This window comes from Nocardia sp. NPDC005745 (assembly GCF_040630775.1).
GTDB lineage: Bacteria > Actinomycetota > Actinomycetes > Mycobacteriales > Mycobacteriaceae > Nocardia.
The window spans coordinates 1-80,784 of the sequence record NZ_JBEXYF010000037.1 but is presented as its reverse complement, the minus strand read 5'-3'; the positions used below and the strand labels follow the sequence as shown (position 1 = coordinate 80,784).

The following is an 80,784-nucleotide window of genomic DNA, read 5'->3' as shown; positions in this document are numbered from 1 at the left end:
TCCGAGACCAGGCGTGCTGCTCGTCAGCGGTATTGAGCCCGCGGATCGAGTGGAGGAAACGCCTGGTGGGTCGGGCCGACAAACTTTCCGGCACTCGCACAGACGGGCGTGGGCCTGAATGGCTCGGCCCTGACGCCGATCGAATCCGGACGGTGGGGGTTCAGGAGCGGTCATGTGGGCCGCTGAGGTGGGGGAGAACCTCGTCGCGAAGGCCGGCCAGGAGCTCTTGCCGTTAGTACTGCAACGGCACTCGATTCGAGTAAGGTGCCTGCGTCGTTTTGGTGTTGGTGCAGCGGAGTTGGAGTCGCTGCACGCGCGGGTTGGTCGTCGTTTCACGAGGTCGGAGGCGCGGGGGGCCGGGCTCGGTAGTATGTGACCGGGCTGGTGGCAGGGCTCGAACGGAAGAACGGATGGACGCTGGCCGGGCGCGCCGGTGAGGTGGCCCGGACGGGATGCAGCGGCTGTTGCGGCGGGCGGACTGGGACATCGACGGGTCGGCGACGACATCCGCGGCTATGTCGCCGAGCGGCTCGGTGACCGGGATGCGGTGCTGATCGCCGATGACACCGGGTTCCTGAAGAAGGGTGTTCGTTCGGCCGGAGTGCAACGCCAGTACTCCGGAACGGCCGGTCGCACGGAGAACTGCCCGATCGGGGTCTTCCTCGCCTACGCCTTCCGCCACGGTCATGCCCTGGTCGATAGGGAGTCGTATCTGCCGGAATCGTGGACCGATGACCGCGACCGCTGCCGAGCCGCCGGCATCCCCGACGAGGTCGAGTTCGCGACCGAGCCGCGGCTGGTGATGACCATGCTGGAACGCGCCCTGGCCGCGAAGACGTCGTTTCGGTGGTTCACCGCTGACGAAGCCTACGGTCAGGTCGAATACCTGCGATTCTGGCTCGAACGACACGACATCGCCTACCTGCTCGCCACCCGCCGCAACGACACCCTGGTCACGACCGGCATGCGCCAGGCCCGCGCCGACGAACTCATCGCCACGCTGCCGGCCAGGGCATGGCAGCGGATCTCCGCCGGTGCCGGCGCGCACGGGCCTTGTCCACGGTGTGAATACCGAATCGGGTCATCCCCACGCCGGTGATCCAGAAAGTCATCTCATCGAGACAGTCATCTTGCGTTCTCGTCATCGATTTACTGCGCGGTCCACCGCGGCACCCGTTTCTCGACGAAAGCCTCGAGGCCCTCTCCGTAGTCGCTGGTGGACTCGAGTGATCGCAGTTCGGTCTCTGCATACGACCAGCGTTCAGCAGAGTCAAAGTCACGTCCGGCCACGATTGTCCGCCGGCTGGCGCGAACGGCGAGTGGCGCGTTGGCGCAGATGGTTTCGGCCAGATCGACGGCGTCATCGACGGCGGTTCCCGATGTCACCAGGCGGTTGACCAACCCGAGGCCGAACAATCGCTCCGCGGGGATCGGGGCGCCCGTCAGTGCGAATTCAAGTGCCACTTTCTCGCCGACGAGTCTGGGAAGCTCGGCCAGCGCTCCGCCGACGGCGAGCAGTGATCGCTTGACTTCAGGGAGTGCCATGTTGACGCCAGAGCGGGCGACGATGAGATCTGCTGCCAGGGCGAGTTCCATGCCACCTGCGATGGCATCGCCGTCGAGTGCCGCGATGACCGGTTTGCTTCGTGACCGACGTACGAATCCGCCGAAACCGCCACGTTCTGTGACGAGTCGTTGGAGGCCGTAGGCCGCGACCTCCTTTAGGTCGGCACCCGCGCAGAATACCGGTGGTGACGCTGCCAGGACGCCAATCCACAAGTCGTCGTCGCCCTCCAGCTGGTCGATCGCGCGTTCAAGGCCGACAACGACCTGACGGTTGATGGCGTTGCGTGCCTCAGGGCGATCAATCGTCACCAAGAGTGTACGGCCACGTGTCCTGGTTCGGATCACTGAACGGTTCGATTCATCCGACATACTTGCGTCCTATGGGGTGACGTGCGATCACGAGCTTCTGAACTTGTGGGCAAAATGACCAGTCGCGATCGTTGGATAGGGAAGCTGCTTAGATTCGGCCATAGACTGTCCACCTACTCAGCACACCGGGTTCAGTGTCGCTTCGGGTTTGAGACTGACTCTATGGTTCCGGCGGCCGGCCCTGCGGTGTGCTCAGACCATCCGTGCACCGCCATCGAGAGCGATGGTGGTCGCGTTGAGGTACGGATTCCGAACGATATGGAGTGCCAGGTCTGCAAACTCTTGGGGCCTACCCATCCTCCGGGGATGAAGGGGGATCTCGTTCATCGTCGCACGCGTCGCGTCGGAGAACCCCGCAGCCATTGCGGTGTCGAATGGTCCCGGCGCGATCGACGTCACGCGGATACCGAGCGCAGCAAGATCTTTGGCTATCGGCAGCATCATGCCGATCACCGCCGCCTTGCTGGACGCGTAGGCGGCTTGACCGCGTTGACCCTGCCATGCGGCACCCGACGAGACGTTGATGATGACTCCGCGCTCACCGTTCTCGTCGGGCACGTTGTGCTGCATTATGTCGGCTGTCCGGCGACACACGTCGAAGAGTCCAAAGACGTTGATTTCGAAGGCTCTACGAAACTTGTCGAGGTCATGCATGCCGCGCCGTCCAAGGATCGTAGCGGCGGGTGCGATGCCGGCCGCATTAATGGTCAGATGCACGGTTCCAAACCGCTTCACCGCACTCTCCACAGCCGATTGAACCGAATCTGGTTCGCTCACATCGACTTTGGTTGCCAATGCGCGGTCGCCGAGTTCAGCTGCGACCCCACTTGGATCGTCGCGGTCGGCGAGAACGACGGATGCGCCCGCGTCGAGGAGAGCGCGGGCGGCAGCCAGGCCCAGGCCCGATGCCGCCCCGGTGACGAAAGCCACTGTGCTGCCCGAAATATTCATCATGTCTCCCTAATGTATTGACACACAGTACGCGGCACCCTTTTGTATGACTAAAAGCATTCCCACTCGCCCTTTTCCTGTTCACAGAAGAGGGGGCAGCAGTTCGAACAAATAGCCAGCCAACTCGTGCGGCGCGAGTTCCTTAAGGGCCACCTCGAGCGCGCGACGTCCGACGAAATGTGTTGGAGTACACTGGGTTTGCGTAGCCAGAACGGATTGGTCGGCATGTCTCTACCCGTGGATCTCGGTGGCCAAGACGCCGATGCCGTCACGCGGGGAATCGTTGGAGACGCGGTCGAACTCGCCTGAACACCCGTCGCCGCCGCTGCTACCTTGACGCCCGATCCGTTCGCGGAATTCGACACGTGGAATGTTTCGCCACATGTTGCTCACGAGAGAGGAAGCTGAGGATGAATACCAGGGCCGGCCCGGACTAATTGTCCGAATAGACGACGGGACCTCGTGCGGTAGTGCGGACCGGCATGATCAGATCTTTGACGGATGCGTGGCCAGCGGCGTGACCTTGATCGTCAAGTGCGGGAACAAGGGTAGGCCAGAGAGCAATTCGTGTAGTTCGTCGGTGGAGTCAACGTCAAAAATTGAGTAGCTCGCGTATTCGCCGACTACGCGCCACAACTCAGGTAATTTACCGGCGCGCTGTAGCTGCTGACCATAGGCCTTTTCGCGCGCGACGAGGTCCTCCCGGGTCGTTGGGTCAAGATCATGCGGGATGACCGCATCCATTCGTACGTGAAACAACATGAATGGTCTACTTTCTGCGGAAGATCGGACGCGAACGGGATCAAGGGCAAGCCGTACGACGTTTGCACAATACTAACTGATAAGGCAACATTGGACAAGCACGCGCGTCGCACCTACGAGGGCGGATGGTCCGCGTCGCCCACCGCAAAGGAGTGAACTATGAGCACGTCAGCGGCTGCCGGCCCAACTGCTCCCCTGGCTGGGATTCGGGTAATCAGTTTGGCCGAGCAGTATCCGGGTCCCTTCGCCACCCTCCTGCTGGGGGACCTCGGCGCAGACGTGATTCAGATCGAGCGTCCCCATGGCGGTGATCCGTCGCGTGCGTTCCCAGGGCTCTACCAGGCGCTCAACCGTGGAAAGCGCTCTGTGGCGTTGGATCTCAAGGATTCCGACGCACTGTCGGCGTGCCGGGCGCTGGTCGCGACCGCAGACGTGATGCTGGAGGGCTTCCGGCCCGGCGTGCTGGGCCGCCTCGGCCTCGGCCACGACGATCTGGCCCAGCTGAACCCGGCGCTGGTGTACGTGTCGGTCTCCGGCTTCGGGCAGAGCGGTCCACTACGGGACCTCCCAGCCCACGATCTGACCTTCCAAGCGCTCGCTGGCCTGCTCGACGCCGATGAGCCGCGCATTCCACACCTGGCACTGGCCGACCTCTTCGCCGGCATGTTCACCGCGTTTGCCGCGGTGACCGGGGTGCTCTCCGCCCGCAACACCGGCCACGGCGGCTACTACGACGTGGCCATGTTCGACACGCTGCTCACCGTCGCGGCAACCCGGCTGGTGCCCCGAGTCAACGCCTTGCCCGCCGACACCTTGGGCCTGGACCCTGGCTACGGGTTTTTCGCCGCAGCAGACGGCACGTGGGTGTCGCTGAGTATCGCCTTCGAAGATCATTTCTGGGCGGCGTTGTGCAGTGCACTGGATATGCCCGATGCCCAAGCGCTGTCCGGACCTCAACGCGTCGAGCAGCGCGACGCCCTCCAGTCCGCCATCGCGCAGCGGATCGCTGCCATGCCCGCCGATCACTGGGACGTTGCCTTGGCCGGTTCGGGTGTGCCCTACGGTCGGCTCAACGGAGTCGACGACATCTTGGCCGACCCGCACGTCGGGCTGCGCGAAATGTTTCAGTCGATCCGCACCCGCGACGGTGAGCAGCAGACCTTCGTGCGCCAACCGCTGCTCGTCGACGGCATCGCGCACGGTCCGAGTCGAGGCGTACCCCAGCTCGGTGAGCACACCGCCGAACTCCTCGCCGAGGTTGGGATCGACCCAGCGGTGGTCAACCGTTTGGTCGCGCCGCTGAGCGAACCGAAGCCCAGCCAGATATATTGACTGGACAGTATTACCGCTTCAGCTCATCGGAGGACGGACGTGGCCAGGGAACGCGCAACCGACACCGGAACTTTGGTGTCCGCCGCGGCAAAGACGTTCCAGGAGAAGGGTTACCGCAGCTCCACCATCGATGATATTGCCTTGGCCGCGGGGATTTCGCGACCGACGGTCTACAAGTACACCCGCACCAAGCAGCACCTCCTGGATCTGATGGTCGACGAGATGACCAAGAAATTGGAACAGGAGCTGCGCAGCACCCAATCCTCGGCCGACGGCCCCGTCGACCGCCTCCGCAAGACGATCGTGGCCCACATTCAGGCCTCGTCGGCTAACCGGTCGTTCTACGCCATCGTCTTCAGCGAAGAAACCGAACTCTCCGACGCCGCCCGAAAGACGTTCCGCCGTTGGGCACGTCAACAAACCAAGGACTTCCGAGTGCTGCTGGACGAGTGCCTGGCGGCGCAACCGACGAAGGGTCGCGCCAGGGTCGACACCCGCATCGCGGCCAACCTCCTCGAGTCCATGCTCGCCACGCTGTATCGCTGGTATGACCCGGCGGGAAGCACCTCTCCCGAACGCCTGGCCGAACAGATCTGGATCCTCGTCGGCAACGTCTTCGAATAGATCGTCCGGGGGAGCCTGGTCAGGCCTTTCCTTCCCGGTGGGAACGCCTGGCCACACGACGCCGGAACATTCGAGGCACGCACGACGGGTTCGGCGCCGACGGATGCCGAACCGGATCGCGAATTCCGTCCAACCTCGCAGCAGCCGTCACAGGAGCACCGGCTACCCGCAGCGCGCGCCGACGACAGTGGACTCCATGGGTTTCGGATGTCAGCGACACCATCGAGCTGTTCGGCACCTGCGGGCAGTGCCGGGGTTGAGCTAGACACATGGCGATCAGGAGGCGTGGGTCGCGAAGGCCACGGCTGGAGCACTCCGGCGACGTGGCGCCGCCGGTGCGATCGGCCAGCGTCGTGCAGGGCGACGGCAACTTGGTGATTGCTGTGGAGGTAGCTCGGGATCCTGTTCTGTGTGGTGGGCTGCTGGGGTGCCTGTGGGGTCACCATGCCGCTTCGAGGAGGGAGAGGACGTCATCTCGGGTGACGGGGCGTCGGCTCGCCGCGACCGCGGAATCGCCCATGATGCGTTCGGCTAGTGCCGGCAGCGCGTCGCGGTGACCTCCGGCCGCGGAGATGGTGTCGGTCACTCCGAGACGGGTGACCAGAGCGCGGACGGCGGCGATGGCGTGGCGTGCGGCCTCAGCGTCGTCCAGTTCTCGGGTGTCGCGGCCCAGGGCCTCGGCGATGCGGCGGAGCTGGGGGCGGGTCAGCGCCTCGTTGAACTCCATGACGTGCGGCAGCATGATGGCCGATGTCACACCGTGGGTCATGTCGAACTCGGTGGCCAGCTGGTGCCCGATGCCGTGGGACAAGCCCGTCCCGACGTTGGTCGCGGCGAAGATCGACAACCAGCTCCCCAGCAGGCAATTGGTTCGGGCCTGGGCGTCAAGGGGGTTCTCGGTGCTGTGCACAAGATTGGTCGACAGCAGCCGAAGCGCCTCGCCGCCGAGGGCGTCGGCGATCGGCATGCTTCGGGCCGACAGGATGCCCTCGATGGCGTGATCGAGGGCCCGGATTCCCGAGGCCGCCCACAGCCACGCGGGTGTGCGGGCTGCCACGCCGGGGTCCAGGACGACCGCGACAGGTGTCAAACCCGGTGCGGTGTAGGCACATTTGGCGTGAGTGGCCTCGTCGGTGACGCCGGCCAGGCCGGTGTGTTCGCCGGCGGACAAGGTGGTCGGCACCGCAAGGTGCGGGACGAGCGGACCAGGGATCTCGGGAACCTCGTACACGTCGGGATAGGTGAAGCGCACCCGGTACTGCTCAAAGCCTGCGGGCTCGACGATCCCCGCCGCCAGGCACATGGCGACGGCCTTGGCGCAGTCGATGGGAGTGCCGCCGCCGATGCTGATCACGCTGTCGGCGCCGACGTCGCGCGCCATCGCAGCTGCCCGCAGGACGGCGGCGCGCGGCACGTGCTGCGGGGTGTCGGAGTGCACACCCACCAGCGAGTCGCCGAACTGCTCGCGCAGTGACTGTTCGACCTCGGTTCCGGCCAGGGACCCCGACATGATGGCCAGGGGCCGTCGTCCTCCGTGGGCGCGCAAGATGTCGGCGACGCTGCCGAATGCACCGTCGCCGTAGGTGACGGTGTCGACGTTGGGGATGGTGAAGGTACGGGCCATGTCTCAGCCTTCGGTGTGAGGATCGACGATGTCGATGACGACGTTGCCGCCGCCGGTGCCGGATTCGACGGCCTGGTGGCCTAGGGCGGTGTCGCGAGGGGGGAAGCGTTGACCGATGCGCGAAGTGAGGTTCCGGTTCTCTCGTACAGCACCGCCTGCATCGTTGCGCTTCCTCTTCCTGCACTCGGCGCCGATGTGAACACGTGGTCACCCCGTGGACACGTACACGAAGGCGACGTAGGCGCAACAGACGGCAATGTTAACTTACCAGTTAGCATTAGGCAATGGTGTCAGCCCGACCGCCGCCTCCGTCAGCGGTGCGATGGAGCATCGAGACGGTGGGGACGCCCCGCACCCGCAGCCCGCTACCTTTTTCGTGGGTACCGAGATCGGGCCCACGGTCGCCAGGCTCGGGCAAGTCGAGCGGTTCATGACTGGGACTCCTGCGGCGGAACGAACGGTTGACACTAAGGTCTTCGCGATGTTAATTTGCTCACAACTGGCTGCGAGCACACACAGCCATGTGCTGACTGGGCTCCGGCACCAAAAGCGCTGTTAGTCGGCCATGTCGAGCCCGGTGATTAGGTGGAGAAACGCCAGTGCATTGGCTCAGCAAACTTTCCAGCACTCGCGCCGGGAGGTCAGAGCTAGAGTGGCTCGGCCCTGACGCCGATCGAATCCGGAAGGCATGGGGACCTGGAGCGGTCATGTGGGCCGCCGAAGTGGGTGAGGACATCATCGCAACGGCGGGGCACGAGCTTCCGTTGCTAGGCGGAAGTGTGTCGGTCGCTGACGGTCTGTACCGCGCGACGACGTCGACCACCCTGCGCATGTTGGCCATAGTCTCCGGCTGCGCGGAGCCAAAAGCGTCCGTCGTGAGCGCCGAAGCCGAGGAGGCGACGCGAGACATGGCGCGTCGCGGCTTGAAGCTCGGCGAATACATCCGCGCGATACGTTTTGGTCATGCGGTTCTGACGTCAGCGTTCTTCGACGCTATCTCCGCAGCGGGTACGGCAGCCCAAGACGCCAGTGAACTTCGTCGAGTAACGCTATTGCTGTTTACTTTGATCGACGAATTCATTGACGCAATGACTGCCGTATTTATCGATGAGCAAAGCACCTGGGGGGCAAGTAAATCCGCAGCTCAATTAGAACTGGTCAAGAAAATCGTTGGGGGAACACTCACGGATCTCAACGAAGCTGAACGACTACTCAGCTACCCGCTGAACGGCTCACATCTGGCAATTATTGCCTGGAGTGTGTCGCCAGGGGAGCGCACCGCTCACCGTCTACGGGCGGCCATCGAACCGGTCCTGCGATGCTGGGGCACCCCGCAAGCGTCACTCGTGGTACCCGTGGGATCGAACACGCTGTGGGCCTGGGGCACATTCGCATCCGGTGAACACCGCAAGGCTGGGGCGGTACTGCCAGAATTCGACGAAGCCCACATCGTAGTGGGACAGATCGGCGCCGGAGTGGACGGATTTCGCCGGTCTCACCTCGAAGCCCGTGCCGTGGAGCGATTGGTCCGCCACGGCTCCGGGCGGCCACACGCGTCCATGGCTCATCAAGACGTCGATCTCGACGTGCTTCTGCTGTCGGATCGAGAGGCTGCCCGCCAGTTCGTCGCTCGGTACCTCGGTCCTCTCGGGGCAGACGACCCCCGCATGGCGGAGCTGCGAACAACACTTCGCCACTACCTCGACATGGACCGCAGTCTGGCGAAAGTGGCTGCGGCAGAACATATTGCGCGCAACACGGTCACTTACCGTGTGCAGCAGGCCGTCACCCTCTGCGCCCACACCGCTGATACCCCCACCGTCAAACTGCGCGCGGCACTTGCGGTGGCCGATTGGCTGCTCGAATCACCGACTGTAACCCGTTAGTAAAACTCTAACTACGTTTGCCCGTCACTTTTTCGGAAGCTGACCCGTTCTGAGGGCGTGGGCGCTGAAGATGGCCCCGGCGAACCCGGCGTCGCCACCGAAGGTCGCCTCGCCGAACCCGGCGGTGCGGCCGAAGGTCGCTTCACCGAACGTGGCGGTGCCGCTGAAGGTGACATTGTCGAACCGGGAGGTGCCGGAGAACGTGCAGCCCCGGAAGTCGACGTCTTCCAGATTGGCGGTACGGAAGTCGAAGTCGCTTGTTGACCACCTGACCCCGGCCGAATACGAAGCTGCCTACTACGCTCAACAACCACCACGCCGACCGGCGCTGGTCTGAAACCGAAGCCGGTCTCCTACCCGTGACGGTTCAGCTTGCCAGTGTCGTGACGCGAATCGTCCCGCCTCCAAGACGAAAATCTGCCCGACCTCAATTGATTCGGGACTCCGCCCCGTTACAAGCCTCCAGGACGAGCACTCAGAGCGTCAAGATCAAAGAGCTACCCACCTTGTACACATTTTCGGAAAAATGCACCCACACTGGGCACCGTTTCATACCTCAACAGCCGAAAAGGTGCCCACGCTGGGTGACTTTTGTCGGCTGCTGCGGATGACACCGCCACGCAGGCCTCAACGGCACCTGTGAGCCGCCGAAGCGGCAGGGGAGCGATACTGCCGATACAACCCTGTTCGGGTCAGGCTCTCCCACCATCGTCGCTGAGCCATCCACCAGCTCCCACCCGCCACCCCGGCCCGCAGGGCCATGGCCGCCGCAGATGCCTTCGCGGACAGCCGCCTGGAAAAACACCCCCGCTGCTTCCTGAACCCGGCGACGAAGCGCTTCGGTTGAGAGGACGTTCCGAGCTCCGGAAGAACCCCACTCCCGACCGATCGAACCGCCCACCCGTGCCAGCGCCTCCACTTTCGACCGACTAACTACGCAAATTTGCGGATCTGCGGTGTCCGGACCGACTCAGGGGACCTAAATGAACGCATCCTCTGCAAATTTGCAGAGGATGCATGACAAAATGTGTCCGGAGGGGGACTCGGACACCCGAATTGTCCCATTTCTGCACACTTTTCGTGTACATGCCGTCACCATACACGTTCTCCGTGTCCAGGCGGTTGTTGGATACCTGCCCATGGCAGGAATGTGCAGCTATGCGGATCGATGAAGTGCTTTGTGCTGCAACGCTGTTGGGCCGAGTGGGCAATCGCTGCATTGGTACGACCACCGCAGGAACCAAGAACCTGACCCGAAGTGCATATACACGACCGAATGCCGCTGCTGTAGCTAATTCTACAGCTGTTTGGAGTCGAATCATGCTGCCCTGACACCGTTTCAGCATTGCTACATTCCGGTACGTTGTCAATGGTTCAAGGTCATCCAGCCAAATTGCCTTTGACTAGTTCGCGAATGTTCAGCAATTCGATGAGACAAGTCCGAGGATGTTTCGTCCTGAACTGGCGAGGGTCCTCCGAAAAGCAGCGTGCCCGCAGACTGGTGTGCGGCTTCTCTGATTCGTTGCGCCTTCAGCGCGATGTGGGGGCCAACTTCCTTCGGGAAGCTGGTATAGCCGGTGCGGATGGCAAGGACCTGACACGCACGTTCGTGTTGCCCTCGTAGGCCGGCATCGCGGCGGGACGCGGGCGCAGTGAAGCCTCGGCGTGATGGGGACACTGGTTGACGAGAACGCGTCGAACCCAACCGTCGCCCGCCCGGGTCCGGCGGCACTGTGCGAGCGGACGTGCGCTGACGGTGAGCGACTCCGAGGTAGGCGAGGGTTCAGGCGAGCGGTCATCCCGACCGGTCGCCGTCGACCGCTGAACCCGGCTCAGGATGCCTTGCGGTGCTCGTCGTTCTCGTGCTGAGCGATCACGGCCAGCAGTTCGCGCACCCACGCCGGCCGCTGCTCGCCGGTTCCGGCCGTGGCGATGTCGCGTTCGATCAGTGAGCGGATGTAGGCCGACTGCGACATGCCGAGGTTCGCGGCGCGGCGCTTGCACGCCTGATCGAGGTCACGGGTCAGCTTCACCGATCGGGGGATGAGGACTGGTTCGGTGCCCGGGCCGGTCTCGATCGGCGGGGTGAGGGGTTCATCGGTGAACTCGAGGCGCTCGGTCATCGCCGCTACTTCGGCGGGGCTCATGTTCAAGAACGGATCAGTCATTGCGGGTGGCCTCCCACTTCTCGAAGTCCGCGGCCTGATCGGCGGTCAGGTATGCGGCGCTGTACACCTCGATGTCGCGACCGAGACGGCGGGCGAAGACCGACAACGGTGTGCCGTCGTCAGCGCGGCCCCAGATCACCAGGGACCTCAGCCCGGTTGCCGGGTCAGCGGCCGTCCGTAGCCAGACCGGCCGATTGCCCTTCATCCACGCATCCACGAAGTCGAAGACGTCGTCGGGATCGACGCCTGTTCGCGCCAGCACCTGGGCGAGTGCCCAGTACCACTCGATCGCCACACTGATAGACTACCCCAAGGACTACCCGTCAGGAAGGTCGGAGAACCGGCACGTCATCACAAACCAAAACACATGCACCGGGGTACGGATTTTGATTTTCGATCGGATTCGCCGGCGCTCCGCGGCCACGGGGCCGACATCGAGGACCGGGCTCGCGGCGGCTACCAGCGCGCCTCGCCGGAAGTGGTGCGGTCATCGGTCCTGGTGACAGCATCGGGCGGACGCCGGCGGCGTGGAGGCTCGGTTGCCATTGAGTGGATGGCCGCGGGACGCAACGCGGGGTGATCGCCGCGGCCGTCGCGCTGCTCATCCGCGGGCGGCGGGTGTGCGGGTGATGTCTTCGCCAACCGCGGTGGCGGTGCGTCGCGGGCGCCCGATGAACAGACAGATCACGGCCACGACCAGCGAGCATCCGATGAACCACCCGATGGCCATGGTGAACGACGACAGCGTGGGGGAGGTGGTTCCCGGGACGGTGGACAGCGACAGCATCACCGACACGATCGCCACCCCGACCGCCGAGAACGCCTGCCGGGCGGTGGACAGCACGCCGGTGGTGACGCTGGTGACTTCCTCTGGCACGGATTCGATGACGATCTTCGGGTAGCCGGTGTAGGCGAAGGCAGTGGCGACCGCGCCGACCATGACCACCGCGATCATGACGGGGAAGGACCGGTGTCCCAGCAGGATCATCACATTGGCGAGTGCGAACAGCGCCGCCCCGGCGAGGAACGCGGTCCGACCGCCCCATCGCCCGGCCACCAGTCCGGCTACGGGAGAGGCCGCGAATCCGACGATCGCGCCGAGCCCGGCAACCAGACCGGTAACCGTAGCCGACATGCCGAGCCCGACGGGCAGTGACGTCGGGGATTGCAGGATCATCGGGGTGACGATCTGCACGGCGCCTGCCGGGCCCAGTGCGAGCACCGACAGCGCGATCAGGTTGAGCGCCATCTGCCGGTCGGCCAGGACGCGCAGGTCGACCAGCGGGTCTCCCCGGCGCAGCTCCCAGAGGGCCCACCCTGCCAAAATCGTGAGGCCGGTGCCGATGAAAGAGAGGGCGCCAAGACTGGACCAGCCCCATCGCGGCCCCTGGGTCATGCCGTAGAGGAGCGCGGTCAGACCCGGAGTAGAGTAGCGCGGCGCCCAGGTAGTCGAAGCGGTGCAGCTGTCCGGAGGCCGGGGAAGGCGGTAGTCCGGCCGTCGCGACGGCCGACGCCACCACGGCCAGTACCGCGGCGAAGACGAAGATCATGTGCCAGTCGGTGATATCGAGCAGCACGCCCGCGATCAGCGAGCCGCCGGACCCGGCGAGCAACGCGGCGCCGCTGATGAATCCGACTGCGAGCGATACCTTGCCGGGCGGCAGGGCCTCGCGCGCGAGGCCGTAGCACAGCGGCAGGATCGCGCCCGCCACGCCCTGGATGCCACGGCCGGCGATAATCGCGGCCATCGAGTGCCCGGCGACGCTGACCAGCGACCCGGCGGCGGATAGCAGCATGACGGCGATGAGGACCTTCTTGCGGCCGTGCAGGTCGCCGAGGCGGCCGCCGACCAGGGCCGCGGTGGCCGCGACGAGCATGTAGGCGGTCACCGCCCAGCCGGTGGTGGAGGCAGGCGCGCCGAAGATCTGGCCGAACCGCGGCAGCGCGATGAAGAGCGAACCGGTTCTTCACCCGGCACCTGAGGTGAGGCCGGGCCGTCAGGCCGGCAGCAGACGATTGGAACTGTCGGCCCGACACCACTCGTCGAGGACAGGTCCCGACCCTCCTCGATGGCGGTTGTTGGCAGATGCACAAACGCCCCGACCGCGGCGGTACCGGCCATCGGTGGTGCCGACCGGTCGGGGCGGCGCTTCTCAGGATTGACGTCGTGAACGCACCGCCGGGTTGGTGTCCATATGTTCAACGGTCGGCGACCACCCTTCGGATACCGTCGGGACCCAAAAGGATGCACGTCTGCAAATTTGCGGAAGATGCATGACAAAAAGTGTCCGGAGGGCGTACCGCTCACGCTCTGTCTGCTGCTCGAAGGCCGGGTCCGATCGGGTCGATGAGGCGCACCGATTGTGCATCTGCACTTGCAGGCAGAGTTGTCAGGGAAGAAACCGCCCGGATGGATCTGTTCTCGGACCAGGACGTGACGCTCTTCTTCGACCGCGTGCAGGAACGAAGCCGGCCATTCGAAATCCCGCCCATTGCAGACCTCAGGTCTGAAAATAGGTGCGGCTGTAGACCGTCGAATAGTAGCGGAGTTGTTAGTGCCGATCATGTCGACACGACACGCACTTGCGGCGCAAACTGAGTGGAGCCAGGACAGGGCTATCGGCAATCCTTCCGCCAGCAGTGACACTGGACCGGAGCAAGCGAAGGCAAATCGGACGAACCTTCTCGGGTGACGGGCACGAGTCGAATCAGCATCCGCGTGCGCGCACGATCGCGTACCGCCGCAGACCCGGTGCCACTGTCGGCCGCGAAATCTATGAACCTGGTGAGGCTCGAGTTCGGAAGCCATCTTTCCCCATCGCACCCGCCGGTCGGAAGTCTGGTCGCGCATTGCCATGCAGGCATTTTGATACCGATGCTCTGACGACAGTCGGCGCCCGAACCCTACAGAGGGACGTGCGCTGGTGCTATCGGGCCGGTTCCCACAACAAGGAGGTCATCGATGACCAGTTTGGATATCGGACCCGGAGCGTTGTCCGAGCCCGGCGTGCAGGGCGGGCCGAGTTTCATTCTCAGCCGGGCTGAGTGGATCAAGATCCAGGTTTTCGTCAAGGACGCGCTCGTCCTTCCGACGACGCAGTCCGAGTTCCGGAACTCCTTGGGCCCGGGTGCGCCCAGTGACCTGTCCGACTTCACCAAGCTGATCAATGTGTACCGGCTGATCAATGATGACGGCAAGAATTGGCGTGACTCGATCTATCCCAAGACGATCAGCGTGGCCAGCAACATCCTTCAGTACGGCAGGGACAAGGTTCCGGTCTACTACCCGCCCATCAAGGACCTGGCGCAACGGCTGACGGACAATCCGAACGATCAGCAGGCGAAAAACGACTTGAAGTCGATTCTCAAGACGTTGCGGAGTGAGGCCGACAAGCAGGTGCAGTGGGCGCGCTTGGTCTCGAGCACGACTTTCCAGTTCGCGTATGACATCGAGACCGATAAATCTACGTTGGCGGGGACGGACGGCAATGGTGGCCTGGTCGCGTACTACGACAAGAAATACGGTCAAGCCAGCCAGGACGTCGCCGACGTCACGAAGGAGATCGCCGATGAGAAGACTGTCCTGAAGGCGGCGAACGACGAGTACAACCACGATGTGGTGGTGGCTTCGACAACGCCGGCCTACGGGTGGCTGGGATTGCCCGGGTTCATTGCCGGAGCGGTCGTGGCCGGTGAATACGGCGCTCGTGCTGTCGAGGCCTTGAAGCGAGTGAATGCCGCTAAGGCGCAGATCAACAAGTTGGAAGCCAAGTTGGCCGCCGACGCGAATCTGATGAATGCCGCGCGATCCGCGAAGCAGAGCTCCTCGATGATCACGCAGGACATCACAACAGTCCTTCCCGTGCTTCAGAAGGTCGAAGGTGTCTGGGGTGCGTTGTTCGACGACCTCGGGTACATCCTCGACTTGATCGACAACAACATCGCGCAGGCCCCCCCGATCATCATGGACCTGGGCGTCGACGCGGCCATCGCCAAGTGGGCCTCGGTGGCCGAGGAGGCCGACAACTTTCTCAGGAACGCTCACGTCAGCGAACAGCCCGACGGTTTCGAGCAGTGGACCGTTGAGGGATGGCGGCTGGCGACGCTCATCACGCCGAACCGCGTCCTCACAGGCGTGCTCCGGTGACTGTCACTGCATCCACCTGAAGGAGACTCTCCGATGACCGAGTTGAATATCGGCCCCCGGGAACTGGCAGAACCGGGCGAGCAAGGCGGGCCGGCGTTTACGCTGAGCCGGGCCGAGTGGGTCAGAATCCAGGCCTACGTTCAGGAGGCCCTCGTCCTGCCGACAACCGAGACCCAGTTCCGGAACAACTTGGGCTCGGGCGCGCCCAGCGACCTGTCGGACTTCACCAAGTTGATCGACGCCTACCAGGAGATCAACAAGCACGTCACGACCTGGCGCGAGACGATCTATCCCGCCACGATCAGCCTGGCCAGCGACATCAACGATTACGGTTCGAACAAAGCGCCCATCTATTACCCGCCCATCAAGGACCTGGCGCAGAGACTGACGGACAACCCGAACGACCAGCAGGCGAAAGACAAGCTCAAAGCGATTCTGGACGTGTTGAAGAAAGACGCCGACACGCGGGTACAGAAGGCGACCGCAGTCACCGCACAAATCCATCAGTTCGCGAAGGACACCGAGACGGACAAGACGACGATGGTGGGAACCGGCGCTGACGGTGGCCTCGTCGCCTACTACACCAACAAGTACGGTGAAGCCAGTAAGGACGTCGCCGAGATCACCAAGCAGATCGCCGACGCGAAGGCTGTGCTGAAGGCCGCGAACGACGAGTACAACCACGATGTCGTGGTGGCCGCGACAACGCCGACCTACGCGTGGCTGGGACTGCCCGGCTTCATCGCCGCGTCAGTCGTGGCCGGCGTCTACGGCAGTCGCGCCATCGAAGCCCTCCACAAGATCGACGCGGCCAAGGCGCTGATCAATTCGCTGGAATCCAAGTACGCCGCCTACGCGAACCTGATGCACGCCGTCGAATCCGCCAAGGACAGCTCCACGACGATCGGGCAGGACCTCACCGCGGTGCTCCCGGTGATCCAGAAGATCGAGGGCGTCTGGGGGGCCATCTCGAGCGATCTCGAGACGATCCGGACGATGATCGACAAGAACATCGAGCAGGTCCCCCCGATCATCATGGACCTGGGCGTCGACGCGGCCATCCGAAAGTGGGCCGCAGTGGCCAGTGAGGCCGACAGCTTCCGCATGAATGCCTACGTCACCGAACAGCAGCGCACCAGTTTGGACCAGTGGACAGTGGAGGCATGGCGGCTGGATACCCTCCTCACCCCCAACTGCGTCCTCGCGGGCGTGTAGGACCGCGCCATGAATATCGTTGCGGCGCAATCCTATGATTGGCGAACGCTCTACGGTGACATCGAACAGCAGGGCAACGTGCCCTGCTGTTCGGCCACCGTGATCGACGCCACCTCCGCGGTATTCCGGGCCATGTACCTCGACCTGGGCGAGGTACAGACCGCGTTGCGCAACTCGGGTTTCGGTCCTGTGCTGGTGACGCTGGTAGCCGACGTCGTGAACGTGCCCGCTGGGATCTCATGGCAACTGAAGCAAACTGTTCTGTGGATCCAGGCGCGGCGTATGCAAAGCGACGAGCTGTTCACGGTGACACTCGACTACCAAAACGACCACGGTGCCCGATTCGCGCTTTTCTGCGACGAGCTGGCAGGCAGCGTGCAGGGGCAGGCCGTAGTCACCTCTCAGCAGACCATCGCTCTACCCGCCATCGACGCACCACCGCCGTCCGGCGGCATGCTGATCAAGTATGCCGAGGGCAGTGGCCCGGTCCAAAGCCCTCTGGACCGGGCCCACGGGGTCGCGGCCCTGTCCGCCCCGGACTACTTCCAACAGGCACTGCGCACCGAGTTCCTGTTCGCCTCACTGCTTTACGACACCCATCCGGATCTGGCGCTGCGCCAGCTGACATGGCTGAAGAACTGGTCGGGTTACAACGTCGAGCTGCTGGGCGTGCTCCTGCGCAGTTCCTCGCTGCTGACGCTGCTGACCGCGCAGATGAACGCCGAAGCCGATGGCACTGTCTTCGTCCCGTACCTGAGTCGGCAGGTCTACACCGAGCTCGCGCAGGCCTTCGTCGCCGAAGCCAAACAGTACGAGGCCGACTACCAAGCCCTCAGCACCCAGACCGTCGTCACCGACAACTTCATCCAGCTCGCCAAGGCGCTACTGACGAACAAGACCTACGAGACGCAGTACACCACTCAGCTACTGGCCCAGGCGAAAAACAACTTCGACAACGCCAGCGCCGCGGTCGCCGCCGCACAGCAAAGGCTGACGACAGCACAGGACACTGCCGAGGAGATCCAGATCGACTTCGAGGAAATCGGCGTACCCGAATGGAAGAATCAACAGATCCTCGAGGCGATCATCGACCTCAGCACCGCGGTCATCACCTTCGGCGTCGGGATCGGCGCCATGTTCGTCGGTGACCCCGCCGCAGGCGCCGCCGCCGCGGGCAGCGCGATCGAGGGGGCGCAGGCGGTGGAAGCCGCCGCCCAGGCCGGCAGTGACATCGCGAACCTGGCCGCGAGCCTCAAAGACTGCATGGACCAGCTGAAAAAGATCGCGGAGGCACTGAAAAAGGTCTACGACCTGTCGAAGGAGATCGTCGACGCCGTCGAGGACTTCCGCAGCGCCGAGGAATACGCCGCCAAGCTACGGGACATGAACCTCGACACCGGCGGAGCGGACCTCACCGCGACCTACCAGTGGCGGATCTACCAGCAAAACACCGACGCCATGCTCGCCGACCCGGTCCAGAAAGGCATCCGCTACGCACGCGAACTCAAACTCGCCGTCGACGCCGTCGCCATCCACGGGCAGGAATTGGCCGCCGCCCAAGCGGCCGCGGTCGCGGCCGGCCAGCAGTACGCCGCGGTCAGCCTGCAAAAACAGTTGGCCGAACAGGAACAGCAGCAACTGCAGCAGTACCTGGACTCCCTGGTCCACGGCGAGGCTCCCCTGGCAGCGCTGATGCAGCAACTTTACCTGCGCTACCTCGACACCAAGAGCTCCCTGTTCACCGCTCTGCAGGGCTACCGCGCGTCCTACTTCTACTGGGCCCTCGCCCCATCAGTAGTGCGCCCGCGCATCCTCGACAACATCGGCGAACTCGATGCCGGACTGACGAACCTGACAAGCACCACCATGGACTCCGCGACGGCGCTGGAACACTTCTCACCGCCGCCGCAGATCCTCGCCGACAAGAGATACACCATCAACAGCACAAACGCCCCCGACGTCCTCGCTCAATTCAAGAAAACAGGGACCGCCCGCTTCGAGGTACCACTGGACACCGACGAGTTCGCCGGTTTCGGCCGAGTGCGGATCACCCGCGTCCGGATATGGGTGGACAAAGCTGCACCGCGAAACGGCAGCTCGATCAACCTGACCATCAGCAACCAAGGCAACTACCTCGATCGCTATCGAGGTAGAACCTATCAGTTCACTTCCAAGCCTTTAGCTCTCGACTTCGAGTACCGGGTCACCGCCAAGAAGAACGGACCACCCGACTGGAGCTTCGACGACGGCACCTACGGTTACGTCGAAGTCGACGGCGCCCTCGACCAGGAGGTGAGCTACGCCTACTTCGAACCGACACCCTTCGCCGGATGGAACATCACAGTCGACCCGTCGACGACCGACTTGTCGAACGCGACTTCGATCACCATGCAGTTCTCCGGCTCGATAATCCACGACGCATGACAGACCGCCGCCGAGCACGCCGGCGTCGATGCCGGTCTTGCCGCTGGCAGCAGTTCCGGGGCGCACGCGGCGGACACTATGCGCGCAGGCCCGCTCCGAACTCCGCGCCGACTGCGGCTTGCTGAGCTTCCTCCCGGCCCGCCGCCGCAAGAAGCCCGGGCCGGACACACGAGCAGATGCCCGCGGATTTCGAGACGCTGGCGCTGACCATGCCGGAGAAAGCGGCTGAAATCGTCTGACGCGGAGTCGAACACGGCAAGTCTCGGATCCTGGTCGGTCCCGACGCCTACCTGTGCGATGCCCTGGCGCGGGTGAGACCCACCCACTACTACCGTGTGGTCACGCTGTTGGAGCGCCGCTTGCGCGCCCGCGACGCGAAAGGGGCGCGGGCATGAGCGAACACTTCGACGTCCTGTTCGTCGGCGTCGGTCTCTCTGGAGGCGCGCGACACCCTCGGATCGCGTAGGTGCGGTGCGGGAAGGCCGCCCGCTGGTGGTGAGCACAGGCGCCTGTCACTACAGGCGGGCGAGAGGGTGGGGCTCGCCGGTGAGCGCGACCAGCACCTCGGCCACGGTGGCCAGTCGCCGAGGATCGTACCGATGGTGAATTTCGATACCGTCGACGCGTGCGTGTCCGCGCTTGAACAGGGTCGCAGCCGAGCGGCCGAATCGGTTTTGACGAACTCCTCTGTGGTGTGGCCGATCCAATCCATGTTCACCTGTAGTTCTTCAGCCCAGGGGAGTTCATCACGGAACCGGCGGACGAGGTACTGGTAGCGCGCAAGAGCGACCGGTGTGCCGTCGTGGTACCGCAACACCCGCTCGGTGACATTCCGGCCACCGCGGTTTCTCACATGATCGAGCAGGCGGCTCATCAGGGTGGGGGAGATGGGTTGCCACCGGATCGCCCCACCTCGTTCGTGAAGTCTTACAAGGCAGTCGTCGCGTTCGAGGTCCTCGATGTCCAGCGCGAGGACGGAGCTTCTCCGGCAGGCTGTTTCGATGTGTAGCCGGAGGATGAGTGCGTCGAGTTCGGGGTCATCGCCGGTGGTCGAGGCCACGCGGCCGAGGTCTGCGATCTGGTCGAGACTCAATGCACGGGCCTTGCCGGACGCCTGCGATGTCTTGCGAGCTTCGACGGCCGGGTTCGCATCCGGCTGGATCAGGCCGTCGGTCTCTGCGTTCTGGTAGAGGAAGCGTAGTGCGGAGATGAAGTTGGCTTCCGCCCCGTGACCGCCTCTACTGTTGGCTCGCCTGGCAGCTCGGCGTCGATGCTGGACCGAACCAGGCGCACCGGCCAGCCTCGACGCGCTCGACGCCGCGCTGACCGCCGCCGGGTACACCCGCACCGGCGAGTGGCGGCGCAAGACCACCAGCTCCGGGGCGGTGCGGTACTTCACCGTCGCCACGATCCGAATCGAGGACATCTGACCGACACCTGAACCCAGTGCAGAGGGCAGCCCCGGAACACCCAAGGTTCCGGGGCTGCCCTCTGTTCTGGGCTAGCTCACGGCTGCGATGAGCTGACCAGCTCGGGTCACAGGTGACGGTCGACGTCCATGCTCTGGTGCAGAATGCGCACCACATCGATGATGCCGTCGCGGGTGAGGCGGTAGTACAGAGTGTTAGGACGCCCTTTCGTAGCGAACTCGCAACCTGGCAAGCGCTCTACAACGCATCTGACCGCCCATACCAACGGCAGCGTCTACTCCGCCTGCGGCCGGTCGGTGAGAGCGGGCTGTCGTGAACAAGATCTAGCCGCCGATCTTGCCCGGGGGCGGCCCGCTTGCCGCTCCTGCACCGACCAACTTCCGGAACGATCGTCCGCTGACCACGTTGTATCAGCCTCCGTCTCGGCATGAGCCGCAGTGGCTGTGCAGTGTTCGCCGTGTGGACGCCAGAGGCAGAGTGATCGACAGGGCACTCCTTCCCGCTCTTGGTTGGCGCCCCGGCATGCGGCTCGGGTGCAGACTGGAGGGTGACGCCGTTGTCGTCAGTAGCTACGGAGATCCCCGACTATGGGTCACGGCCGCTGGTGACCTCCGACTTCCAGCCGTATTCCGGCGCGAGACCGGGATCCACACCTTCGACCGGATCCTTCTCGCGGCAGACCTCACCGAAGGCCTCCTCTCCTTGTTCGGCCCTGCCTCCGTCGATGCGATGATCACGCGGCAACTGCAAACAGCTCCTCGCTCGGGAGGGGGCCGATGACATCGTCAGCCTCGAGCGCCGAAGTGCAGACCGCCCAATTGCTCCTCGAGCGATTAGGAGTAAGCCTCGAAGACCTCTGAGATGGGTTGAGCGGAATTTCGGTCACGCTGTCGCCAAGGCTTATGCGGGACACGCCGACAACCACAGTGACGGCGCCACGTCCATCTATACCCGCGCGACCCGTGAAGAGGTGGCCTACGCCCTCTCGGTCTTGACCGGAGAACCGCACCCTGTGGCCACCCAGGTCCCGACTGCGTACACAGAGGAACTTCCAAGGTGAATAACACTGCACGTGACACGGATCCGAGTACCTGCTCAGCGCCCCAACCGGCCTGGAAAGGCAATACAGGCCATGGCTGCTGCGCCGGCGCATGCGTCGCGCTGAGGCTCTGGATCCGGATGAGCTTGCTAGGAGATCCCCGTCCATGACCTGAAGGTCACGGGCATCATCGGAGAACCGCCGGAGCGTACCTCATGGCCTCGGGCCATGAGGTACGCCCCCGCGTTCCGTCGCCTGCCCTTCGCTACTGGCCAAAGGCGGGGTTGAGCTCTGCCATATCGAAATAGTCGCGCCATTCAATGATGAGGCCGTCGTTGACCTCGAAGACGCCCATGACCCTGATCAGGGTCACGCGTTCCCCTGATTGCAGGGTGTCGACGCGCTCGTTCATGACCACGTTGCCGGAGGCGACCTGGTACTTGACGTCCCAGTGGATTCGGTCGAACTGCTTGAAGGAGTCCACGCAGACGTCGCGGATGGCAGCGCGGCCGAGGATGGGCTCCATGGGGATGTTGTGGTAGCGGGCGTCTTCGGCGAAGTGCTTGCTGATGGCGTCAGGATGGCGGCTGGGGTCGTTCCAGCTGTCGGCGAGGGAACGTACGACTTCGTCGGGACTCATCATCATGTGGCTCGCTTTCATGGTAAGGGTGATCGGGTCTCCGAACCGGAGAACGTTTGGTTGAGCGCGCTGGGGATCGAAGACAAACGCACCGGGACGCGATCTTCACCCCGTGGTCGGTTGGCGCCTCTGACCCGGCCTTCTCCTCACGCCGATGGAACGCGCGGAAGACACGATGACCTGGTCATGCGGGGCGCGTACCGCGTCCGGTGCGAGCTCCACGATACAGGAAATTGAACTGAGTGCAAATATATACGGCGTGCAGTTCTGTATGATCGATCTGGGAGGATGAGCCATGAGCCTGCGTGAACGGAAGAAGCTGGCAGCCTGGCGTGCCATCCGGAACGCCGCACTGCGGCTTTTCGAGGAGCGCGGGTTCGAAGCCGTCAGCGTCGAGGAGATCGCCGCCGCCGCGGACGTCTCCCGCAGCACCTTCTTCAATTACTTCGCCAGCAAGGAAGCCGTCGTCTTCGACCAGGACCCCGAGCAGCGGGAGCAGTGGCGCGCGATCATGGCCGCCCGGCCAGACGACGAGCCCTTGTGGGACTCGCTGACGGCGATCCTGGTCGGATTCAACGAACTCCTCAGCGACCGCGTCCCGCTGCAACGGCGACTGAAGGACCGCTCCCCCGCCCTTGCGCAGTCGAGTTGGGACGTTGTGGGTGAGCAGTTCCTCACCGACGTGCGCGAATGGACGGCGTCGCGCACCTCCGAAGGCGACACCATGACTGTGACTCTTCAGCTCAACCTGGCATTCGCCGCGCAGAGCACCGCTTACGAGACGTGGGGTGCGGACGAGCCCTTCGACGACTACATACGACGGTTGAAGTACTGCCTGCACGCGGCGGCCCCACGGGACCGCCAGAGCCGACATCCGGCTCCTGACCCTCCGGCCGGGACAGGACAGCCCCTGGGCGACCCGCGCTGATGGCGCATTCGCTGCGAGATGGGTGTTCTTCATTGTGTGAGATCCGGCGGCGAGCTTGCGGTAGCCGGGGCGGATCTCGTCGCAAGCGCGGCCGACTCCGGGATTCGCTGCGGCGCGTTCGATGGCGTGCTGGAGTTCGCGAACGTACTCCTCGGCCTGGTCGGCGTCCCAGCGTCGGCAGGACTGCTTCGTTCGTTGCCCCAAAACAATGGGGGCCGCCAGGACCGGTATTCGACTGGGATCAGGGCCTCAGCCAGAAGCCCGCCAATGTCGAGCCGCAGGATTGGCCACCGACCGTGGCAGTGCCGACGGCACCCGCCTCGTAAGTGTCGAGAATCGTTCTTGGGCTCAAGTGATCACTGCATCACCGCGTGGATGATCATGTCGGCGTGGAGGTTTGGGTGCGGGAGTACGGGATGACGACAGCTCGGCAGGATGAATTGTGGCGTCGTTGGCGTGCTGGTGAGCCGATCAGTGTGATCGCCCGGACTCTCGAGATGCCGCTTCAGCACGTGCAGCGGTTTCTCGCCCAGACCGGAGGCGTGCGGCAATCCCCGCCGCGGCGGCGGGTGCAGCACTTGACGATGGCCGAGCGGGAAGAGATCTCGCGCGGCGTGGCGAGGGGCTGCTCAGCCCGCGAAATCGCAGCATTGCTGGGTCGCTCGCCCTCGACGATCGCACGCGAGATCGCCCGCAACGGCGGCCGTACGAATTATCGAGCAGCGGCAGCCGATGAGCGCGCGTACCAGCGTGCGCGGCGACCGAAACCTGCCAAACTGGCACGATCTCCTCTGTTGCGGGCGCTGGTCGAGGAGAAACTGGCTGTCTGCTGGTCACCGGAGCAGATCGCGGGTTGGTTGCGGCGGTTGTTCCCGGCGGATCCGGCGATGCGGATCTCGCATGAGGCGATCTATCTGACGCTGTTCGATCCGCGCCGCAAAAAGGCGATCGACCGGACACTGTGGCGCAAGCTGCGCAGCGGGCGGCGCATGCGGCACCCGAAACGGCCGCGGCGCCCGGACGGCCGCGGGATGATCAGCGATCTGGTGTCGATCAGCGAACGCCCGCCCGAGGTCGAGGATCGGCTGGTCGCCGGGCATTGGGAAGGTGACCTCGTGCGCCACGAGGCGCTGTTTGACCGAGCGGAGGTGAGAGACCTGCGCCGTTGTGCTGTCGCAGCAGCATAGCGAAGCTGGGGGCAGCCTGATCCGGGAGACGCCGGTGAGGGTGGCAAGCAGCCCCGACAACGACGGGACGGGCCAGTACTACCGGATGGTTCGGGTCCGGCAAGCAAGAGGAGAAGGTGTACGCGAGGAACCAGTGTTCTAACGCCTCTCAAGTCTCCCGCCAGCTCTAACCCGGTGGATTCGGGCTGGTCTGCGATGCGCACCAACACCTTCGCGGGTGTTGGGAACTCCGGGGTCGGGTTAGGTCGCCGGTTCCGGAGGCCATGGTGAATGCCTGCGGCGTAACCGTGGCGATATCGCAGGGGCATAGCTGGGCACCTCCCTCCTCGATCGGTTTGCAGTGAACGTGGGAACCACCGCGCGGCTCCCGAGCCGGCGATCTCCAACCAGGAGCGGGGAGTTCGGGTTGATGCGTCGTCGATCGATGGCTGCGCGGTGGGGCGGAGGGGTCGTAGCAGCCGCGCACCGGCACCGCATCTATCACCCTTCTCCAGCAGTCGGGACAGCACCCGCAGGGTCATTCAGCTTCTACGCGTCGTCGGCTGGCGAGTTCCTCGATCGTGAGGGTCGTCCGGCAGCCGTGCTCGATCAGAGTTGCAGCCAGCTCGATGTGCTGGGACAGATGCGCGGCCGCTCGGTCAAAGGGTCGCGAGGTTCATCCGCCATGCGGCTGGTACAGCAGGCGCACGACTCGACCGCCGCGCACGATCGTGATCGTTGACAAGAGAGTTGACTTGGCTTCCCGCAGGCTCCACGTCGGTACTTGACCGCTCCGCATCCAGTCGGCGAGTACGGCAGGAAGCGTGAAGCTGAGCCGGAAGCCAGCTTCCTCATCTACCGGAACGATCTCCCAGTCCCGGCTCAGTGGCCGGTTGTCGCGGCGATTACGGGGATACTCAAGATACACCCGGATCTCGCTGTTGCGTGGGTTGTCGAAGTACTCGGCAAACGCGACGGGGTCGTCCACCAGCAGAACGAGAACGAATGGGGCAGAGGGGAAGCCGAGGATGAAGTTATCCAGCATGACCCCACCGAGTCTGGCCACGATCGCTGACAGCTGGTCGGTAGGCAGTTCGCGCATCGGCGGGAAATCGTCCTCGTCGCCTGGCTCAGCCCGTTGTTGCGGCACGGCCAGCCCAGCTTGCGCCCTCTCGTGGGCGACAGCAAGGCCGAAGGTGGGCGTCGGTAAATTCGATTCTCCGACGGGTCCGCGCAGCTCGTGGAGGCGGCTGGCGAGGTCGGGGAAGTCCTCGTCATCAACGTTCGCTGGCCAGGTGCCTAGTGCGTGGCGGAGTGCATGCCGAACCTGGTTCAGCGGGAGTGAAGCGAGACCGGTCCGTCCCGCCAGGTCGACGAGCTGGATAGCAACTTCATCTGCTGCGGTCAAGAGCGCTCCGAAACCCGGATTGGACAAATCTATCAACGATATCTGCTGCGCCAGAGCATATTCCTGCGCTGGCCTGGTAAAGCCTGTAGCAGAGAACAGGGCGTACTGGTACTGGTAACGCTTCATCGGGATGCTGTACGCCCCCGGAGTCTGCGTGCCGTAGTGCTCGTTGACATCACGTATGGTTCCGTATGCATTTCGCGTGTGCTCGATGCCTGCTCGGCCATTGCGATATTTGGCCTCGACGAACAGGCGCATCGGCAGCGAGAACGGCAGCGGCAGATCCAGTTCGCCGAGCACATCGACTTGGTGGGTGGTGCCGCGCCCTCGAACCAGCAGGCCACGACCGCTGTCCTTCAGCGCCTCCCGGTCTTGATCGGCCGCAACGAGCAGCCGATAGCCGTTGTCCTGAAGGAGCCGGGCAAGCAGTTCTTCAAGCACATAACCCCGCACCGTCGCCACCTTGATCGGCAAGATTCCCCCTCGGTCTCAATCCATCTGTCCTGCATATGTCATTGCCTCAGTCACTGTACCGAGTCTGATAGAGCGGAGCCCTATTAGAAATTGGCCTGTAGCAGCTAGTTGTATGAGGTTGAGGACATCGCGACCGTGTCGATGGCCCGGCCTTCCACGGTCGCGGCTGTAGTATTGCGAATCCATGCCAGGTTCGCGGCGATCACGACCGATGCGGCGACGAGGTCGCCGCTTACCCCAGCGTTGATGTCCAAGCGGAATCCGACTTGCGCTACGTGGTGGCTGGCGGTCAGCGATAAGCTCCATAGGTGTACTACAGGGAGGACCCAGACGGCTCGGGAGAGCTCGTTCCCCTTTCCCATGATGAGATGGTCGCTGACTACTGGGCGAGTGGGACAGAGTGGCCCGGCGCGCTAGCCGACCTTTACGTAGATTTCCACGTTTTCTCACGAGTCGAGTTTCTGGTCTTTCGATCGCGCTTGAGTGCTGCAGTCTTCCTGGCCCGGTCAACTGAGGCAACGGCCGAGCGCACCCAGGAGGTGTTGACGCAGGGACGTAAGAGCATCGTCGGTGCGCGTCACGACAGCGTCTTTTGGGATGAGGGAGCGGCTCTTGACCACGTCGATGAGAATCTCTATGCACTGGACGAGGCACGCGCGATCGCCTGTGGTGCGGCGGCGATGACGGCAGTCGCGGCGCTCGAATCGCTCGTCGACGATGTACTGTCTGGCGTGGCACCGCTTGCGAAGAGCTCTGGCGGCCTCCATCAGAAGATGACACGGCTACTCGACCGAATTGGGCCGCCACCGGAGATTCGGGCCGACGTCGAGTCTGCAGTGAAGATACTCCGTGATCGTCGCAACGACTACGCCCATGCCCTCACCGGCTCCCCGTGGCCGCCGGCACAGACCGGTGGCACTTCTCGACCCCATACGAAGTTCGATGGTGAAACGATGTCCGACACTCTGTTCGAGGTTGGGAGCCTGGCCATTTGGCTGGAGGAACAGGTGGAACGCCTTTAGCCCCGGCGAGCGATGAGCTCGGGCCTCGCAGAGTCATGTCCGTCGGTTGGGAACTGTCATGACGGCTCTAGGCTCCAGTTCCACCAGTCCCGCATCGCCAACCTGCTTGACGCACCGAGGGGTGATCGGGTCGTGCCCAGCCAGGGTGAGCATGGCCAGGTGCTGGCACAGCACGGGCCATGCCGCCTCATCGGTGAGGCCAGGCATCAAGCGTTCGGCGGCCGCCGAAATAGTGGTGTGGTGCTCGGCGCCGAGCCGTGTGTCCGCGGCCGCGACGAGTGCCTCAAGGTATGCGTCGACGGCTCCGGCGAGCTGGCGTTGGGGGTCGGCGGCGTGGCGGGCCTGGGTGGTCGCGGAGACTTGGCTTCCGTCGCGGCCGAGGATCTGGGTGAGCATGTCGATCGCGGTCGGCGGGTGCAGCGCATTCCACGTCACGGCGGGAGCGTCCTGGCCGTCGCCTGCGGTGGCGAGGTAGAGGTGTCCGCCAGCGCGGGCGCGGGTGGCCAGCACATACAGCTGGAAGCAGTCCTCGTTGCCGGTCAGCACGCCGTGGCAGGTCTCGGTGGTCAGCCCTTGCGCGGAGTTGATCGTGCGGGCGTAGCCCAGCTCGACGCACTCACGCACGTAAGCGGTCGGCAGGGTGACTTTGCGGCCGGATCCGATGTGGGTAGCGGTGATCCGCCCGTCCGGGTAGACGGCACGGACCTTCCAGCGGTAGCCGTTGCGGACGTGATCGGTTTGCGAGATCCGCAGCCGATAGTTGTTCTCCCTGGTCGTGATGATGTCCCCGACAGATGCCGAAAGCCCATCCGACAGCAGCGTTTCCGGTCCGTGCAGCCCTTCGCGGCGGAGGCGTTCGTCGCGGGCGAGGGCGTTGAGCTGGCGCACCAGCTCGTTGGTCGGCGCCAGCAGCGCGACGTCGCGGCCTTGGGCGTAGTCGACCCGCCAAGCCCGGTACGCGGCGTGCACCACGGCACCAAGGGTGCCGACGTGGACGCGGCCGTGGTCGGTGTAGAACGCGATCGCGGCCGTATCGCCGTGGCGTAGGGCGAGGCTGGCGGCACGCTCGCTCGGGTTGTCGAAGCGGACGACGCTGGTGAGGGTGGCGGCTCCGGCGTGGTGGACGATGTCGCGGATAACGCCTCCGGCCTGCACGGAAGACAGTTGCCGGTCATCACCGACCGCCCGCACGCTGGCCCCGCGTTCAATCAGCCAGGACACGGCCGAATCCAGTTTGAGGGTGGGTGTTTTCGCGGCCTCGTCCAGTACGACGAGGGTGCGGGGTCCGATCGCCCGCACCCAGTCCGGCGTGTCGTCGAGGGCCCGCTCACCCGATCGGATGTCGTTGATCACCGTTACGAGCATGTCCACGGTCTTGGAGTCCGCGCCGATCTCGCTTCCCAGGACACCGGCGGCAGGTCCTTCCGGTGCCAGCCCGAGCACGGTGCCGCCTTCGGCGGTCCAGGCGCGCACGAGCGCGGCCATGGCGGTGGTCTTCCCGGTCCCGGCCGGGGCGATCGCGACATGGAACCGTCGTCCGGAGTTGGCGAACTCGCGCAGTAACTGGACTTGGCCGTCGTTGAGCATCTGGCCGTTGTTGTTGGCGGCGTGCTCGATGATCGCGGCATCCACCGCGGCCGCCGGGATAGTGCGTCCGCCTTCGAGCAGGCTTGCCGCTATCAGGCGTTCCTCGGCAGCGAGGACCTGTGGGCTGGTGAAGAGCTGGGAACCGGAGGTGGTGAACACGCTAGTGCCGTCGCGGCGGGTGAGTGCCTCGACCGTGGGTGCGATGTCTTCGGCCTCTGGTGTGCCGCGCGGGATCGACCGCGGCTCGCTCAAGGCGGCGTCGGTGACCTGGGTGATAAGGGTGTGCCAGTCGGCCGGGTCGACGCTGCCGCGCAGCTGGCGAGTGGCTTCAGCGCGAATGTGGCGGAACTGCCAGGTCGCCCGAGAATCGGACACGACCTCCACCACTCTCGCGGCGGTCGCGGCGACCCACGCGGCGTCGGTGATCTCCCGCTGCGGGACCGGCTGTCCCAGGGCGGTCGCGACCATCGCATCGACCGCGCTCTCACCACCCAGCAGCTGCACGGCATCACGTCGCCAATCAGCGCGTTGCTCAGCACGCGAACGTGCCGCCACCTTGTGGCCGCGGGTTTTCAAGGTGGCTTCTTGGGCGAGGTCGTGCAGCTCAGCCGGTGTTGGTTCGCGGCCACGCTCGGCCTGGAACCGCGTGGTGCGGGTGGTCAGCTCGGCGTCCACGGCGGCCGATCGCTTCGACCATTCCTCGGCCAGGCGCTCCTCGACGCCGACGATCTCCCGCACCGGCCGCTTCCCGCGCCGGCGTCGGTTGCTGCTGTGGCGTTCGGCGAACTGCACACTGAGGGACTGCTCGAGGTAGTGCTCCAGCCGGGTGTTGAACAGCTCGGAGGCGGCGACGTTGTGCTGGTAGATCATCCCGCCGTCGAGTGCACCCCACTGCCCGTCGTGGCGTTTGACCGCGTTCGAGATCACCACGTGGACGTGCAAATTCGGGTCACCCGCGCGACTATCGCGGTGCTGGAAGGCGGTCGCGACCAGGCCACCGACGACGTCGACCTGGCGGCGGCTGTGCCGCCCTACCCGCGTGAACACCGCGTGCTCCTCCAGATAGGCCAGCACATCCCGCAGGGCGGCATCGACGGCGGCCTCGATCTTCTCCGACACCTCGCGAGGCGCCAGTGCCCACAACGTCGACACCGACTTGACCGGCGAGAAAGTGAGGTCGAACCCGGCAACCCGCTTCGACGGCGCCCGGCTGGCGCGAGCCACCCACCCCGACAATTCCCGGTCATCGCGCGGTGGGCGGCCATATTCCTCGGCGAACATGCGCCCAGCAACGTCGGTGGCGATGCGGCTGCGCTCCTCAGCGGTGATCGGGGCGTAGTGGACGCGGCCGCGCTCGGCGTTGTAGGCGGCATACGCGTGGGCCCGCTCGTAGCGGTAGGAGTACTCCGCGGCCACGTGTTTCGTGAACGGAGCACCCAGCCTTACCAGGCGTACCGCGTGCGCCCGCGCCGTGCGTCGCGAGATGCCGTCTGCGGCGCGGGCTTCTACTTCGGCGGCGATCATCACCTCGGCATTCGGATGCAGGCCGTGACCGAACAACGCCCGCATCTGCGCTTCGGTCACCGCCTCACCGGCCGCGATACCGACGTTCGGCAGGCCGGAACCCAGCCAGCGACCGGGGGATTCGCCGCGCTCGCTGTAGTAGGTCGAAAGGCCCTGCGGACCGCGATCATTCACGTCGTGCGTGGCGATCGAGCGAAGATAATACGTGTAGCCGTCGCCACTGCCGAGCTTTGCCAGTGACATCACACACTCCACCGTACGCGCTCTTACTGCGAAGTGACTGTGATGTTTCCGCGACCAGGGAGCATGAGGTGTGGCAAATTCTTCTTCATATGTTCTGGTAGTGGCCGATTTTAAGTTTAGCGGAAGGGCTGGCGAGAGGTTGGTTGGATAGCGGTGGGAGCACATGCTAGTTGCGAGTTGAGCATTCGAATATTCTGTGAGATCGAATGAATTCAGGGTTGCAAGGGCCTGGCTGGCTCTGTTCGCGAACTGTGACGTCAGTTGTTCGCCAATCCTGGCGGCGTGTCGCGACCTACACCTCTTCGGAAATGTTCATGAATGCCGAGGGCAGAGAGCAGGTCAAGGACTCGGCCGAGCAGCCATCACGTGCCGAGACACGTGGTAGTGCCGGTGGGCGGGCGGTGGGCGTCACGAGATCGACTGCGGCGCAGGATGTCCGCTCATGTCGGTTTCCGTGTATCCAGCGGGATCGGTGTCGATCGGGGCAGCTCGTCGCGGATGGCTGGCATCGACCCAGCGGCCACGCACTTCTCGATGATCTCCCTACTCAGGAAGGTCGGCTGGCCGACGCCGCCTCGCTCGGAGACGATGCCCTGTGTCGGCTCTTCGGGCAATGCCGGCTCGGACCGGTCGGTAACCGCGCGCGCGACACCCACAGATGTCGTGAGAGCTGGCCCGCCAGGCATGCACCGGCCGCGTTGAACAGCACGTCGTCGACGGATGAGTGACGGCCGATAGCGAGGGCGAACTGTGCAGCCTCTACCGCGATCGAAGCTGCTGCTCCCGTCAACAGGATGCGGTACGAGCGGGCGAACCAGGGTCGACGCACCGGCAACAGGAAGCCGAGTGCGGCGAAGACCAACAGATTTCCGCCGAACTGCTCGATCACCCGGTCGTCGGCCAGTTGCTCGGCCAGATCACGCAGCGGCACGAGATTCACCGAACGACCTCTTCCGGTCGGCGTGAGAATCATCCACAACCACGGCGCGGTACCCGTCACCATCCCTACATCGCACAGCGCCGCCCGCCACCCGCGCCGCCCAGCCAGCCACCAGGCCACGAGACCGGCTACCGGTATCGCGGCGATCACGGCCACCACGACTCGACCCCACGCCTCCCACGTCCCGTTCACACCGCCAGTATCGCCCAAATGACCAGCGCCACAGACCTGGCTGAAATCCCACCCACAGCCTGCACTTATCGCCGCCCACGCGCATCCATTGAGAGCTAACAGAGCATGGAGCTCGAGCGCGCATCTGTCGGCGCTCTGACGGACCCTCGGCTACAGGTGGTGGCGAAATCGCCGTGTTTCGGCTTTCATGGAAGGCGGGAGAATCGGCAGGCCTGGAGGAACCATGCCTTTCGATCTCCACGGTGAGCCCTCTACTGGCCATCTCGGCGCCAGAGCTCGTCCTGGGCCTTTGTCTCCCGCGGCGGCGCGCTCATCGTTCACCTCTACTCGCACCAGCACACCGGTCTGCCGTTCTTGGCGGAGGGATAGCCACGCCCGAACGCGCGCGGCTCGTGATTGGTACAGAACGAGGTACCGGTCGTCATCGGTCAGCTACCAGTCGGCCAGCGTAGCCGAGGACGTGCGCCGTGTGCCCTGATGGCAGCAACGCGCATGATCAGGCTGCCAGAAGCCGCACGAATGATGTCACTGTCGTCGTTCCAGAGGACCCGCCTCAGCTCAACGCGATGGCCGCTAAAGTGTTGCTGGAGATCATTCTCCGACACGTCCGCGAGACTCGTGGCGAGACCGTCGATAGTCCCCGACCGAGTCCAGCATCAACACCACGGCCGACTCCCTCGATCTCAACTTGCGAGGAGGCAGTTCGACCGGGTTACCGCCGAACGTCGATGTCTTTCTCAACCAGCAGGAGGAATCGCAGCAATGATCAGGTTCGCTTTCGCCGGGCGGGTCTCCACCGAAGACCAGCAAGATCCGGACGCATCTCGCAACTGGCAGCTCGGACGAGCGAACGCCCTGGTCGGTCAGCACGGGCAGATCGTCGCGGAGTTCTTCGACATCGGGCAGTCGCGGTCGATCCCGTGGAAGCGCCGCCCCGCAGCCGGGCGGCTGCTCGAGCTGCTCAAAGAACCCGGGCGAGGGTTCGACGCGGTCGTGATCGGCGAACCGCAACGCGCGTTCTACGGCAACCAGTTCGGGTTGACGTTTCCGGTCTTCGTTCACTACGGCGTGCAGCTGTGGGTGCCGGAGGTCGGCGGCCCGATCGACCCGGACTCCGAAGCGCACGACCTGATCATGTCGGTGTTCGGCGGCATGTCCAAAGGCGAACGCAACCGCATCAAGATCCGCGTCCGCGCCGCCATGGCCGCGCAAGCGCAAGTCGAGGGCCGCTACCTCGGCGGCCGACCACCCTACGGGTACCGCCTCGCCGACGCCGGGCCCCATCCCAATCCGGGCAAAGCCGCCGACGGTAAACGGCTGCATACCCTTGAACCCGACCCTGTCACCGCGCCGGTGGTCCAACGGATCTTCAGCGAGTACCTGTCCGGCATAGGGATTTTCGCAATCGCGCAACGACTCACCGCCGACAACATCTTGTGCCCGTCGGCCTACGACCGCAGGCGCAACAGCCATCGCACCGGCGCCGCATGGTCCAAGAGCGCGGTCCGCGCGATCCTGGGCAATCCGCGCTACACCGGCTACGAGGTATGGAACAAACAACGCAAGCAGGAGCCCCTCATCGACGTCGATGACGTCGCCTTAGGCCATCACACCCGCTTGGTGTGGAACCCGAAAAACGAGTGGGTCTACTCCGACCAACCTGCCCATAGCGCACTCATCAGCAAGGACGCCTTCGAGCAGACGCAGCTACGGCTCGCCGCCCGAGGCCCGCAATCGACGGGCAGGACCACGACCCGCCGCCAGCACCCGTACGCCTTCAAGGGGCTGCTGTTCCACGACGCCTGCGGACGCCGCATGCAAGGCAACTGGAACCACGGGCTGCCGCACTACCGCTGCCGGTATCCCTCCGAGTACGCCCTCGCTAACAAGATCGACCACCCGACGACCGTCTACCTGCGCGAAGACCAGCTCAGCGGTCCGATCGATTCTTGGTTGGCCGACATCTTTCACCCCGACCGGATCGAGTATTCGCTGACCATGCTCGAGGACGCGCAGACCGACAACACTCCCGCCATCGAGAGTGCACGACGAGCACTTGCCGAACACGACCGCAAACTGTCCCGGTACCGAGCAGCACTGGAAGCGGGCACCGACCCGGCTCTGGTGGCGGGCTGGACCCAACAGATTCAGCGCGAACGGCAGGCCACCGCGGCCCAGCTCGCCACGCTGGAAGCCGAGCAACGTGTAAATCACCCGATGACCAGGGAGGAGATCCACCAACTCGTATCCTCGCTAGGCGGGCTGGTCCACATACTGAAGGCGGCTGACCCCACCGGCAAACTCGAGGTCTACCGGCAACTCGGCTTGAAGCTCACCTACGACCACAAAAAACGGGTGGTCGTGGCAGAAACTGCTCCACAACCACCCGTGTGCGTAGTGTCTGTGTCCGGAGGGGGACTCGGACACCCGAATTGTCCCATTTCTGCACACTTTTCGTGTGCATGCAGTCACAGTACCCCTTTATCGAAACCTTTCACTTCTTCACCACGAGAAGCCAATGGGTGCCGAACGCTTCGGGCAAGTGGATGCGGTTGCCCGGTGACAGCGACCAAAGCTTCGGCACACTCGATGATCGACGCCTTCGTGTAGGTCGGCGTCGCAGTGGTACCAGGGTCGCGATGGGCCGCGTAACGACGTGCAACTGCCTCGCCGAACTCCCGCTCGACGAAGGTAAGGGTCGTGTGAGCGTCGGTATGGGGCGCGGTGCCGAGCTTTCGTTCGGTCCGTTTCCCCATACCGCGCTCCCGAACCGGACGTGCGAGTTGTCCCCGCATCCGGCTCTCCATAGGTCAGGTTGGGGCGACGGTGGGTTGCCACGGGGTGGTGATCTTCGAACCCCGGTATTGATGACGCTGGATGCGTTGCGATGCCGGGTTGTAGAGCGGTATCCCGTTGTATTCCGGCCAGCGGTGCACGTGGTAGCGCGCCCAAGTCGCCCGGCGTGATGCGTGTCGGTGCTTGTGCAGCGCCCAGGACCAGAACCTCCACCACAGGTAGTTGCGGAGGTTGTTGAAGGTCTTGGCGGCCGCGCTGTGCCGGAAATACATTGTCCAGCCGCGTATCTCGGGTTGAGCTTGCGGAAGAGTTCGTCGGCGGGCATGTGGCTGACCTGCGCGGTGGTCGTCTTGATGGTGCGGCGTATCCGGGCCACGGATTTCGTGGATGGATAGCTGTAGACGAACCGCTTGCTGCTTCCTCGCTGGGTGTGCCGTTGGATGCGGAATCCCAAGAAGTCGAAGCCCTCGTCGAGGCCAGCGATCCGGGTTTTGTCCGGGGCCATGCGCAGCCCCAGTGGTGCCAGGATCTGTTGTACTCGTTGGTGCAGCGCTTCCGCGTGATCGCGGGTGCCGTGCACCATGATCACGAAGTCGTCGGCGTACCGCACCAGGCGGTAGGTCGCTCCTCCGCGTTTGCGGTGCACGAACCGCACTGTCGAGTCTCGGTGGCTCGCCCATTCGGCGTCGAAGTGGTCGTCGATGTCGGACAAGGCGATGTTGGCCAGCAGCGGCGAGAGAATGCCGCCTTGGGGAGTGCCGGACACTCGGTCGCGGTCGAGGTGGTCCTCGCCGAGGATCCCGGCTTTGAGGAACGCCTTGACCAGTGCCAGTACGCGCTTGTCTCCGACGCGTCGCCGTACCCGCTCGAGAATCGCGGGGTGTGACAGTTCGTCGAAGCATGAGGCTATGTCCGTCTCGAACACCCAGGTGTAACCCCGGTGAGCGTGGAAACGGATGTCCTCGATCGCGTCCTGGCAGCGGCGGCCTGGCCGGAAACCATAGCTCGACGCCGAGAAACCGGCCTCGAAGATCGGTTCCAGCACCAACTTCAGCGCCGCCTGCACCACCCGGTCCGCGGCGGTGGGTATCCCTAGCTTACGGACTTTGCCGTTCGCTTTCGGGATCGCCACCTGGCGGACCGGTACCGGCCGGAAGGTCCGAGTCTTCAACGAGACTCGAAGATCTTCCAGAAACCTTTCCGCCCCGCCCGAGCTGTTCTCGATGGTACGCGCGGTGCGCCCGTCGATCCCGGCCGTGCGGGCTCCCCTGTTGTTACGGACCCGCTCCCACGCGTAGGCGAGGAAACTCGGGTCGTGGACGAGGTTGTACAGGTCATCGAACCGACGACCACGATCGGTCGTCGCCCAACTGTGCAGCTTCGTCTGCATCCCCAGTACCCGCTGCTTGGCCGTGTACGGCATCCGCAGCGCGGCACCGATGTTCATCGGCGCGTCTTCTGGTATTGCACTCCTTGGCTTGCGTACCTACTGCCGCCCTTCCCCATGTGATCGGCTTTCCCGACCTCGGAGTACTACGGCGGCTCCGCCCCGTCGCGCGGCTACTCGGTGGGCAGTGACACCTACCCGCCGCCACCATGGCTTCGGTGGCGGTGAGGGACACCAGCACGACGGTTCCCGTGTTCACGTGTTCCCGATCGACGAGGGAGGCACCCTGCTATGCCCCGACGGCCCCGGTGGGTACGCCACAGTCCTTCTCCACCGGCTGCCAGTCCGCCGCTGGTCCCGGCGTACCGGCGGGCACCTCCACCGTCACACTGTCGGTGCGCACCGTTGTCCGGCCCATCCGTCAGGTTCGACAGGCCGTTCTGGTTAACGAGGGTTCGGACACAGGTTCCTCGCGTATGCCTTCTCGTCTCGCTCCCCGGGCACCGGTCCATCTGACGGTGCTGGACCGCCCCGGGTTTGTCAGGGCCGCTTGCCACCGAACCCGTTCACTCCGATAGGGTTCGGCTGCCCTCAGCTTCACCCGGCCGCTGTGACGGCAAGGCGTCGGTGGTCTCTCACCTCCGATCGGAAATCACGCGCCTCACGGCGCACGTGGCGCAGCCAATGCATGCTCACGCCCTGAGTGGAGACCCACGGCAGGGGCTGGCTGTCAGCGCTCTTCGAAAATCCGGCCATCGGCGCTCTTTGAAAATCGGCCACCCATCCACGATCGGAAGGGTGATCTCAGTGCAGGAATGGGCGCAGATCAGGTATCTCCATGCTGAGGGCCTGTCGATGCGGGCAATCGCGGCCAGGTTGGGCATCTCGCGGGACACGGTCTCGAGGGCGATCGCGTCGGAGTCACCGCCGCGATATCAGCGGGTGTCGGGCCCCTCGGCGTTCGATGAGTTCGAGCCGCTGGTGCGGGAGCTGCTGGCGCAGTTCCCGGCGATGCCGGCGTCGGTGATCGCCGAGCGGGCGGGCTGGTCGGGGTCGCAGTCGTGGTTCCGTAAGAAAGTTGCGGTCCTGCGCCCGGAGTACGCACCGAAGGATCCGGCGGACCGGCTGGAGTATCGGCCGGGTGATCAGGCGCAGTGCGATTTGTGGTTCCCTCCGACACCGATCCCTCTGGGTGCCGGTCAGGTCGGGACGCCCCCGGTGCTGGTGATGGTCGCTTCGTTTTCGAGGTTCATCACCGCGATGATGATTCCGACCCGGACCACCGCGGATCTGCTGGCCGGGATGTGGTCGCTGCTGTCGGGGCAGTTGGGGAAGGTCCCGCGCAGGCTGTTGTGGGACAACGAATCAGGGATCGGCAAGGGCGGAAACCTGGCAGCCGGGGTGGTGGCGTTCACCGGGATGCTGGCCACCCGGATCATCCAGTGCAAGCCGTTCGACCCGGAGTCCAAGGGCATCGTCGAACGCGTGAACGGCTATCTCGAGACCTCGTTCCTGCCCGGCCGGTCGTTCAGTTCACCAGCGGATTTCAACGCCCAGCTCGCCGAGTGGCTGCCGATCGCCAACGCTCGACACGTCCGGCGGATCGCGGGTTCCCCAGCGGAGCTGGTCGGTGTCGACCGGGCCGCTATGACGGTGTTGCCGCCGATCGCCCCGGCGGTCGGGTTCACCAGCCGCGCGCGGCTGCCGCGTGACTACTACCTGCGTGTTTTGGGAAACGACTACTCGATCGACCCGACGGTGATCGGACGGTTGATCGACATTCGTGCCGATCTGGATACCGTCACCGCCCGATGCGACGGGCTGTTGGTGGCCACCCACCGCAGAGCCTGGTCGAAAGCGGTCACCATCACCGACCCCACCCATGTCCGCACCGCTGCGCAATTGCGGGAAGCATTCGGCCACAGACAATCCCGATCCGCTGGCGACGATGATGGCGGGCTGGTGCGTAACCTGGCGGACTACGACGCCTGTTTCGGTGTCGACTTCGGCAGCGAGGGAGTCGCGTGATGGCCGCACCCACCGACACCGCCAAGCAGATCGAGTACTACGCCAACGCGTTGAAGGCGCCCCGCATCCGCGACAGCGCCGCCCGCCTGGCCGACCAAGCCCGCGACGCCGGCTGGACGCATGAGGAATACCTCGCCGCGGTCCTGTCGCGCGAAGTGGCATCCCGAGAGTCCTCCGGCGCCGAAATCCGCATCCGCGCAGCAGGATTCCCCGCCCGCAAAGCGATCGAGGAATTCAACTTCGACCACCAACCCGCCCTCAAACGCGACACCATCGCACATCTGGGCACCGGCCAGTTCATCACCAAAGCCCAAAACGTGGTGCTACTCGGGCCACCGGGAACCGGCAAAACCCACCTGTCGATCGGGCTGGGCATCGCCGCCGCCCACCACGGCCACCGCGTCCTGTTCGCCACCGCCGTCGAATGGGTCACCCGGCTACAAACCGCCCACCAGCACGGCTGCCTCGCCGCCGAACTGGCCAAACTCCGCCGCTACGGACTACTGATCATCGACGAGGTCGGCTACATCCCCTTCGAACAAGACGCAGCCAACCTGTTCTTCCAACTGGTCTCCAGCCGCTACGAACACGCCTCGCTGATCCTGACCTCGAACCTGCCGTTCTCCCGCTGGGGAGACGTATTCAGCGACCACGTCGTCGCCGCGGCCATGATCGACCGCATCGTCCACCACGCCGACGTCCTGACCCTCAAAGGCAACAGCTACCGACTCCGCAACACCGAAATCGACACACTCCCCCGCGCGGGACTATCTCGCTAAGGGTGTTTCCGGCGGTTTCTCTCAGTAGGTTCGGGCGTCGGGCCAGCGGTCGGCGAAGGTGATCGCGAACGCGTTGACCGCAGGCTTCCAGCGCATCGTCCATCGTGCCCGACCGGCGCCGGTCGGGTCGAGCGAACGAGTCACCAGATACAGGCATTTCAGCGCGGCTTGCTCGGTGGGGAAATGCCCTCGGGCCTTGATCGCGCGCCGGTAGCGGGCATTCAGCGACTCGATCGCGTTCGTCGAGCAGATCACCCGCCTGATCTCGATGTCGTAGTCGAGGAACGGTATGAACTCCTCCCAGGAGTTCTCCCAAAGCCGCACGATCGCACCGTATTTCGTTCCCCACTTCTCGGTCAGTTCATCCAACGCCGCCCGAGCAGCCTCGGCGTTCACCGCGGTGTAGATCGGTTTCACGTCCCGTTTCAGCGCGTCCCAGTGCTGGCGTCCGGCCAGCCGGAAGGTGTTGCGGATCAAGTGGATGATGCAGGTCTGCACCGTGGCCAGGGGCCACACGTTGCCGACCACCTCCGGCAGGCCTTTCAACCCGTCGCAGACCAGGAAGAATACGTCTTTGACCCCGCGGTTACGGACCTCGGTGAGCACGCTCATCCAGAACTTCGCGCCCTCACCACCGCTGCCGGCCCACAGGCCGAGGATGTCTTTCTCGCCGGTCACGGTGACCCCGATCGCGGCATAGATCGGCCGGTTGGCGACTTGACCGTCCCGCACTTTCACAACCAGCGCGTCGATGAAGATCGCGACATAGACCTCGTCCAGAGGTCGGGTCGACCATTCCTGCATCTCCGCGACGACTTTGTCGGTGATCCGGGAGACTGTCTCCTTGGACACCGACGCGCCATAGATCTCGGCGAAATGCGCCGAAATCTCACCGGTTGTGAGGCCTTTCGCATACAGCGACAGCACGATCTCATCGACCCCGCTCAACCGGCGTTGGCGCTTGCGCACGATCTGCGGTTGAAAGCTGCCATCGCGGTCGCGGGGCACCTCGATCGGCACCGGCCCGGTCGTCTCGGTCAACACCGTCTTCGACCTGGTCCCATTACGCACGTTCACCGATTCCCGGCCCTCGGGCGCCTGGTTGGGTTCATATCCCAGATGCTCGGTCATCTCCTCGTTCAACGCGGTCTCGAGGACGGTCTTGGTGAACTGCTGCAGCAGCCCGTCGGGCCCGGTCAAGGACAAGCCCTGCTGCTTGGCCATCCGGACCAACTCCGCCGCTGCCAGCTGCTCGGCCGACGCCTCGGCCTTCTTCTTCGCCACGGCATCAAGTGTCGTCATCACGGCACCTTCCCGCTGACCATCCAGTCAGCGAATCAGGCCGAAAACACCCCTAAATCCACAGTCCCTCCCGCGCCACCGGCCTACATTTCGAAGAGCGTCGACACTGGCCGATCCGTTGCCAGATGTGGTCGAAACGCCGTGATGTGATGGGTCTTCCGTTGCGGTAGCGCAGCAACTGTCCCGAGCGCGGGCTGTGGCGTTCGGCGGCGTGCTCGAGCAGGTGCCGCATCAGCGTGGGTGACACCGGCTGCCAGCGGTCGGTGCCGTCCTTTTCCCGTAGATAAATCAGGCATTGGTCGGGGTCGAGATCGTGTGGACGCAGTGCGAGGGCTCCGCCTCGGCGGCAGGCGGTCTCGATGTGCAGGCGCAGGATCAGGGCATCGAGGTCGGCGTCGTTTCCGGTGGTCGCGGCGACGGTCCAGATCTCGCTCAACTGATTGGCGGGGATCGCGTACCGGGGCGAGGGCTGGCGGGTGGGCATGGTGAGTTGGCGAGCGGGGTTGTCCACGGGCCGGATCCAGCCGGTGTCCACGGCGTAGCGGTAGATACACCGGGTGGCGCTGATGAAGTGCCCGACCGCGCTGGTCCCGTCGAGGGAGGCGAGGTTGACCCGCGTGTTGGCCTGGATTCCGGCCGCCATCTTTTCGAGATCGGCTTTGGTCGGCTCATCGAGGCGGCGCTGGGCCACAGTGTGCGAGTAATGACTGCCCCTGCCGGTACGGCTCGTGCTCGGGGGCTGCTCCTCGTATTTCCAGTCGCGGTCTATCGGGCGGTTGTCAGTGAGTTCAGCATGATTTCCATGAGTGCGGCTTCTTGGGTTTGGTTGGTCATCATGTCGCGGGCGGTTTGTTTGACGATTCCGTCGGTGAGGAGGTTGTTCGCGGCTTGTGCCATCTGGATGCCGCCGTAGTGGTGGCGGGTCATCATGTGGAGGAACGATCGAGCGGCGTCTGTTCCTCGGGCCGCGGAGAGTGCGTCGAGTTCGGTCTGGGTGGCCATTCCTGGCATGGCGGGGCCGCCGTCGGCCGTCTCGCTCGGGGTGGCGGCGTGGTGGTGGTGGTCGGTGACGCTGTTGTTGGGGTGCATCCATTGCATCGGCGCGTTGTTGACGGTGGAAGCGCCTGCCATGCGCAGCCAGCCCTTGAGTTCGCCGATTTCTTCGCGTTGGGTGGCTTCGATGCGGTCTGCGAGTGCGACGACGGTCGGGTCGGCCGTCTGGTCCAGACGGGCGGTCATGATCAGTGCTTGGCTGTGGTGGGCGAGCATGTCTTGCGCGAACCCGATTTCGGTGGGGTTCAGCACGGGCCTCGACAGGGGGTGTTCGTCGACGAGCAGGGGGCGTGCCGCGGCGCCCATCGCGAGCAACAGCAGCGCCAGTCCGAGGGTCGCGGTGGCGGTGATCGCCTGGCGTCGGGTCATGCGCCGAGGGTGCTCTGCTGATCGGCGGGCGCGGTGTAGACGGCCGGATCCAGTTCCAGGGTCATGTAGGTGTTGTCGGCGCAGCTGACTCGCAGTTGCCTGCCCGCCCACTGAGGTGGGGACGCGCACCAGTCGGCGGTCAGGTCGCCGAACAGGATCTTGCCGCTGCGCGGGCTCGTGGCTTGCGCGGGGTCGAAGACGCCGGTGCCGATGGCTTGCGCCAGTGCCGGGGCGCTGAGTATCGGTGCGCCGATCACGGTGATGACCCTGCGACTGGCGTGTGCCAGTGCTTCGTCGTTCTCGCGCGCCGGCGGGTTGAAGTAGGCGATCTCACGGACCGCGAGTGGGTCACGCACGTCGAACACGCGGACGCCGGAGGAGAACCAACCGCAGGCCAGCGCGGTCGGGTCGGCGGGGCGGTCGGCGGTGCAGTAGTGCGAGTCGTAGGAGAAGATCGAGCCGCCCATGCTCGAGGCCAGCGCGGAATCCTGGTTCTCGGGCAGGTTGATCTCGAGTTTGATCGTGTTGACCACACGCGGCCGCGTCGCGTCGGAGACATCGATGACCTTGACGCCTCCCGAACCGGCTTCGTTCGGAACGAACAGAAACGGCGTGCCGCCGTAGGTGACCGGGACCGCGTGCTGGGTTGCCCAGCCGTCGGTCCATGTCGTCTCCGCCAGCACCGGTACCACCGGGTCGCGGTCACGGCGCTGGACTGCGGAGACGTCCATGATCGTCATACCGCCGAGGTTGTTGGCCAGGTACAGGGTGTTGCCGTCGTCGCTGAACCCCATGCCGTGCATCGAGGTTCCCGGCAGTCCTTGCCATATGACACGTGGCTGGGCGGGGTCGGTGAGGTCCACGGCGCTGACCAGGCCGGGCGCGGTGCCCGAGGACCAGTAGGTGTTGCCGTCCGGTGAGAACCCGCCCTCGTGGGCGGTGATCGGCAGCGGCATCGCCAGCGAGCTGCCGGGGCCGTTCGCGTTGAGCAGTCGGGGGTGTTTGCAATCGGAGATGTCGTAGACCGACAGCAGGCCGGCTCCGGTGACGATCGGGGCGCCTGTGGCGACGAGCAGTTCGCGGGTGGTGTTCACCTTCAGTGACTCCCACGTACCGGCCAGCATGGCCGGTTCGGTCAGAGACACCGAGAAGACCGGATTGCGAGGATCGGAGACATCGAGGACCTCCACACCGGGCACCGGACCGCGCAGGCTCCCGGGGAAGAAGCTGGCGAGGTACACGCATGAATCGAACGCCGCGGACACCGCACCGGCACCGAGACCACCGTAGTTGCCGATCCGGGTGAGATTGCAGTGGTAGCCCTGGGCGCTGCGACCGTTCTCGCGGTCGAGGGCCGGGACATCGCCCTGCAATCCGGTCTCCGGCGATGCCCCCGCACCACAGCTCGCCCGAGGCACAGCCTCCCGGACGATCCCGGACAGGACCTGGACATCAGCCGCGGCCGAGGGCGCGGGTCCCACCACAACGACAACGGGAAGGACGGTCGCGGCCACCACCAGGGTGACTGCCTGTCTGAAACGGACGAAAAGTGAGGTAGTCATGGGGTTCCCTCGCCGGTGAGGGGCCTTCCTGATTGTTGGGATCTCGGCGGCTGCCGCTGCCTCAGCTACTCGGCCGGATCCGAGACACGAAATCGGAATATCAACTGGCAGATTATATGGACATCTGTCCATGTTGCGGAGTCGTTTCCGCGGCGATTTCGCCGGTGTGCGGTTCCTTCCTGTCGCTGCTCGCCCGGCGTACCCGCGCGCCGGGTGGACGATGTGCCTGGTTATCGGTTGTTCGCGTACAGGTCCTCGATCTGGCGGGCGTGTTCGGTGGCGATGACCGCGCGGCGCAGCTTCATCGTCGGGGTCAGTTCGCTACCCGATGTCCATTCGCGTTCGACGATCGCGAACTTCTTGATCTGTTCGACCCGGGCGAGCTTGGTGTTGGCCCGGTCGATCTGTTCCTGGACCTTCCCGACGAGTGCGGGGTCGTCGAACGCGCGGTCGCCGACCGCTGTGGGATCGAGGCAGACCAAGGCGACCACGTAGGGTCGTGCCTCACCGATGGCGCACACGTGTGCGATGAGGTTGCCCGCCGAGCGGACCGCCATTTCGATATTGGCCGGGGACAGGTTCTTACCCGCCGCGGTGATGATGAGTTCTTTCTTGCGGTCGACGATCCATACGAATCCGTCGTCATCGATGCGCGCGATATCGCCGGTGTGCAGCCATCCCTCGGGGTCGAGGGCCTCGCTGGTGCGGTCGGGCTGATCGCGGTAGCCACGCATGATCTGGGTTCCACGAACCAGCAGCTCACCGTCGGCCGCGGTCGCCACCTCCACCGAGTCCAGCGCCCGACCGACACTGCCCGGCCGAAGCGAGGCCGGGGTGTTGACCGCGACTACGCAGGAGGCTTCCGACATGCCCAGACCCTCACACAGCGGCAGGCCAAGGGCCACGAAGAAATCCACCACAGCGCGTGGGGTCGGCGCGGCGCCGGTCATAGCCCACACGACCTCGCCGAACCCCAGGCGATCCAGCAGTTCGGCGCCGATGGCCGGGTCCGCGGCGGAGTCGGCGAGAACATCACCGGGGTAGGCGTTCTCGATCGCGACCTTGAACTTCTCCCACCCCCGCGGCACCGCGACGAAGACCGTCGGTCTGGTCGAGGCGACGCAGGCGGGCAGGTTCACCGCATCTTCGACGCAGGTCAGGGTGTTGCCGTAGGTCATGAACGCCGAGTAGTGCGAGGTCCACCGATCCGCGACATGCGCGGCGGGCAGGAAGCTGATCTGGCGACCCCCGCCGGGAATCGGGAACGCCGCGTGCACGCCCCGCAGTTGTGCCAGCATGCCGCCGTGGGTCAGCTCGACCCCTTTGGGCGGCCCGGTCGTGCCCGAGGTGTAGATGATGGTCAGCAGATCGTCGGGAAAGACCGGCTCCAACGACGCGAAATCGAACTCGCACCGCTGCGCAGCCAACTCCGTCAGCAGATCCACGCATCCTTCGATCACGGCATCGACCACGAGAATCCGCTCGATCGGCGCGCCGAGCGCGATCGCGGCGCGCAGCACGGGCACGAAACCGGACTCGGCGATCACGATGCGCGCGCCCGCGTTCGACAAAACGAACTTGATCTGTTCGGGCGGAAGGGTGTTGTAGACGCTGAACGGTATCGCCCCGGCCAGCATCACCGCACTGTCGACGACGTGGAACTGCGGGATGTTGCGCATCATCAACGCCACCACCGAGCCCTTACCGACCCCCAGTCCGCGCAGACGCTCCAACACCGCACCCACACGAGCCATCACCTCGCTGTAGGTCCACGCGGTACCGGTCTCGAACGAGCGAAGCGCGACCCGGTCCGGATGCTGCCAGGCCGTGCTCAACAACAGATCGCACATCGTGCGCGCGCCCTCCAAATCGACGACACCCGCTCCCACCGCTGTGACTGGAACGACAACTTCACTCGTTGATGACATGGATCACATCTTCCGGCCCGCACCCACCGCCGAACACCCCCGCAAGTCGTGCACTGGCCCCCTTTGGTCGCTGATGCGCCGCCTGGAGACCCCGCGACCGGCGGAGCCGATGCCGCCCCGACTCGCGCCCTCTCGTAGAGTCGCGGAGTGGCAGGTCGGACTCCCTCTCTCGACTACGAGAATCTTCTCGCGCGTCTGGTCGACGTCGTCTATGTCCTCGACACCGAGGGCTATTTTCTCTACCTGAACCGGGCCGGCACCGAATTGTTCGGCCGACCGCTCGAAGACCTGATCGGCCACCACCTGTCCAAAGTGGTCGCCCCCGACGCACTCCAGACCACGCTCGACCACTTCCACCGCGGCATCGCCAACCCAGGGACGAACCCGTACTTCGAGACCAGGATCCTTCGACCCGACGGCGAAGTCCGCGAATTGGAAATCCACGCCGGAAGCGTCCTGCGCGACGGGCACATCATCGGCCGTCAGGGCATCGGCCGCGACATCACCGAGATCAAACGCCTCCAGGAAGATCTGGCCGACAAGACCAGCCGCCTGGCGCTCATCGAAGACCAACAACGCGCGGCGATGGACATCTACCGCCGTCTCAGTTTCCTCAGCAGCCAAGTCTCCCACCAACCCCACAACATCGAACGCATGCTCGACATCGTCGAGGACACCTTCAAAACCGAAGCCGCCCGCAGCGCGGGCATGGACGACACCGACATCGCCATCATCGAACTCGTCGCCGACGGCTACTCCAACCAAGAAATCGCCGACCGAGTACACCTCAGCGTCCACACGATCAAAGACCGCGTCGGCCGCATCATCACCCGACTCGACGCACGCAGCCGCGCCGGCGTCGCCACCCGCGCCCTGGCCGCGGGACTCCTCCCCGCGCACCGACCCGAACCGCGCTGACATACCCCCGCGAGGAAGGATCGCGGCAACTTTGAGGGCTGTGTTTGAGTCCCGCCGAGTTTCGTGCGCACTCGGCTATCTGTCTCCAGCGGGTTGCTGGGTCAGGTTCGCATAGTATTCGGCCTCAGATCCAGCGGGCTTCTCCCCGAGAGTGACCGGCATCGATCGGGCGGGACTGCGAGCTGGCGGTACCCACATTCGCCGGGGGTCGATGAAGACCCTGCGTGGAGGCGTGAGCATTCTGGTGCTGGCGTGGCGGAATGATCTGGATTCGTTCATGGTCACCCCGTCCGGCCGATCGCGGTAATAACGGCGTGGGGGTCGGCGAGTCCAGCACGCGGTGTGGCCGGAGACATGGGTCGTGTAGGTCATCGATCGCAGCCGGCCGTGTCCGCCGGCCGATGCCCTCGCACTCGAGAAGTTCCTGTGGTTTCCAGGTCGGGGCGGGCCCAGCCGGTGTGGGTCGGGGGAGTCGTTGTCGGCGGGCGGCCGCATCGCCGTCAGTCGATGTCGAGGTGGTAGTCGCTGAGCTGCGGGTCGCGGGTCATCGTCCAGTAGTCGACAAGCTTCCACGGCGAGAGGCTGACGACACGGCCTTTGGCGTTGCGATACCACGTAGTCATTCCTTGATGCGACCAGATCATCTCGTTGTGGAGGCGTTCGAGGTCGTTGTTATAGGAGTCGTGGCGATCGTGTCGAACTTCGACTGCGCGGATGTCGCGGTCGAGCATCTTGCGAAGCATGCCCATCACATAGCGGACCTGAATCTCGGTGTGGAAGACGATGCTCCCGCCGTGGCCGAGCCCGGTGTTCGGGCCGAACAGGCAGAAGAAGTTGGGCAGATCGGGTACCGCGATACCGAGATATGCCCGGGCGTCGTCATCACCCCAGACGTCGCGGATATTGATATCGCGACGACCGATGACCTCCATGGGATGGAGCACACGGTGGGCGTGAAACCCCGTGGCGTACGCGATGATATCCGCCTCGTATTCGGTGCCGTCTGCGGCGACCACGCCTGTGGGCGTGATGCGTGCGACGGAGTCGGTCACCAAATCGACGTCATCTCTCAGCAGGGTTTCGAACCAGCCATTGTCCATGAGGATTCGTTTGCCGTACGGCGGGTAGTTCGGCACGCACTTTTCGATGAGCTCCGGCTTGGATTTCAGTGAGGTGATGATGTGCTTTGTCAAGAACTCGCGGGTGCGGTCGTTGGCGGCGTTGATCGATCGCTGGGGGTCGTGCCATTGTGAGTCGATCTTGAGGGCGGGGTAGATCTTGTCGTTCCAATTCCAGAACTGGCGGTAGCGGTACCAGGCTGCATAGAAGGGAACGTTGCGTAGCAGATACTGAACCTCCGGGGTGACCGCTCGCTTGTAGTCGGGGGCCGGGATCGCCCACTGTGGCGATCGCTGGAATACGGTGACGCGCTCTGCGCATTCGGCGACCGACGGGACCAGCTGCATCGCGCTGGCACCCGTGCCGATGACCACAATCTTCTTGCCGCTGAGGTCCACTGCGGGGTTCCAGGTGGCGGTGTGCATCGCGATGCCGGCGAAAGTGTCCGCCCCCTCGATCTCGGGGGTGGATGGTTGATTCAGCAGTCCGACGGCGCTGACGAAGACCGATGCGGCGATGGTCTCCTTGCCGTCGGGTCCGTTGATCTCTACGGCCCAGTGCTTTTCGTCTTCGTTCCACACCGCGGCTGTGACGTGGGTCTTCAGCTGGATGTGGTCCTCGATGTTGTACTTCTTCACGACCCGGTCGAAGTACGCCTGGATTTCAACGCGCTTCGAGTAGTAGTCGGGCCAGCCGGTGTACTGCTCGAAGCTGTATTCATAGAGATGACTGGGGCTGTCGACGCCCGAGCCGGGGTACCAGTTCTCGACCCAAGTGCCGCCGACTCCGTCGTTGCGCTCGATGATCCGGTAAGGAATCCGCGCTTCTTCGAGCTTGATTGCCATGCAGATACCAGCCAGGCCTGCGCCGACGATGACGACGTTCAGCGACGAGCGTGGGGGGACCGCGCCCCGGCGCCAAGGGTCGTCTCGATCGACCAGTCCGAGTTCTTCAGCGGCCATGGGCACACCGTCGGGGTCGACCTGATCGGCGGTGGAATGGCACATCATCTGATGAAGACGTTCGAGCGTGGGCTCGGTGGGGGCCAGCTCCCCGCGGCGCCACTGGTCGACCGCTTCGAAAGCGGCCTGGCGGATCTCCTGCCGGATCTCTTGGTCCAGTCCTCCGTCATCAGGATCTTTTCCACCGCGTGGCTTGGCCGGAGCGTAGCGCTCCTGCAGCCACTTGTCATCACCGGTGAGTTGCGCCAGAACCATCAGCAGCGTGGGCATGTGCGCTTGCTCGAGCGCGGCCCGCAAGCTGTCGCGGGCCGCGTCGCGCTGCGCGCTGGCGTTTCCTTCCCGGGGGTGGGTGGTTGCCATAGTGTCTCCCTGACGGTGGTATGGACAGGCTCAGAGGCCCAGAGCTTTGCGGGTCGCTTCGACGAGGGCGTTGGGCCGCTCGTCACCCAGGACTCGATGACCGAGCCGCGTTGTGAGATAAGCGAATCCGACTTGAGTCTCCGGATCCGCGAATGCGAGAGAGCCTCCGGCGCCCGGATGGCCGAAACTGGTGGGCGACAGCATCGGGACATCGTCGACCGGCAACATGAATCCCCTGCCGAACCGCGTCGGTCGCCCGAGAATCTGGTCGATCCCCTCCGTAAGCGGCTCGCGGGCAGCTCGAGTGGCGGAATCCGTCAGCAGTCGGGACCCGTTCGTATCGACCACAGTGGCGGAGTAGACCGCAGCGAGCGTATTCGCTGAGGTCACCGCATTCGCGGCAGGCAGCTCTGCTGACAACAGTTCCGGTTTGTTGTAAGAGAAGGAACGTCCAGCGATCCGCAGTACACCGTTGAGTGACAGTGCTCTGCCTGCAAGGGTGTTCGGCGCGAAACGCGCCATCGCCGAGATCTCGTCAGCGTCGGTCAGAGTGGCCGCGGGGATCAATTGCGCGGCCCGGGACAGCTGCGAACTCGGAAGCCCCACCCACAAGTCATCGTACCCGATGAATTGCACCGCCGCGTGCAACAGCTCGCCCAACGTCCTGCCGGTGGCACGGCGGACTATCTCGGCGACCAGAAAGCCCCACGTCACAGCGTGGTAGCCGTGCGGATGGGTCGTGGTCCAGAAGGGGCGCTGTGCGGCGAGCGCGGCGGCCGCGGATTCACCGTCACAGACCTGCTCCAAGGTGAGAGCCGGGTCGTAACAGGGCAAACCCGCTCGATGAGACAAGATCTCATCCACTGTCACGGCGTGTTTTCCTTGTGCCGCGAATTCCGGCCAGTACTGGGCGACCGGCGCGCTCAGGTCGACGATCCCGTCCTGCGCCAGTTGGTTGACCAGAAGCGCGCCGAGACCTTTGCTGCACGAAAAGATCAACTGCACGGTTCCGGCGTCGTAAGGACGGAGACCAGCGGCGTCTGCGCTGCCCGTGGTGAGATGCACCACTTGCCGACCTCGGAGGAACACGCTGAGGGCGGCTCCCCCTGGCCCGCTGCCGTTCGCGACCGTTCTGAACGCGTCCGCGACCGGGCCGAAGCCGTGCTCAACCTGTTCTACCAGCACCACCACTCCCAGCAAATCCGATGATAGGAATTCATACTATATACCGCAGTCGGTGTGTCGATGGCAATGTTCGGTAGGGCCGGGGCAGTGGCGAGGGTGGCTTCGCCGGCCCGAGCAGGAGGTAGCGACTGGCGTCGCGGACGCTTTCCGCTTCATCCTGAGTTAGCCACGCCTTATCGTATGAATTGCAAGGACTGTCCTGCGAATTTCCCTGGGCGGCGGTCCATCGCAGTGCTGACCTGGAAGGATTGCTTGTGTCCTCGAGTGACTTGAATCGTGAAGCCGCTGCCCGCGTTGCCGGCGACATCGCCGCGCTCGGCGCGATGCGGGCCGATTGGGAACGTGACAACCGTCAGGGGTTGCACGAGATGCTGGTTGCGTCGTGGATCGTTCGAGCTCAGCAACACCTCGTATTGCGGATCGAGGCGCTTATCGCACCGCTGGGCTTGACGATGACGAATTTCGAATGCCTCGTTGTCCTGCTCGCAAGCAAGAATGGGGCTCTCGGCATGAACAAGATGGCCGAGCGCCTGGGCGTTCACCCCACCTCGATCACCTACGCGGTCGATTCGCTGGTGAAAGCCGGTCTGGTGGAGCGCAAGCCGCACCCTGCGGACCGTCGTCGCAAACTCGCGGCACTGACCGAGGAAGGGCGATCGGTCGTCGAGCGAGCGCTCGACGTCCTGGAAGCCGATCGTTTCGGTATTCAGCCCCTCGGCGCGCGCGAACTCGACAACCTCGCGGATCTGTTGCGGATCGCGATCGCTCCCGCGCGTGACGACGGGGAGGTGGAGTTCGACGGCTACAGTGCGCTACCACCGCTGACGCACCGCACTCGCGGCCCTGCCGCCAGCCGCATCTAGGTCTGTGTCGAAGGGCGAGTTTGTCGTATCTGGTGGCGACGGCACGATGTTGTTCGAGCTGGTTGATACCACGTTCGACAGCGTTGCGGTCCGGTAGAGCGCAGGATCGAACGGGGCTGGTGGCGACGGTTGTTTCTCGAGGTGAGCGACGAGATGTCGGGTCTGAAGCTGTTGCCACGGATCCGGCAGGGTCGGCGATAGGTCCGGGCTACCCGCAGGTTGTGGGACTATAGGCGGTCGTAGCGGCCATTCGGGAATGTGTCCTTGACCACCTGCCGGAGCCGATGATAGGAATTCATATTATCGGATTCCATCGGAAGGACATCTCATGATCGTCCGATCAGTGCACGCGGCAACGACGAGGCGTGTGGAGTGAGCGCCGAGACGCTGGCGGTGAAATCCACTGCGTCCTCGACGCCGGAAGCCCTCCTCCTGGGGCTGCTGAGTGATGAGGGCATCGTGTCTGCCCGGCGGTCACCGCAAGTGACGCGGTTGTCGGGCGGGCATTCGCATGTGACATGGCTCGTGCGGGAATCCGGTGCGGAGGGTGGTCCGGTCCGTCCTCGCTACGTCGTCAAGGTGGCGCAGAGCGACGGGCCACTCGCGCCCTACGATATTGCGCACGAAGTCCGATTCACGACCATCGCACGTGACAGTGGTCTTCCGAGTCCGCGAGTCATCTTTTCGAGTCAGGACAATCGGCTGGGATCACCGTTGTTCGTGATGGAGTTCGTCGAAGGCGACGCTCCCACCCCGCGCGAGATCGTTCCGTGGCTGCGCGAACACCCGGAGACTTCCCCGGTCGACTTGGCCCGTGAGACTGTTCGAACGCTGCTCGCCATGGGCGCTGTGACCGACACTCCCGGCGGGGTCGGCGCCGGCGAGTACTACCGCGGCTATATCGATTCGACGTACGACTCGTTGCTCGAATCCCTGGCTGGTGTCTGTGATCCATCCCCGAGTCTTGCGGTGGCCCACCGTGAACTGCACAGTGCCGCAGAGAGTTTGGGGATGACGCCGTTGTCGCTGGTGCAAGGCGACTTCAGATTCGGAAACCTCCTGCTGGCGGACGGCAAAATCGCCGCGATCCTCGATTGGGAGCGTGGCATGTGGGGGCATGGGTTGCATGATCTTGCGTACCTGTCATTGCCGACTATGCGCTACGACGGCAAGATCGCCGGGCTTGTCGATGACGAGCAGTTGGAAGCGGTTTGGGCCGAGGAAGCGGGCTCGTCCTGGAACAGGCCGGCGCTGGACTATCTGCGAGCAGTTTCTGTTTTCACGGAGCTGTGCTCGTGCACGCGCGCATTGTGCGCGCTGGCCCGTGGGAGAGGGCGGATGTCGCTGTTGAAGATTCTGCCGATCATTGCGCGTCACGAGACCGATCTCCTGCGCATTCTGACGACTTGGAGAGACAACGATGGCCTTGCTCGATGAACTCGTCCCACCCTTGCTGAAGGCCGTTCAGGCCGATCTGTCGACGCGTGACTCGGCGGTCGGGCTCGCGGAGCTGTCGGGCTTTGCGTTGCTGTCGGGGATTGCAAGTGAGCTACTCATGTGGGATTCGGGCCCGGAGCCGCACGCACTCGACTCGATGTCCGCGGACGCGGAGCGTAGCTACGAAGTGGCGATGCGGGCGCTGCGGCGGAGGAAGGCGCAGTCGTGAGGGCGTCGACGAGCTTTACACGACCCGCATTCCGAGATCCGCGTTGGCATGAACGCCTCGAGTTCTCTTGTGTTACGACGCGCGAGGATCTGCGGGCAAGCTTCGTAATCGACTTTCTGACCAATCTCGACGTGGCCGATTGCTGGGTGGCCATCGACGCAGGGCGCTCGTGCCCGCAGACCGATTTCGAGTTCACCGACTCGCAAATCCACCTGCCGATCGATGGATCGCAACTGTCGAATGTCAGATTATCCAACGGCCTAACCATCGAAGCCGCTCCGGCTTTGCATCACTATACACTGGAATACCTCTCGGTATGTGGACGGGTCGCGGCGAGGCTGGAATTCCGTGCCCGCACACGGGCGGCCGATCAGGACTTCACCTTCATCGGCGATGCTGCGAGCAGTGGTGATGAAGGCATGGCGGCCGACGACGCCGCCCCGGGTGGCCGGATCGACCAACCTATGCACGTCACCGGCGAACTACGCATCGACGACAGCTTCTTCACCGTCGACTGCCACTCGAATAGGTCCCACGAATGGGGCACTACGACAAGTCTGCCCCAGCCCAGCGCGAGCGTCGACGAGATGCACTTCAGCGACGAGTTGACGGTGTATCTGGATACCCGGGAGGTGCGAGAGACCTGGAACAGCGTCGAACACGCGTACGTTGTGCGGAAAGGTCGGATCCGCGCCGTAAAAGCTGCGATGGCCGTCTACGACACCTCTGATACCGGCGCCGGCAAGGTGCGCTACGAGATCACCGATGACGCAGATGACACCTACAGAATTTCCGGCTCCCTCACGTCGACCGGGCAGATGATCTCGGGGCCGAACGAATTGACCGCTGTGCGCCGGATCGTCGCTGATTGGAACGGCCGCACCGCATTGGGATTCTCGACTCTGGTCAGCGATATCCGCGAGATCCAGCGTCGCCGGCGAGCACATCGACACAGCCCAAATTCGTCGTGATAGGAGCGACCATGAAAGAGGATCTGCGAGGATTCGACAACCACGGCTATCCCGAGGGCTGGTTCGGAATCGGCTGGTCCAGCGATTTTCTCGACGGCCAGCCCGTTCAGCGTCGGCTCTTCGGCGAAGATATCGTCTTCTACCGCGGTGCCTCCGGCAAGCTCATCGCCATGGGCGCCTACTGCCCCCACCAAGGCGCTGCCCTCGCAGTGGGCGGCAAGGTCGAGGGAGATTGCATTCGGTGCCCGTTCCACGGCTGGGCCTGGGACGCCGACGGCAACAACGCTGATGTTCCCTATTCCGCCCGCGGTCGGGTGGGCGTGCGCAACAAGACATGGACGGTTGAGGAAGTCGCCGACCATGTCTTCATCTGGAACTCTTGGCGTGACGAAGGACCTCGTTGGGAGATTCCCGATATCGACTTCCTGCAGGACCCGCAGATGTTCTGGAATCCGGTCGACTCGACCCGCACCTGGCTCAACGCGCGCCTCGTGCCCCAGATGGTCACCGAGAACATCGTCGACTTCTCCCACATCAAGTATGTGCATCTGGCCGAGAGCGATTCCGAACTGGAGAAGTTCGGCGCGCAGGACCACGTGTTCTCCGTCGTACTGCGACAGGTGTTTCGAACCCGCAAGGGGCCGGTGGTCGGGCGCGACCACATCGAGGCCCACGGTGTCGGGATCAACATCGCGCGGATGAAGTTTTTGAACTACGAGATCACCAACCTTCTGAATGTCGTCCCGGTCGATGCCTCACATTCCGAAATGCGAGTCACGATCGGCATCAAGCTGCCCGACGACCTGGACGTACCCGAACGAGCCAGCGATTTGCCCGGCCATTTCCAGCGAGCCATCAAGGCGCACCTGGACTCTCAGGACCAAGACATGCCCATCTGGGAGAACCAGATCTACCGAGCGAACGTGCCGTGGGCTCCGGAAGAAGCTCGCGCCGGCCGCGCCCTGCGTAAATGGGCGCACTCTCTCTACGAAAGCTACGACGGAAAGCCTGAGGTGACGACATGATGACCACTCCGATGCAGAAGAAGGTCGCGCTGGTAACGGGCGCGGCACAGGGTGTCGGCCGCGCCACCGTGGAACGCCTCACCGCCCATGGCTGGTCCGTGGTAGCCGCCGACATCGACGACAAGATGCTGAAGTGGGCTGCTGATCGAGACGATGTGGCAACGTGCGTGGCCGACATCAGCACCGAGGACGGCAACGCTGCAATGGTGGAGGTCGCCGAACGACGATTCGGTGGCCTCAACGCAGCCATCCTCAACGCGGGGATCTCCATCTCGGGGCCCATCGACACACTCGACATGAGTGATTTCGACAAGCTGGTAGCGGTCAATCTACGTGGTGTCGTTCTCGGAATCCGGGCCGCTCTGCCCGCGCTGCGCAGGGTAGAGAACGGTGCGATCGCCGTCACCGCATCGGGGTACGCCCTCGGCGGGGATCCCGGGTTCTGGGCCTACGCGGCGACCAAGCACGCCGTAGTCGGCGTCGTGAAGTCGGTCGCGCGAGAGGTTGGCGCAGAGGGTATCCGGATCAATGCGGCATGCCCGTCGGCCATCATCGGTACCGGTCTGAGCGGGCCGATCAAAGAGACCGCCCCGGCAGTCCACGAGGCCATCGCGCAGGCCATTCCGATGCAGCGCTGGTGTGAGCCCGACGAAGTTGCCGCCGTTCTCGAGTTCTTGGTCTCGGAGGGTTCGACCTTTGTCAGCGGCACGGCCATTCCGGTCGATGGAGGCGCGCTGGCGGGCGCCGGCCTGCTCGGCCTCAGCACCAGCTCGGCGCAGTTCTAGAGCTCTTATCTCAATCAGGAGTGATCAATGATCTTCGCCGACCAGCTCAGGAACGCCGCTCGTTTTGCCGGTGACAATGAGGCCGTGCGCCTAGGCGACGAGGCCCTGTCCTTCAGTGACATCTACGAACGTTCCTGTCGCCTCACCCAGTTGTTCGCGCACGCAGCGCTGGTTCCCGGCGACAAGGTGTCGAGCCTGGGACGCAATCGCCTCGAATCGGTGGAGGAGACCACCGGCGTCGCGCTCGGAGGGTTTGTCCGGTCACCGCTGTACATGCACAACAGCACCTCGTCGCACGTGTACATGATTCAACGTGTCGGGGCGAAGGCTCTCATCGTCGATGCGGAGATGTGGTCGGCGTTGCACGATGCGCTAGCCGAGGCAGGCGTCACCCTGGAGCTCGTCCTGGTACGTGGCGCCGACCAGGCCGGGGTGCCCACCGGGGGGCACATCATGGATTACGACCGGGCCCTGCAAAACGTGGAAGCCAACGATCCCGGTGTTGAGGTAGACGATCGCAGCATCCATATCATCCGGTTCTCCGCCGGCACGACCGGCCAGCCGAAGCCGATCGCGCTCACGTGGCGAAACTGGCATGCGATGGGCAACGAGCTGCTGATCCTCGCCCCGCCGATCGGCCGAAACGACACCGAATTGGTGATCTCACCGTATTCGCACGGCTCCGGCAATCTGCTGTGGCCGATGATCAGCGCGCAAGCGCGGCAGCTCATCCTGCCCAAATTCGAAGCCGAGAACGCGCTCGAGCTCATCGAGAAGTACCGATGCAGCATCTTGTTCCTGGTCCCCACCATGATTCAACTGCTGGTCGATCACCCGGACGCCGCCCGGCGCGATCTCAGCAGTCTCAAGACGGTGTTCTACGGCGCTGCCCCGTTGAGCGAAGAGACCCTTCGCAAGGCCCTGGCGATCTGGGGGCCGTGCATGTACCAGATGTACGGCCAGTCCGAAGCGGCGCCGGTAACGATGCTTCGTCCGGAGGATCACAGTCTGGATGGAATCAATCGATTGTCCAGTGTTGGCCGGGCCACCCCGAACTCGTCGGTGCGCATCGAGTCGCCCGAAGGAGAGATCCTGCCTCCGAACACACCGGGACAGGTGGTTATCACCGGCCCGGGACAGATGGCGGGGATCTACGGCGACGAGAAGGCGACCAAAGCGCGTCTGACTTCTGATGGGTGGATTCGTACGGGCGATATCGGACAGCTCGACGAAGACGGCTACCTGCAGTTGACGGACCGCATGGAGGACATCATCATTTCCGGTGGTTTCAACGTGTGGCCTGCCGAAATTGAGAAGTCGCTGTATGCGCACCCCAAGATTCGGGAAGTTGTGGCATTCGCCGTACCGCATCCGACATGGGGCGAGACCCCGGCGGTTGTCGCGCGCGTCGACAACGTCGATGAGGTCACCGAGGACGAATTGATCAAGTGGTGCCGAGACCGTCTCGGCTCGGTGAAGAAGCCTTCCTATGTCGTCTTGACTGTCGAGGAGCTGCCCAAGAGCAGTGCCGGAAAGCTCCTGCGACGCAAAATCCAGAGCGACTATCTGTTTCAGAAAAGTTCGGACCGCCGATGAGTGCGACCGCCACACCGGTGACCCGAAGCGATCTGATCGACGTGGTCGTCGACAGCACAGAGTTGGTGGCAGACGAGGTCTTGGCCATCGACCTCGTCTCGCCCACCGGGCAGTCGTTGCCTGCATGGTTTCCGGGTGCTCACGTGGATGTGCACCTGCCCTCCGGGCTGATCCGGTCGTACTCCTTGTGTGGTGACGTGACCAACCGGTCGGGCTACCGCGTCGCGGTGCTGCATGTACACGACGGGCGTGGGGGATCCGCTGAGGTCCACCACCTCTACGGCGGGGGGTCACGACCCGCCGAACACCATCGGTACCTGCGAATTTCCCTGCCCCGCAACAATTTCGAACTGGTCGATGCAGAGCAGTATCTGTTCATTGCAGGCGGGATCGGGATCACGCCTTTGCTTCCGATGCTGGAACAAGTGTCGGCTCAGGGACGGCGGTGGCGGCTGGTCTACGGCGGTCGATCGATGGACAGCATGGCTTTCCGCGCTGTCATCGAACGACTTCAGGGCGGACAGGTGGAATTCGTCCCGCAGGACACGCGCGGGCTGATCGATGTGGCCGCGTTGTTCGATACGACTCCCGAATCGGCGCAGATCTACGTCTGCGGTCCGCCCGGGCTCCTCGACGCCACCGAAGGCGCGGCCCGGCGAACCGGTGCATCCGCGCGCCTGCACCTCGAGCGATTCGCGGCCAGCGCTGACAGCTCGCGGCCGACCACACCGAACACTGAGTTCGAGGTCGAACTCCGCCGAAGCGGCACCACCATTCATGTCGGCGCGGAAGAGACCATCCTTCAGAAAGTGCTGGAGATCCATCCCGGACACCCGTGGTCGTGCGAAGAAGGAATCTGCGGCAGTTGTGAGTCGACCGTGCTCGAAGGAGAAGTCGATCATCGCGATGAAATTCTCACCGAGGAGGAAATGGCCGCCGACGACACGATGTTCATTTGCGTGAGCCGCTGTCGCGGCAACCGACTGGTTCTGGACCTGTAAGGCGCAGCAAACGCCGTCGCTGACGGTAACGAAAGGTATAACCACTAATGTCTGACTTGGCGGTCCGCCTGGAGCCCATTGTCGATGGCGTCGCTGTCGTGGTGCTCGATGACCCGGGCCACTCGGCGAACACCATGAACGAGGCCTACTGGGCCGGCATGGACGCCGTGCTCGCCGAACTGTCCGCCTCGCGTGAGTCACTGCGAGGGGTGATCGTCAGTTCGGCGAAGTCGACCTTCTTCGCTGGCGGGGATCTGAAACTGCTCGGTGCCGCACGCCCCGGGGACGAAGACGCGATGCGCGATCTGGCTACGCGAGCGACGCGGCAGCTTCGGTCCCTCGAGACGCTCGGCGTGCCGGTGGTCGCCGCAATCAACGGTTCGGCGCTCGGCGGAGGACTGGAAATCACTCTGGCCTGCCACCGCCGAATCGCTGTCGATACGGACACGACCCGACTGGGATTGCCCGAAGTCACCCTCGGCCTGTTGCCGGCTGCCAACGGGCTCGTGCGCTCGGTGCGATTGCTCGGCCTTCGACAGGCGCTGTCGAAACTGTTGTTGGCAGGCACCACCTATACACCGAAGCAAGCCGTGGAATTCGGTCTCATCGATGAACTGGTAGGCACCGCCGACGACCTGATCCCCGCCGCCCGCCGCTGGATCGCGCAGGCGACCCGAACGCCGGCGATACCCAACGAGCCCATCGCAGACGCGAACGCCGCCGCACGCCCGCAAGATGTACTCGCCGATCTTCCCCGCGCGGTACGGCGACTGTTCGACGGATACCCCATGCCTGCTCCCCGAGCAATCCTGCACGCAGCTTGCGGAGGCGTCGGCAGGGACTTCGAGAGTGCCTCCGAACTGGAAACCGAAGCCTTCGTAGCCCTGGTCTGCGGATCGGTGTCGACGAACCTCATTCGGTCGAAATTCTTCGACATGCAGCGCATCAAAGCCGGGGCCGCTCGGCCGCAGGGGTATGAGAAGTCCACCTTCACGAAGGCTGCCGTGATCGGTGCCGGAATGATGGGCGCGGGCATCGCGCAAGTCTGCGCACAGGCGGGCATGGAGGTCACCCTCATCGATCGTGACATCGAGGCGGCCGAGAAAGGCAAGGATTCGATAGCACGCTTCCTCGCCAAATCCGGTGTCGGAGATGCGGAGCCGGTACTCGACCGCATCACCCCCGTCGATGCCATCGACAAGTCCGCGGCTGATACCGAGATCGTCATCGAAGCTGTTTTCGAAGACGAAGACCTCAAAAGCTCCATCTTCGAGCAAGTCGATGCCGTCGTCGGCGACCACTGCCTGCTGGCGTCGAACACCTCGACTCTGCCTATCACCGGGCTGGCACAGGCAGTACAGAACCCGGCCGATTTCATCGGCCTGCACTTCTTCTCCCCAGTACCTCGCATGCAACTGGTCGAAGTAATCGCCGGAAAATCTACTGGCCCGGCGACGCTTGCTCGCGGCATCGACGTGGTGCGGCAGTTGAACAAGATCCCGATTGTGGTATCCGACAGTCGCGGCTTTTTCACCAGCAGGGTGATCGTGAAACGACTGATCGAGGCGATGGCCATGGTCGCCGAGGGGGTCGAGCTGGAACTGATCGAACGGGCCGCTGTGAATGTCGGCTATCCGGTGGGTCCTCTGACGCTTCTGGACGAACTCACCATTTCCCTGGTCGAGACGGTGCGCCGGCAGGCCCGGGAAGCCGCCGAAGCGTCCGGACAATCGTGGACCGAACATCCCGGCGATGCCGTCGCCGCGGCGATGGTCCATACTCATCAGCGCTCCGGACGAGCTGCGGGCGGCGGATTCTACGAATATCCCGATGGCGTTCGTGGCGATTTCTGGAGTGGCCTGCGGCAGTATTGCGGTGCCAACGATATCGATGAGCGCACTGTCGCGGACCGTCTGCTGTTCGCCGAAGTCGTCGACTCGTTCAACTGTCTGGACGAGGGCGTCCTGCGCTCCACTCCGGACGCGAATGTGGGTTCGCTGCTGGGGATCGGTTTCCCGGCTTGGACCGGCGGCGTCATTCAGTTCGCTAACGGCTACCCCGGCGGTGCCGCAGCCTTCCGGAGTCGCGCAAATGAGCTGGCCGCAGCCTACGGCGCTCGATTCGCACTGCGCGAGAGCTGGAGCGAGTTCGTGGAGGCCGCTGATGCCTGATCCACTCGCACGCGTTAACACACTCTACGACGCCGACCACGCAGCCTTCCGGGACACGGTCCGGTCATACGGATCGCGAGTGGTCGAGCCAGCCCTCGCCGCGTGGGAAGACGCGGGAATCATCGACCGATCGGCCTACCTGGCCGCGGGCGATGCAGGATTGCTGGGTCTGGACGCGCCGACGGTGCTCGGCGGTGGGGGAGTCCGGGACTTCCGCTACAAGTCGATTATCGCCGAGGAACTGGCCAGAATCGGCGCGAACTCGTTGCTGAGCTCGATCAGTCTGCACAACGACGTGATATTGCCGTATTTGATCGATGACGCGTCCCGCGAGCAACAGCAGAAATACATACCGGGTTGCTGCAGCGGTGAACTGATCGGCGCGATCTGCATGACCGAACCCGGGACCGGAAGCGATCTGCGTGGAATCCGCACCACCGCACGCGTCGACGGCGACGAGTGGGTCCTGAACGGCTCCAAGACATTCATCACCAGCGGCATCCACTGCGACTTCGCGATGGTGGTCGCCCGGACCGACGACGCCGATCGCGGTGGTGGGCTCTCGCTCATCGTTGTGGATGCCGGCACCGCCGGCTTCGAAAAGGGACGCAAGCTCGACAAGATCGGGCAGCGAACGCAAGACACCGCTGAATTGCACTTCGACGAGGTTCGAGTGCCGCTGTCGAACCTCATAGGGGAGCGTGGGCAAGCGATCACCATGCTCACCGGCCACCTGCCGCAGGAACGGCTCACTATCGCCGTGACCGCGATCGCTACGGCCACCCAAGCCATCCGTTGGGCGTTGGATTTTGTCGCCGACCGAAACGCGTTCGGTAAACCTCTAGTGGACTTTCAGACGGTGCAGTTCACCTTGGCCGAACTGGCGACAGAACTCGATGTTGCGCGTGCCTACGTCGACACTTGCATGCTCGCCCTCGACGAGGGCCGGCTGACCCCGGTGCAGGCGGCCAAAGCGAAGTGGTGGGCCACCGAAATGCAGAAACGGGTTGTCGACCGGTCGTTGCAACTGTTCGGTGGGTACGGCTATATGCTGGAATATCCGATCGCCAGATCCTACATCGATTCCCGGGTCGCGACGATTTACGGCGGCACGACCGAAATCATGAAACACATCATCGGTCGTGACCTCCGTTCCTGGGCACGGAGGGCCAGCCGATGAGTGCGACGGTGCTGCACCGCGCCTGCGAGGGGGTGGTGACGCTCACGCTCAACAGGCCGGAGAAAGTGCGTGTCCGCCCCTACGCAGAATGCCCGGCCGGCGCCGGTGATCACAACACAGCTGGTCGTGGAATCCTCTCCGGCAGCAAGCGATCGGTGCGCGAGCGTGTCCGCGGTCGAGGCATCCAGAGCGTTAGGACGATGTCGACGCCGACACAGCCCTGCAGTGGGGCCTGGCGAACCGAGTATTCGACGAGGACGCCCTCGCCCGTGGCGCGCAGTCGGTTGCGCCGACGATCGCCGGGCAATCCCGCGCGGCTCTCTGCGCGGCGAAGGCAGCGATCACGTCGAGCCGACAGCACGCTCTCCATGCGGTCCTCGCCACCGAAACCAGGCTGCGATCGGCGCTGATCAAAGACCTTGTTCGACGTCCGGGCCAACCCGCGGACCGGCCGAAATCCGATTACTCGCTCCGACCAGAAAAGAAACGACGTCATGCGCGATGCGGTCATCGTAGAAGCAGTTCGTACACCGTTGGGCAAACGCAACGGCGGCCTGAAAGGCATTCATCCCGCCGATCTGTCAGCCCATGTCCTCAACGCCGTGATCAGCCGGACAGGTATCGATCCAGCTGTGGTCGACGACGTGATCTGGGGTTGCGTCAGTCAGGTCGGCGAGCAAACCTTCGATATTGCCCGAACCGCGGCCCTGTCGGCCGGGTGGCCGGACACGGTTCCGGGTACCACGGTGGACCGGCAATGCGGATCCTCGCAGCAGGCAGTCCATTTCGCTGCCGCCGGTGTCATCGCCGGACACTACGACATGGTCGTCGCCGGTGGTGTCGAATCGATGTCGCGGATTCCGATGATGTCGGCAATGGTCGACGGGTTGAGTCCGCTCGGCGCCGAGTACCAGAAGCGCTACGGCACCGCCTTCCCGAACCAAGGGCTAGCTGCCGAAGCGATCGCAAAGCAGTGGGGCCTGGACCGAGCCGCGGTCGACGCGTACTCGCTGCGCTCACACGAGCGTGCCGCAGAAGCGAGAGCGCAGGGCCGCTTCGAGCCCGAAATCGCAGCGGTCACCTCCCTCGATGGCACTGTGGTCGCTGCCGATGAGGGGATCCGTATCGGCGGCACTCTCGAAATCCTGGGAAAGCTGAAACCTGCCTTCGACGAGGCCGGTGTCGTTACCGCCGGCAACTCCTCGCAGATCACCGACGGCGCCGCGGCGCTGCTGATCACCTCATCGGACACCGCAAAGACCTTGGGGCTCGTGCCGATCGCCCGGGTTCACACGGCGGTCGTCACAGGTGCTGACCCGACACTGATGCTGTCCGCGCCGATCCCGGCGACACGGAAGGCGCTCGAACGCAGCGGCCTGGCGTTGAGCGACATCGGTGTGTTCGAGGTGAATGAAGCATTCGCGTCGGTGGCCCTGGCATGGCACGCCGAATTCGATGTCCCGGCTGAACAACTCAACCCGAACGGTGGCGCGATTGCCCTCGGCCACCCCCTCGGTGGCTCCGGCGCTCGGATCATGACGACGATGATCAACCACATGCGGTGCGGCAACATCCGCTACGGGCTGCAGACGATGTGTGAGGGTGGAGGACAGGCAAATGCCACGATCCTTGAGCTCCTCTAACGTCGCTGCGGACATGGTCGACTTCCACCGGCCCGCCTACCGTGACTGGCGGTGGTTGGAGACCTGCTGGTTCTCGGCGTTCATCCCCGAGCGTGGAATGCGGCTGCATCTGCGGGCTGCGTTCCGATCGAATCTCGACGTCGCTCAGACCATGGTCGCCCTCTACTCTCGATCCGGCGGAGTCCTCGACATGGACTTCTACGACAGTCAGGTTCACCAGCCCATCGGCGCGAACCGGTACTCCGACTTCGCCTTGCCCAGCGGCCTGGAACTGCGCGGAAGACCCACCGCCGGCAAATACCACGTTCGGTTCGCCTCGCGGTGTAAGCGGCTGCACGTGGATGTGGAATGCCGAGCATTGATGGAGCCGGTCGATCTCGAATTCACTGCCATCCGCAGTGCGGAGAAGGGGTTCGCGGCATTCCATCGTCAGCCCCGCGGTGACGTGCCGATCGGACACATAGACCAGACTTTCCACGTCACCGGATCGATTCAGCTCGACAAAGAGACCATCGCCGTCGACTGCCTTTCCAATCACGACCATTCGTGGAGCCCGCGTGCCGAGTTCCGCAGTGGATGCGGCACTTTCGACGAATTCCACTTCGGAAACGAGCTCACACTGCTGGCCCAGACCGTACAGCGGACACCCGGCGCCGCGGATGTAACGAACGGTTATGTGCTCGTCGGCGACGATCTGCGCCGAATCAAGAAGGCGAGCGTCGAGTTCGACCAAATCGGTTATCGCACAAAGGCTCTCATCTACAACGTCACCGACTGGACAGGCGAATCGTACACACTGACCGCCACTGTCGCCAGTTCCGTCACCCAAGATCAAGGTTCCAACGGATTGACGGTGATGAACCTGTGCGAGGCGCAGTGGAACGGCCGCGTCGGTGTAGCGGAATCGATGTGGCACTGGGACATTCCAGAAATTCAACGCCGAATCCGCGCGGCCCGCGCGGTCCCGGGCAACGAGGCACTGTCGACCGAGCAGGCGCTGGCCTGGAATTGGGAACGCCACACCGCCTGAACACCCCCCGACTCAGCGATCCAACCACAAACGGTACCTCGGTTCGAACAAGGAGAACTGCCATGCAGGCAACATTCGAAGAGTATTGCAAAAAGTACGAGTCCTTCGTCACGATGAAGCGTGAAGACGGAATTCTGGAGATGAAACTCCACAGCAACGGAGACGTGTGTCGCTGGGATGGCGTGATGCACAGTCAGCTGGGATTCTGCTTCGCAGACGTGGGCTCGGACCAGGACAACAAGGTCGTCATCCTCACGGCAACCGGTGACCGGTTCATCGATATGCCGGACATGTCGGTGATGGAGCCCTATCTGCCGGTCACTCCGCAGAGCTATATGCCGCTGATCCCCGAGAGCACCCGGCTGCTGCAGAACCTGCTCGACATCGAGGCGCCCATCATTGCCGCGGTCAATGGACCTGCTCCTGTGCATCCGGAGTTTCCCGCACTCGCCGATATCTGCTTGGCTGCAGACCGCGCCTGGTTCAGCGACGGATTCCATTTCCAGAACGGCTGGATCGCCGGCGACGGCACCCATGTCGTCTGGCCATTGCTGCTCGGTCACGGCCGCGCGCAGTACTTCATGATGACGGCGGAGCGGATTTCGGCAGCCGAAGCCAAGACCCTGGGATTCGTCAACGAGGTCCTGCCCGCCGACCAACTCAACGCACGGGCCTGGGAACTGGCACGACAGATTCGGCAGCAGCCCGAAGTAACTCTGCGGGCGCAGCGCATGCTCTATACCCAGCCTCTCAAGCGCGCTCTGTCGGAGTATCTGCCCTTCGGTCTCGCACTGGAAGGCCTCGGCGAAATCAACTATCTTCCTCTGCATTTGAAGGAGTGAAGCCGGCGGCAGATGATGCGGGGCCGTCCTGAACCGGCATGCCGGCCAGGGCGGATTCCGCCCCCGCGGTGGGCCCCCTGTGCGTGAGCGCAGGACCGAGCGCTTCTTGTTGGTCCCGATGACGCCGCTGGGACCGCGTTCGATCCAGCCCGCCGCATAAACACCCGGTGCAGGTCGGCAGCTGTCGGCTGTGATGACTCGCCCGTGCTCGTTCGGTATCACGCCGCGACCTGTTTCGAAGGGGACGCCGGGGATCGATGCGCCGGTGTAGCCGACCGACCGTATGACCAGCCCGGCCCGAAGCAATTCGTCGGCGCTCGTTCGCGCGGCGGTGGCTCGCCTCTCTTCGTCGATCGTGAGCGTGTTTCGGGCCACCCGTACCTGCCCGACTTTCCCATCGATGTTCTCGAGTGACAGCGGCCAGGGCTCGAACCGTAGAACGATCCGCCGCGTGGCGTCGGGAATGGCCGGCTTTGCGAGCTGGTGAAGGTGATGCAACTTCGAGGCCGCTGTTCGGGTGCCGGTAGTGCCGGGCAGATCGGGATCGATGGCGGTCTAGGCATCGAGGATGGTGGACTCGACAACGACCTCGACGTTGCCGAGGTGGGTGAGTCCGAGCAATTCCGGCGTGGTGAACGCCGCTTGGGCTGGCCCGCGGCGGCCCAAGATCACCACCTCGCGAATCTCGCTCTGACGAAGTGCGTCGATCGCGTGCTGAGCGATATCGGAATCGTTGAGTTCGTCGGGAGTCATCAGCAACACTCGGGCGATATCCAAACCGAGGTTGCCGTTGCCGAAGACGATCACGCGCTCGGTGTCGAAGTCGTACACCCGGTCGGCGAAGTCCGGATGACCGTTGTACCAGGCCACGAATTCGGCCGCCGCGTGCGAGCCGGGCAAGTCTTCTCCCGGTATGTCGAGCCGCTTGTCATGAGGCGCCCCCGTCGCGTAGATCACAGCGTGGTGGTGCTGAAGGAGCTCGCTGTGGGTGATGTGTTTTCCCACTTGGACATTGAGGTAGCAGCGTGTCCCGCGCGTGCGGAGGGCACCCGCGAAGACCTCGCTGCTACGTTTCGTGTTTTGATGGTCCGGGCATGGCGTGAGCTTCTTTTCGGTAGTGCAAGAGAAGGTGAAGGAACGGCGGGCCGACGGAGAAGCTCGTCGGCCCGCCGAAGAATGTGACGCCTACGCCGGAGTCAGCGCCACCGGAAGGTGTTTGACACCGCCTGCCAGGTTGGATCGTAGATAGCTGGGCTTGTCGGTGATGCGCACCTTCGACGCACGCTGGGCGAGTTCCTCGTAGAACACGCGGATTTCGATACGCGCGAGGTGAGCCCCCAGGCATGCGTGCGGCCCGGAGCCGAACGCCAGGTGCTCGCGCGGCCGGCGATGAATGTCGAAGCGGTCGGCGTCTGCGAACTTGTCCTCGTCACGGTTTCCGGAAGCGAAGAACAGGGCTACCCGATCGCCCTCCTTCATCTGCTGCCCACCGAACTCGATGTCCTGAGTGACGTGGCGGCCGAGATAGATGACCGCCGGCGACCACCGCAGAATCTCTTCGGTGGCATCCTTGGCCAGACTCGGATCCTCGTGCAGCATGCCGTACTGATCGGGATCTTCGAGAAGGCCGATCAGGCCGTGTGACAACACGTTTCGACTGGTTTCCGCACCGGCGATCACGAGCAGTGCGAAGAATCCACCGAGCTCTTCCTCGGTGAGGCCTTCGTCGTCGACTTCCGCAGCGATCAGAGCTGACAACAAGTCGTCGCCAGGTTCTTCGGCGCGTCGCTCCCGAAGCTGTTGACCGTAGGTGAACAGCGCGGTGTTGGCTTCGGCGACCTCCTCGGGGCTGCGAGACAATTCGGGATCTTCGCTGCCGGTCAGTGCGTCAGTCCATTTTCCCAGAAGGTGGCGATCCTCTTCGGGAATCCCGAGCATTTCTCCGATGGCCTGCACGGGGAGCTTCGCCGCAATATCGGTGACGAAGTCGACTGATTCTCGCTTCATCGCGTTATCGATCAGGGCGGCCGCGGCCCGACGATAGGCGGGGACGAGTGCGTCGAGTGCCTTGTTGGTGAATGCGCGTGTGGAGAGCCGCCTGTACTTCAGGTGTTCAGGGGCGTCCATGTTGCTCATCACTCGTGGTGCGGTGCCCATCATGGTGTCGATGCCGGAGTGTCCCAGCACGATCGTGCCGCCCCGCAGGTACGAGGAGCTGAAAACCGTCGGCGTCTTCGCCGCTTTCGCGATGTCGTCGAACTTGGTGAGGGCCCAGAAACCGCGCTCGGTCTGGTCTGGGTGGCGGTATACCGGCGCGTGCGCCCGCAGATACGCAAACCAGTCCAATGGCGGGCCCTCGGCGTACCGATCTAGGTCGAGCAAATTGATGTCAGACAAGTCCATGGAATTTCTCCTCGGGGCACCTGGACTGCAGCAGGCTGTGGCCTACGTCACTACTGTAGTAGGAAAACCTACAATCGAATTTCCTACGAGTCAAGCGGCTGCCTGTGGTTGCAGAATTGGTGCGCCGGTGTAGCTGGGTCGCCCGGTCAGGGGCTGGATCGGGCTGTCAGAAGGCGAGCGCCTCGGCGGGGAGGGAGTTGTGTTCGTGGATGACCAGCCAGTCGTTGCCGACCTTCTGGAAGATCAAGGTGTACCGGGTCACCGAGGCGATCGGGCGACCGTCTTTGAACCGGGCCGTCGCTTTCATCAGCCCTCGGAGGTAGGCGAGGCTGTCGGAGACCGCGACGTGGCGGTCGGTGACCTCCAGTTCGATCGGCCCCTCGGTGGCGTCGAAGAATTCTCGGGTCTTTTCGAGTAGACGATCGAATCCGGCGTCGACCAGTGGAGGCATGATGTCGAACAGCGCGTACTGGCCGTCCTTGGCGTAGAAGGACGTGGCCAGTGCGGCGTCCTTCTGCTGGTAGGCCTCGCGAAGAGTGTCCATCGCGTTGGCGATTGCCTGTTCGGCGCTATGCCCGGTGGTCTGGGTGGTCATGGTGGCTGTCCTTTCGGTCGAGACAAACGCTGCATGATCGGTGAACGAGGTCCGCGCCTCGACGTTGGATGAGGCTTGAAAGCGTCGGGATCTGGATGATCATCGGCGTCAGTGATGCGCGCCACAGCGAGCTATCGGAACTTAGCGAGCATCTACACGGGTGGTCAAGAGCCGGAAACAGCTTTTCTGCATCTCCGTGGACTGACGGCACCGATCTCCGTAGTCGGCTACGGGTGACCCACCTCCCCGCAAGCCGATCACGACCGCCCGGCCCGTGGTCGTGGTATCCGACGACTGCCGCTGATCAGACCCACCAATGTTCCGCCAGTCCCCCCGGTGGTGATTCGCCGGGTTCGGGCGAGTTCGACGAGGAGTCGCTGCCGAGCCCGGGGCGGTTCCCGCCGATTCACCGAGCCGCGCGGTAGCGGCGTGGAGTCGGTGAGTCGAGCAACCAGTCGGCCACCAAGAGAGCTGCGTGCAGTTTGATTGTCGAAGTATCAGTGGGATGGCCGCAAAGGGTGAATGCCTGCTGCACACGGTAAGTTACCGTGTTGCGCGAGATTCGCTCGACTGCTGCTACTTTGGCCAGACTGTGTCGCATGTCGAGATAGCGGCGGAGAGTGGTCCGCAATTCGTTCATCCGCGGGTCGTCGGACGCGAGCGGCCCGAGGTGACGGGCGACGAACTGGCGGGCGGCCTGCCGGTCAGCCAGCAGGAGCACGTCCAGATCAACGTCTTCATGAGCCATGGATGCGTGTGGCCGATCAGCACCCTGGCGGGCCAATCGCTCAACGGCACGCGCTTCGACGCAGACCATCTACGACCGACACACTTCCTCCGAGCAGCGAGAGCTCCTCTCCCGCCTTCGCTATGACGTCCTCGCCGACCTCGGCTGCCCACATGACCGCTCCCGGTCCCCATGCGGTCCGGATTCGATCCGCGTCCGGCCCGAGCAATTCGATCTCGATTCCACTCGGGTGGGTTCCGGAAAGTCCGCGCGCCCAATGCACTCGGCGTCTCCTCATCTGGGGGGGGGCGGGCCCGATCGGGCCGGTTAGCAGCACGTCCGGTTTTGTTGGGGCCAGACGGCGAGGAGAATTCTGGGCTCCCAGCCAATAGTGACCTGCGTAACTGCGCGGTTAAATCTAGGCGTCGTATCGCTCGAGCCGCAAGGAGCCCTAACGATGCGTAAACGCCGCGCCGCCATGGCACACATCGGTCCCGCAAACGTCGCTTCTCACGGAAGATTCGAGCAGATCGACAACGGCAACCTGGCCACGCCTCCCTTCGACCTCCCGCCGGCTCCTCACAACTACCGTTGGGGCCCGTTCAAGAGTTCGACCGACACGGACGACTTCCTGGACAGCCTCGCCACACTGTGCGGCAACGGGTCACCGAATGCCCAGTCGGGTATGGCCGTGCACGTCTACTCGGCGGCCAGGTCGATGCGCGATCGCGTTCGCCGATGCCGACGGCAGCGGGCGTCAACGGGTTTCGCAAGAGTTCGCCGATGCAGCGCTACTACCGCGACATCACCATGATGCGGGCGCATCCCACGCTCAATGCGGACCGTGCGTCCGAGACCCATGGCGAGGTGCTGCTCGGGTTGCCGCCACAGGCTCCGATCCAGCGTTCCCGCGCCCCCAGTGCCCGAACGCGCCTGGCGCGCTGGGCCGCATGAGATGAGGGGCAAGACGACTGGTGAACGCCGAGGTCGACCAGCACCGGGCGAGCCCTGATAACTGACGTCAAACACTGACTCATATGTTGAGGAGAAACATGACTGAGAAGGAACGGCAGGTCGTCGTCGACCTGCTTCGATCGGCTCCCAGTCCCGCATCGCTGTCGGTCACCGAGCTGCGCGCGATGTTCGAGCAGACAGGCTCGATCACGAAGCAGCCCGAGGATGTCGTCCTGGAGAAGGCAGTGGTCGGCGGCGTTCCCGCCGAATGGTCGTCGACTCCCGGCGCCGAATCCACCAGCGTCTTGCTGTACCTCCACGGCGGCGGCTTCTACTTCGGTTCAGCTGCTTCACACCGTGGTCTGGTGACGAATCTGGGGGCGCTGGCTGGGGTCCGGACGCTGACCCTGGAATACCGGCTGGCGCCCGAGCACCGCTTCCCCAGCCCCATCGAAGATGCAGTGGCCGGCTACCGCGATCTGCTCGACCAGGGGCTGGAGCCGGCGCGGATCGCCGTGGCCGGCGACTCGGCTGGCGGCGGGCTGCTCATCTCGATGTTGGTCGCAGCGCGAGAGGCCGGACTACCGCTCCCGGGCGCGGCGGTGTGCTTCTCGCCCTGGGTGGACATGATGTTCGAGGGCGATTCGATGCGGACCAATCAGGCGCTGGACGCTGTCGTGGGCCGCGAGGAGCTGTCCTGGATGGCGGATCAGTTCATCGCCGTCGATGACCGGCGGGATCCGAGGGCATCTCCCATCCTCGCCGACCTCACTGGATTTCCTCCCGCCCTGATCCAGGTCAGCTCGCATGAGGTGCTGCTGGACGATGGCACTCGCCTCGCCGCGCGCTTGGCTGCTGCGGACGTACGAGTGCAATTGGACGTGTGGCCGCGGTTGCCGCACGTCTGGCAACTCTATGCCGGCATGCTCAGCGAGGGATGGGACGCACTGGAACAGGCGGCGGACTTCCTACGGAAGCAGTTGCGGTGACGGGCGGGTGTCTTATGAAAGACACTGGCGGTCACTCAACGACATGGCCGTCGACCGCCTCGGCCGTCGGGAATTTCGCGTTCGACCTGATAGTGGCGAAGCGTGAAGTCAGCGAATCCTCTGCGCGGGTGGAGCCAGACGGCACCGTCAGCGAGGTCGCCGACGATCTCTCCTTCCCCAACGGCAGCGTCGTCACCGCAGGCGACGTGCTGCTGGCCAACGAAACCTTTGGTGACCGCATCACCGCTTTCGACATAGCTGTTGACGGCACACCGACGAAACGGCGCGTCTGGGCGGCGTTCGGTGATCTTCCCACCGACACCGACACCGACACCGCAGCGGTGCTGGGCCAGGTCGCGGTCGGCAGCGATGGATCGGTGCTGGACGGCGAGGGCGCATTGTGGGTCGCCGGCGCGCTGGACGGCAGCGGCCGGATGCCGGGATCGACCATCGCCGTGGTGCGCGTCGACGTACCGGCAGCCGGCCACCGCTGAGCCTGGTCGACCTACGCGGTCGATCGGCACCCGACCAAGGCCCTGTGATCGTGTCGCCGCTGAGGCAGCCACGCTGACCTGGCCGGTCATCTAGTCCACGTTCATTTCCCGGTTAGCACTGTTCCGCACTTTGTGAAGGATTAGCGTTGTGAGCATCAGAGAGGCGGTCATTGTCGACGCCGTCCGGACTCCGGTAGGCAAACGCGGCGGCGTCCTGGCAGTGTGGCATCCCACCGACCTGTTGGCGCACACCATGCGCACGCTCGTCGACCGTGCAGGCGTCGACCCGACCCGGATCGCAGATGTCATTGCTGGATGTGTGCTCCAGTACGGGGAGCAGGCCGGGAACCTGGCTCGCTGGGCTGCGTTGGGGGCCGGGCTGCCCGAGCATGTGCCCGCCACTACCCTCGACCGCCAATGTGGTTCGGGCCAGCAAGCCGTGCACTTCGCCGCTCAGGCGGTCCGGTGCGGTGACTACGACTTCGCGATCGGCGCCGGTGTGGAATCGATGTCGCGCGTGGACCTCGGGCCCTTGTTCAACCCGGCCGACGGTCTCGGACCGTGGTACGGCACCCGGGCTCTGGCCCGTTACAACGGCACGCTCTGCGCCCAGGGCCCGTCTGCGGACCTGGTGGCCCGGAAATGGGGTCTGACCCGCGACGAACTCGACGGCTACAGCGCCGAGAGCCACCGCCGCGCCCACGCCGCCACCGAGTCCGGTGCCTTCGCCCGCCAACTTGTTCCGGTCACCGCCGACGGCGCACCCGACACCGAGCCGATCACCCGGGACGAGGGAATCCGCGCCGGAATCGATCCAGCGAAGATGGCGGCATTGAAGCCCGTGTTCGCCGAGGACGGATTGATCACGGCCGGCAACGCCTCCCAGATCAGTGACGGGGCCGCCGCGGTGCTGATCGCCGATCGCGCCGCCGCCGACGCCGCGGGCCTTCAGCCCAAGGCAGTGATCCGAGCGACGGCCGTCGCCGCCGACGATCCGATCCTGCAGTTCACCGCCATCCTGCCCGCCGCGCGCCAGGCCCTCGAGAAGGCCGGGTTGGCGATCGGCGACATCGACCGCATCGAGGTCAACGAAGCGTTCGCGCCCATTCCGCTGATCTTCGCCAAGGAATTCGGCGTCGACCGTGACCGCCTCAATACCAATGGCGGCTCCATCGCCATCGGCCACCCGCTGGGCTCGACCGGGGCGCGCCTGCTCACTGACCTGGTGTACGCGCTAGAACTGGCGCAAGCCCGCTACGGGCTACTCGTGGTCTGCGAAGGTGGCGGCATGGCCAACGCCACGGTCATCGAACGCCTCTGACTCGCACAAGGACCATTGTCATGGAATTCATCGACCGTACCTACCTCGTCACCGGCGGCGCGTCGGGCCTGGGCCGCGCCACCGCGACCGAGCTACTGGCCCGCGGCGCTTACGTCGTGGTTGCCGACCTGAAGGGAGACGCACCCGACGGCGGCGTGTTCGTCGCCACCGACGTCACCGACGAAATCCAGGTCCGCGGCGCCGTCGCCGCGGCCACGCAGCAGCCCGGCCCGCTGTCCGGTGTGATCAACTGTGCCGGGATCAGCATCCCCCACAAGGTCCTCACCAGCGACGGCCCGCACGACCTGGACTTGTTCCTCAAAACGCTCGCTGTCAACCTCGGCGGCACCTTCAACGTGATCAGGTTGGCCGCCGAGATCATGCGTGGCAACGATCCCGGCCCCAGCGGCGAACGCGGCGTGATCGTCACGACCGCGTCGGTCGCCGCGTTCGACGGCCAGGTCGGCCAGGCCGCCTACGCCGCGTCCAAGGCCGGCGTCGTCGGCATGACTCTGCCGATCGCGCGAGAGTTGGCCCGCTACGGCATCCGGATCGCCACCATCGCGCCCGGCATCTTCCACACCCCGATCCTCGACGTGCTCTCCGAACAGGCCCGGCAATCCCTCGGTGCGCAGGTGCCGTTCCCGCAACGGCTCGGAGACCCGGCCGAATACGCCGCCCTGGCCTGCCACATCGTGGAGAACCAGATGCTCAACGGCGAGGTGATCCGTCTCGACGGCGCCATACGCATGGCGCCCCGCTGACAAGGAGACATCACCGATCGACACCTCAGATCGTGCGCGGCCACAAAGCCACCATGGGGAGGATTACCAGCTCAACACCACCACCTTCATCCGCTACGCCGCCCGCCACCCACTGTGACCAGGAGATCGTCAACCGGCGCCGGTGGTACCCAACGACTCGTCCACACGATCGGTGAACCCGCCGCGATTCGGGTGCTGTTGACCACCGCGATCCCCGCGGCTGACGCCCACGTCCGCGGACTGGTTGGCGACCTCGTCGACGACGCCGACTGTCTGCCCCACCGCGCTCGAGATCAGCGAGCAGATCGCCGCCACCGCGCCCTTGGCGGTGCAAATGGCCAAAGACACCGCCCATACCGCCCACGGCACTGCCCTCACCACCGGCCCGACCACGAGCAAGGAGTCCGCGCGTTCCGGGCCGAACGCCGACCCGCCTTCACCGGCCGCTGACAGAAAGAGACCACCGATGAGCTACCGCTCGCCGTGGATGACCGACGACCTGGACCAGCTCCGCGACCTGACCCGTCGCTTCCTCGCCAAAGAACTCGAACCTCACCAGCAGCGGTTCGCGCGCCAGCACGCCGTGGACCGCGACTTCTGGCGCGCCGCAGGCGATGTCGGGCTGCTATGCCTGAGCTGCCCCGAGCAGTACGGGGGCAGCGGCGGCACGTTCGCCCACGAAGCCGTCGTCATCGAAGAGCAGGCCCGCATCGCCGACGACTGCTGGTCGTTCAACGTCCACAGCACGATTGTCGCCCACTACCTCAACGCCTACGCCACCGACGAGCAGAAACGGCGATGGCTGCCGGGCATGGCACGCGGCGAACTCGTCGGTGCCATCGCCATGACCGAACCCGGCACCGGCAGCGACCTGCAGAACATCCGCACCAGCGCCGTCCGCAACGGCGACAGCTACGTGATCAACGGAGCCAAGACGTTCATCACCAACGGCACCCACTGCGACCTGCTGATCATCGTCGCCCGCACCAGCGCGCAGCGCCACGGCAAAGGCCTGTCGCTGATCGTCGCAGACACCCGCGACCTGCCGGGCTTTCACCGCGGCCGCATCCTGGACAAGATCGGCCAGCACGGGCAGGACACCCGCGAGCTGTCGTTCACCGACGTGCGTATCCCGGCCGCCAACCTCCTCGGCACCCAAGAAGGAACGGGGTTCGCGCAGCTGATGACGCAGCTGCCGCAGGAACGGCTCACGATCGCCGTGTCCGCTGTCGCCACCGCCGAACACGCGGTCGATCTCGCCGTGGACTACGCCAAGACTCGCACCGCATTCGGGCAACGACTGCTCGACTTCCAGAACACCCGCTTCGTGCTCGCCGAATGCCGCACCGAAGCGCTCGCTCTGCGCACCTTCATCGACTACTGCCTCGCCCGCCACCTCGACGGCGCCCTCGACGCCGCGACCGCTTCCATGGCCAAATATCTGGCCACCGACGCCCAGAATTCGATCATCGACCGCTGCCTGCAGGTCTTCGGCGGCTACGGCTACACGACCGAATACCCCATCGCCCGCATGTACGCGGCCGCCCGCGTGCAGAAGATCTACGGCGGCACCAACGAAATCATGAAAGAAGTCATCGCCCGATCGCTATGACCTGCGCCTCCCCGGCCGCTGGAGGACGAAAGTGAGCCGCGAAATAGCACAGTCTCGACCGCACGGCCCGCCACTCAGATGCCGGGCGGTGAGATCATCCGTCTCGACGGCGCGATCCGCATGGCACCGCGCTGAGGGGAGTAACCCGATATGACACAGAATTTCGTCCGCGGACACCCGTCCACGATGGGGGACGACTACCAGCTCAACACCACCACCCTCATCCGGCATGCTGCCCGGACCTATGGCGACCAGGAGATCGTCTACCGGCGCCCGGACGGCGGCTGGGAGCGCTACGGTTACGCCGACTGTTACGACCGCGTCTGCCGCGCCGCCAACGCCATCCAAGGGCTCGGCGTATCACCCGGGGATCGCGTCGGCATCCTGGACTGGAACAGTCGCCGCCACTTCGAGTTGTACTGGGCCATTCCAGGTGTCGCGGCGGTGATGCTGCAGATGAACCTGCGGCTGGCCCCAGATGATCTCGCCTACGTGGTCGATCATTCCGGCGCCTCGCTGATTGCCGTTGACGAGTCGCTGCTGCCCGTGGCCGAATCCATTGCTTCCCGCGTCACCGGGGTGAAGGGCTGGATCGTGCTCACCGACCGGCCCCTGGCCGAGATCGACACAAGCCTCGCGCCGCTGCACCACTACGAAGATCTGCTGGCCGCGGCCGACACCGTGACCGAGTGGCCGGTCGTCGACGAACGGTCGGCATACAGCGCCTGCTACACCACCGGCACCACCGGCCGCCCGAAAGGTATCTACTACTCCCACCGGGCGATCTACCTGCACGCGATGGCCGAGGCCGTAACGCTGGGCATGACCGTCGATGACACCACCATGCTCATCACGCCGATGTTCCATGCCCAATGTTGGGGACTGCCGCAAGCGGCGGCCCTGACCGGCGGCAAACTGGTACTGCCGGGTCGCTACGTCGCCGACGACACCGGCCCGCTGATTACCGCGATGACCGACGAGCAGGTCACCATCGCCAACGGCGCACCGGTGATCTTCCAGCCGATGCTCGACTACATCCGCGCCCACGGCCTGCGTCCGGATTTCCGTCGGACCAGGCTGCTGGCCGGCTCGGCCGAACCGCCGCTGTCGCTGATGCGCGGTTTCCACGACGCCACTGGCGCCGACATCCTGCACGGCTACGGCGCCACCGAAACCAGCCCGCTGATCGCAGTGAACCGGTGGAAGCCCGCCCTGGCCCGCCGCCTCGACACCGACACGCTGTGGGATCTGCGCCGCAAACAGGGGCTGCCGGTGACCGGCGTCGACATCGTGCTGCGCGACAACGACGGTCACGATCTGCCGCACGACGGTGTCAGCGTCGGCGAGGTCTGCGTCCGCGGACCGTGGATCACCACCAGCTATCACGAACTGTCCGACTCCGGTGACCGGTTCACCGCCGACGGCTACTGGCGCAGCGGCGACGCGGGAACCATCGATGAGCATGGCTACCTCAAGCTCACCGACCGGATGAAAGACGTCATCAAGAGCGGCGGGGAATGGATTTCCTCGATCGATATGGAGAACGCCATCGCCGCGCACCCGGCCGTCGCCGAGGCCGCCGTCGTCGGCGTCCCGCATCCGAGGTGGCAGGAACGTGCGCTCGCGCTGGTGGTGGTCACACCCGGCAAGACGCTCACCGAGGGCGAGGTCCGCGACCACCTCAAGGCTCGGTTCGCCCCCTGGCAGCTGCCGGAATCGGTGGTGTTCCTCGATACGATCGCGCGCACCAGCGTCGGCAAGATCGACAAGAAGCGGCTCCGCAGCCAGTACCAGGACCTCTACGCGAGCAGGAGCAGCGATGGCTGATCGGCCCCTGGTGCCGCGCAGCACCGACGGGCACGTCGCCGTCCTGCTCTCGAGCGCCCGGAGGCCCTCAACGCGCTCAACCGTACGGTCACCGATCAGCTTGTGACCGCACTGGAGGCCGCCGGCATTGACCCGGCGGTGCGGGCGGTGGCCGTCGCCGACACCGACGTCGTCACCACTGCGATCGACATCGGTGCGCAGATCGCCGCTGGCGGTGCAGATGGCCAAGGACGCGGCCCGCGCTGCCACGACGCTGGCCTGCCTAACCGGCTGGGCGAACGGCGCAACTTCTTCCAGCTGCTCGACACCGATGACCTGCGCGAAGGCGTATCCGGCTTCCGCGCCAAACCGCGGCCCGGCCTTCTCCGGCCTCTGACAGAGAGTGTGACCCGTGAGCTACCGCTCGCCGTGGATGACCAACGACCTCGACCAGTTGCGCGACTTCACCGACCGCTCCCTAGGGAGCGAGCTGGCACCTGACCAGCACCGCTGGCCACACCAGCACGCGGTGGACCGCGCATTCTGGAAGACCGCTGGCGCGGTCGGGCTGCTGCGCCTCGCCTGCCCCGAACAGTACGGAGGCGTCGGCGGGACGGTCGCGCACGAGGCCGTCGTCGTCGAAGAACAAGCCAACATCGCCGACGACTGCTGGTCCTACAAAGTGCACAGCACCATCGTCGCCCACTATCTCAACGCCTACGGGACCGAAGAAAAGAAACGCTGGCGGCCGCCCGGGATGGCCCGCGGCGACCTCGTCGGAGCCACTGCGAACAGCCCTGCCACGTCCGACGCTGACGGTGCACCAGCAACCGTCTGCCCGACCACGAAGGAACCACCCATGCCGCCACTGACACTCGGCCACAAGACCTACGAGCAGTTCTCATCCAGGGAGCTGGTGGAACTCGGGGATCTCGCCGAGGAGCACGGATCTGACAGCCCCACGGTCAGCGACCACTTCCAGCCGTGGCGGCACCAAGAGCACCCAATAGCCAGCATTTGGCGTGACGTCCGCATCCAGCGCATCTACGACGGCGCAAACGAGGTAATGACGGACCTGATCGGCCGGGCGCCGGTGGCAAGTGCGGGGGTCGAGCGGTGAGCACGCTCGCAGGCAGGGTCGCCATCGTCACCGGCGCCTCGCGCGGTGTGGGGCGGGGGATCGCACTCCGGCTCGCGGCCGACGGCGCCGCCGTCGCGGTCAACTATCGGCGCGACGGCGCAGCCGCGGGTGAGGTCGTCAAAGAGATCACCGCCGGCGGGGGTGTAGCGGTCGGCTACCGGGCCGCCATCGACGACGAGGCGGCGACCACCGCGATGGTGCACGCGGTGCGGCGCGACCTCGGGCCGGTGAGCATCGTGGTCAGTAATGCCGGCACGGCCAGCCGCGGCCTCGACGTGGTCGGCACGTCCCGGGAGGAGTACCTATCACTGCTGTCGGTGCATGCCCTCGGCCCGATCGGCCTGCTCCGTGAAGCGCTGCCCGACCTGCGTGCGGCAGGACGCGGCGATGTCGTCATGATCTCCAGTAACACCGTCGCTTCGGCGCCCGCGCAGGCGGCGCCGTACACGATGGCGAAGGCGGCGATGGAGATCGTGGTCCGCACGCTCGCGCGCGAGGAGCGCCAACACGGCATCCGCGCCAACATCGTCGCACCTGGCCTGGTAGCGACGGACATGGGCAGTCGGCTGGTCCGGGCCTCTGCCGGCGCGACGCTGGGCGATCTGGCCGAGAGCTCCCCATTCGGCCGGGTCTGTACGCCCGAGGACGTCGCTGGTGCCGTCGCCTGGCTGGTGTCGGCCGATGCAGGCTACGTCACCGGGCAGAAGATCCTCGTCGACGGCGGCGGCCGGGACGCGGCGATTTTCTGACCGGGTTTGCGGACCCCACGCTGGGTCTAGATCCACGTACAGCGATGGGAGGACCACAAACCGTTGCGATCGACAAACGCCGCGGCCGCGACGAGCGTGACCGCGGGCCGTCGATGACGACCACCGCCTTGCCCGCGTGCACCGACTCGTCGATGGTCTGGTCCGACCGGCCGGTGGGTGCCCGGCCGGGCATCACCACCGAGGAGTCCGCGGAGTTGAAGCGGCTGCGGCGGGAGCACCAGAACTAAAGCGCGCCAATGCAATTCTGAAATCCGCCTCGATCTTCTTCGCGTCAATGTCAGGATGATCTCTGCCCAGCGGGGTTCGCTCTTTTCTTCGCTGCCCCGGCCGTTGACGCTGCTGGCTTGTCACGATGTGCGGCCTCGACGGGCCCGACCGGCGGGGTGCGCGGCCTGATAGGAGCGCGCCGCAAATGCCCGATTGACGCGTGCCTGTCCTCACCTGGTCGCATTTATACTGTTGCGCGTCGAGAGGACAAAAACCGTTAAGCCATATGGTGATCGGTGTGGATGCCCACAAACGCACCTATACCCTGGTCGCCGCCGATCCCGTCGGCCGCCGGTTGGCCGCAAAGACGATCGGAACGACCAGCGAGGATCATTTGAAGGCGGTCGAGTGGGCTGCCCAGTGGCCGGCTGCCCGCTTCGCGTTGGAGGACTGCCGACAGGTTACACGCCGACTGGAGCGGGACCTGCTGGCCGCCAGGTTCGAGGTGGTGCGGGTGCCGACCCATCTCATGGCCGCCGCCAAGCGCGGCAGCTGAAGAAGGGCAAACCCGATCCGATCGATGCCCTGGCGGTGGCACATGCTGGAACCCGACCTGCCAACCGCGCGTCTCGACGGCCCGGCGCGGGAGGTGAAATTGTTGTCGGACTATCGCCATACTGTGGTTGTTCAGCGCACCGAGCTGATCAACCGATTACGTTGGCACCTGTATGAACTCGACCCGAGCCTGGAACTTCCCTCCCGCGACCTGCGCCGCTGCTGCGTAATCGACGACCTCGCGCAACGACTCACCGCATTCGACGGCCTGGTCGCGCAGATCGCTCGCGGTATGATCGCGCAGTGCCGTGCGCTGACCGAGCAGATCAACAATCTCGAACGGCAGCTGCGAGATCGAGTTCGGGTGCTTTGCGCTCGACATTGCACCGCTATCTGGAGCTGGACCAGGCCCTGGCCCGAGTCGCCGCGGCCGAGCACATCTCCAAGAACACCGTGACCTATCGGGTGCGGCGAGCGCTGTCATTGTGTGGGCACGAGGATTCTTCGACGAATACGCGCGCCGCGTTGCGCGGATCCAGGACTGGCTGTACGGCTCCGGCGAGGACGGTCCCTAGCAACCGCTCGCGGTCGCTCACCCGTGGTCACGACTGGTCCGCAGCCCAAGATCCGGCGCGAACCCTGTGTCGAGTACCAGTGCGATCCAGGTAACTGCTGCGCTCTACTTGTGGTGTAGGACACAACCCTGGCGATGATCTGGCAGCGGGCCGATATGACACCCGCTACCAGCCGACTCCCTCTATCCGTTCAACGGCGCAGGCCGCGGTTCCACAAAGAAGGTGCCCTTTTGAGTTCGCTACAGCAGATTTTCAAGGATGTGATGGCGAATGTGGCCGCTCCGGTCGCTGTCGTTACGTCGATGAACGGGACACTGCCCGCAGGCACCACGGTGAGCGCGTTTACATCGCTGTCGATGACCCCGCCGATGGTATTGGTCGCCCTCGACAAGGGATCGGAAACCCTCGCCCACATCATCGACACCAAGGTGTTCGGCCTCAACATACTGACTGTCGAGCAGCAGGACATCGCGCTCGCCTTCGCCAAGAAGGGTGGCACCGGAAAGTTCGACGGCGTCGCCTGGAGCCGCGACAACGACCTGCCGCGGCTCCACGGTTCCGCGGGCTGGATCGGCTGCCGGGTGGAACGATTCGTCGACGGTGGCGACCACGTGATCGTGCTGGGCGAAGTAGCCGCGGCCGAGCATCGCGACGGCGATCCGTTGACCTACCGGCGCCGCAGGTTCGGCACCCATTCGTCTTTCACCACCGTCTGAATCCGCGCCGCCCTATGACCTCCCCGGGCCGCCCATCTTCAACCCACCCCCAGCCGAAAGGTTCGTCATGACATCGTCGTTCACGTATCGGGCCAGCGGCCCCGCCATGTGGTCGACCCCCGTCGACGGAATCTGTGCACTTGGGGCAGGCGAACTGATCATCCTGCACCACAACGCACGCTTCGCGCTCGTCGGATGCGCAGGCACCGCAACGACCGAACAACTCGCCTTCCTCATCCGCTACAGCACCGGCTTCGTGCAGGTCGCCCTGCACGAACGCGCCTGTGACCGCCTGCTGCTGCCCGAAGCGACGCCGAGTGTCCGTGACATCAACGCTGCTGGGCACGGCCAATGCGTGACTGTCGACGCCCGTCTGGATGTCACCACCGGCATCTCGGGTGCGGACCGGGCACGCACCGCGCGGGTCCTCGCCGACCCCGACTCGACCGTGGACGACCTCACGCGGCCCGGGCACCTGGTGCCGGTGCGGGTCGAGCCCTTCGCCTTCCGAGGCCGCCTCACTGCCGCGGCGGCGGCCCTCGCGATCACCGACGCGGCGTGCCCCGAGTACTCCGGTGCCCTGTTCGCCGACATCGAAGGTATCGGCGATCCGACCCATCTCGCCGACGCCGACGACGCCGAGTCGATCGCCACCCGCCACGGGCTGACGTTGGTGTCCTCGACGACCCCCTGACCATCACCTTGTCGGCTCCGGCCGGCCCGATCGCGAACATCACGCACGGTTGCGGATGTTGGCCGAGTCCCGTTCTTCGCGCGCGTGGTTGGGTTCGCGACTCGGTCGAGGGCAGGCGCGGGTACTTCGAGAGGGGAGAGCATTGGGGGCGTAGCGGACAGATGATGGGGGCGTAGCGGCCCGGTGCGGGCGCAGAGGTCGCTGTCTCACGATCGTGCTCTCTACGGTGAATTCGGCCGACGGACCGCCGTCATCGCAGTGACGGTGCGGTGGCCGCGC

72 protein-coding genes and 5 pseudogenes are annotated in these 80,784 nt (G+C 64.5%); 44 read left to right on the top strand and 33 right to left on the bottom strand.

The window, feature by feature from the left end; genetic code table 11:
• Positions 1-268: 268 nt before the first annotated feature.
• Positions 269-1,054, top strand: a pseudogene (locus ABZ420_RS29845) (IS701 family transposase); the annotation flags it as partial.
• 95 nt (positions 1,055-1,149) lie between these two features.
• Here ABZ420_RS29845 and ABZ420_RS29840 read toward each other — a convergent pair.
• The 3 genes from ABZ420_RS29840 to catC form a co-directional block, all read right to left on the bottom strand.
• Positions 1,150-1,875 carry an enoyl-CoA hydratase-related protein gene (locus ABZ420_RS29840; protein WP_357129596.1) on the bottom strand — a complete coding sequence of 242 codons (726 nt, stop codon included), beginning with the start codon at positions 1,873-1,875 and terminating at the stop codon, positions 1,150-1,152.
• Between the two features lie 252 nt (positions 1,876-2,127).
• Complete coding sequence (locus ABZ420_RS29835) at positions 2,128-2,889, bottom strand: SDR family NAD(P)-dependent oxidoreductase (RefSeq protein WP_357129593.1); 762 nt, start codon at positions 2,887-2,889, stop codon at positions 2,128-2,130.
• A gap of 483 nt (positions 2,890-3,372) precedes the next feature.
• Positions 3,373-3,648, bottom strand: a complete 276-nt coding sequence (gene catC, locus ABZ420_RS29830) for a muconolactone Delta-isomerase (RefSeq protein ID WP_357129590.1) — start codon at positions 3,646-3,648, stop codon at positions 3,373-3,375.
• Positions 3,649-3,807: 159 nt separating this feature from the next.
• On the opposite strand from catC, the gene ABZ420_RS29825 reads away from it, so the two are divergent.
• Both ABZ420_RS29825 and ABZ420_RS29820 read left to right on the top strand, forming a co-directional pair.
• Positions 3,808-4,980, top strand: a complete 1,173-nt coding sequence (locus ABZ420_RS29825; RefSeq protein WP_357129587.1) for a CaiB/BaiF CoA-transferase family protein — start codon at positions 3,808-3,810, stop codon at positions 4,978-4,980.
• 75 nt (positions 4,981-5,055) lie between these two features.
• A complete protein-coding gene (locus ABZ420_RS29820) occupies positions 5,056-5,604 on the top strand; it encodes a TetR/AcrR family transcriptional regulator (protein WP_357129618.1) in 549 nt (182 codons plus the stop codon).
• Between the two features lie 439 nt (positions 5,605-6,043).
• Here the strand turns inward: ABZ420_RS29820 and ABZ420_RS29815 are convergent, their stop codons facing one another.
• Positions 6,044-7,228, bottom strand: a complete 1,185-nt coding sequence (locus tag ABZ420_RS29815) for an iron-containing alcohol dehydrogenase (protein WP_357129584.1) — start codon at positions 7,226-7,228, stop codon at positions 6,044-6,046.
• A gap of 707 nt (positions 7,229-7,935) precedes the next feature.
• On the opposite strand from ABZ420_RS29815, the gene ABZ420_RS29810 reads away from it, so the two are divergent.
• Entirely contained in the window at positions 7,936-9,114 is a 1,179-nt protein-coding gene (locus tag ABZ420_RS29810; RefSeq protein ID WP_357129581.1) for a helix-turn-helix domain-containing protein, read from the top strand.
• 24 nt (positions 9,115-9,138) lie between these two features.
• Here ABZ420_RS29810 and ABZ420_RS29805 read toward each other — a convergent pair whose 3' ends face one another.
• From ABZ420_RS29805 to ABZ420_RS29785, 5 genes and pseudogenes are all read right to left on the bottom strand, one after another.
• Positions 9,139-9,345, bottom strand: a complete 207-nt coding sequence (locus ABZ420_RS29805) for a pentapeptide repeat-containing protein (protein WP_357129615.1) — start codon at positions 9,343-9,345, stop codon at positions 9,139-9,141.
• Positions 9,346-10,946: 1,601 nt separating this feature from the next.
• Positions 10,947-11,282, bottom strand: coding sequence for a hypothetical protein (locus ABZ420_RS29800; RefSeq protein ID WP_357129578.1), 336 nt, complete (start codon positions 11,280-11,282; stop codon positions 10,947-10,949).
• Positions 11,275-11,577 carry a hypothetical protein gene (locus ABZ420_RS29795; protein ID WP_223515517.1) on the bottom strand — a complete coding sequence of 101 codons (303 nt, stop codon included), beginning with the start codon at positions 11,575-11,577 and terminating at the stop codon, positions 11,275-11,277. The genes ABZ420_RS29800 and ABZ420_RS29795 overlap by 8 nt, the downstream gene beginning before the upstream one ends.
• A gap of 306 nt (positions 11,578-11,883) precedes the next feature.
• Entirely contained in the window at positions 11,884-12,678 is a 795-nt protein-coding gene (locus ABZ420_RS29790; RefSeq protein WP_357129575.1) for an MFS transporter, read from the bottom strand.
• Positions 12,679-12,790: 112 nt separating this feature from the next.
• Positions 12,791-13,207, bottom strand: a pseudogene (locus tag ABZ420_RS29785) (MFS transporter); the annotation flags it as partial.
• 1,037 nt (positions 13,208-14,244) lie between these two features.
• Between ABZ420_RS29785 and ABZ420_RS29780 the strand changes: the two are divergent.
• The 3 genes from ABZ420_RS29780 to ABZ420_RS29770 are packed head-to-tail and all read left to right on the top strand — an operon-like array spanning position 14,245 to position 19,068.
• Positions 14,245-15,429, top strand: a complete 1,185-nt coding sequence (locus tag ABZ420_RS29780) for an alpha-xenorhabdolysin family binary toxin subunit A (RefSeq protein WP_357129572.1) — start codon at positions 14,245-14,247, stop codon at positions 15,427-15,429.
• A gap of 33 nt (positions 15,430-15,462) precedes the next feature.
• Complete coding sequence (locus tag ABZ420_RS29775; protein WP_357129569.1) at positions 15,463-16,644, top strand: alpha-xenorhabdolysin family binary toxin subunit A; 1,182 nt, start codon at positions 15,463-15,465, stop codon at positions 16,642-16,644.
• Positions 16,645-16,653: 9 nt separating this feature from the next.
• The gene (locus ABZ420_RS29770) at positions 16,654-19,068 is read left to right on the top strand and encodes a hypothetical protein (protein WP_357129566.1); all 2,415 of its coding nucleotides are present in this window, start codon (positions 16,654-16,656) and stop codon (positions 19,066-19,068) included.
• Between the two features lie 328 nt (positions 19,069-19,396).
• On the opposite strand, the gene ABZ420_RS29765 is transcribed toward ABZ420_RS29770, so the two are convergent.
• The 4 genes and pseudogenes from ABZ420_RS29765 to ABZ420_RS29750 all read right to left on the bottom strand — a co-directional run bounded on the left by ABZ420_RS29765 (position 19,397) and on the right by ABZ420_RS29750 (position 22,183).
• Positions 19,397-20,410 (bottom strand): hypothetical protein, encoded by a 1,014-nt coding sequence (locus ABZ420_RS29765; RefSeq protein WP_357129563.1) that lies wholly within the window; start codon positions 20,408-20,410, stop codon positions 19,397-19,399.
• A 194-nt stretch (positions 20,411-20,604) separates the two neighbouring features.
• Positions 20,605-20,694, bottom strand: a pseudogene (locus ABZ420_RS29760) (plasmid stabilization protein ParE); the annotation flags it as partial.
• Between the two features lie 389 nt (positions 20,695-21,083).
• Positions 21,084-21,242: a hypothetical protein gene (locus ABZ420_RS29755; RefSeq protein WP_357129560.1), complete on the bottom strand. Its 159-nt coding sequence runs from the start codon at positions 21,240-21,242 to the stop codon at positions 21,084-21,086.
• A 560-nt stretch (positions 21,243-21,802) separates the two neighbouring features.
• Entirely contained in the window at positions 21,803-22,183 is a 381-nt protein-coding gene (locus ABZ420_RS29750; protein ID WP_357129557.1) for a limonene-1,2-epoxide hydrolase family protein, read from the bottom strand.
• Positions 22,184-22,472: 289 nt separating this feature from the next.
• Between ABZ420_RS29750 and ABZ420_RS29745 the strand changes: the two genes are divergently transcribed.
• The gene (locus ABZ420_RS29745; protein WP_357129554.1) at positions 22,473-23,105 is read left to right on the top strand and encodes a TetR family transcriptional regulator; all 633 of its coding nucleotides are present in this window, start codon (positions 22,473-22,475) and stop codon (positions 23,103-23,105) included.
• Between the two features lie 30 nt (positions 23,106-23,135).
• Here ABZ420_RS29745 and ABZ420_RS29740 read toward each other — a convergent pair.
• A pseudogene (locus ABZ420_RS29740) lies at positions 23,136-23,279 on the bottom strand (type II toxin-antitoxin system RelE/ParE family toxin); the annotation flags it as partial.
• Between the two features lie 197 nt (positions 23,280-23,476).
• Here ABZ420_RS29740 and ABZ420_RS29735 point away from each other — a divergent pair.
• The gene (locus tag ABZ420_RS29735) at positions 23,477-24,292 is read left to right on the top strand and encodes an IS30 family transposase (protein ID WP_357129551.1); all 816 of its coding nucleotides are present in this window, start codon (positions 23,477-23,479) and stop codon (positions 24,290-24,292) included.
• A 655-nt stretch (positions 24,293-24,947) separates the two neighbouring features.
• On the opposite strand, the gene ABZ420_RS29730 is transcribed toward ABZ420_RS29735, so the two are convergent.
• Both ABZ420_RS29730 and ABZ420_RS29725 read right to left on the bottom strand, forming a co-directional pair.
• Positions 24,948-26,153 (bottom strand): hypothetical protein, encoded by a 1,206-nt coding sequence (locus tag ABZ420_RS29730; RefSeq protein ID WP_357129548.1) that lies wholly within the window; start codon positions 26,151-26,153, stop codon positions 24,948-24,950.
• 104 nt (positions 26,154-26,257) lie between these two features.
• Complete coding sequence (locus ABZ420_RS29725; RefSeq protein ID WP_357129545.1) at positions 26,258-26,407, bottom strand: hypothetical protein; 150 nt, start codon at positions 26,405-26,407, stop codon at positions 26,258-26,260.
• A gap of 54 nt (positions 26,408-26,461) precedes the next feature.
• Between ABZ420_RS29725 and ABZ420_RS29720 the strand changes: the two genes are divergently transcribed.
• Positions 26,462-27,175 (top strand): hypothetical protein, encoded by a 714-nt coding sequence (locus ABZ420_RS29720; RefSeq protein WP_357129542.1) that lies wholly within the window; start codon positions 26,462-26,464, stop codon positions 27,173-27,175.
• A gap of 33 nt (positions 27,176-27,208) precedes the next feature.
• On the opposite strand, the gene mobF is transcribed toward ABZ420_RS29720, so the two are convergent.
• Together mobF and ABZ420_RS29710 are read right to left on the bottom strand one after the other, a co-directional pair.
• Complete coding sequence (mobF, locus tag ABZ420_RS29715; protein ID WP_357129539.1) at positions 27,209-30,694, bottom strand: MobF family relaxase; 3,486 nt, start codon at positions 30,692-30,694, stop codon at positions 27,209-27,211.
• 382 nt (positions 30,695-31,076) lie between these two features.
• The gene (locus tag ABZ420_RS29710; RefSeq protein WP_357129536.1) at positions 31,077-31,625 is read right to left on the bottom strand and encodes a VanZ family protein; all 549 of its coding nucleotides are present in this window, start codon (positions 31,623-31,625) and stop codon (positions 31,077-31,079) included.
• A 798-nt stretch (positions 31,626-32,423) separates the two neighbouring features.
• Between ABZ420_RS29710 and ABZ420_RS29705 the strand changes: the two genes are divergently transcribed.
• The gene (locus tag ABZ420_RS29705; protein WP_357129612.1) at positions 32,424-34,271 is read left to right on the top strand and encodes a recombinase family protein; all 1,848 of its coding nucleotides are present in this window, start codon (positions 32,424-32,426) and stop codon (positions 34,269-34,271) included.
• Positions 34,272-34,471: 200 nt separating this feature from the next.
• Here the strand turns inward: ABZ420_RS29705 and ABZ420_RS29700 are convergent, their stop codons facing one another.
• On the bottom strand, positions 34,472-34,729 hold the full coding sequence (locus tag ABZ420_RS29700; protein WP_357129609.1) for a group II intron maturase-specific domain-containing protein: 258 nt from the start codon (positions 34,727-34,729) through the stop codon (positions 34,472-34,474).
• A 77-nt stretch (positions 34,730-34,806) separates the two neighbouring features.
• Positions 34,807-35,847, bottom strand: a pseudogene (ltrA, locus tag ABZ420_RS29695) (group II intron reverse transcriptase/maturase); the annotation flags it as partial.
• 681 nt (positions 35,848-36,528) lie between these two features.
• Between ltrA and istA the strand changes: the two are divergent.
• A complete protein-coding gene (istA, locus tag ABZ420_RS29690) occupies positions 36,529-37,872 on the top strand; it encodes an IS21 family transposase (RefSeq protein ID WP_357129533.1) in 1,344 nt (447 codons plus the stop codon).
• Positions 37,872-38,651: an IS21-like element helper ATPase IstB gene (gene istB, locus ABZ420_RS29685; RefSeq protein WP_357129530.1), complete on the top strand. Its 780-nt coding sequence runs from the start codon at positions 37,872-37,874 to the stop codon at positions 38,649-38,651. The genes istA and istB overlap by 1 nt, the downstream gene beginning before the upstream one ends.
• Before the next feature lie 21 nt (positions 38,652-38,672).
• Here the strand turns inward: istB and ABZ420_RS29680 are convergent, their stop codons facing one another.
• The 5 genes from ABZ420_RS29680 to ABZ420_RS29660 all read right to left on the bottom strand — a co-directional run bounded on the left by ABZ420_RS29680 (position 38,673) and on the right by ABZ420_RS29660 (position 44,826).
• A complete protein-coding gene (locus ABZ420_RS29680) occupies positions 38,673-39,956 on the bottom strand; it encodes an IS256 family transposase (protein WP_357129527.1) in 1,284 nt (427 codons plus the stop codon).
• 49 nt (positions 39,957-40,005) lie between these two features.
• Positions 40,006-40,644, bottom strand: a complete 639-nt coding sequence (locus ABZ420_RS29675; RefSeq protein WP_357129524.1) for a tyrosine-type recombinase/integrase — start codon at positions 40,642-40,644, stop codon at positions 40,006-40,008.
• A 74-nt stretch (positions 40,645-40,718) separates the two neighbouring features.
• On the bottom strand, positions 40,719-41,375 hold the full coding sequence (locus tag ABZ420_RS29670; protein ID WP_357129521.1) for a DUF305 domain-containing protein: 657 nt from the start codon (positions 41,373-41,375) through the stop codon (positions 40,719-40,721).
• Positions 41,372-42,937, bottom strand: a complete 1,566-nt coding sequence (locus tag ABZ420_RS29665; RefSeq protein WP_357129518.1) for a hypothetical protein — start codon at positions 42,935-42,937, stop codon at positions 41,372-41,374. The genes ABZ420_RS29670 and ABZ420_RS29665 overlap by 4 nt, the downstream gene beginning before the upstream one ends.
• 230 nt (positions 42,938-43,167) lie before the next feature.
• Positions 43,168-44,826: an AMP-dependent synthetase/ligase gene (locus tag ABZ420_RS29660; RefSeq protein WP_357129515.1), complete on the bottom strand. Its 1,659-nt coding sequence runs from the start codon at positions 44,824-44,826 to the stop codon at positions 43,168-43,170.
• A 186-nt stretch (positions 44,827-45,012) separates the two neighbouring features.
• Between ABZ420_RS29660 and ABZ420_RS29655 the strand changes: the two genes are divergently transcribed.
• A complete protein-coding gene (locus tag ABZ420_RS29655; RefSeq protein WP_357129512.1) occupies positions 45,013-45,783 on the top strand; it encodes a PAS domain S-box protein in 771 nt (256 codons plus the stop codon).
• Between the two features lie 500 nt (positions 45,784-46,283).
• Here the strand turns inward: ABZ420_RS29655 and ABZ420_RS29650 are convergent, their stop codons facing one another.
• Positions 46,284-48,224, bottom strand: a complete 1,941-nt coding sequence (locus tag ABZ420_RS29650; protein ID WP_357129509.1) for an NAD(P)/FAD-dependent oxidoreductase — start codon at positions 48,222-48,224, stop codon at positions 46,284-46,286.
• 30 nt (positions 48,225-48,254) lie between these two features.
• Positions 48,255-49,412 carry a serine hydrolase domain-containing protein gene (locus tag ABZ420_RS29645; RefSeq protein ID WP_357129506.1) on the bottom strand — a complete coding sequence of 386 codons (1,158 nt, stop codon included), beginning with the start codon at positions 49,410-49,412 and terminating at the stop codon, positions 48,255-48,257.
• 182 nt (positions 49,413-49,594) lie between these two features.
• Between ABZ420_RS29645 and ABZ420_RS29640 the strand changes: the two genes are divergently transcribed.
• From ABZ420_RS29640 to ABZ420_RS29595, 10 genes are all read left to right on the top strand, one after another.
• Positions 49,595-50,272 carry a MarR family transcriptional regulator gene (locus ABZ420_RS29640; protein WP_357129503.1) on the top strand — a complete coding sequence of 226 codons (678 nt, stop codon included), beginning with the start codon at positions 49,595-49,597 and terminating at the stop codon, positions 50,270-50,272.
• Between the two features lie 372 nt (positions 50,273-50,644).
• Positions 50,645-51,709 (top strand): phosphotransferase family protein, encoded by a 1,065-nt coding sequence (locus ABZ420_RS29635; protein WP_357129500.1) that lies wholly within the window; start codon positions 50,645-50,647, stop codon positions 51,707-51,709.
• Positions 51,693-51,938, top strand: coding sequence for a hypothetical protein (locus tag ABZ420_RS29630; protein WP_357129496.1), 246 nt, complete (start codon positions 51,693-51,695; stop codon positions 51,936-51,938). Before ABZ420_RS29635 ends, ABZ420_RS29630 begins: the two co-directional genes overlap by 17 nt.
• Positions 51,935-52,909 (top strand): hypothetical protein, encoded by a 975-nt coding sequence (locus tag ABZ420_RS29625; protein ID WP_357129494.1) that lies wholly within the window; start codon positions 51,935-51,937, stop codon positions 52,907-52,909. Before ABZ420_RS29630 ends, ABZ420_RS29625 begins: the two co-directional genes overlap by 4 nt.
• Before the next feature lie 11 nt (positions 52,910-52,920).
• Positions 52,921-53,934, top strand: coding sequence for a Rieske 2Fe-2S domain-containing protein (locus tag ABZ420_RS29620; RefSeq protein WP_357129491.1), 1,014 nt, complete (start codon positions 52,921-52,923; stop codon positions 53,932-53,934).
• Positions 53,931-54,719 (top strand): SDR family oxidoreductase, encoded by a 789-nt coding sequence (locus ABZ420_RS29615; RefSeq protein ID WP_357129488.1) that lies wholly within the window; start codon positions 53,931-53,933, stop codon positions 54,717-54,719. Before ABZ420_RS29620 ends, ABZ420_RS29615 begins: the two co-directional genes overlap by 4 nt.
• Before the next feature lie 27 nt (positions 54,720-54,746).
• Positions 54,747-56,315: a class I adenylate-forming enzyme family protein gene (locus ABZ420_RS29610; RefSeq protein ID WP_357129485.1), complete on the top strand. Its 1,569-nt coding sequence runs from the start codon at positions 54,747-54,749 to the stop codon at positions 56,313-56,315.
• Positions 56,316-56,356: 41 nt separating this feature from the next.
• The gene (locus ABZ420_RS29605) at positions 56,357-57,316 is read left to right on the top strand and encodes a PDR/VanB family oxidoreductase (protein ID WP_357129482.1); all 960 of its coding nucleotides are present in this window, start codon (positions 56,357-56,359) and stop codon (positions 57,314-57,316) included.
• A 47-nt stretch (positions 57,317-57,363) separates the two neighbouring features.
• A complete protein-coding gene (locus ABZ420_RS29600; RefSeq protein WP_357129479.1) occupies positions 57,364-59,487 on the top strand; it encodes a 3-hydroxyacyl-CoA dehydrogenase NAD-binding domain-containing protein in 2,124 nt (707 codons plus the stop codon).
• Complete coding sequence (locus tag ABZ420_RS29595) at positions 59,480-60,667, top strand: acyl-CoA dehydrogenase family protein (RefSeq protein WP_357129476.1); 1,188 nt, start codon at positions 59,480-59,482, stop codon at positions 60,665-60,667. The genes ABZ420_RS29600 and ABZ420_RS29595 overlap by 8 nt, the downstream gene beginning before the upstream one ends.
• Here ABZ420_RS29595 and ABZ420_RS29590 read toward each other — a convergent pair.
• Positions 60,589-60,855: a hypothetical protein gene (locus tag ABZ420_RS29590; RefSeq protein ID WP_357129606.1), complete on the bottom strand. Its 267-nt coding sequence runs from the start codon at positions 60,853-60,855 to the stop codon at positions 60,589-60,591. The two genes, ABZ420_RS29595 and ABZ420_RS29590, sit on opposite strands and share 79 nt — an antisense overlap.
• A 306-nt stretch (positions 60,856-61,161) precedes the next feature.
• Here ABZ420_RS29590 and ABZ420_RS29585 point away from each other — a divergent pair, with 306 nt between their 5' ends.
• The 3 genes from ABZ420_RS29585 (at position 61,162) to ABZ420_RS29575 (ending at position 64,182) form a co-directional block, all read left to right on the top strand.
• Entirely contained in the window at positions 61,162-62,310 is a 1,149-nt protein-coding gene (locus tag ABZ420_RS29585; protein ID WP_357129474.1) for a thiolase family protein, read from the top strand.
• Positions 62,311-62,671: 361 nt separating this feature from the next.
• Complete coding sequence (locus ABZ420_RS29580; RefSeq protein ID WP_357129471.1) at positions 62,672-63,340, top strand: hypothetical protein; 669 nt, start codon at positions 62,672-62,674, stop codon at positions 63,338-63,340.
• Between the two features lie 62 nt (positions 63,341-63,402).
• A complete protein-coding gene (locus ABZ420_RS29575; RefSeq protein ID WP_357129468.1) occupies positions 63,403-64,182 on the top strand; it encodes an enoyl-CoA hydratase/isomerase family protein in 780 nt (259 codons plus the stop codon).
• A gap of 555 nt (positions 64,183-64,737) precedes the next feature.
• Here the strand turns inward: ABZ420_RS29575 and ABZ420_RS29570 are convergent.
• From ABZ420_RS29570 to ABZ420_RS29555, 4 genes are all read right to left on the bottom strand, one after another.
• Positions 64,738-65,187, bottom strand: coding sequence for a hypothetical protein (locus tag ABZ420_RS29570; protein WP_357129465.1), 450 nt, complete (start codon positions 65,185-65,187; stop codon positions 64,738-64,740).
• A gap of 180 nt (positions 65,188-65,367) precedes the next feature.
• Positions 65,368-66,585: a cytochrome P450 gene (locus ABZ420_RS29565; protein ID WP_357129462.1), complete on the bottom strand. Its 1,218-nt coding sequence runs from the start codon at positions 66,583-66,585 to the stop codon at positions 65,368-65,370.
• Positions 66,586-66,751: 166 nt separating this feature from the next.
• Entirely contained in the window at positions 66,752-67,180 is a 429-nt protein-coding gene (locus ABZ420_RS29560; RefSeq protein ID WP_357129459.1) for a nuclear transport factor 2 family protein, read from the bottom strand.
• 406 nt (positions 67,181-67,586) lie between these two features.
• Positions 67,587-67,928, bottom strand: coding sequence for a helix-turn-helix domain-containing protein (locus tag ABZ420_RS29555; RefSeq protein ID WP_357129456.1), 342 nt, complete (start codon positions 67,926-67,928; stop codon positions 67,587-67,589).
• Between the two features lie 436 nt (positions 67,929-68,364).
• Here ABZ420_RS29555 and ABZ420_RS29550 point away from each other — a divergent pair, with 436 nt between their 5' ends.
• The 6 genes from ABZ420_RS29550 (at position 68,365) to ABZ420_RS29525 (ending at position 72,429) form a co-directional block, all read left to right on the top strand.
• Positions 68,365-68,721: a homogentisate 1,2-dioxygenase gene (locus ABZ420_RS29550; RefSeq protein WP_357129453.1), complete on the top strand. Its 357-nt coding sequence runs from the start codon at positions 68,365-68,367 to the stop codon at positions 68,719-68,721.
• Positions 68,646-68,861, top strand: coding sequence for a hypothetical protein (locus tag ABZ420_RS29545; protein WP_357129450.1), 216 nt, complete (start codon positions 68,646-68,648; stop codon positions 68,859-68,861). Before ABZ420_RS29550 ends, ABZ420_RS29545 begins: the two co-directional genes overlap by 76 nt.
• A 98-nt stretch (positions 68,862-68,959) precedes the next feature.
• Positions 68,960-69,850: an alpha/beta hydrolase gene (locus ABZ420_RS29540; RefSeq protein ID WP_357129447.1), complete on the top strand. Its 891-nt coding sequence runs from the start codon at positions 68,960-68,962 to the stop codon at positions 69,848-69,850.
• Positions 69,847-70,344 (top strand): SMP-30/gluconolactonase/LRE family protein, encoded by a 498-nt coding sequence (locus tag ABZ420_RS29535; RefSeq protein WP_357129444.1) that lies wholly within the window; start codon positions 69,847-69,849, stop codon positions 70,342-70,344. The genes ABZ420_RS29540 and ABZ420_RS29535 overlap by 4 nt, the downstream gene beginning before the upstream one ends.
• 154 nt (positions 70,345-70,498) lie before the next feature.
• Positions 70,499-71,665 (top strand): thiolase family protein, encoded by a 1,167-nt coding sequence (locus tag ABZ420_RS29530; protein ID WP_357129603.1) that lies wholly within the window; start codon positions 70,499-70,501, stop codon positions 71,663-71,665.
• A 20-nt stretch (positions 71,666-71,685) separates the two neighbouring features.
• The gene (locus tag ABZ420_RS29525; protein ID WP_357129441.1) at positions 71,686-72,429 is read left to right on the top strand and encodes an SDR family NAD(P)-dependent oxidoreductase; all 744 of its coding nucleotides are present in this window, start codon (positions 71,686-71,688) and stop codon (positions 72,427-72,429) included.
• Between the two features lie 129 nt (positions 72,430-72,558).
• Here the strand turns inward: ABZ420_RS29525 and ABZ420_RS29520 are convergent, their stop codons facing one another.
• Positions 72,559-72,777, bottom strand: coding sequence for a hypothetical protein (locus ABZ420_RS29520; RefSeq protein ID WP_357129438.1), 219 nt, complete (start codon positions 72,775-72,777; stop codon positions 72,559-72,561).
• A 118-nt stretch (positions 72,778-72,895) separates the two neighbouring features.
• Between ABZ420_RS29520 and ABZ420_RS29515 the strand changes: the two genes are divergently transcribed.
• From ABZ420_RS29515 to ABZ420_RS29465, 11 genes are all read left to right on the top strand, one after another.
• Positions 72,896-74,041, top strand: a complete 1,146-nt coding sequence (locus ABZ420_RS29515; protein WP_357129435.1) for an acyl-CoA dehydrogenase family protein — start codon at positions 72,896-72,898, stop codon at positions 74,039-74,041.
• A gap of 150 nt (positions 74,042-74,191) precedes the next feature.
• A complete protein-coding gene (locus tag ABZ420_RS29510; RefSeq protein WP_357129433.1) occupies positions 74,192-75,868 on the top strand; it encodes a long-chain-fatty-acid--CoA ligase in 1,677 nt (558 codons plus the stop codon).
• Between the two features lie 102 nt (positions 75,869-75,970).
• Positions 75,971-76,348: a hypothetical protein gene (locus tag ABZ420_RS29505; protein ID WP_357129430.1), complete on the top strand. Its 378-nt coding sequence runs from the start codon at positions 75,971-75,973 to the stop codon at positions 76,346-76,348.
• On the top strand, positions 76,281-76,967 hold the full coding sequence (locus tag ABZ420_RS29500; RefSeq protein ID WP_357129427.1) for an acyl-CoA dehydrogenase family protein: 687 nt from the start codon (positions 76,281-76,283) through the stop codon (positions 76,965-76,967). The genes ABZ420_RS29505 and ABZ420_RS29500 overlap by 68 nt, the downstream gene beginning before the upstream one ends.
• Positions 76,964-77,737: an SDR family oxidoreductase gene (locus ABZ420_RS29495; protein ID WP_357129424.1), complete on the top strand. Its 774-nt coding sequence runs from the start codon at positions 76,964-76,966 to the stop codon at positions 77,735-77,737. The genes ABZ420_RS29500 and ABZ420_RS29495 overlap by 4 nt, the downstream gene beginning before the upstream one ends.
• 44 nt (positions 77,738-77,781) lie before the next feature.
• The gene (locus ABZ420_RS29490) at positions 77,782-77,985 is read left to right on the top strand and encodes a hypothetical protein (RefSeq protein ID WP_357129421.1); all 204 of its coding nucleotides are present in this window, start codon (positions 77,782-77,784) and stop codon (positions 77,983-77,985) included.
• Between the two features lie 266 nt (positions 77,986-78,251).
• Positions 78,252-78,521 carry a hypothetical protein gene (locus ABZ420_RS29485; RefSeq protein ID WP_357129419.1) on the top strand — a complete coding sequence of 90 codons (270 nt, stop codon included), beginning with the start codon at positions 78,252-78,254 and terminating at the stop codon, positions 78,519-78,521.
• 42 nt (positions 78,522-78,563) lie between these two features.
• On the top strand, positions 78,564-78,977 hold the full coding sequence (locus tag ABZ420_RS29480) for a hypothetical protein (RefSeq protein ID WP_357129621.1): 414 nt from the start codon (positions 78,564-78,566) through the stop codon (positions 78,975-78,977).
• Positions 78,890-79,189, top strand: coding sequence for a helix-turn-helix domain-containing protein (locus ABZ420_RS29475; RefSeq protein WP_357129416.1), 300 nt, complete (start codon positions 78,890-78,892; stop codon positions 79,187-79,189). Before ABZ420_RS29480 ends, ABZ420_RS29475 begins: the two co-directional genes overlap by 88 nt.
• Before the next feature lie 169 nt (positions 79,190-79,358).
• Positions 79,359-79,811, top strand: a complete 453-nt coding sequence (locus ABZ420_RS29470; protein ID WP_357129600.1) for a flavin reductase family protein — start codon at positions 79,359-79,361, stop codon at positions 79,809-79,811.
• Between the two features lie 67 nt (positions 79,812-79,878).
• Complete coding sequence (locus ABZ420_RS29465) at positions 79,879-80,505, top strand: 3,4-dihydroxy-2-butanone-4-phosphate synthase (protein ID WP_357129413.1); 627 nt, start codon at positions 79,879-79,881, stop codon at positions 80,503-80,505.
• Positions 80,506-80,784: the final 279 nt, after the last annotated feature.

What these genes read in the sequence shown, in the direction of transcription:
- ABZ420_RS29835 (WP_357129593.1), bottom strand. Translation starts at nt 2,889, where the DNA reads ATGATGAATATTTCGGGCAGCACAGTGGCTTTCGTCACCGGGGCGGCA.
- catC (WP_357129590.1), bottom strand. Translation starts at nt 3,648, where the DNA reads ATGTTGTTTCACGTACGAATGGATGCGGTCATCCCGCATGATCTTGAC.
- ABZ420_RS29825 (WP_357129587.1), top strand. Translation starts at nt 3,808, where the DNA reads ATGAGCACGTCAGCGGCTGCCGGCCCAACTGCTCCCCTGGCTGGGATT.
- ABZ420_RS29815 (WP_357129584.1), bottom strand. Translation starts at nt 7,228, where the DNA reads ATGGCCCGTACCTTCACCATCCCCAACGTCGACACCGTCACCTACGGC.
- ABZ420_RS29810 (WP_357129581.1), top strand. Translation starts at nt 7,936, where the DNA reads ATGTGGGCCGCCGAAGTGGGTGAGGACATCATCGCAACGGCGGGGCAC.
- ABZ420_RS29800 (WP_357129578.1), bottom strand. Translation starts at nt 11,282, where the DNA reads ATGACTGATCCGTTCTTGAACATGAGCCCCGCCGAAGTAGCGGCGATG.
- ABZ420_RS29790 (WP_357129575.1), bottom strand. Translation starts at nt 12,678, where the DNA reads ATGACCCAGGGGCCGCGATGGGGCTGGTCCAGTCTTGGCGCCCTCTCT.
- ABZ420_RS29780 (WP_357129572.1), top strand. Translation starts at nt 14,245, where the DNA reads ATGACCAGTTTGGATATCGGACCCGGAGCGTTGTCCGAGCCCGGCGTG.
- ABZ420_RS29775 (WP_357129569.1), top strand. Translation starts at nt 15,463, where the DNA reads ATGACCGAGTTGAATATCGGCCCCCGGGAACTGGCAGAACCGGGCGAG.
- ABZ420_RS29770 (WP_357129566.1), top strand. Translation starts at nt 16,654, where the DNA reads ATGAATATCGTTGCGGCGCAATCCTATGATTGGCGAACGCTCTACGGT.
- ABZ420_RS29750 (WP_357129557.1), bottom strand. Translation starts at nt 22,183, where the DNA reads ATGATGATGAGTCCCGACGAAGTCGTACGTTCCCTCGCCGACAGCTGG.
- ABZ420_RS29745 (WP_357129554.1), top strand. Translation starts at nt 22,473, where the DNA reads ATGAGCCTGCGTGAACGGAAGAAGCTGGCAGCCTGGCGTGCCATCCGG.
- mobF (WP_357129539.1), bottom strand. Translation starts at nt 30,694, where the DNA reads ATGTGCTCCCACCGCTATCCAACCAACCTCTCGCCAGCCCTTCCGCTA.
- ABZ420_RS29705 (WP_357129612.1), top strand. Translation starts at nt 32,424, where the DNA reads ATGATCAGGTTCGCTTTCGCCGGGCGGGTCTCCACCGAAGACCAGCAA.
- ABZ420_RS29700 (WP_357129609.1), bottom strand. Translation starts at nt 34,729, where the DNA reads ATGTATTTCCGGCACAGCGCGGCCGCCAAGACCTTCAACAACCTCCGC.
- istA (WP_357129533.1), top strand. Translation starts at nt 36,529, where the DNA reads ATGCATGCTCACGCCCTGAGTGGAGACCCACGGCAGGGGCTGGCTGTC.
- istB (WP_357129530.1), top strand. Translation starts at nt 37,872, where the DNA reads ATGGCCGCACCCACCGACACCGCCAAGCAGATCGAGTACTACGCCAAC.
- ABZ420_RS29670 (WP_357129521.1), bottom strand. Translation starts at nt 41,375, where the DNA reads ATGACCCGACGCCAGGCGATCACCGCCACCGCGACCCTCGGACTGGCG.
- ABZ420_RS29665 (WP_357129518.1), bottom strand. Translation starts at nt 42,937, where the DNA reads ATGACTACCTCACTTTTCGTCCGTTTCAGACAGGCAGTCACCCTGGTG.
- ABZ420_RS29650 (WP_357129509.1), bottom strand. Translation starts at nt 48,224, where the DNA reads ATGGCAACCACCCACCCCCGGGAAGGAAACGCCAGCGCGCAGCGCGAC.
- ABZ420_RS29630 (WP_357129496.1), top strand. Translation starts at nt 51,693, where the DNA reads ATGGCCTTGCTCGATGAACTCGTCCCACCCTTGCTGAAGGCCGTTCAG.
- ABZ420_RS29620 (WP_357129491.1), top strand. Translation starts at nt 52,921, where the DNA reads ATGAAAGAGGATCTGCGAGGATTCGACAACCACGGCTATCCCGAGGGC.
- ABZ420_RS29615 (WP_357129488.1), top strand. Translation starts at nt 53,931, where the DNA reads ATGATGACCACTCCGATGCAGAAGAAGGTCGCGCTGGTAACGGGCGCG.
- ABZ420_RS29610 (WP_357129485.1), top strand. Translation starts at nt 54,747, where the DNA reads ATGATCTTCGCCGACCAGCTCAGGAACGCCGCTCGTTTTGCCGGTGAC.
- ABZ420_RS29600 (WP_357129479.1), top strand. Translation starts at nt 57,364, where the DNA reads ATGTCTGACTTGGCGGTCCGCCTGGAGCCCATTGTCGATGGCGTCGCT.
- ABZ420_RS29595 (WP_357129476.1), top strand. Translation starts at nt 59,480, where the DNA reads ATGCCTGATCCACTCGCACGCGTTAACACACTCTACGACGCCGACCAC.
- ABZ420_RS29585 (WP_357129474.1), top strand. Translation starts at nt 61,162, where the DNA reads ATGCGCGATGCGGTCATCGTAGAAGCAGTTCGTACACCGTTGGGCAAA.
- ABZ420_RS29580 (WP_357129471.1), top strand. Translation starts at nt 62,672, where the DNA reads ATGGAGCCGGTCGATCTCGAATTCACTGCCATCCGCAGTGCGGAGAAG.
- ABZ420_RS29575 (WP_357129468.1), top strand. Translation starts at nt 63,403, where the DNA reads ATGCAGGCAACATTCGAAGAGTATTGCAAAAAGTACGAGTCCTTCGTC.
- ABZ420_RS29565 (WP_357129462.1), bottom strand. Translation starts at nt 66,585, where the DNA reads ATGGACTTGTCTGACATCAATTTGCTCGACCTAGATCGGTACGCCGAG.
- ABZ420_RS29560 (WP_357129459.1), bottom strand. Translation starts at nt 67,180, where the DNA reads ATGACCACCCAGACCACCGGGCATAGCGCCGAACAGGCAATCGCCAAC.
- ABZ420_RS29555 (WP_357129456.1), bottom strand. Translation starts at nt 67,928, where the DNA reads ATGGCTCATGAAGACGTTGATCTGGACGTGCTCCTGCTGGCTGACCGG.
- ABZ420_RS29550 (WP_357129453.1), top strand. Translation starts at nt 68,365, where the DNA reads ATGCGTAAACGCCGCGCCGCCATGGCACACATCGGTCCCGCAAACGTC.
- ABZ420_RS29545 (WP_357129450.1), top strand. Translation starts at nt 68,646, where the DNA reads ATGCCGACGGCAGCGGGCGTCAACGGGTTTCGCAAGAGTTCGCCGATG.
- ABZ420_RS29540 (WP_357129447.1), top strand. Translation starts at nt 68,960, where the DNA reads ATGACTGAGAAGGAACGGCAGGTCGTCGTCGACCTGCTTCGATCGGCT.
- ABZ420_RS29525 (WP_357129441.1), top strand. Translation starts at nt 71,686, where the DNA reads ATGGAATTCATCGACCGTACCTACCTCGTCACCGGCGGCGCGTCGGGC.
- ABZ420_RS29515 (WP_357129435.1), top strand. Translation starts at nt 72,896, where the DNA reads ATGAGCTACCGCTCGCCGTGGATGACCGACGACCTGGACCAGCTCCGC.
- ABZ420_RS29510 (WP_357129433.1), top strand. Translation starts at nt 74,192, where the DNA reads ATGACACAGAATTTCGTCCGCGGACACCCGTCCACGATGGGGGACGAC.
- ABZ420_RS29500 (WP_357129427.1), top strand. Translation starts at nt 76,281, where the DNA reads ATGACCAACGACCTCGACCAGTTGCGCGACTTCACCGACCGCTCCCTA.
- ABZ420_RS29490 (WP_357129421.1), top strand. Translation starts at nt 77,782, where the DNA reads ATGGGAGGACCACAAACCGTTGCGATCGACAAACGCCGCGGCCGCGAC.
- ABZ420_RS29485 (WP_357129419.1), top strand. Translation starts at nt 78,252, where the DNA reads ATGGTGATCGGTGTGGATGCCCACAAACGCACCTATACCCTGGTCGCC.
- ABZ420_RS29480 (WP_357129621.1), top strand. Translation starts at nt 78,564, where the DNA reads ATGCTGGAACCCGACCTGCCAACCGCGCGTCTCGACGGCCCGGCGCGG.
- ABZ420_RS29470 (WP_357129600.1), top strand. Translation starts at nt 79,359, where the DNA reads ATGGCGAATGTGGCCGCTCCGGTCGCTGTCGTTACGTCGATGAACGGG.
- ABZ420_RS29465 (WP_357129413.1), top strand. Translation starts at nt 79,879, where the DNA reads ATGACATCGTCGTTCACGTATCGGGCCAGCGGCCCCGCCATGTGGTCG.